Here is a 92,621-nt window from a genome sequence, read left to right on the forward strand (position 1 = left end):
GAGCCCGACCGCAGCATGGCGAGGCTCGCCACCAGCGCCGACCGTTACCCGCGTGTCGGCTGGGACCGGCCCAAGGCCTCCGACCACTGTCCGCTGACCGTCGACCTCGTGATCCCGGCAGGAGCCTCGCAATGAAGCGCCGTTTCGTCACGCTCGATGTCTTCACCACGCGGCCCAATGCCGGCAACCCGCTCGCGATCGTGCTCGATGCCGACGGACTCGCCACGGAGGGGATGCAGGCCATCGCGCGCGAGTTCAACCTGTCCGAAACGGTGTTCGTGCAGCCGCCTACGGATGCCGGGCACCGGGCGTCCCTGCGGATCTTCACGCCGGGCCAGGAACTGCCCTTCGCCGGACATCCCACCGTCGGGACGGCGGTGCTGCTTGCCCTGCGCGATGCAGCCGCCGGCAAAGGCAGCAACGTACTCGTGCTGCACGAAAAGGTCGGACCCGTGACCTGTGCGGTCTCGGTGCTGGGCGACGGGCGGGGCAGGGCCGTGTTCACGCTGCCGCGCTTGCCCCAGGAGATCGAGCAGCCCGCCGGGCTGGCGCTTCTTGCGGGTGCGCTCGGCCTCGAGCGGCGCGAGATCGGTTTCGACAGCCACGCGCCCAGCGTGTTCTCGGCGGGCCTCGGCTTCACTTTGGTGCCGGTATCGACGCGGGCGGCCGTCGCGCGGGTCCGGATCGACACAGGCCTCTGGACGCAGGCGATGAGACCGGCCAGCAACCCCGCAGTCTTCGCCTATTGTCGCGAGACCGTGGAAGCCGGTCACCATTTCCACGCGCGCATGTTCGCGCCTGCCATGGGTATCGGCGAGGATCCGGCGACGGGCTCTGCCGTGGCGGCGTTCGCCGGCGCGATCATGCGCTTTGACCGGCCCGGCGATGGCGAGCATCGCTTCGTCATCGAGCAGGGCTACGAGATGGCACGCCCCTCCCAGATCAGCCTGGAACTGACCGTTGCAAATGGCGCGCTGGTTTCGGCGCGCATCGGAGGCTCGGCCGTCATGGTCAGCGAGGGCGTGCTGCTGTGAGCGCGATGGGGCAGGGCGGCATCGTCAATGGTGCGATCATGCCGCTGGCGGGACTCGAGGCGCGCATAGAACCCTATGACTGGGTCTTCAAGCGCGAGAACGAGCGTGAAATCGCGGCTCATTGGGCCGAGATCAGCGGCGGCAAGCCCGCCATGTTCGACGGCAGGGTGATGCTGCAGCATCGCGCCACCATCGAGAACGGCGTTTTCCGCGCCGGCTATTTCGAGACAGATTACTCCGCATTCATGAGCTGGCGCGATTTCGGCCACCCCGGCCCGATCGTGCGAAACGGCTTCGCGATGGCGGCGCTGAGGGCCGCAGACGGTGCATTTCTCTGCGGCGTCATGGGCGCGCACACCGCCAATCCCGGAAAGGTCTATTTCGCAGCCGGCACGCCCGACCGCGAGGATGCGCGTGCCGACGGCACGCTCGACCTCGCTGGCAGCGTCACGCGCGAACTCGGTGAGGAGACCGGCCTGAGGCTCGACGAGATCGAGGTCGAGGACAGCTGGACCGCCGTGATCCTGCCCGGCCGCATCGCCTTCATGCGGCCCGTGCTCGTGCCCATGCCGGCCGAGGAGGCGCGGGCGCTGATGCTGGCGCGGATGTCGACGCAGGCCGAGCCCGAGCTTTCCGACATCGTGATCGTGCGCGGGCCCCCTGATGCCGACCGCTTCGACATGCCGCCCTTCATGCGGCCTTATCTCGACCATATCTGGAGGCAGGACCGACAGCCCGGTCCCGCCGCGACCTGAACCCGGACATTTGCAATGACGCTTGCTCCTGAAGCCCTGCCGCTGCCCAAAGACAATCCCTTCGCCGCAGCCTGGCAGACGCCGTTCGGCCTGCCGCCCTTCGGTGACATCAGGCCGGAGCATATCCAGCCGGCCTTCGAGGCGGCACTGGCCAAGCACAAGGACGAGATCGCGGCGATCATGGCCGACCCCGCAGCGCCCGACTTCACCAACACGATCGAGGCGCTGGAGCGGGCAGGGCGCGCGCTCAGCCGTGTCGGCGGCGTGTTCTACAACCTGACCGGCGCCGATACGAACGAGGCGCTGCAGGGCATCGAGCGCGAGATGTCGCCGATCACCTCGCGACACTGGTCTGCGATCATGATGGAGCCCGCCCTGTTTACCCGCGTCGACGCGGTGTTCGCCCAGCGCGAGGCGCTCGGGCTCGATTCCGAACAGTTGCGCCTGCTCGAGCGTACGCAGCGCGCCTTCATCCGCTCGGGCGCGCAGCTTTCCCCCGACGACAAGAGGCGTCTGGCTGAGATCAACGAGCGCCTTGCGGGGCTGGGCACGCAGTTCGGCCAGAACGTGCTCAAGGACGAATCCTCCTATGCGCTGGTGATTTCGGACGAGGCCGGCCTCGCGGGCCTGCCGGCCTTCCTGGTGGCTGCCATGGCGCGCGCCGCCACCGATCGCGGTCATGCCGGCAAGCATGCGGTCACCCTGTCGCGCTCGATCATCGAGCCGTTCCTGACCTTCTCGACCCGGCGCGATCTGCGCGAGGAAGCCTTCATCGCCTGGAGCAAGCGCGGCGAGAACGGCAATGAGAGCGACAACCGCGCCATCGTCGCCGAAATGGTGAAGCTGCGGGCGGAGAAGGCGAGGCTCCTGGGCTTTGCGACCTTCGCGCATTTCAAGCTCGACGACACCATGGCCAAGACGCCGGAGAATGTCCGCAACCTGCTGGAACTGGTCTGGAAGCCGGCCAAGGCGCGCGCGGCGCGCGAGGCCGCCGATCTCTCGGCGCTGGCTCAGTCCGAGGGTGAGAACGCCGCTATCCGGCCCTGGGACTGGCGCCACTATGCCGAGAAGGTGCGCCAGCAGACCTATGCGCTCGATGAGGCCGTGCTGAAGCCCTATCTCCAGCTCGACCGGATCATCGCAGCCGCCTTCGACGTCGCCGGAAAGCTATTCGGTCTGAGCTTCGAGGCCCGACCGGAATTGCAGGGCTATCATCCCGACGTCCGCATCTGGGAGGTCAAGGAAACGGCGACGGGCCGGCATATCGGCCTGTTCCTCGGCGATTATTTCGCTCGCGCGTCGAAGCGCTCGGGGGCCTGGATGAGCGCCTTCCGCGGCCAGCGCAAGCTCGGCGGCGAGGTCCGCCCGATCATCGTCAACGTCTGCAATTTCGCGAAGCCCGCCGAGGGCAAGCCCGCGCTGCTCTCGATCGACGATGCGCGCACGCTGTTCCACGAGTTCGGCCATGCGCTGCACGGTCTGCTCTCCGACGTGACCTATGGCTCGCTTGCCGGCACCTCGGTCTCGCGCGATTTCGTCGAACTGCCCTCGCAGCTCTACGAGCACTGGTTCCTGACCAAGGAGGTGATGCGGCAGTACTGCCTGCACTCCGAGACAGGCGAGCCGATCCCCGAGGCGCTGATCGAGAAGATCAAGACCGCGCAGACCTTCAACCAGGGATTCTCGACCGTGGAGTACACCTCCTCGGCGCTGGTCGACCTCGCCTTCCACTCGCTGGAGAACCCAGGCGAGATTGATCCACTCGCCTTCGAGGCGGCGGAACTGGCGCGGCTGGGCATGCCGGTCGAGATCACCATGCGCCACCGCACGCCGCACTTCACCCATGTCTTCTCGGGCGACGGCTATTCGGCTGGCTATTACAGCTATCTCTGGTCGGAGGTCATGGACGCCGACGCGTTCAACGCCTTCCTTGAAGCAGGCGACGTTTTTGCGCCCGAACTCGCGGCGAAGCTGAAGCGCTACATCTACTCGGCCGGCGATACGCGCGACGCCGCGGAAGCCTATGCGCTCTTCCGCGGGCGCCTGCCGACGCCCGATGCGCTGCTCGAAAAGCGCGGCCTGGCGGCCTGAGGACGAGAGGGCACCGGTGTCTGATTGGAACGTCGCGTCATCCTGGACAAGCCGCGCAGTGGCGCAGGTCCGGGATCCATCGGAAGGTGCGGAGCTCTACGATGGATCCCGGACGCCCTTTGGTCGCCCAGGATGACGGTGTGTGAGCAGGCTCCTGCCCGAGACTCTCATGATGTCGGTGGTGGTCATGGGTTCTGGGCTCCGGCTCTGGCCGGCCCCTGAATGACGCTCAGACCGGATAGCCGAACTTCGCCTTGGTGGCGCGGATCTGGCCCACGGCGCCGCTCTCATTGCCTGCCGCGCAGGTCGAGCGCGCCGTCGCGATCTCAGAGGAGACGCGGGTGTGGACACCCTTGGTGGTGTGGCCGGTAGCGAGGTCGTTATCCATCACGGCCTGGAAGCGCTCGACCTCTCCCGAACAGCCGGCGCCGCTCGGCATGCGGAAGGTGCTCGGCGTGACGCCCGGCGCTGCCTGCTCGGGCGGCGGAGCGGCCGGCGTCGAGGCGGTTGGGGTCTGGCAGGCTGCGAGTGCGCAACCCATTGCGAAAAGCGGTGTCAGCAGGGAAAGGCGCATCATATCGGTCCGTGCGGCGGGACAACGAGCATGGCAGATTCGCAAGCGTGCCGCCAACCCGCGCTCTGCACCCCAAGCCGCTCAACCCTCGCGCAACAGGAATGTCGCGGCCACGGTCAGCGCGAACGATACGGCGGCCGCCAGCCAGATCGCGTCGAGGCCGACCAACCGGTGAGCGGCTGCACCACAGACCGCGCCGGTCAGCAGCCCGAGCCAGAGCAGGAAATGCCGCAGGAAGGCCAAGGGCGGGCCGCCAAGCAGTGCCGCGGCGATGCGCTGGCCCATCTTCACCAGCGTGCCTGTCATGTAGGTCAGCCCGATCGTCACCTCGCCATCGCGCTGGAATACGGCGTTCTCGGACCCCATAGCGACGGCGAGCATGCAGACGGCCGCGATGGTGAAGCCGGAGCTGTCGAGCGCCGCCGAGATCAACAGGCAGACCGTCACCAGGGCGAGCACGGCAGGGGGGCGGCGCCCGCCCGCAAAATGCCCGATCAGGGAGCCGAGGACGACCCCGGCGACGAAGAGCGCGAGAATACCGCCCGCCAGCGCGATGCCGCCGCCATGGCCGCCGGCCAGCTCGATGCCCAGCCGCGTCGTGTTGCCCGTCATGAAGGAAACGAAGAAGCCGCCGAGCGTGATGAAGCCGAGCGCGTCGATATAGCCGGCGAGGCCCGAGAAGCAGGCGGCGAGGATGATCGCCCGGCGGTCATAGCGCATCATGGACGGCAGATCCGGCAGCGGCCGGAGGTCGGAGGGGCGTGCTCCCGGGCCTGAGTCGCGCCGCGAGGACGATATGGTCTTCAGCGTCGTTCTCATAATTCGGCAGGAAGCGCCGACATAAGCTTGCGCCGCGGGGCTCGTTTCGGTTACATCGTGGCGAGCCTAACGAGGAACGCCTGTGGCCACATTCGCCACCCATGCCCTGAACCAGAGCCGCGCGACCGCGCGGACTGACGGCATGCGCGCTCTTTCGGGTCTTGGTCTGCTTCTTCTCCTTATCTGCCCCTGAGGGCCGGCCGGGCATGCATGCCTGGGCGCTCAGGGGAGTGACGAGAACCGCCTTCCAGACCATATGCGCCTGAGCTCAAAACCATAGCGGCGCGACCTATCCGGGATCACGACCATGACCAGCACGACTTCCCCCAAAGAACGCGTCCTGATTTTCGACACCACCCTGCGTGATGGCGAGCAGAGCCCCGGCGCGACGATGACCTTCCAGGAGAAGCTCGAGGTTGCCGACATGCTGGACGCGATGGGCGTCGACATCATTGAGGCCGGCTTCCCGATCGCCTCCGAGGGCGACTTCGAGGCCGTCTCCGAGATCGCGCGCCGTATCAAGCGCGCCACCGTCGCCGGGCTCGCCCGCGCCATCAGCGCCGATATTGCGCGTGCCGGCGAGGCGGTCCGCCATGCGGTGAAGCCGCGCATCCATACCTTCGTCTCGACCTCGCCGATCCATCTGGAACACCAGATGCGTAAGACTGAGGACGAGGTTCTGGAGATCATCACCAGGACCGTCGCCCAGGCCCGCAACCTGGTCGAGGATGTCGAGTGGTCGGCGATGGACGCGACCCGCACCCCCATCGACTATCTCTGCCGCACCGTCGAGGCCGCGATCAGGGCCGGTGCTACGACCATCAACCTGCCCGATACCGTCGGCTACGCAACGCCGGAAGAGTATCGCGACATGTTCCGCCAGGTACGCGAGCGCGTGCCCAATGCCGACAAGGCGATCTTCTCGGTGCATTGCCACAACGATCTGGGCCTGGCCGTCGCCAATTCGCTGGCCGGCCTGGAGGGCGGTGCACGCCAGATCGAATGCACCATCAACGGCATCGGCGAGCGCGCCGGCAATGCCGCGCTGGAAGAGGTGGTGATGGCGCTGCGCGTGCGCGGCGACGTTTTCCCCTATGACAGCGGCATCGACTCCACCCTGCTGATGCGCGCCTCCAAGGCCGTTTCGACCGCCTGCTCCTTCCCGGTGCAGTACAACAAGGCGATCGTCGGCCGGAACGCCTTCGCGCATGAAAGCGGCATCCACCAGGACGGCATGCTGAAGAACCAGACCACCTACGAGATCATGACGCCGGCCTCGGTCGGCGTAACCAAGACCTCGCTGGTTATGGGCAAGCATTCCGGGCGCGCCGCCTTCCGCTCGAAGCTGAAGGAGATGGGCTACGATCTCGGCGACAACCAGCTGGAAGACGCTTTCACGCGCTTCAAGGCGCTCGCCGACCGCAAGAAGCACGTCTATGACGAGGATATCGAGGCGCTGGTCGACGACAATATCGCGACCGCCCATGACCGCGTTCGCCTTGTCTCGCTGACCGTGATCGCCGGCACGCGCGGCCCGCAGCGCGCCACCATGAAGCTCGATGTCGATGGCCGCTTCGTTACCGAGGAGGTCGAGGGCAACGGACCGATCGACGCAATCTTCAATGCGATCAAGACCATCGTGCCGCATGAGGCGACGCTGGAGCTCTATGACGTCCACGCCGTCACCGAAGGCACCGATGCGCAGGCCGAGGTTTCGGTCAGGCTCTCGCATGAGGGCTCGGCCGTGACAGGCCGCGGCGCCGACCCCGATACGCTGGTCTCCTCGGCCAAGGCCTATCTGGCTGCGCTGAACAAGCTCGTGGCCAAGGGCGTGCGCCTGCACGCGCAGGCTGCCGAGTAAGGGCCCAACTGCCTCGCATGATACCGAGATGCCCGCCCTCGTGGCGGGCATCTTCGTTTAAGGCGCGATTCCAGTGGATGACCGCTCCATGATCTGGCGCGAGCGAGAGAATTGTCATCAATCTGCCCAACGAACGGCTGCCGCCGTGGCGGCCACTTGGGGGCATCACGATGGCAGGCTATTTCCCGAATTGGACCTTGAAGACGTCCGGCGATGTGATGCCGGACGAGAGGCTGCCGACCGGCCAGACGATCATCGCGGGCCTCCAGCATGTCGTGGCGATGTTCGGCTCGACCGCGCTGGCGCCAATCATCATGGGGTTCGACCCCAACGTCGCAATCTTCTTCTCGGGGATCGCGACCCTGCTCTTCTTCGTGATCACGCGCGGTCAGTTGCCGAGCTATCTCGGCTCGTCCTTCGCCTTCATCGGCGTCGTAATGGCCGCAAGCGGCTATGGCGGCAGCGGGCCCAACGTCAATATCGGACTGGCGCTGGGCGGCATCATCGCCTGCGGCGCGGTTTATGCCGCAATCGGCCTGTTGGTGCAGGCGATCGGTACGGCCTGGATCGAGAAGCTGCTGCCGCCGGTGGTGACGGGCGCGGTCGTCGCTGCGATCGGGCTCAATCTTACCGCGGTCGCGATGAACATGATCTCGGCCAGCCCCTATACCAAGTGGATCGCGCTGTTCACGGTCGTGGCGGTGGCCTTGGTGGCCGTCTATGGCCGTGGCCTGGCCCAACGCCTGCCGGTGCTGATCGGCGGCCTCGCGACCTATCTGCTCTACGCGGTGACGGCCTCCAGCTTCGGCGCGCCGCCGGTTGATTTCACCAAGGTCGCGGCCGCGGCCTGGTTCGGCCTGCCGAACTTCGTCGCGCCAGTCTTCGAGTTCAAGGCGATGGCGCTGATCGCGCCCGTGGCAATCATCCTGGTCGCGGAGAACCTCGGGCACATCAAGGGCATCGCCGTGATGACCGGCCGCAACTACGATCACATGATCGGTCGAGGCTTCTTCGCCGACGGCGTCGCCACCATGATCGCGGGCTCCGGCGGCGGCACCGGCGTCACCACCTATGCCGAGAACATGGGTGTCATGGCCGTCACCCGCGTCTACTCCACACTGGTCTTCGTCGCGGCGGGTGTCATCGCGCTGCTGCTCGGGTTCTCGCCGAAGTTCGGCGCGGTCATCGGCACGATCCCGGTCGCGGTCCTGGGCGGCCTCGCCGTCGTCGTGTTCGGCCTGATCGCCGCGACCGCCGGCCGGATCTGGGTCGAGAACAAGGTCAACTTCTCCGAGCCCAAGAACCTGCTGACGGTGGCGACCGCACTGATCCTGGGCGCCGGCGACCTGAAGTTGCCGATCTTCGGCTTCGAGCTGGGCGGCATCGGCACCGCGACCTTCGCCGCGATTCTGCTCTACCACCTGCTGAACCGCCGCGCCGCCTGAAGACGCGCACAGGGGCGGCCCGCACAGGCCGCCCCATTCTCGAAAACAGCCATCCCGACGCATAATCGTGCATGACTTTGGTTCTTTGTGACGAAATCGACCAAGTGCACAAACCGCCTCATTATTTTGGCGGGGTGGGTGGACACAGCAGGGGGTGTTTGTTACATCCCCGTCACGCCAGACGCGGTTCGCGCCGCTGACCGGCGGCGCCGGTGGCGAATGGGTGATTAGCTCAGTTGGTAGAGCAGCTGACTCTTAATCAGCGGGTCGTAGGTTCGAGCCCTACATCACCCACCACGGCCAAATTCTTGAGATGATGTGATTTTCCCTCTTTGAGGGAGCGGAAGCCGGTGCTGAGAAGCGCCGGCGTTTTTGCTTGTGCTTAGTGGGCTGCGTTCAGCGTTGAGTTCGTAGACAGATCTGGCCGGCATCCTCGGTTCTTTCCCGGTGAAGCGCCTCATCCCGGGCGCCTGAAGGCGTCTCGGGATCTATCGCGGAGCGCTGGCGCACTTCGATGGGTCCTGGACCTGCGCCGCTTCGCGGCTGATCCAGGATGACGGCTAATCCGTTGCCTCAGGCCTGCACAGGCAGGCTCGACAGGAATGAGCGGTAGGCGGGATTGGCCGACTCGTCCCAGTAGGGATAGCCGAGCGCGTCGAGGTTGTGAGTCAGCTTGGCGCGCTCATGGGCCGGGATCTGGATGCCTGCCAGCACGCGGCCATAATCGGCGCCGTGGTTGCGATAGTGGAACAGCGAGATGTTCCAGCTTCCCGACAGGCTGTTCAGGAACTTGAGCAGGGCGCCCGGGCGCTCCGGGAACTGGAAGCGGAAGATCATCTCGTCGCCGAGCCCGTCTGCCTGTCCGCCGACCATGTAGCGCACATGCAGCTTGGCGAGTTCGTTGTCGCTCATGTCGAGCACGGCATAGCCCTGCTCGGCGAGCATGGCGATGATCTGGCGCTTTTCGGCTTCGCCCTCGCTGAGTTGCACGCCGACAAAAATGCGCGCCTCCTTGGGGTCGCTGTAGCGATAGTTGAATTCCGTGATCGCGCGCTTGCCCAGCAGCCGGATGAAGTTCCGGTAGCTGCCGGGCCGTTCGGGAATCGTGACTGCAAGCAGGGCCTCGCGCTGCTCGCCGATCTCGGCGCGCTCGGCGATGTGGCGCAAGCGGTCGAAGTTCATGTTCGCGCCGCTATTGATCGCGACCAGCGAGCGCCCGGCACCGCGTCCGCGCGCGGCGTAGGCCTTGAGCCCCGCAAGGCTGACCGCGCCCGAGGGTTCGGCGACGGCGCGGGTATCCTCGAAGATGTCCTTGATTGCGGCGCAGATCTCATCAGTCGAGACCGTGATGACCTCGTCCAGGAATTCGCGGCAGAGCCGGAATGCTTCCTCGCCGGCCTGCCGCACGGCGACGCCGTCGGCGAACAGCCCGACCTGATCGAGCACGATGCGCGACCCCGCGGCCAGCGCGCCGGCCATGGAGGCCGCTTCCTCCGGCTCGACACCGATCACCTTGATGTCCGGCCGCAGGAACTTTGCGTAGACCGCGATGCCGGCGGCCAGGCCTCCGCCGCCAATGGGGACGAAGATGGCCTCGATCGGATCGGGGTGCTGGCGCAGGATCTCCATGCCGACGGTGCCCTGACCGGCGATCACGTCGGGGTCGTCATAGGGGTGGACGAAGGTCTGGCCCTTCTCGGCCTCCAGATGCCGGGCATGGGCATAGGCGTCGTCGAAACTTTCGCCATGGAGGACGACATGCCCGCCGAGTGCCCGCACCGCCTGCACCTTGATGTCGGGCGTGGTGCGCGGCATCACGATGGTGGCCTTCAGGCCGAGCTTGCGGGCGGCCAGGGCCACGCCTTGTGCATGATTGCCGGCCGAGGCGCAGATGACGCCGCGCTCGCCCTGTTGGGCGGAGAGGCCTGCCATCTTGTTGTAGGCGCCGCGCAGCTTGAACGAGAAGACGGGCTGCAAGTCCTCGCGCTTCAGGCTGATGCGAGCGCCGAGCCGGGCCGAGAGCCTCGGCATGGCGTCGAGAGGGCTCTCGATCGCGACGTCATAGACGCGGGCGCCGAGGATTTTGCGGATGTAATCGTGCACCGGGCCAATTCCTTCAGGTTTGGGCCCGGCGATAGTCCCGATCGCAGCGAAGTCAATCGCCGGCGCGCCGAATACTGCCGGTGTCAGCGAGCCGCGATGATCGAGGCGATCATGCCACTGACGCTGTTGATCAGGATGTACTGCCTGTCGACCTTGACCCAACGCTGGCCGGGCCGCGGTGCACGCAGTCCATGATGGCGATAGTCGGTGACGACCTGGCGCCGATAGCTCGAGGGCAGGGCGCGTCCGGCGTGCCAGCGCTGATGCTTCACCATGGCGGGCTTGTGGGCCACATGGTTCTGGGCATGGGCGGGGCCGGCGCGGTGGGCGCCGTTGTGCGGGCCGCTGTGATGGGGCTGGGCGGAGGCGATGGCTGGGGCCAGCAGAATCGGGAGGGCGATGGCCGCGGCGACGAGTGAGAATTTCATGGGGCAGCTCCTTTCGTTCGATGGATGTACTGTCGACGATTGGAGTTAAATGAAATATGAACAGGCAGATTAATTTTATGTAATGATATCGTAACGTAAGGAGAATAGGTGAAACAGCTACAATATATATTGACCAAAAACGGGAGTTGAATGATTTTTCTCTGACGATTATCTGAAATGTTAGTTTAAGTTTCGATCTTTGTGCGCTTCTCTTCGGTCTTGTTCGGTTGTTTGCTCCGGTGTCAGGGCGCGGGGATGCTGCCGGCAAGCGCGTGAATGCCGTTGAGGCCCGATGCCGCCCTGCGGAAATGGCCGCTCCCGCTGTCGTGTTGGGAGGGCGTGTCCCGGAGAAATGCGGCGATAGATCCGTCAGCCCACCCGCGCGCGTTGGTTTGGCTGAGATGTCCGGCGCGAACCTTTGGCGCTGCCCATGCGTTGGCTCTTCAGTTCAGTCAGCATGGAGATCTGCTCAGATGGCAGCAATGACCGAGGTCAGTGGCGGGCCCGCCGGGACACCGATTATGCCCAATCCACCACCGGAGGCGCCGCCGTTGACGCCGACCGAGGTGCCGCCGGCACCGCCGATCGAGTCCCCGCCGGATTCCGAGCCGCAAGGCATTCCGACCGAGCCACCGCCAGAACTGCCGCCGAACGCGCCGCCGGAGGCCCCGCCGGCGACACCTGTCGACCTGCCGCCGGCGCGCGAGCCGCGCCAGCCGCAGGAATAGCTTTCAGAGCGGGGGCGCGTTGCCGCTGCCGATGTCCCAGTAGAGACCGGCCATCAATCCCAGGCCTTCACGGGCGATGGCGACTGGGAGGTGCTCATCAGGCGCATGCTGCGAGCATCCGGGATAGGAGTGCGGGACCCAGATCGTGCGCAGGTTCAGGATCTCCGCAAAGATGTCGTTGGGCAGCGAGCCTCCGAGATTGGGCAGCAGGGCCGGCTTCTTGCCGGTTGATTCGGCGATCGATGCGAGCGTGAAGCGAACCCAGGGATCCTCGGGGTCGAGGCGCGTGGCGCCGAACCGCTCGCTGCCATTGGTGGCAATCTCGACCATGCTGAAGCCGTGCCGGTCGAGATGACGGCGCAGGGCGGGGATCACCTCATTGGGGTCGATGCCGACGACGAAGCGCAGCTGGCAGCGCGCCCAGGCATTGGGCGGGACGGCGTTGACGGGCGTCTCAGGCACTCCCGATTTCATCGCCAGCACGTCGAAGGAGCACCAGCCGAAAACCTGCTCGGCGGGCGATAGACCAGCCTCGCCCCAGTTGGGGTCGATCTGGGGACCGTCGGGCCCGCCATCGATGATGCAGTCGGCCACCGCCTCGCGTACGGCGCGCGGCAGTTCCGTCGGCACCCACTCATGGATGCGGATCTGGCCGGTGGGCGAAGCGATCGAGGCGATCGCATGGGCGAGCTGGATCGCGGGATCGGAGAGGATGCCGCCCCAGTTGCCGGAGTGATGACCGCCCTCGCGGGCGACGATCGACAGGTCGAAGGTGATGACGCCGCGCGCGCCGAGGAAGACGGTCGGCCGCTCTGCGTTCAGGCGCGGGCCATCCGAGGCGACCAGGATGTCGGCCCGGAACAGCTCCTGCTGCTCCATGCAGAGCTCGCGCAGGCCCGGCGAGCCCGATTCCTCGCCCATCTCGATGAGGTATTTGACGTTGAAGCCGAGCTTGCCGCGCGATTCAAGAACGGCGCGCAAGGCATTGATATTGATGATGTGCTGGCCCTTGTTGTCGACAACACCGCGGCCATAGAAGCGGCCATCGCGCTCGGTCAGCGTCCAGGGCGAGAGGCCTTCGCTCCACTGCTTGTCGAGCCCGCGGATGACGTCGCCATGGCCATAGCCAAAGATCGTCGGCAGTGCGGGATCCTCGATGCGCTGCGCGAGCAGGAAGGGGCCCTTGGCCGTGGGGTGGTTGAGGATCGTGCAGGTGAAACCCAGCGACTCCAGCAGCGGGCGCATTTCGGTTGCGAGATAGGCGGAGAGCACGGGCGCGCGCTCGGGGTTCTGGCTTTCCGTCGGCATGGCAACGAGGCGGGCGAGGTCGCTCTTGAACATGCCGGAATCGAAGTAATCCTGGGCATGGGCGATTGCCTGGGCGCGGGTCATGATGGGTCTCTCCTGCGGTCTCGTTGCGTCCAGCCTTAGCATGTGATCGCTGCCGAGCAGGGGGTACTGCGATGCGCTTTTCGAAGGCCCCCCTTGCCGGGCGCGCAGGTTCGCGCTCATAGGGGCGGCATGAACGAGATCACGCCTGCACCGGCAGAAGCCGCGATCATGGTCCCCCATGCGCATCAGCTTGTCGCGCGGGATGCGATTCTCGCGGCGCGAGCCGCTGGCGCGCCGGGCTTCCTGCTCGGAGACCTGACCGGGCTCGGCAAGACGCTGTCCGCCTGGCTCGCGCTGGCGGCGATGCCGGAGAGCGAGATCCTGGTGATCTGCCCCAAGGGCGCGATCCCGCAATGGCGGCGGACCATGGCGCTCTCGGGTCTCAAGCCCAAGCGCGTCACGCTCATGAACTTCGAGAAGACGAAATCGCTGCTCGCGCCGCCTGCCGACAGCAAGAAGCGCTCGGTGCGGGGCAAGAACAACGAACTTGCCAAGCACGGCGCGCCCAAGCGCATCTGGCCGCTGGTCGTGATCGACGAGGCGCACCGCATCCGCAATCCGAATTCGCAGCAAGGGCTCGTCTGCCGTCAGATGGCGGCTGCCGCATCTTTCACGATCTATATGAGCGCCACAGCTGGCCAATCGCCCCATGAACTGTCCTATCTCGGGCCGTTGCTGGCGCGGGCGGCCGGCATGCCGAGCGAGGACCTCGACGGCTTTCGCGCGCTGATGAAGCGGCTGAAGATCGGCCGGGCCAAGGGGCGCTGGAAGAACTGGAGCTGGGAGCCCAATGAGAGCGACCGCAAGCTGATGGCGGACCTGCTCTATCGCGGCCAGGACGCGATCGGGCTGCGGCGGCGGCCCGAGGAGATCGCGGGATGGCCGGAAGTGCAGCGCGAACTTGCGCCGGTGGCGCTCGATGCCGGTGCGCGCAAGCTCTACGATGCGACCTGGCGCGAATTCCGGCGCGAGCTCGGCCTGGCCGGCGGCTCGACCCGCAAGCCGCAAGGCTGGGCCGCCGATCTGCGTTTCCGGCAGAAGGCGAGCCTGCTGCGTATCCCCGGGACGGTCGCGTTCTGCGACGACCTGCTGGGCAATGACGAGCAGGTCGCGGTCTCCGTCGCCTTCCTGGAAACCAGCGCCATGCTGGCGGACGCGCTACGTGGGCGCGGCTGGGCTGTGGGCGAGATCAATGGCGAGCATTCAGGCGCGGCCAATGAGGAAACGCGGCTGGCCTTCCAGACGGGCAGGCTAGATGCGGTGATCTTCACGGTGACGGAATCGATTTCGCTGCATCGTGGCGAGATGCCGGGCGGGGAGCGCGAGCGCTCTCTGGTCGTCCACGACATGCGTCATTCCGCGATCCAACTGCAGCAGATCGAAGGTCGCTGCCATCGCGACGGCCAGCACGCGACGATCTTCTATGCCTATGCTGAGGACACGGTTGAGGAGGCCGTCGCGGGCACGGTCATCACGCGCATGGCGGCGATGGACGGGCTCGCCGGCGACGACACCCGCATGCTGGAGGCGATCGCGGGGATTGTGGAGGCGCGCGCGGCCTGATCCGTCGATGCGGCGCTGGCTCCGGTCCCGAGGGCAGAGCGCCTGCGGAGAGGTTCCGGGATGGATCCCGGGTCACCCCCTGTTCGCCCGGGATGCCCCACATGTCGTTTGGCCTGTAAGGGCTACCTCGCCAGCGCGATGCGCGCTGCGGAACAAGCGCTGCTATCTTCGGTTCAGCTTGAGGCCCGATTTGCGGCCGATTGCCTGAAAGCTATCCATGCCCGACGCGCCTCCGCGCAACGTTCCCCTTGTGCGCTCGGCGCCACGCGCGACCTATCGCCTGCAGTTCCACAAGGGTTTTCCGTTTTCGGCCGGGCGCGATCTAGCCCCCTATCTCAGCGAACTCGGGGTCAGCCATGTCTATGCCTCGCCGATCCTGACGGCGCGGGCAGGGTCGATGCATGGCTATGATGTCGTCGACTACGACGCCATCAACCCGGAACTCGGCGGCGAGGCCGGTTTCGAGGAGATGGCGCAAACGCTGCGCAGCCACGGCATCGGCATCATCCTCGACATCGTGCCCAACCACATGGCCGTGGGCGGCGCAGACAACAAGCTCTGGCTCGATTTGCTGAAGCGCGGGCGCGGGAGCGAGTATGCCGAGTGGTTCGACGTCGATTTCGACGGTCCCGATCCGGAGCTGAAGGGTCGGGTTCACGCGCCTTTCCTCGGGACGCCCTATGGCGAGGCGCTTGCGGCGGGCGAACTGTCGCTGGTTGCGCATGGCGAGGGCTACGCGATCGCTTATGGCGAGCACCTGTTTCCGATCCGACCCGAAGACGAGGCCGCGATTGCGGCCAGCGGGATCGAGGCCTTCGCCGAGGCGGGCCGGCTCGGCAAGCTGATTTCCCGGCAGAATTTCCTGCTCGACTGGTGGCGCAATGCCGGCGACCGGATCAACTGGCGGCGCTTCTTCGACATCACGCAGCTCGCGGCAGTGCGAATGGACGTGCCGGCGGCGTTTGCGGCGAAGCACGCCGTGGCCTTGCGGCTCTATCGTGATGGGCTAATCGACGGCCTGCGCATCGACCATGTCGACGGGCTCAGCGACCCCGCCGGTTATTGCATCGAATTGCGTCGGCATCTCGATGCGCTGCAACCCGTCCGGCCTGAGGGGCTGCGAGAGCTGCGCGCCTGGCTGGTGGTGGAGAAGATCCTGGCTTCGGGCGAGCACATCCCGGCCGCGTGGGATGTCGACGGCTCGACCGGCTATGATTTCATGGATCAGGTTTCGGCCCTGCAGCATGACACCACGGCCGCGCCTGTGCTTGCGGCGCATTGGGCGGTGCTGAGTGGCCGCCCCCGCGATTTCCATGGCGAGGAGGTTATCGCGCGCCACCAGATCCTGTCCCATAGTTTTGACGGCCAGCGCGAGCGGCTGGTCGATGCCCTGGAGCAGGCCGGGGCCGAGCATCGCAATGGCGAAGGGATCACGCGCGCGGCGCTGAGGCGGGCCGTGACCGCGCTGATCGCGGAACTGCGGGCGTATCGCAGCTATGCGACGGGTCGCGACGATGGCGTCGGCGCCGGAGAGCGCGTCGAGGCCGCCTTGCGAGCGGCACTGGCCGCCCCGCTGAGCGACCCGCCGGCACTGCGCTTCGTCGCCTCGGTGATTGCGGGCGAGGGCGGCGAGGCGCTGCGGCCGGCGCGCATCACGGCCATCCGGCGCTTCAACCAATTGGCTGCTCCGCTCGCGGCCAAGGCGGTCGAGGACACGGCCTTCTATCGCTATGGGCGCCTGCTTTCGCGCAACGATGTCGGCTTCGATGCCGGCGTCATGGGGCTCGGGGTCGCGGCCTTCCACGCGCTGATGCGGGATCGCGCGAGCCTCGTTCCACGCGCCATGCTGGCGACCGCAACACATGACCACAAGCGTGGCGAGGATGTCCGGGCGCGGCTTGCCGTCATCAGCGAGTGGCCCGATGAGTGGATCGCGGCGACGCAAAGCTGGCGCGATCTCAATCGCACGCAGCGGCCCGACGGCCTCGATGCCGGCGACGAATACATGCTCTACCAGATGCTCGTCGGTGCTTGGCCGCTCGGTCTTTCTGCCGACGACAAGGCCGGCCTGGCCGATCTGGCCGAGCGGCTCGCGGCCTGGTGGCAGAAGGCGATGCGCGAGGCGAAGCTGCACACGGGGTGGGCCGCGCCGAACGAGGTCTACGAGCGCAAGGATGCTCAGTTCGTGGCGGCGTTGCTGACGCCGTCGCGCAGCGCCGCGTTCCTGGCGGAGGTCGCGCGGTTCGTCGAGCGGGTCGCGCGTCCAGGCGCGTCGAACGGCCTGGTCCAGCTGGCTCTGCGCCTGACGGCCCCTGGCGTGCCCGACACCTACCAGGGCACGGAGTTCTGGGATTTCAGCCTGGTCGATCCCGACAACCGCCGCCCGGTCGATTTCGTGGCGCGCCGGATTGCGTTGGCGCAGGACCTGCCGCTCGATCTGCTGGCCGAGCGCTGGCGCGACGGGCGCATCAAGCAGGCGCTGCTGCGCAAGCTGCTCGCCTTCCGGAACAGCCAGCCCCAACTCTTTGCCGAGGGCGCCTATGAGCCGGTGGCGGTGACGGGCGAGAGAAGCGCCCATGTGCTGGCCTTCCTGCGCCGTCATGGCGATGAGGCCGCGCTGGTCGTCGTCGCGCGCTGCTGCGCGCAGGGCCTACGATCTGGCGACGCGCTGGCCCCCAGCCGCGACTGGTGGGGCGATACGCGCATCGCGCTGCCGGCTTATGGCGAGGCACACGCGGTCATCGGGCCCGAGCTCGCGCCCAGTGGCGAACTCGCTGTCGGCGAGGCGCTGGCGGTGGCCCCGATTGGGGTGTGGGCGCTGGACCTGGGCTGAGGTCGACGGGACCAAACCCGTAATTCAGGGGCGAGCCTGGAAGCCATGACCACGAGGTCGACGCAGAAAACAGCGTCTGCATCCTTATCGCTCATCTTGGACAACGCCCCCTGTCCTCAGCTGCCGCCCTCCCGCGGCGGCCCCAAATGCGCGAGGCGCTGGCGGACGCTGGCGTCGTCGAGCAAGGTCTCGGCAGGGCCGTCCAGCCGATGGCGCCAGTTCGGTTTTTCGGTCGTGGTGCCGGGCACGTTCGGCTGGGTCTCGATGCCGAGTGCATCCTCGATCGGCAGCAGTTTCAGCGTGCAGGGCGTCTTAGCGATATAGCGGATTGCGGCGTCGACCACAGGCGCGGTGTCGTGCGGCGCCGGGCGCTCGCCCTCGACCAGTCCGTTGTTCTGGAAGGCGCCCCAGAGCATGCCGCGATCCCAGGCGCGGAGATCCTGCAGGGGGCCGTCCTCGGGCTCGAGGTCGGCTCCGGCCCACCAGCCGGCGGTGGCGATGAGATCATGCGTCGAGGTCAACGCGGCTGCCGCCGGCGCCCAGTGCTCGGGCGAGATGTAGCCCTCGTCGGATTTCTCGAAGCGCAGCACGCGCAGACCCGCGACGCCCTGCTCGCGCAGGTAATCGCGGAAACCGTCTGGCAGGGTGCCGAGGTCCTCGCCGATGACGATGGCCTTGTGCCGCCAGGACTCGAGCGCGATCAGGCGAAACAGCGTCTCCGAGGGGAAGGTGACATAGGCGCCGTCGAGCGCGCTCGCGCCTTCCGGAACCAGCCAGAGCCGGCTCATCCCCATGACGTGATCGATGCGAATGCCGCCGACATAGCGCAGGCTGGCGCGCAGCGTTTCGATGAAGGGCGCAAAGCCCGACGCGGCCAGCCCGCGAGGCGAGAAGGTGGTCAGGCCCCAGCTCTGGCCATCGGCGGAATAATAGTCGGGCGGAGCGCCGACGCTGAGCCCTCCCAGCACCTCGTGCTGGCGGCTCCAGGCATGGCTGCCCGAACCGTCCATGCCGATGGCGAGATCGGCGATCAGGCCGACCTTCATGCCACTCTCGCGGCAGACGCGCTGGGCTTCGCCATAGGAGCGCCCGGTCAGCCATTGCAGAAAGATCTGGTAGGCGATCTCGTCGCCATGTTCGGCGGCGAAGGCGGCGACCTCCGGGCTGTCCGGGTCGCGATAGGGCGCCTGCCAGTTCCGCCAGCTCCAGGCGCCGGGGTTCAGGCGCAGCTGGGCGGCGTGGAGCGCCTCGAAAGTGGCATGGGCTTTCAGCAGGGGGGAGGCATCGGCCAGCGCGCGCTCGAATTCGGTGCGCGCCGGATCGCTCGCATGATCGGGGCCGCGCAGCGCCTCGAACAGGCCACGCAGCAGGCTGTGCCGCACCGGGGTCGCCGACAGCCAGTCGATCTGGGCAAGGCCGGAGAGCTCTGCCATGCGCCCGCCAAGGCCTGCCTGCTCGATCACGCTTTGCAGCATCACCTCGGGTAGGACCGCGAGCGGGTCGGCGTGCAGCGGATTGTAGAACAGCCGGGTCGACGGTGAGTAGGGGCTGAAATGGGCGGGCTCCGCGCCATAGAGCGCATGCACCGGACTGATCGCGAGGGCGTCGGCGCCGCGTCGCGCCGCGCTGCGGGCGAGGTCGGCGACCCCCGCGAAATTGCCGACGCCGCCATCGTCGCGCGAGCGGAGGGAATAGATCTGGGCCGCGAGCCCCCAGCCGTTCGCACCGTCGTTGAGATCGCCGAATGTAATGCATCGCTCGGGGGCGGTGGCGACGGTGAAATCGCCTTCCGCCGTCCGGACCGTGTGATAGCCGGGTTCGTCGAAGGCCGGCAGGGTGAGGGCGCCGTCATAGCCCTCCTCCGATGTCACGACGCGATGCGCGCCGTTCTCCATGGCGACCTCGACGCTGGTGCCGCCGGGAGCATGCAGCGGCAGGCTGACCTTCTGGCCGATACGCGCCGTGGTGAAATGCGAGGTCGCCGCAGCATTGACGCCGCTTTCCAGCATCGAGAGCGAGTTGCGCAGGGCGGAGTCGCTGTCGGCGGGCAGCCCGAGCGCCGCGAGGATGGCACGCAGGCTGTCGGGAGCCACGGCGCGTTCGGTGCCGGCCTGATCGGTCCAATGCGGCGCGACGCCGGCCTTGGCCGCAAGCTGGCGCAGGGTTTCGTCGCTCATGGGAGGCTCCGCATATCAGTCTGAAAGAAGCGCGCACGAATCGCGCCGTGATCGATGGTTTCCGGCAGGCCGCCCGGAATAATTGTCTGGTGGGGCGGCATGCGCACGATCGATCAGCCCATTGCCGCGTCATGCTCGAGCACGATCAGTCCGAGCGGCGGCAGGGTCAGGGGAAGGCTCTGCGCCTGCCCATGGGCTGCGATCGCGTCGGTTCGGCGCTCGCCGCCATTGCCCAACCCCGCGCCACCGTATTCGCCCGCATCGCTGTTCAGGCGTTCGCGCCAGAGGCCGGGCCGCGAGACACCGATGCGGTAGTCGTGGCGCGGCACCGGCGTCATGTTGGCGACCACGAGCACGTCGCCCGTTCCCGGGCCGCCGAAGCGGCCGAAGGCGAAGACGGAGTTCGCGCTGTCATTGCCGACGATCCAGGCAAAGCCTTCCGGCGCATGATCGAGCCGGTGCAGCGCCGGCGTCCCGCGATAGATCGCGTTGAGATCGCGCACCAGTTTCGAGACGCCCTGCCGGCGCTCGTCGTCGGCATGAGGCCAGGGAAAGGGCGCATCGACCGACCATTCGGCTTCGGCGCCGAATTCGCAGCCCATGAACAGCAGCTTCTTGCCGGGATGTGTCCACATCAGCGCGAGGCACAGCCGCAGATTGGCGAAGCGCTGCCAGTCGTCCCCGGGCATGCGCGAGAGCAACGAGCCTTTGCCGTGCACGACCTCGTCATGGGAGATCGGCAGAACGAAATTCTCGGAGAAGGCGTAGATCAACCCGAAGGTGATGTCGTCGCCATGATGGCCGCGATAGAGCGGGTCGTGCGCGAAGAAGCGCAGCGTGTCGTGCATCCAGCCCATGTTCCATTTGAAGTGGAAGCCGAGCCCGCCATGATGCACCGGCGAGGTCACGCCGGGCCAGGCGGTCGATTCCTCCGCAATCGTGATCGCGCCACGGCCACGAGAGCCCACCAGGGTATTCAGCTCCTGGAAGAAGCTCACGGCCTCGAGATTCTCGCGCCCGCCGAGATGATTGGGGACCCATTCGCCAGGCTTGCGGCTGTAGTCGCGGTAGAGCATCGAGGCCACGGCATCGACGCGCAGGCCGTCGAGATGGAAGGTCTCGAGCCAGAACAGCGCCGACGCGATGAGGAAGCCGCGCACCTCGCGGCGGCCGACATTGTAGATCAGCGTGTTCCAGTCGATGTGAAAGCCCTGGCGCGGGTCCTCGTGCTCGTAGAGGGCGGTTCCGTCGAAGCGGGCAAGGCCATGCTCGTCGGACGGGAAGTGTGCCGGCACCCAGTCGAGGATCACGCCGATGCCCGCTGCATGGCAGCGGTCGACGAAGCGGGCAAAGGCCTCGGGCGGGCCGAGCCGGGCGGTTGGCGCGTACATGCCCAGCGGCTGGTAGCCCCAGGAGCCGCCAAAGGGGTGCTCGGTGATCGGCATCAACTCGATATGGCTGAAGCCCATGTGCTGGATGTAGGGGATCAGGCGGTCGACCGCCTCGTCCCATGAGCCCATCTGGCCCCATTCTGTGCGCAGCCAGGAGCCGACATGGACCTCGTAGGTCGAGATCGGCTCCGACATCGGATGGGCGCGGGCGCGCGCGGCGAGCCACTCGCCGTCGCTCCAGGAGAACTCGGCCGGCTGGGCCACCACGGAACCGGTGCGCGGCGGCAACTCAGTGCAGCGCGCCAGCGGATCGGCCTTCCAGGGCAGGCGCTCGCCCGAGGACGCCGTGATTGCGTATTTGTAGACAGCGCCGGCCTGAGCGCCGGGAATGAAGAGTTCCCAGACGCCTGGGCCGAGCCGGCGGCGCATGGGGTGGCGACGCAGATCCCAGCCGTTGAAGTCGCCGACAACAGCCACATGGGCGGCGTTTGGCGCCCAGACCGCGAAGACGACACCCTCGACACCGTCGATATTGCGCAGGTTGGCGCCCAGCCGGGTCGACAGGTCGAAATGACGTCCCTCGGCGAACAGATAGATGTCGTCCTCGGAGAGCAGCAAGCCGAAGCTGTAGGCATCGGCGGATTCGGTGATTCCGCCCGGCCAGGCGGCGCGCAAGCGGTAGGGTGCCTCGGGATCGATGGCGGCTTCAAACAGGCCGTTGCCCTGGTCGACCATGGCGGTAGCATGCCGCGTCTCGCCATCCCCGGTCACGATCTCGACGTAGTTCGCGCCGGGCAGGAAGGTGCGCACCATGCTGCCGCCATCGACCGCGTGCCGCCCGAGGATCGCGAACGGGTCGGGGTGGCGGCCCTCCTGCAGCAGCGCGATGTCGCGAGCCGGGAGGCTTGGCAGCCTGAGAGGAATCTGTCGCGTCATGGGCAGGTGTCTCGCAGTAAAAGCTCTTCCACGGCGAACGCGGAATCAGTCATGATGCAACGCAACAGTGGTAGCATCCGTTCCTGAGCGAAGAGCCGGAAAGCGCCTCGGACGACGACGGAACCAAAGCTTCCACGGCAGGGTTGTCTCACGCGCGACACCAGCGCGACAGGGAGCAGTTCGATGAGCCGCGAGCAGATCATCCGGGATACCGCCTATGCCATATGGGAAGCTGAGGGGAAGCCGGACGGTCGCGCATCGCAGCACTGGCGCCAGGCCGAGGAGCACGTCGCGGCCAGCCTGACCAGCTCGAAAGCACCTGCCAAGGGTACGGTCCCGGCTTCGGCCAAGACCGCCCAGGCAGAGGCCAAGCCGCCGGCCAAAGTCGCTGCGACCAAGCCCGCAGCAGCCAAGCCTCCTGCAGCAAAGGCCGTTCCCGGCAAGGCAGCAAAGCCGACACCCACCGACAGGACGCACTGAAGGGAGCCTTTTGGCTCCCGATGCATCGCCGCACGGCGCCCTGGCTGCCGTGAGCTGGTCAGGCTGCCAGCGCCTTGGCGTAGAGATCGGCATAGCGATGCGTCGGACGGCTCCAGTCGAAGCGCTTGGCCATGGCGTGCTCGCGCATCTGCTTGAAGGCGCGCTTGGTCTTGTAGGCCTGCAGCGCACGGGTCACGGCCGAAGTCAGGCCGGCGCCGGTGAGGGACGAGAACAGGAAGCCCGACAGTCCGTCCTCGATGGTGTCGACGAGGCCGCCGGTCCGATAGGCGATCGGCAGGGTGCCGCAGCGCTGGGCATACATCTGGCTCAGCCCGCAGGGCTCGAAGCGTGATGGCATCAGCAGGAAGTCGCTGGCTGCGAAGATCCGCCGCGCCTCGGCATCGTCGAACCCGATGCGGGCCGCTATCGCCTGCGGGTTCTGCTTGGCAAGCCGCTCGACCGCATCCTCCAGCCGCGGCTCGCCGCGCCCGGTGACGACGAGTTGGCCGCCATTGGCGACGATGGTCTCGGCCGCCTCTATCGAGAGATCGATGCCCTTCTGATGGACCAGCCGCGAGATGATCGAGAAGAGCGGTCCGTTCGACTGCGGCAATTCAAAGGTCTTGCGGATCGCCGAGGCGTTCTGGTTCTTCCATTGGCGGACCATCTGAGCATGGGTCTTGGTCGCGCCGATGGGCGAACTCCAGCTGTCGTCGATGCCGTTGACGATACCCGTCAGGCGCCCCTCGTCCATGCGGGTCTTGAGCAGCCCCTCGAGCCCGCAACCATGCTCTGCCGTGGTGATTTCGTGGGCATAGGTCTCGCTGACCGTGGTCACATGCGAGCCATAGAAGATACCGGCCTTCAGGAACGAGACCTTCCCATGGAATTCCGCACCGTTGACCGAGAATGCAAGGTCGGGAATCCCGAGCGCGCCCATGCGTGCAGGCTGGTACAGGCCCTGATAGGCGAGGTTGTGGATCGTCAGGATCGAGGGCGTGGTCAGCCCCTTCCAGCGCAGATAGCCCGTCGCGAGCGCCGACGGCCAGTCGTTGACGTGGAGGATATCGGGCTTCCAGTTGGGATCAGCCTCGCCGGCGGCCAGTTCGGCTGCGGCCAAGGAGAGCCGTGCGAAACGGATATCGTTGTCGCCGAAGTCGCCACCGGCATAGGGACCGTAGGGCGAGCCTTCACGGTCGTAGAGCTCGTCGCAGAGCACCGCATAGATGGTCAGCCCGTCCGCAGTGGTGAAGCGGCCGAGCGACCAGGGCGGCAGGCTCGCGGTGCGAGGCATCTGCGCGACGACATCCATATTCGGCCTGGCGGCACGGACCTGCCTGAAGCCCGGGATCAGGACGCGGACATCGCAGAAGGCGCGCAACTGGCGGGGAAGGGCAGACGAGACCTCGCCCAGGCCGCCGGCCTTGAGGAAGTCGCCCATCTCGGAGGTGACGAAGAGGAGCCGCGTCGCCGACGGCAGGACCGAGGCGAGTTCGGGGGGACCTTCCTTGACCGCGGGGGCATAATTCAAGGCGTGGCCAGAGGTCGCAGAGGTGGCATCCGGCGCGGGCGGGAGTGAATTTTCGGCCATCATCGACACCTTGGTAAGCTGCGGAATCGAGAACAAGACGGGCGCGCTAAAGTTCCATGTTGCGCTGCAAAACAATCATGCAAATTCGGGGCCGGTTCCGGAACTCTGGGACGCGGAAGCACGTTGCAGGGCAGTATCGAGCTTAACTCTCCGACATGACAAAGCAGTGGCGGTCAGCAGGTCCGCGACCTCTGTCGAGTCCGATCCGCGCAAGGGGCAGACATGGCTGACGACAAGGGTACGGGCTTTACGATCGAGGCGGGGCAGGGCACCGAACTGGGTGCGATCCACGACGGCGAAGGCACGAATTTCGCGCTGTTTTCGGCAGCGGCGGAGCGTGTCGAGCTCTGCCTGTTCGACGAAAGCGGCGACGCCGAGATCGCCCGCATCGCCCTGCCGGAATACACCAACGAAATCTGGCATGGATATGTGCCGGGCGTGAAGCCGGGGCAACGCTACGGATACCGTGTGCATGGCCGCTTTGCGCCGGAAGAGGGGCATCGCTTCAACCCCAACAAGCTGCTGCTGGACCCTTACGCCAAGGAGTATGCGGGCGAAGTCAGCTGGAACGACGCGCATTACGGCTATGACGTAGCGGCCGAGACCGACAAGGACCTGAGCTTCAGCGAGCTCGACAGTGCGCCGTTCACGCCCAAATGCGTGGTCTGCGATCTTGCGGCTGATCCGCAGGCGCCAGCGCGCCCGAACGTGCCGTGGGACCGGATGATCTTCTACGAGACGCATGTGCGCGGCTTCACCAAGCTGCATCCGGCGGTGCCCGAGGACCGGCGCGGCACTTTCGACGGGCTCGGAGAGCAGGCGATCGTCGACTACATCAGGAGCCTTGGCGTGACTTCGGTCGAGCTCCTGCCGGTGCACGCCTATCTCGACGACCATCACCTCGTGCCCAAGGGACTGCGCAACTACTGGGGCTACAACTCGATCGGCTTCTTCGCACCGCAGCCGCGCTATGAGGGGCGGGCGGGCCTCGCCTCCTTCCGCGACATGGTGCGGCGCTTCCACGATGCCGGGCTCGAGGTCATCCTGGACGTGGTCTACAACCACACCGCCGAGGGCAACGAGCTGGGGCCGACGCTCTCGTTCAAGGGCATCGACAACTTCTCCTATTACCGCACCATGCCCGACGAGGCCCGCTTCTATATCAACGACACCGGCACCGGGAACACGGTGAACACGAGCCATCCGCGCGTGCTCCAGATGGTCCTGGACTCGCTGCGCTACTGGGTCGAGGTGATGGAGGTCGACGGCTTCCGCTTCGACCTCGGCACCATCCTTGGGCGCGAGCCCCATGGCTTCGACCAGCGCGGCGGCTTCTTCGACGCGATGGGACAGGACCCCGTGCTGCGCAAGGTCAAGCTGATCGGCGAACCCTGGGACATCGGCCCCGGTGGCTATCAGGTCGGCGGCTTCCCGCCGGGCTGGGCCGAGTGGAATGACAAGTACCGCGACACCACCCGCGCCTATTGGAAGGGCGAGGAGGGGATCATCCGCGACCTCGCTGCACGCGTGACCGGCTCGGGCGACGTCTACGACCTGCGCGGCCGACGGCCGTGGTCGAGCGTCAACTTCATCACCGCCCATGACGGCTTCACGCTCAACGACGTCGTGTCCTACAACGACAAGCACAACGACGCGAACGGCGAGGACAACAAGGATGGCCACGGCCATAACCTGTCGTTCAACTTCGGCGTCGAGGGGCCCACAGACGACAAGGGCATCATCGCCGCCCGCGAGCGCCAGAAGCGCAACCTGCTGGCGACGCTGCTGCTGTCGCACGGCACGCCGATGATCCTCGCCGGCGACGAGGCCGGGCATTCCCAGAACGGCAACAACAATGTCTACGCCCAGGACAATGAACTGGCCTGGATCCGCTGGGAGGAGCACAGCGACCGCGACAAGGCGCTGACCGCGTTCGTGCGGCGGCTGACGCAGTTGCGAGCCGAGCACGCGATCTTCCGTCGTGCCAGCTTCCGCGACGGCTGCGTGCTGCGCTGGGTGAACCCCGCCGGCGGCGATCAACTCGAGGAGCACTGGGACGATGACGGCGTGCGCACCATCGGGCTCCTGATGCACACGCCCGAGGTCGAGCAGGGCGGCGACGAAGCCCTGATCCTGTTCAACGCCTTTGAAGGCGACGTCGTGTTCGAACTGCCGGCGCGGGTCAAGAAGGGCGCATGGTCCGTCGTGCTCGATACCGACACCGGGCCGGGTTCCGACGAGGGGCGAAAAGGCCTCAAGGCCGAGAGCGAACTGACCCTATCGCCGCGGTCGCTGATCGTCCTGATGTAGGGCACGCCCGGGCATTCCGGGCGGAGCAAGGCAGCTAGCTATCGCGCCGCCAGAGACAGACGGAGCGGGTGGGCAACTTGCCCTCCGGCCCGTCATCGGAGACGAACAGCCTCTCCCATTTGCCTGGGGGCAGCGTGAGAGCCACAGCGTGCCGGCCCCGGTTGATCGCGATCAGCAGGGTTTCGCTCTCCCCCGCAAGCACGAGGCAGAGTGCATCCAGGTGAGGCCACTCGTCGTCTGCGATCCCCGTTCCGTCCGCCTTGAGCCAGCGCGCATCTGGTGGCTCGCCCTTGCCCGTCAGGAAGCTGTTCGCCTGCAGCAGCGGGTGCTCGCGACGCAGCGCGGCAAGCCGGGCGATGAGCGCCACGAGCGTCCCGTCAGCATTCTCCCAGTCGAGCCAAAACCCTGCATTATCTTGGGCATAGGCGTTGTTGTTGCCAGATTGAGTCCGGCCGGTCTCGTCGCCGGACTGTAGCATCGGCACGCCGCGAGAGAGGAACAGGGTGGCCAGAAGCGCCCTGACGTCGCGAGCGCGCGCAGCCGTGGTGTGCGTGTCGTCGGTGCGTCCTTCGACGCCGTTGTTCCAACTGTGGCTGTCATTGTCGCCGTCGCGATWGTCCTCGCCGTTGGCCTCGTTGTGCTTGGCGGCGAAGCTGACGAGGTCGGCGAGCGTGAAGCCGTCATGGGCTGCGAGGAAGTTGACGCTGGCGGCGGGACCACGGTGCCGGGAGGCAAACAGGTCCGCGGAACCGGCGAGCCGTGTCGCCAGTGCGCCGGCAGCACCATTGTCGCCGCGCCAGAAGCGCCTGACATCGTCGCGATAGCGCCCGTTCCATTCCGCGAAGGGGGCCGGGAATTCGCCCAGCCGATAGCCGCCCGGGCCGATGTCCCAGGGCTCGGCGTTCAGTACCACGTCGGCGAGATCCGGATCCTGCAGCATCGCGGCAAACAGCGGGGCGTCCTGCGAAAAACCGGTGTCGGAGCGGCCCATTACGGTGCCGAGATCGAAGCGGAACCCCGCGACGCCAAGCCCACGCCAATGCCGCATTGCATCCATCGCCATGCGCATCACCGGGGCGCGGTCGAGCGCCAGCGTGTGGCCGCAACCAGTATCGTTGATCAGGCGCCCGGGATCGTCGGTGGCGTGGCGGTAGTAGACGGCGTTGTCCAGACCGCGCAGGCAGATCGTGGCGCCGAACTCGTCGCTTTCGGCCGTGTGGTTCAGGACGATGTCGAGGATCACGCCGATCCCCACCTCGGCATAGGTCTCGCAAAGCGCGCGCAGATCGGCCGCGCCCCCTGGGGCCAGGCGCGGATCGAGCGCGAAGAAGTTCACGGGATTGTAGCCCCAGGCGTTGCTCAGCCCGAGCGCCGGCAGATGGCGCTCGTCCATCCAGGCCGCGACCGGCATGAGCTCGACATGGCTGACACCGAGCCTGGCAAGGTGAGCGAGGATGGCTGGCTCGCGCAGGGCTGCCAGCGTGCCGCGAATGGGGCCAGGCACCTCGGGATGGCGCATCGAGAAGGATTTGACGCCGAGTTCATAGATGAAGCTCGGGGCTGTCCTCTCGACGGGGAGCGTCGCAAGCGTATCCGCGACGATGCAACGTGGAACCAGATGGGCGGTATCGACGCCATGCTGCGCCAGTCGCGGGTCCCAGCGAAAACCGCGGTCGATGGATGTCGCATAGGGGTCGACCAGCAGTTTCGCGGCATCGAAGCGGTGCCCAAGCTCGGGCTGGAACGGTCCAGCGACGCGCAGGCCGTAGCGCAGCCCCGGCGCTGCCCCGCGCAGGAAGCCGTGATGGATATCGCCGCTGCGGCAGGGAAGAGGCAGGCGCGCGACCTCGCGCTCGCCGGGCTCGTCGAACAGGCAGAGTTCAACCCTGTCGCCGTTACGCGAGAACACCGCGAAGGCAACGCCGTCGGCCGTCACCGTGGCGCCCATGCGGGCCGGCAGCGGGCAAGGTTCGAGCCGCGTGGCGCTCATCGAGATCGCTCCTTGTCGCCCTGCGCGGCGGTCTTCCCAAGAGTTTGCCGATCCGCGTCATCCCGGACGCAGCGCAGCGATATCCGGGATCCATTCCGGAGCGCTTACCAGTGTCGTTCAGGAATGGATCCCGGGTCTCCCTGCGGTCGTCCGGGATTACGGTTGGGCTTCGACGCGAAATTGCCAGCAGGCTGTGAACACGCCGGCAAAGCAGCCGTCCTAGCCCTTGGCGGCGAAACCGGCATCGACGTGCCATATCCGCTGCGCATATTCGCGGATCGAGCGATCGGCGCTGAACCAGCCGCAATGGGCTGTGTTGGCAATGGATTTGCGCCACCAGCCGGGCTGGTCGGCCCAGAACGTATCGATGTGGCGCTGCGCCTGGCGATAGCTCTCGAAATCGTTGAGCACCATGAACCAGTCGTTGGCCCGCAGCCCCTCGACCAGGCCGAGATAGCGGTCGCGTTCGCGCGGCGAGTAGGCGCCGCCGGCCACCGCATCGAGCGCGCCTTCGAGATGGGCGGCGTTGGCGATGACCTCGTTGGTCGGTCGGGGATTGCGCTTGGCCTCGTCGACCTCTGCGGCGCTCATGCCGAAGATCACGATGTTCTCCAGCCCCACGCGTTCGCTGATCTCGATATTGGCGCCGTCCATGGTGCCGATCGTGACCGCGCCGTTGAGCGCGAATTTCATGTTTCCGGTGCCCGAGGCCTCCATCCCGGCGGTCGAGATCTGCTCGGAGACGTCGGCAGCGGGGATGATGATCTCGGCGGCGCTGACATTGTAGTTTGGCAGGAACACCACCTTGAGGCGGTCGCGCGTGGTGATGTCGTTGTTCACGACATTGGCGACGTCATTGATCAGGTTGATGATCGCCTTGGCTGTCCCGTAGTTGGAGGCAGCCTTGCCCGCGAAGATTTTCACGCGCGGGGCCCAGTCGCGATAGGGCTCGGAGCGGATCGCGTCGTAAAGCGCGATCGTCTCAAGGATGTTGAGCAACTGGCGCTTGTACTCGTGGATGCGCTTGATCTGCACATCGAACAGCGCCGAGGGATCGACGATCACGCCGGTCTCGTGCTTGATCACTGCGGCGAGCTTCAGCTTGTTCTGCCGCCTTATCGCGATCAGTCGTTCATGCAGGCTGGCATCGCCAGCATGGGCGGCCAGGCGCTCGATCTGCTCGATATCGTCGGTGAGGCCATCGCCGCAGACCTCCTTCAGCAGGCTGGTCAGGCCGGGATTGGCGCCAAAAAGCCAGCGCCGCGGCGTGATGCCGTTGGTGACGTTGGTGATGCGGTTGGGAAAGATCGCGTGGAGCGGGGCGAAGACGGTCTCCTGCATCAGCTTCGAATGCAGTGCCGAGACACCATTGACCGTGTGCGAGCCGACGAAGGCGAGATGGGCCATGCGCACGCGCTTGCCGTGATATTCGTCGATCAGCGAGATCGTCGAGAGATCGACCTGGTCGCCGCCGGGCGCCCGGCGAACGCCGTCTAGGAAGCGGGCATTGATCGCGAAGATGATCTGCATGTGCCGAGGCAGCAGGCGCTCCATCAGCGCGACTGGCCAGGTTTCCAGGGCCTCGGGCAGAAGGGTGTGGTTCGTGTACGAGATTGTGCCGTTGGTGATCGCCCAGGCATCTTCCCAGGAGATCCCGCGCTCGTCGATCAGCAGCCGCATCATCTCGGCTACGGCCAGCGCCGGATGGGTGTCGTTGAGCTGGATCGCGACCTTGTCGGGCAGGTTGTCGAACTTGCCGAACTGCCGGAAATGCCGACCGACGAGATCCTGCAGCGAGGCCGAGGTGAAGAAGAACTCCTGCCTCAGGCGCAGTTCCTGGCCCGCCGGCGTGGAATCGTTGGGGTAGAGCACCTTCGAGATCGCCTCGGCGCGGTTGCGCTCGGCGACGGCGCCGGCAAGGTCGCCCTTGTTGAAGGCGTCTAGGGAGAGCGGGTGCATCGCGCGGGCGCGCCATAGCCGCAGCGTGGTGGCATCGCGGCCGCGCCAGCCGACGATCGGCGTGTCATAGGCAACGGCAAAGACGGTCTCCTCTGGCGTCCAGACGACCTCGCCGGGCTTGTCTGTCGCCGCCACGCCGCCGCCGAAACCGATTTGGTATGCGCTCTCGCGCCGATCGAACTCCCAGGGATTGCGGAAGGAGAGCCAGTCCTCGGGGACCTCGACCTGCTTGCCGCCATCGATGCGCTGCTTGAACAGGCCGTGGTCGTAGCGGATCCCATAGCCCAGCGCCGGAACACCGGTCGAGGCCATCGCCTCCATGTAGCAGGCGGCCAGGCGGCCGAGGCCGCCATTGCCGAGCGCCGCATCGGGCTCGATCGTCTCGATCGCGCTGAGATCGACACCGAGCTCGGACATTGCCTGAGCGACGACGCCGGTCAGACCGAGATTGCTCAGCGCGTCGGCGAGCGAGCGGCCGATCAGGAATTCCAGCGAGAGATAATAGACGCGCTTGCGGCCGGTCCTGTAGCTCTCGCGCGTCGAATGCTGCCAGACATTCACGATATGATCCCGCACGGCCAGGATCGCTGCAGTCAGCCAGTCATGCGGCTGGGCCACAGACGGGTTCTTGCCGAGTGAGTAGGTGAGCTTGCGGACGATTTCGGCCTTCAGCTTCTCTACCAATTCCGTCGAATTGGGCTCGGTGGCGGCCTTGGCCTGCGTGGCTGTGTCGTTCAAGCGTCGGCATCCTGGCTGTTGCGGCTGTGGCGAGTGTCGAACCAACGCCATGCCAAGTCCAGCCGAAACCGCACTGCAACATGGTTGTGCGTTTCGCTGTGCCTTGGCGCGAGCCTTGGCTGATCGCGGCCTCAGTTCGTCGGGCTGCGTGTTTCGTCCCGTGCGCGCTCGCCGATCTGCTTGGCGCCTGTGACAGCGGAGCCGGTGAAACCCACCAGGCTCGTCCATACGCTGCGCGTATAGGCGCCCTCATGGACCACGGCGTCGTAACCGATCGCCAAAACCAGAATAACCAAAAGAATTCGCATCGATCCCCCTCCTGTCGAACGCGGGAACAACGCTGCCGCGCTCGCCGGGGTTCCAGAAAGCTCGCAGGCGAACCAGCCGCGACGATTGGTCCCGATCCCTGGAACTCGCGCGCAGGGTCATTCGTTGCTAGGAACATACAGTGAACATGGAGATGGCGTCTTGGCTCAACTCACGGTGATGCAGAAGCTCGCGATCCTGAGCGATGCGGCGAAATATGATGCGTCCTGCGCATCCAGCGGCACGTCGAAGCGCAATTCGCTGGGCGGGCAGGGCATCGGCTCGACCACTGGCTCGGGCATCTGCCATTCCTATGCGCCCGACGGGCGCTGCATCTCCCTGCTGAAGATCCTGCTGACGAATTTCTGCAGCTATGACTGCGTCTTCTGCATCAATCGCTCGTCGAGCAATGTCGAGCGGGCGCGGTTCTCGGTCGAGGAGGTCGTGGATCTCACGCTGAACTTCTATCGGCGCAACTATATCGAGGGCCTGTTCCTGTCGTCGGGCATCATTCGGTCGCCTGACTACACGATGTCGGAGATGGTGCGCGTGGTCAAAACCCTGCGCGAGGTCCACCAGTTCCGCGGCTACATCCACCTCAAGCTCATCCCGAGCGCGAGCCCCGACCTCGTCACCGAGGCCGGACTCTATGCCGACCGCGTCTCGGTCAATGTCGAGCTGCCGAGCGAGATCTCGCTGAAGCGGTTCGCACCGGAAAAGAAGCCGCGCGAGATCGGCTCGGCGATGGGCGGGCTCAGGTTGAAGATCGAGGAGAGCAAGGCCGAGCGCGTGAAGAGCCGCAAGGCGCCGGTCTTCGCTCCCGCCGGCCAGAGCACGCAGATGATCGTCGGCGCGGATGGGTCAAGCGACGCCTCCATCCTGCAGCGCAGCGCCCAGCTCTATGGCTCGTTCGGTCTGCGCCGGGTGTACTACTCGGCCTTCAGCCCGATCCCGGATTCGTCGAGCCAATTGCCGCTGGTCGAGCCGCCCCTGATGCGGGAACACCGGCTCTATCAGGCCGACTGGCTGACCCGGTTCTACGGTTTCGAGGTCGGCGAGATCCTCGACACGCAATCGGGCGAGATGCTCGATCTCGCCATCGACCCGAAATTGGCCTGGGCCCTGCGCCATCGCGAGCGCTTTCCGGTGGACGTCAACAAGGCCGACCGCGAGCACTTGTTGCGGGTGCCGGGGCTGGGAACGCGCAGCGTCAAGCGGATCATCGAGATGCGACGCATCCGGCGGCTGACGCTCGACGATGTCGGCAAGCTCGCGCGCTCCGTGACTGTGCTGCGCAACTTCATCGTCACCGCCGACTGGCGGCCCGGTGCCGCGCTCGACAGCGACCGCCTTCGCCAACATCTAGCGCCGCGGCCGCAACAGCTGGCGCTGCTGTGATGGTTTCCGCCAGGCTCGCCCATCCCGCCGATTACGAGGGCTGGCGCAGGCAGGCGAGAGCGCTCGCGCAGCGCGGGATCGCCCCGTCGGAGGTCGCCTGGCTGGTCGGGCAGGAGGCTGGCGGCCTGTTCGGCGGCGCGGAGGTTGCCTGCGACGCTCCCTCGGACGGCGCACGACTGACGGTGCCGCGCGCTTTTCTCGAGCTTGCCGACCAGGTGATCTGCCACAGCGATCCCGAGCGCTTCGGCATGCTCTACCGCATGCTGGCGCGCCTCCAGCATGAGCCGCAATTGCTGAAGCTCACGACGGATGCGGATGTCCACCGCGCCGAGGCCATGGCGCGCAGCGTCCGGCGCGACGTCCACAAGATGACCGCCTTCGTGCGGTTTCGCGAAGTGGAGGATGACGATGGCGGGGTGGCCTATGTCGCCTGGTTCGAGCCAGAGCACTTCATTCTCGAACGCGCCTCGCGCTTCTTTGTCGAGCGCTTCGCGTCGATGCGCTGGTCGATCCTGACGCCGCAGGGATCGCTGCACTGGGATCTCGCGAAGCTGCATGTCGGCGCGCCTGCGTCGCGTTGCGATGCGCCCAACGACGATGCGATCGAGGATTACTGGCGGACCTATTACGCCAACATCTTCAATCCGGCGCGGCTCAAGATCAAAGCCATGAAGGCCGAGATGCCGCAAAAGTACTGGCGCAACCTGCCCGAGGCCGAACTGATCGCGCCCCTGATCGCGGGTGCTGCCCGGCGGGCCGCGGCGATGATCGAGACCATGCCGACGCTGCCCCCGGAGCGGCACCTGAGGCAGGCCGAGCGAAGCCGCGTGTTGGCTGTCTCGCCGGACGAGTCGTTCGCGAGCCTGGAGCAGGCGGCATTCGCCTCGCGCGACTGCCGGCGCTGTGGGCTATGCGAGCACGCGACGCAGACCGTCTTCGGCGCCGGGCCGATGGATGCGCGCGTGATGTTCGTCGGCGAGCAGCCCGGCGACCGCGAGGACCTGTCAGGCACGCCGTTCGTGGGTCCAGCCGGCGAACTCTTCAACCGGATCATGGGCGAGGCTGGCCTCGACCGGCGCAAGGCCTATGTCACCAATGCGGTGAAGCACTTCAAGTTCGAGGTGCGCGGCAAGCGCCGCATCCACCAGAGCCCCGGCGCCGGGGAGATCAAGGCCTGCCGCTTCTGGCTCGGACTCGAGCGCGATTTCGTCAAGCCGGAGCTGATCGTGGCGATGGGCGCGACTGCGCTGCGCTCGTTAACAGGGCATTCCGGCTCGCTGGGCTCGATGCGCGACAGGGACCTGACACTCGAGGACGGCACGCGATTGCTGGTGACCGTGCATCCGTCCTACCTGCTGCGCCTGCCCGACGAGGAGACGCGACGTCGCGAGACGGAGCGCTTCCTGGGCGATCTCAGGCGCGCAGGCGAACTTGTCCCGGACATGCAAGTGGGGAGGGCGGCCTGAAGGGTCGGGCGCGTTGCCCCGCACCCTTCGCGGGCATCCGGCCAACTGGTTTCAGTTCGCAAGGATGCCCACGGGTGAAGAATCAGACGGCCGGACGGGCCAGATGATTGTTCAGGTCGACGCCAATTTTGCCGGCGGCGAAGATGTTGAGCGCCTCGGTATCGGCAAAGCGGTAGCCGTTCTCGATCAGACGAGAAGTGAACTGCCTATTGTACAGAAACGAAACGATGAACTGCCACAGTCCGAACGTACACACTGTAAAGAGGAGATGAAGGGCAGCGACTCCAAGTTCGCCCCTGATCAACGGAACCCACCAGCCGAACAAAAGATACGTCCAGGAGTAACCGACAAAGCCCTTTTTTACCAACCCCGTGCTATTATTCTTCATCATTACGACTTGAGCCATATCTATCCCCCCGCGGACTGAGCGTCCGGGCCGCATGCCTAGTGTTGTCGCGGAGGGGGCACAAGGGCATCAGGGTGTCGCCATCAGGTCTTTCAACCGGAGCTTTGCGATCCTCTCGACCTGCGCCAGCGCCGTCTCGAATTCGGTCTCGGGCGTGCTCTTCAGCCGCGCCTCGAAATTGGCGACGATGTCGGCCTTGCTCAGGCCCCTGACGGCGATGATGAAGGGGATGCCGAAGCGGGCCTTGTAGCTCTCGTTGAGTGCGATGAAGCGGACACGCTCGTCGCTGGTCAGGCGGTCAAGACCGGCTGACGCCTGCTCCAGGCTTGATTCGGGCGTGAGTTCGCCCGCCGCGGCGAGCTTGCCGGCAAGGTCGGGGTGGGCAAGCAGCAGAGCGCGGCGCTGATCGGGTGAGCCTGCGTGCATCGCGCGGCTCATGGCGGCGTGCAGGCCCTCAACGGTATCCTCTGCCTCGCTCAGGCCGGCGTCATGCGCCGCCTCGGCGATCCAGGGGGAATGCTCCCATACGCGGCCATAAACTTCGACGAACAGCGCCTTCGGCAGTTTCGAGGGCCGATAGCCATCGGCCGGCGGGTGACGACGGACCCAGTGCCGCGCGATATCGAGCCGGGTCGCGACCCAGACCCGCTCATGCGACTGCACATAGTCGAGGAAGCGCGCCAGCGCGGCCGCGCGACCGGGGCGCCCGACCAGCCGGCAGTGCAGGCCGATCGACATCATTTTAGGCGCGGTCTCGCCCTCGGCGTACAGGATGTCGAAGCTGTCCTTGAGATAGGCGAAGAACTGGTCGCCGCTGTTGAAGCCCTGCGGGGTGGCAAAGCGCATGTCGTTGGCGTCGAGCGTGTAGGGCACCGCGAGTTGCGGGCCGTGCGGACCCGAGAGCCAATAGGGCAGTTCATCGGCATAGACATCTGCCGTGTAGAGAAAGCCGCCTTCCGCCATGGTCAGCGGGATCGTCCGCTCGGAACTCCTGCCCTGGTATATGCCGAGCGGGCGCGCGCCTGTCAGGTCCTGCTGGATCGCAATGGCCTCGAGGATGTCGGCGCGCTCGCGTTCGGCGGGGATGTCGCGATAGTCGATCCATTTCAGGCCGTGGGTGGCAATTTCCCACCCGGCCTCCTGCATGGAATCCACGATCTCGGGATAGCGCGCCAGCGCACTCGCGACGGCAAAGACGGTGACCGGCAGCTTGCGCTGCGTGAACATCCGCCAGAGCCGCCAGTAGCCCGCACGCGAGCCGTATTCGTAGATCGACTCCATGTTCATGTGGCGCTGGCCGGGCCAGGGCGCGGCGCCAACGATCTCGGAGAGGAAGGCCTCGGAGGCGGCGTCGCCATGCAGGATGTTGTTCTCGCCGCCCTCCTCGTAGTTAATCACGAACTGCACCGCGATGCGGGCGCCGCCGGGCCAGTGCGGATTGGGGGCATTGCGGCCGTAGCCGACCATGTCGCGGGGGTAGGGGGCGTCGGTCATTGGATACTCTACCTATCGATCATGCTTCGAAACATGCAGTCATTCCGGACGAGCGGCGAAGCGCCGATCCATCCCGGCGCCTTTCCTGCACATGTCCGGAAAGGTTCTGGGGTCTGTGCTGCGCAGCGCTCGCGATGACGGCGCATCCTTGGCGAACAACCAACCTAGCTGCCGCGATAGGTGGAATAGCTCCAGGGCGAGGCCAGGAGGGGGACGTGGTAATGCCCTTCTGGATCGGCGATGCCAAAGCGGATCGGCACGATGTCGAGGAAGGCAGGTTCCGGAAGGGCGCTCCCGAGACCCCGAAAATAGGCGCCGATCTCGAAGCGCAATTCGTAGACGCCGGTTTCCAGCGTGTCGCTCAGCAGCGGCTCGTCGGTGCGGCCATCGACATTGGTCAGCGCCTGCGTCATCCGATCGCGGCCACCTTCGGGCAGGATACGGTCGAGGGTGACCATCACACCGGCGGCCGGCCTGCCATTTACGGTGTCGAGCACATGCGTCGAGAGACGTCCCATGGGTCCAATGTCCTGTTGCTAGGATGAGGCGCGCGGAACGAAGCTTGCCTTCGCAAAAAGGCGAACCCTAGTCTGGACGCACTACGCAAGTTTCATCCCGGATTCGTCCCTGTCAATCGCGGCGGCACATCTGGCTGAGGGGAGGTCGCGGATGTTTGAGGCCTATCTCGTCGAGTGGGGCGGCATGCTGCTGCGCTGGCTGCATGTGATCACTGCGATCGCCTGGATCGGCTCGTCCTTCTTCTTCATCCATCTCGACGCGTCGCTGCGGCCGGCCGCCGACATCCCGCCGGGCGAAGGCGGGCGCGCCTGGCAGGTCCATGGCGGCGGCTTCTACGAGATGCGGAAATATCTGGTCGCGCCGGCGGTGATGCCCGCCGAGCTGACCTGGCACAAATGGCAGAGCTACTGGACCTGGATCTCCGGCTTCTTCCTGCTGGTCTGGGTCTATTATGCGCAGTCGGAACTCTATCTGATAGACCCGCACGTGATGGCGTTGTCGCCGCTGGCAGCCGGCGCCATCGGTATCGCGGCGCTGGTGCTGGGCTGGCTGTTCTATGACTGGCTTTGCCGCTCGCCGCTGGGCAAGAACGACGTCGTGCTGGGCGTGCTCGGCTTCGGCTATGTGGTCGCGGCGAGCTGGGCCTTTGCCAGTGTGTTCTCGGGGCGTGGCGCTCTTATCCATACCGGCGCGCTGATGGCGACGATCATGACCGCCAACGTCTTCTTCAACATCATGCCGGGCCAGCGGAAGGTGATCGCGGCGCTGACGGCTGGCGAGAAGCCCGATCCGAAATACGGCAAGGCGGCGAAGCAGCGCTCGACGCACAACAACTACATCACCCTGCCGGTGCTGTTCCTGATGCTGTCGAACCACTACCCGGTGACCTACGCGAATTCGGCGGTGATCCCGGCGCTGGTGGCGCTGATCATCGTGGCGGGCGCGCTGATCCGACACTTCTACAATGTTCGTCATGCCGACCACGCGAAGTCGCCCTGGTGGACCTGGGCCGTGGCGATCCTTGCGCTCTGGCTGGCGTTCTGGCTCGCGATGGCATCTTCACCCGGCGGGCGGGAGCAACTCGGCCTGCCGGCGCGTGAGCCTCCAAAGGCGACGCTGCTCGCGGGGATGAGCCTACCGCCGGCCGAGGTCGCCAACATCATCTCCGGCCGCTGCGCCATGTGCCACGCGCCCGAGCCGTCCTGGCCGGGGCTCCAGATCGCGCCCAAGGGAATCTGGTTGCATGAGCCCGAGCGTATCGCGATCCAGGCACGTGCCATCCGGACGCAGGCTGTGATGACGCATGCGATGCCGCCCAACAACCTGACCGGAATGACCCAGACGGAGCGCCATGTGCTCGCGGCCTGGCTTGCCGGAATGCGCTGAAAAACAAGCGGCTGTCTGCAATCGTTCAGCCTGTTCACAGGGTGCGCACGCAAACGTGAAGCCATTCAGTTTCGGTTCATATCGCCGCCAGCATTGTCCGGAGTGACTGACAGGCTGGAGGCAGGTGCCCAATACCGGGACCGTCCGTGCCGGGGACCCGGGGGTCCAGGTGAGACGTTTGGATGCGAAGGGCACCAGCTATCTGCTGGCGGCCGTAGGTTTTGTCTTTGCCTGGACGGTGCTCTGCTGGCCGTGGCTGTCGGGTTCCGTCACGATTCCCTTCGATGCGAAAGCCCATTTCCAGGCTCAGATCCAGTTCCTTGCCCAGGCGCTGCATTCCGGCCAGTCGCCGTTCTGGACTCATAACGTCTTCGGCGGCTCGCCCCAGATCGCCGATCCGCAATCCCTGATCTTCTCGCCGGCAATCCTGCTCGCGCTCCTTTCGCCATCGCCGAGCTTCCGCATGGTCGATGCCTATGTGCTCGCTCATCTCCTGGCCGGTGGCCTCGCCATCCTGATGTTCTTCCGCGATCGCGGCTGGCACCCCGCCGGCGGCGTGCTGGCGGCGCTGGTCTTCGCCTTTGGCTCCTCGGCGGCGTGGCGGGTCCAGCATGTCGGGCAGATCGCCAGCCTTGCCTTCTTCGCCATCGCGCTCTGGCTGACGGCGCGGATGCTGCAGCGCTCTTCGCTGGCGTCCGGCGCACTGGCCGGCCTCGCGGCCGGTATGATGGTGCTCGAGCCCGACCAGGTCGCGCTCCTGGGCGCCTATGTGCTGATCGGCATGGTCGCGGCGCATTGGCTTGCCGGTGGCTGGAGCGCGTTGCGGGCAAGTCTTGCCCCGATCGCGGTCGCGAGCCTCGCGGGCGTGGTCACCATCGCGCTGCCGCTGCTCTGGACCTGGCTGTTCGCGGAGGCAAGCACGCGCCCCGAGATCGACTTCGTCGAGGCGGCGCGCGGTTCCCTGCATCCCGCTTCGCTGCTGACCGCCTTCGTCGCAGACCTCTTCGGCGCGAGCGACCCGGGTGTGGAGTATTGGGGACCCTACAGCTCAGGCTGGCAGTCGCATGAGGGCTTCCTCTCGCAGAACATGGCGCAGGTCTATATGGGCGCGCTGCCGCTGCTGCTGCTGATCGCGCCGGGCCTGACGCGCGGCTGGCTTTTCAACAAGGCGATCCTGCCCTTCACGCTGCTTTTCGTGTTCATGGTGCTGTTCGCGCTGGGCCGTTTCACTCCGGCCTTCGAGCTGTTCTACGACTACCTTCCGGGCGTGAAAGCTTTTCGCCGGCCCGCGGACTCGACCTTCCTGATCGGCGCGCTCGGTGCCGTGCTGGCGGGCTACGTGCTGCATCGGCTGCTCAGCGAGGACAATCTCGGCTCGCTGCGGCGCGACGCCCTGATCGGAGGCGGGCTCGTGGTGGCGACGATCGTAGTCGCGCTCGTTGTCTCGTCCGATGAGCGGCATCTGCGCGACGCCTGGTGGCCTGTGGCCTCCGCGGCGCTGTGGTTTGCCGCGGCGCTTGCAGTCCTGTTCGCCGCGCTGCGCTGGCGCGCGGGCCTTGGCCCGGTCGTCGCCATCCTGCTGGTGACCGGCATGGTCGGCGCGGATCTCAGGGCCAATAACGGACCCAATGAATCAACTGCCCTGGCGCCTGAAATCTACGACGTGCTGCGTCCGGAGACCCATAACGAGACTGTGGCCGTGCTGAAGCGCCTGGTTGCCCAGCCGACGGGCTCGCCGCGGCGGGACCGGATCGAGCTGCTGGGCATGGGCTTCGAGTGGCCCAATGCCGGCATGGTTCATGGCTTCGACCATACGCTTGGCTACAACCCGCTGCGGCTCGCTGAGTTCTCGGACGCCGTCGGCACGCGCGACTCGATCGCGGCTCCCAAGGACCGCAAGTTCACCTCGCTGTTCCCGTCCTACCGCTGCCGCCTCGCCGACATGCTCGGCCTCCGCTACATCGCGACGCCGGTTCCGATCGAGCAGGTCGACCGCAAGCTGCATTCGGGTGACCTCAAACTCGTCGCCCGCACGGCCAAGAGCTACATCTACGAGAACGAGCGCGCTTTGCCGCGCGTGCAGTTCGTCGGAGGCTGGCAGTTGGCCGATTTCGACGGCATGAAGAGCAGCGGAACCTGGCCGGATGCCGATCCGCAGCAGGTCGTGTTGCTCGACGTCGAGCCTGCGGACGCGCGCGCGGAGGGGCCGGTGACCGCCCAGGGTGCGGTCAAGCTGCTGCGCTACGAGAATACGGAGATCGAGATCGAGGTGACGGCGACCGAGGCGGGCTTCGTCGTGCTCAACGACATCTGGCACCCGTGGTGGCAGGCGCGCGTCGACGGGGCAGAGACCGAGATCCTGAAGGCGAACCTGTTGTTCCGCGCCGTGCAGGTGCCGGCTGGCACGCACAAGGTGACGTTCAGCTTCCATCCGTTCGAGGGCGCGCTGGCCGAGTTCCGCGAGCGTGTTGCGCCGCAGGAGCCCGATGGCGACCAGCCGCTGCCGGTGCGGCCTGACGAGCCTCAGGTTGCGCAGGGCACGACGCGCGCTCCGACGCTGTCGGGACCGTCACCTGCCATTCGCGAGACCCTTGGACTCGGCTCGATCCCGGTCGCAAGCGAGCCGCGCCCGCAGATCTCATCGTCGCGGGCGTACTGAGTTCGCCCCGGCACGAAGGCCTGCGGCTCGCTCGACATGACTGCGAAGCGCCGCGGTTCTCCTGGTGCTAGCCCGGGAAACAGCGGCGCTTCGTGATGCGATTGCGCTCAGGCGACGCCGAGCTTCTTCTGCAGCGATGTTGAAGAGGTCGTGTACTGGAAGGTCAGGCGCTTCTCCGGATAGACGTAGCGATGCACCTTCTGGGCGGCCAACGCCGCCTCGTGGAAGCCTGACAGGATCAGCTTGAGCTTGCCCGGATAGGTATTGATGTCGCCGATGGCGAAGATGCCCGGTGTCGAGGTCTCGAACTTCTCGGTATCCGCTGGGATCAGGTTTTCGTTGAGGTTGAGGCCCCAATCGGCGATCGGCCCCAGCTTCATGGTCAGCCCGAAGAAGGGCAGCAGCGTATCGCAGGCGATCTCGAAGGGCTCGTTGTCGGTGCCGCGGCAGACCACGGCCTGGAGTTTGTTGCCCTCGCCCTTGAGTCCGGTGACCTGCCCAAGCTTCATGTCCATCGCGCCAGAAGCGACGAGCGACCGCATCTGCTCGACGGAGTGTGGTGCGGCGCGGAAGTCGTCGCGGCGATGCATCAGCGTGACGCGCTTGGCGATGGGCTGCAGGTTCAAGGTCCAGTCGAGCGCGGAATCGCCGCCGCCGACGATGAGGATCTCGCGGCCACGGAACGCTTCCATCTTGCGCACGGCATAGAAGACCGAGCTGTTCTCATAGCCGTCGATGCCGGGAATCGGCGGCTTCTTGGGCTGGAACGAGCCACCGCCGGCGGCGATCAGGACGCATTTGGTCTCGAATACGGTGCCGGCGTCGGTCGTGACGCGGAACCGCGGCGCCTCGGCCGTGCCGATAGGCTCGAGGGCCTCGATCATCTGGTTGAGGTGGAAGGTCGGGCCGAACGGCTTGATCTGCTCGATCAGGTTGTCGACCAGGCCCTGTCCCGTGATCGTCGGGAAGCCGGGGATGTCGTAAATCGGCTTCTCCGGATAGAGCTCCGCGCACTGGCCGCCGACCTTCGGGAGGATGTCGACCAGATGCGCGCGGATGTCGAGCAACCCAAGCTCGAACACTGCAAACAGACCGCAGGGGCCGGCGCCGACAATGACGACGTCGGTGGTGATGACTTCGCTCGCGGCGGTCTCGACGCTCATGGCTCTTCCTTGGATTCAGTCTAAGTTATAGCAATACTTGAGGGATTTCTCCCGGCCCCGACATGATGCCTCAGGCGGCATCTGGCAAGTGCCGGGCCATGCGTCAGGCGCCGGTATCGGCGAAAAGACCAGCCGCGGAGATGCCGGCTACCGCCGCCGCCTCGTCGTTCTCGGAGGTGTCGCCCGAGATCCCGACCGCGCCGAGCAGGCCGCCCGCTGCGTCGCGGATGAGGACGCCGCCGGGTACCGGCACAAGCGAGCCGCCCACGGCATGGGTCGCCGCCGCGACGAAATAGGGGCGGTCCAGCGCCATCTTGTGCAACGCGCGCGAGCCTAGCCCCATCGCGACAGCGCCGTGGGCCTTGCCGATCGCGATCTCCGCGCGCTTCAGGCTGGTGCCGTCCTGCGCGGAGAACACCTTCTGTGCGCCGCGTGCGTCGAGCACCGCGATGGCCAGTGGCTTGAACCCGCCGAGTTCGGCATGGGACAGGGCTGCGGCAAGGATCGTCTGGGCCTGCGAGAGGGTCAGCATCGGGAAGCCTCCGTTTGTGATCGAAGGCTTGTGCCAGTGCGGCGGCGCCGGGGGAAGGGGCGCTGCGGGCACAGCGGCTTTTCGAAAATGCAGCGGATCATGGGGTGCGCGGGCTATATCGAATGGCCGGCGGGTGGAATCCGGCTTGAACTTGGCGCCCCGGGGGGGCTTGATAGGGGTCCACTGACTGGAGGAAGCCCTATGGGTCTGTTTAGTTTCATCAAAGAAGCCGGCGCCAAGATCTTCGGATCGAGCGAGGCCAAGGCCGCAACCCCGGATGCCCTGCAGAAGGAGCTGGCGGGTCATGGCCTGCCGTCCGACATCGCAATCCAGATCGATGGCGACAAGGTGAAGGTCTCTGGCAAGGCGGTCTCGACCGAGGAAGCCGAGAAGATCATTCTCGCGCTGGGCAACACCGCCGGCGTGGCCTCGGTCGAATCCGACCTCGTCGTCAACAAGGAAGCGGCGGCCGCCGTGTTCTACACGGTCAAGAAGGGCGACACGCTCTGGAAGATCGCCGAAGAGCATTACGGCAAGGGCCAGGGCGCCAAGTACACCGAGATCGTCAAGGCCAACACACCTCCGGTCAAGAACCCCGACCTGATCATGCCGGGCTGGGTCCTGCGCATTCCGCCGAAGGCGTGATCACCTAGGCGATAGCAAACGACAGGGGGTTGCGACCGATCTGGACGCAACCCCAGCGCCGCCCTTCAACGAACACGGGCGCGGAGGCGTCGCTGACGACGCCGAGGGGCTCGCGGCCCGGCAGCCGACAATAGGTCTGGACGATCGGACCCGCGGAATAGCGCGCGGCCCGCAGCGTCACGGTGTCCCTGACATGCTGCCCGCGACGGGCCAGGGGCTCGCCGGGGCGGGTGAATTCCGCCGCGACATGGCCGTTCCTGTCTACCGCAGCGACATAGACGAGATCGTCATCCACGGGCACGGCCCGGCCAAAAAGAGCGCCAAGTGCCTCATCGAGCCGCCCAAGTCTGGCGGGGTGGTCGCCGGCTACGCCAAACAGCTCTACCGATGAGACGATCTGATCACGGAGCGCTGCCTCGAACAGTGCCGCAACCTCGGCTGCGAGAGCTGCCGCCTGCCACAGTGCCTTGCCATAGGCATCCGCGCAGGCGCGCAGCACCCCCCAGAGGTCGACCGGGCCGCTTTCGTCGATGCGCTCGAAGGCGAGATGGCCGAGACTGTCGCGGTCGATCGTCGCGGTGGCGGAAATGCGCCTTCCGGGCGACAACTCCAGCGTGATCGTGGCGACGTCGCCGGGACCTAGCACCGGGACCGGCGCAATCATCAGACCGCCGGCCCCGATGTCGAGTGTCGAGGCGGGGATCCGCATGCCGCGCAGTGTCAGCAGGCAAGGCCCCACCAATGGCCAGCGAGTGAAGCGGCGGCGCTCGCCCCAGGGCTGGGCAGACATTGCGACGCCGAGGCGGCCGCCGGCCTCCTTGATGCGGCCCCAGGATGAGGGCGCGGTGGGTGGCAGGCGGTCAAGACTTGCGCGGATCACCCGCATGCGATGTGGCAGGGACGCCGGTACGGGCACGGTGCCGTCGCGACGCGTGTGTGTACCAGTGGCCGCTTCGAGAGCCTGCCGGGAGATGTCCCGGCTCTCGCCGATCGGGTCATCGGGAGGCTCGGGTTCGCGGTCGGATGATTCGATCATGCAGGTAGTAATGATTGTAAAATACTACCTATACGTGAATCGCGCTTATGGATAAAGCGCTCCCGACGCCGCCTTTGCAGGCGTCGAACACGGCTTCCTGTTACGATACCCGCGCGTTGCGTCCCGGTCGGTGAGGGACACCCTTGCATCCGGCGCTTTTTGCCCGTCATGCTGCCCGGCGCCAAACTACGCAGGCGCGCCTGCCGCCCGATCCGCGTAAAACGTCAATCTCTGGGGAGGGGCGCATGCCGCTCGATCGTCGTCATTTCCTGGCGCTCGCTGGCGGGGCAGTTTCTGCACCTGCGGTATTGCGTGCCACCCGCGCCAACGCGCAGGAGGTGACGCTGAAGATGCATCACTTCCTGCCGCCCGTGACAGCCGGACAGGTGCACTTCCTGAAGCCCTGGGCCGACAAAGTCGCGGCGGAGTCCAACGGCCGCATCAAGATCGACATCTACCCGTCGATGCAGCTAGGCGGCACGCCGCCCCAATTGTACGATCAGGCGCGTGACGGCGTCGTCGACCTCGTCTGGACGCTGCCGGGCTATACGCCGGGCCGCTTCACCGGCACCGAGGCGTTCGAGCTGCCCTTCACCGCCAACAAGCGCGCACTCGCCAACTCGCTGGCGCTGGCGGAATATGCCGAGCAGAACCTGCAGGATGAATACAAGGATGTCCGTCCGATCTGCCTCTGGGCGCATGACCATGGCCTGATCCATGCCAACAGGCAGGTGAAGACGATGGAGGACATGAAGGGGCTGAAGCTGCGCTTCCCGACCCGGCTTGCCGGCGAGGCGCTGCGGGCGCTGGGCGCCAATGCCATCGGCATGCCGGTGCCGCAGGTGCCGGAATCGCTGGCCCAGCGGGTGATCGACGGCTGCGTCATCCCCTGGGAGGTGGTGCCGTCGATCAAGGTGCAGGAACTGGTGAAGTACCACACCGAGATCCCGGGCTCGCCGACCTTCTACAGCGCGACCTTCCTCCTCGCGATGAACCGGGCGAAATACGATGCGCTCGCGCCCGATCTGAAGGCCGTGATCGACAGGAATTCAGGCGCGGCCGCCGCTGCCATGGCGGGGAGGGCTTGGGACCAGCAGGCCATCGTGGTCTCCGAAATGGTTCGCAAACGCGGCAACACGATCACCGTTCTGGACGAGGCCGAGGCTGCGCGCTGGCGCAAGACCACGGAGCCGGTGATCGAAGGCTGGCTCAAGACCGCCAAGGGCAAGGGGCTCGATGGCGAGAAGCTGCTGGCAAGCGCGAGGGCCGCTCTCGCCAAGCACGAAAAGGCAGCCTGACGGCAATCATGGTCGATGCGGGGAAGGATGTGGCGCCATCGGGTTTCGACCGGGTGGTGCGGGCTGTCGCGTTGCTCGGCGGCGTGCTGCTGCTCGCCCTCTCGACGATGGTCGTGGTCAGCGTCACCCTGCGCAGCGATCTCGTCGGTGCAGCCGGCGTGCCCGGCGATTTCGAGCTGGTGCAGATGGCGACAGCGGTCGCGGCGTTCTGCTTCCTTCCCTATTGCCAGCTCAGGCGGGGCAACATCTTCGTCGACACCTTTACCTCGAAGCTGCCGAGGCGCTGGCAGAGGCGCATCGATGCCTGCTGGGACATCCTCTACGGGCTCGTGATGGCGCTGATCTCCTGGCGGCTGGCTGTGGGAGCCAGGGCCGCCTTCGCCAGCGGCGAGAACACGATGGTGCTGCAGCTGCCGAGCTATGTACCGATCGCGCTCTGCTCCGTGCTGGCCGCCCTGGTCTGTGCCACGGCCTTCGTCAGCGCGACCCGCCTGCTGCGGGGCCGGCGGTGAGCGGCGCCATGCTCGCGGTCACAGGGTTTGCGGTGCTGTTGGCGCTGATGGCGCTGCGGCTGCCGATCGGGCTCGCGATGATGCTGGTCGGCAGCGTCGGCTATATCCAGCTCAATGGGCTCGACCCGTTCCTCAACTACATCCGCACGACGCCTTACCAGATCTTCGCCAACTACACCCTGTCGGTGATCCCGCTCTTCGTTCTGATGGGGGCATTTGCCGAGCGCTCGGGGCTGGCGGGCGATCTGTTCAAGGCGTCGTCTGCAGTCGTTGGCCATCGGCGCGGGGGGCTCGGCATGGCCCTGATCGGCGCCTGCACCGGATTTGGAGCAATCTGCGGCTCGTCGGTGGCGACCACCGCGACCTTCGCGCGGGCCGCGCTGCCGCAATTGCGCGGCTATCGTTACGACCCCGGCTTCTCATGCGGGCTGGTCGCGGTCGGCGGGACGCTCGGTATCCTGATCCCGCCCTCGGTGATCCTCGTCGTCTATGCGATCTCGACCGAGCAGAATATCGCGAAGCTGTTCATGGCGGCGCTGATCCCGGGCCTGATGGCCGCCGTGATGTACTGCATCACCATCGCGGTCGTGACGCGGCTGAACCCGACGCTTGCGCCCGCGCAGCCGCGCATCGTCTGGCGCGACCGGGTCGGGCCGCTGCTTGGCATCGTGCCGGCGCTGGCTGTCGCGCTCGTCGTGGTCGGCGGCATCTATGGCGGCGTCCTCACGCCGACGGAGGCCGCGTCGGTCGGCGCCTTCATCATGCTGCTGATCGGGCTCGGGCGACGCACATTGAGCCTGAAGGGCGTCGGCGAGGCGATCCTGCAAACCGCCGAAACCTCCGCGATGATCTTCGCCATCCTGCTCGGCGCCGAGGTGTTCAACGCCTTTCTTGCTCTGACACAGGTGCCGACTGCGGCGGCCGAGATGATCGCGGCCTCGGGCTGGGCGCCCCATACGGTGTTGGTCGGGCTGCTGCTGTTCTACATCGTGCTCGGCGGCGTGATGGACGAGCTCGCCATGATCCTGCTGACGCTGCCGGTGTTCTTCCCGATCGTGGTCGGGCTCGATTTCGGGATGCCGGCCGACGACATCGCGATCTGGTTCGGCATCCTCGTCCTGATCGTGGTCGGCATCGGCATGACCTGCCCACCGATCGGGCTGAACGTCTTCGTCGTCGCCTCGACGGCCCGCGACGTGCCTGTGACCCGCATCTACAAGGGCGTGCTGCCCTTCGTGCTGTCGGACATCATCCGGCTCGCCGTCGTGGTGGCATTTCCGGCGCTCAGCCTCTATCTGGTCAGGCTCCTGGGATAACCGACGGATACCGCACGTGATCGTCAACGACCTCGACATCGACGCCATCAAGGCAGGGCTGGCCGATGGCTCCATCCTCGTCGTCGACGTGCGCGAGCCGCATGAATTCGCTGCCGGTCACATTCCCGGTGCGGTCTCGCTGCCGCTCTCGCGCTTCGATCCCGCCGATATTCCGGACGCGCCGGGCAAGCGCATCGTGCTCTCCTGCGCGGCCGGCGTGCGCTCCCTGCGGGCGCTCGAATTCGCGCAATCGGCAGGGCTCGACATCGACAGCCACTATGTCGGCGGCTTCAAGGACTGGGTCATGCAGGGTGGCGAGATCGCGCGCTAAGCGTTTGACAGAGCCGCCTTTCATGCGGACTTAGGAATCGCCGGGGGGCTAACGAGGATTCCATGATGTCGATCTCCGCTCTCCTCCGCATGTCAGCCATCGCACTCGTGCTTCCGGCGCTCGCTCCCGCCGTGGCACGGGCGCAGGCACCGGCGCCGGGCACCGCCGCGGGCACTGCAGAGGACGCCTCGCTTCAGGCCGCGATCGTCAAGTCGAACGCCTACACGGCGCTGATGAACCGGACGCTGCGCGCGATCCAGTCCTGGGAGCGCTATGCCAGTTGGGTCGACATGAAGAAGGGCCCGACCGGCAAGGAGCGCTACATCACCTATGGTCTCTACAGCCTCTATGACGTCAACGGCGAGATCAAAAAGGCCGATGACGTCCGCACCAAGGAACCGCTGCTGCCAGAAATCGACCAGACGATCGGCCGGTACATCAAGGCCTATCAGGATCTCGCGCCGCTGATTACAAGTGCCGAGCGCTATTACGAGCGCAAGGACTATCGCGACGACGGTGCCGCAGAGGGCAGGCGCCTGCATGTCGGGCTCGTGCCGGCCGCGACGGTGTTCCTCGAGGAGCGCGCCAAGCTCGACGCCCAGATGCGGGTCTACAAAAAGGGGCTCGACGGGCGCGAACTGGCAGCGATCGAACAGAAGGAAGGTCGCTCGGTACGCTGGCAGGTGCGCAACCTCATGATGAACGCACGCGCCGTGATGGATCTGATGCCCAGCAACGAGAAGCCGGTCGTCGACCTCAAGGCCTTCGATGCGGCGACGCTCGACTATGCCGCCGCGGTGCGCGAGATGGACCGCTTCAAGGAGAGCAATCCAGCCGGCATCCCCTTCATCGAAAGCCAGGCGAGTTCCTGGCTCGGCAAACTGCGCGATTTCCGCGACAAGCTCGCCAAGAGCAAGGGCGACGTCCGTCGCGGGGCGGGCAATGATGCGAACTGGCTCGTTAGCTCCTACAATACGATGGTCACGCTTTCCGAGACCGCAATCCGGACGGCGCGCTGACGTTCCGCGAATGCGCTGACTGCAACCCGGTTCGTCACGCTTCGGGGTGACGAACTCAGGTTTTTAGGCCAGTCTTTCATTCTACTGATGCAAGGATAGAGACCTGATGCGCCCGATGAAATTCGGATTTGGCCAGCCGGTGCGGCGGGTCGAGGATCAACGCCTGACGACGGGTACCGGTCGCTATACCGACGACACCGCCGTCGAGGGCGCGCTGCACGCCTTCGTGCTGCGCTCGCAGTATGCGCATGCCACTTTCAAGATCCGCGACAAGGATGCCGCCCGCAACATGAAGGGCGTGAAGCTGATCCTGACCGGCGAGGACGTCGCCCATCTCGGCGATCTCCCGTGCAAGGGCCTGATCAAGACGGTTTCGGGCGATGATGTGAAGGCGATGCCGGTGCCGGTGCTGCCGACCGGCATCGTGCGCCATGTCGGCGAGGCCGTGGCCTTCATCGTCGCCGAGACGCTGGCACAGGCGCGCGACGCCGCCGAAGCGATCGACATCGAATGGACCACGCTGCCCTCGATCACGGGCATCGCCGAGGCGCTGGCGCCCGGCGCGCCGCAGGTCTGGCCGGACCGGCCGGGCAACGTCGCCTTCGAGGCCGAGCAGGGCGACAAGGCCAGGACCGAGGCAGCTTTCGCCAAGGCCGCCCGCACGGTCTCGGTGACGATCGTCAACAACCGCCTCGCGTCCAACTACATGGAGACGCGCGCCTGCATCGCCGAGTACGACAAGCCCAGCAAGCGTTGGACGCTGACACTGGGCAGCCAGGGCAGCCATGGCACGCGCGACATCCTCGCCGGCTATATCCTCAAGGTCGATCCCTCGCGGATCCGCGTCGTGACCCCCGACGTCGGCGGCGGTTTCGGCACAAAAATCTTCATGTACCGCGAATATCCGCTGACCATGGTCGCGGCCGAGAAGCTCGGGCGCCCGGTGCGCTGGGTTGCCGATCGAACGGAGCATTTCCTGGCCGACACCCATGGCCGCGCCAATCTCTCGACCGCGACCATGGCTCTCGACGCCAAGGGCAAGTTCATCGGCATGAAGGTCGACCTGGCGGCCGAGATGGGCGCCTACCTCTCGCAGTATGGACCTTTCATCCCGTGGGTCGGGACCACGATGACCCCAGGCTGCTACAATATCCCGGCCGTGCATGTCCGCTTCCGTGGCGTGCTGACCAACACCATGGCGGTCGATGCCTATCGCGGCGCCGGGCGGCCCGAGGCTGCCTATCTGATCGAGCGGCTCGTCGATGCGGTGGCACGCGAGACCGGCAAGACGGTCGATGCCGTGCGGGCGCTCAACTTCGTCAAGCCGAGCGAGATGCCTCACTCGACCCAGACCGGGCCGGTCTACGATTCCGGCGAGTTCGAGGGGCATATGCGCCGCGCCATGGAGGTCGGCGACTGGAAGGGCTTCAAGAACCGTCTCAAGGCGGCAAACAAGGCCGGAAAGATCCGCGGCATCGGTCTCGCCTGCTATATCGAGGCATGCGGCGGCGGCGGTCCGGAAAGCTCGACCGTGATCCTCGAGAAGGACGGCATGGTGACCGTGCTGATCGGTACCCAGTCGAACGGGCAGGGCCACGAGACCGCCTATTCGCAGCTGGTGTCGCAGCATCTCGACATCCCGATGGATCGCATCCGCGTGGTCCAGGGCGATACCGACAAGGTCGAGACCGGCTCCGGCACCGGTGGCTCGCGCTCGATCCCCGTGGGTGGCGCCGCGCTGAACAAGGCCACCGAGATCCTGAGCGACAACCTCAAGCAGCTTGCCTCGGAGAAGCTCGAGGCCGCGCTTGGCGACCTCGAGATCATCAATGGCGCGGTGCGTGTCGTCGGCACCGACAAGGCGCTCGACCTCGCCGAGATCGCCGCCCTGCCGGGCGCGACCACGGAGATGCTGCGCGTGCATCAGAGCTGGACCCCGCCGGCTGCGACCTTCCCGAACGGGACCCATGTCGTCGAGATCGAGGTGGACCCGCAGACCGGGCACACCGACATCGTGAACTATGTCGTGGTCGATGATTTCGGTGTGACGCTGAACCCGCTGATGCTTCAGGGTCAGGTGCATGGCGGAGCGGCACAGGGTATCGGCCAGGCGCTGATGGAGGAGATCCGCTTCGATGCGGAAGGCCAGATGCTGACCGCGACCTTCATGGACTATGCGTTGCCGCGCGCGATCGACATCCCCAACTTCCACTTCGAGACCCGCAACGTCCGCTGCGTGACCAACGCCATCGGCGTGAAGGGGGCCGGCGAGGCTGGTGCGATCGGTGCCTGCCCGGCGGTGATGAACGCGATGGTGGATGCGCTCGACCGGGCTGCCGGCATCAAGGCGATCGACATGCCGGCGACACCTATCAAGGTCTTCAACGCCTTGAAGGAGGCTGGTTATCCACTGTAGCGCAAGATTCAATTTGCGCGATTGCAAATGCCAATCGCGTGATGGCGACTTGGCTGGCGTGACCAGTTGAGGTCATCTGGAATGGTTCTAACCGGCGCGTTCTGTGCCGGTTTTTCCAGCCCCCGGAGATGACCAAGCATGATCCGCTTTGCTTACGCCGCCACAGCTCTGGCGCTCGCCCTGTCCTCGGTGGTCGCGCAGGCCGATCCGATCGTCGAGCGCAAGGCGACCATGAAGGCCGTCGGCGCCGCCACAGGGCAGGGAGCGGCCATTGCCAAGGGTGAGGCCCCGTTCGATGCCGCCAAGGTGCAGGGGATCTTCACGGCGTATGTCGAAGCCTCCAAGAAGATGCCGGGGCTGTATCCCGACAGCGCCAAGACCGGTGGCGAAACGACCGCTTCGCCGAAAGTCTGGGAAGATCAGGCAGGCTTCAAGGCCGCCTTCGTGAAGTTCGAGGCGGACGCAGCGGCAGCGGGCAGCTCGGCGACGGACCTCGCCACTTTTCGCACCGCCTTCGGCACCGTGACGAAGAATTGCGGCGGTTGCCACGAGACCTATCGCATCAAGCGCTGAAACCGGGCAGGATCGCCGAGCCGGGTGACAGGCCGGGCACGCGGGCCGCTCGCAAAGAGTGACGGCACCGCGGGCTTCGGCTGGCGTTTCGGGGACCTTTCACCCGCAACGCGCGATCGTCCCAGGCTGCAACGGGAGCCATGATGCGTCGCCTTCTGATCACGCTCGTGATTTTCGCCCTGGTTGGCTTTGCCGGCTTCGCTGTGCTGACGGATCCGCGCGTCGTCTCGCCGGCGCCGGAGATAGGCACGCTGCCGGCGCCCGATCTCCAGAACGGAAAGCTGCTCTTCGCTGCTGGGGGCTGCTCGTCGTGCCACGCGACGCCCGCGCAGGACGACAAGCTGAAGCTCGGCGGCGGGCTAGCTCTGGGCTCGCCCTTCGGGACCTTCCATGTGCCCAACATCTCGCCGCATACGCGCGACGGCATCGGCAACTGGGGCGTGCAGGACTTCGTGGACGCGATGGCCACGGGCGTGTCGCCGAACGGCCAGCATTATTACCCGGCCTTTCCCTACACCTCCTACAGGCTGATGCCGCCCAAGGCGCTGGCGGATCTTTTTGCCTATATCCGCACGTTGGTGCCAGTGGAGGGCCGGGCGGCCGACCATGACCTGCGCTTCCCCTTCAACATTCGCCGCGTCGTCGGCGGCTGGAAGCTGCTGTTCTTCGATGGCGCGTCATTCAGGCCCGATCCCTCGAAGAGCGAGGAGTGGAACCGAGGGGCCTATCTGGTGAACGGTCCCGGCCATTGCGCCGAGTGCCACAGCAATCGCAATGCGCTGGGCGCCATCGTGCAGGCGACGCGGTTTGCAGGCGGGCCCGATCCCGAGGGCAAGGGCTGGGTGCCCAACATCACGCAGCATGCGGACGGGCTGGCCTCCTGGTCGAAGGCCGAGATCGCCGAACTCCTCAAGACCGGGTTTACCCCGAGCTTCGACAGCGTCGGTGGCTCGATGGCGGCCGTGGTGCGCAACATCGCGCAACTGTCGGAGGCCGACAGGTTGGCGATGGCGGAATATCTGAAGTCGCTGCCGGCGGTGCAGGGACCGGCGCGACCCAATCGCGCCGGCGGCTGACCCGCGTCGCATCGAGCCGCCCCCGAGGGGACGGCCGCGACACGACATCTCAGGACGCGCGCCGCGCCGTGATCCGGCCGGCAACAGCGAAGGCGATCCGGCTGACGAACAGCGTCAGCACGAAGGCGATGGGCCAGGCGATGATGAACTGCTTCGGCCATTCGCGAAGCCAGAATTCGGTCGGCCCAAGCGCGATCATCGACATGATCCCCGACATGGACAGCGCCATCATGAAGGTTATCAGGATCTGGGCGATGAGGATGGTCTTGCGGTCTTGCATGTCGGTCTCTCATTGAGAGCATGGAGCACGACCGAGCCCCGGGCCCGCCACTGCACCATACCCGTGAAGGTTGATGCCGTGGGTCCGCCTGGGGCGACTTTTCCCGCTTGCGCGAGGGCCGGACTAACCGAACCGGCCTGAATCTTTTCGACGAGGTCTCGTAGGCTGCATAGCGCCGGCCGTCAAATCAAACGGCCAGCGGAAGACGGCAGAGCCGGGGAGGCCCGGGCCTACTCCATCACCGCGGCTTTGAGGATGCAGACCATCAAGGCGGTGCCGGGCTGGTCGCCGACGCAGCGCACGATGTGGCGGCGATCGCAGCGGTAGCGCAGCGTGTCGCCGGCCTTGGCGCGCTGGATGATGTCGCCGACTTCGACCTCGAACTCGCCCGATGTCACCGACAGCGATTCGATCGAGCCGCGCTGGTGGCCTTCCGAGTCGAGTTCGCCGCCCGGCTCGGCCTGGACCTCGTACCATTGCAGCCACTCGACGGTCTTGATCCAGCCGGTGATGGCGAGCCGGAGCTTGCCGTCCTCGGAGACCAGGATCGGAGTGTCGCTGCGACTGGTCTTCTCGATGAAGGGCTCTTCCTCGCCGCTGGAGAGGACGCGCTCGATCGAGATGTCGAGCGCCTGCGACAGGCGCCAGATCGTCGCCAGGGTCGGGTTGGTCTCGTTGCGCTCGATCTGGCTGATGATCGACTTCGCGACGCCCGATTGTTCGGCGAGCTCGGACAGCGAGAGGTTGTAGGCCTTGCGCAGGCGCTGGATCGTCTTGCCGAGCTGGCCGGAGATGATCTGGGCCCCCGAAGCAAGTTCGCGGCCGCCCCTCTCCTTGGTCTCGATACCCATGCGCTAAGCCCGTCTTGGAATAAGAGGTGTTTGTGAAAGCGAACAAACGTTTGTCCGAGCGGACAATGCCTCGGCGCGCCCGTCGCGGCAAGCCGTAGATCGACCGTAGATCGAACTCAGCGCGGCGTTACGGCTTCGCGTGTCTCGCGCTTGAGCAGGCCGAGCTGCCGTTCGCGCATGATCACGTAAATGCCCGAGGCAATCACGATGACGGCGCCCACGAGCACGGTCGTGGCCGGCCAGTCGTTGAAGAAGAACCAACCGATCGCCATCGCCCAGAGCATGCTGGTGTAATCGAAGGGCGCGATGAGCGAGGCATCGCCGTAGCGATATGCCTGCACGATGAATATCTGGCCGAGACCGCCGAGAATACCGGCCCCGACAAGCAGCATCGCATCCCAGGCATCGGGCATGACCCAGCCGAACGCGATCGTGGCGAGGCCGAGCAGCGATGTCAGCACCATGAAGTAGAAGACGATCGCACCGGTCCGCTCCGTCGCCGTCAGCTGGCGGATCTCGATGGCGGAGAAGGCCGAGCACGCCGCGCTACCCAGCGCGAGCATGGCGCCGATCGCAGGGCCGCCGCTGAGGCCGCCCACCAGAGCGGAGCCGCCCAGATAGGGGGACAGCATGAGAAGGACGCCGCAGAAGCCGACTGCGACGGCCGTCCAGCGATAGATGCGAACCCGTTCCTTCAGGACGACGGCGGCCAGCACGACCAGCAGAAGCGGCGCGGCATAGCCGAGCGCGACTGCGTCCGGCAACGGGATGAAGGCCAATGCCGAAAAGCCCATCGACATGCTCAGCGCGCCGAAGCAACTGCGCTTCAAATGGCCGCGCAGATTGCTCGTGCGCAAGGCGCTGGGAAATTCCGAACGCCAGGCCAGCCAGATGACCAGCGGGATCAAGGCGAAAAATGACCGAAAGCAGACGATCTGGCCGATCGGGTATTTTGCGGAGAGCGATTTGACCAGCGCCGACATCACCGTGAACGTCAGGGTCGAGACGAGTTTTAGGCTGATGCCGACGATAGGGGACAAGGTGCAACGCAGTGGCTTGAGCTGAGGTCTTTCAGAAGACCTCAGCGCTTAGACCACGCGAGTCCCACGTTTTAAAGCGTGAAACCTGCAACCCTGATAAGCGGCCGGCGGGTTGCGACGCGAGGGCCGCAACCCGTGCAACGCTCAGAACGTGCCGCGGAAGGCGCCGCCGTCGATCAGCAGGTTCTGGCCGGTAATGTAGCCGGCATGGGCGCTGGCCAGGAAGGCGCAGGCATTGCCGAACTCCTCGGGCGTGCCGAAGCGGCGGGCGGGAATGGTCGCGGTGCGCTGCTGCGCGATCTCGTCGGCGGAAACGCCCTTCTCGGCCGCCATCTTCGCGATCGGGCCGCGGATCCGGTCGGTGTCGAAGCTACCGGGCAGCACGTTGTTGATGGTGACGTTGGCATGCGCAACCTCGCGCGCCACGCCCGACAGGAAGGCCGTCAGTCCGGCGCGGGCGGCCGAGGAGACGTCGAGCCCGCTCAGCGGGGTCAGCACGCTGGCCGAAGTGATGTTGACGATGCGGCCGAAACGCCGCGCGATCATGCCGTCGATGACGCGCTGAACGAGTTCCAGCGGGGTCACCAGATTCTGAGCCACGCCCTCGAGCAGGCCTTCGCGCGTGACATCGCGGAACGGCTTGAAGGGCGGTCCGCCATTGTTGTTGACCAGGATGTCCGGATCGGGCGCCGCCGCCAGCAGCGCGTCCTGGCCGGCCGCGGTCGAGACGTCGGCGACGACCGCGATGACCTTTGCTCCGGTGCTGGCGCGAATCTGGCTCGCGGTCTCCTCGAGCGTTGCCGCATTGCGCCCGTTGATCACGACGGTGCAGCCCGCCTGCGCCAGCGCCAAAGCGGTGCCGCGGCCGAGCCCCTTGCTGGACGCGCAAATGATGGCCGTACGGCCTGCAATTCCAAGATCCATAATCATTCTCCGACGTCGCGTTGCCTCAGGCTCCAGCCAGAGCACGGATTCGTGGCTCCGTCATCAAAGCGCAATGCAAATCAGACACACGCCGGGGGCATCGCAACAGCAGAGGCAGCCGGGCATGAGCGACGAGGACGAGGCCAGGCAGGTTCGCAGCATCTTCATCTCGGACCTGCATCTGGGCACCCGCGGCGCGCAGGCGGAACTCGTGCTCGAGTTCCTGCGCGCCTATGATGCTCCGCAGATCTATCTTGTCGGCGACATCATCGATGGCTGGCGGCTGAAGAACGGCTGGTATTTCCCGCAGACCCATAACGACGTGATCCAGAAGCTGCTGCGCAAGGTGCGCAAGGGCTCGAAGCTGATCTACGTCACCGGCAACCACGACGACTTCCTGCGCGATTTCACGGGTCTCCAGTTCGGCGGCATCACGCTGGTCGACGACATCATCCACGAGACCGCCGACGGCAAGCGCATGCTCGTCATTCATGGCGATCTGTTCGACCTCGTCGTGCGCAACGCGAAATGGCTCGCCTTGCTGGGCGACTGGGCCTACACGGCCGCGCTCGCCTCCAATGCCGTAATCAACAAGGTGCGCCGGCTGATGCAGCTGCCGCACTGGTCGCTCTCGGCCTGGGCCAAGCTCAAGGTCAAGAATGCAGTCAACTATATCGGGGAGTTCGAGACCTGCCTCGCGGCCGAAGCGCGCCGTCACAGTGCCGATGGTGTCATCTGCGGCCATATCCACCATGCCGCCCATCGCGACATCGACGGGCTGACCTACATCAACAGTGGCGACTGGGTGGAAAGCTGCACGGCCTTCGTCGAGCATTTCGATGGCCGGTTCGAGCTGATCCGCTGGCCGCAGGACAGGCTCGAGGGTGTGGCGCCGGTCTCGACGGTGACCAAGGCGCGGCCTGCGCCGGCACTGGCCGAGGCGGCCTGATGCGCCTGCTCATCGCGACGGATGCCTGGCGACCGCAGATCAACGGGGTCGTCCGGTCGCTGGAGCGCATGGTCGAGGCGGGGCCTGCCTTTGGGGTGACCCCGCATATGTTGACGCCGGACGGGTTCCGGCAGGTCGGCCTTCCAAGCTATCCCGACATCCGGATTGCGCTCGCGACGCGACGGATGGTGGCCGAACGCATCGCCGAATTCCGGCCTGACCATATCCACATCGCGACCGAGGGGCCGATCGGCTGGCTGACGCGCGCGGTCTGCCTGGCGCAGAAGCGGGCTTTCACGACGAGCTACCACACGCGTTTTCCGCAATATGTCGCGGCGCGCTGGCCGATCCCGGAGAGCTGGAGCTATCGCTTCCTGCGCCGCTTCCATGGAGCTGCCGAGGCGATCATGGTCTCGACCGGCTCGGTCGAAGCCGAACTGCGCAGCCATGGCTTCGAAAAGATCGTGCGCTGGGGCCGTGGCGTCGACCTCGCCCAGTTCCACCCCCGACCCGACAGCGTGCTGGACCTGCCGCGCCCGATCTTCCTCAGCGTCGGCCGGGTCGCGGTGGAGAAGAACCTCGACGCGTTCCTGTCGCTGCGCCTGCCGGGCAGCAAGGTCATCGTCGGCGACGGGCCGGCGCGGGCCGACCTGCAGCGCGCCTATCCCGACGCGGTGTTCCTGGGCACCCGCGAGGGTGAGGAACTGGCGTCGATCTACGCCTCTTCGGATGTCTTCGTGTTCCCGAGCCTCACCGACACCTTCGGCATCGTACTGCTCGAGGCGGCGGCCAGCGGCCTTCCGGTGGCGGCGTTTCCTGTCCAGGGGCCCAGCGACGTCTTCGCCGGCAGCCAGGCGGCGGTGCTGAAGGAGGATCTACGGGCGGCAGCGATGGCCGCTCTTCGGATCCCGCGCGACATCTGTCTAGAGCTTGCTGCGGGCTATAGCTGGCAGCGCAGCGCGGCGCAGTTCTACGGCCATATCCGCGAGGTCGCGCAGAAAGCGGGGCCCGCGCCGCGACAGGCGCCCGTCGGTTCGCCCGATCCCGGCGTCACAGCCTTCGCGAGCGCGCGTGGCGCGGAAGGGCTCGCGTCGGGGCGCCTGCGGGCTTGAGCTCGGCGCGGAACCCGTCGCGGCGCTCGTGCACCGAGGCGATGACCAGGCCCATCGGAACACCCAACCCGACAAGCGCGGCCTCGGAGAGCTGAAGGCTCGCCTCTATGGTTTCCGGCACGGCATCGTTGACGCCGAGTTCGTAGAGGTGGCGCGCCTGGGCCGCGTCGCGGGCACGTGCGACGATGACGAGGTTTGGCTTCAGCTCGCGCGCGGCGCGCACGATCTGCTCGACCGCCTTGGCGTTGTCGATCGTGACGATCAGCGCCGTGGCCTCGTCGAGCCCGCAAAGGTTGAGGAATGCCGGCTGGGTTGCGTCGCCATAGAAGGCCGGTCGTCCGGCGCGGCGCTGCGCCGAGATCAGGGACGGGTCTGAATCAACCACGATATGCGGCTTGTTGTGTTCGTCGAGCATCGAGCCGACCAGCCGGCCGACCCTCCCGCCGCCGACCACGATGGCGCGGGCGGCATGATCGTCGGGCGGCAGGACCTTGGCCTCGTCCGGGAGATTGATCGGGGTGGCCAGCCGCATCGACCAGTTGCGGGCCATGCGTGCCAGTAGTGGCAGCGCGATCATGGTCAGCGACACGCCGGCCAGCACGAGGCTGCCGGCCTCCGGATCCAGGAGCTTTGCGGCGATGCCGCCGTTCAGCAGGACGAAGGCGAACTCGCCGCCGGGGCCCACCATGATCGCGGTTTCTAGCGCGGTCGCGCTGCTCAGCTTGAACCGGCGGGCGAGCACGAAGACGATCAGCGATTTGGCGCCGAGAAGTCCGATGGCGATGCCGAGGATGGCAAAGGGATGGGCAGCGAGTTGCGCCGGGTTCACGCTCATGCCGACGGTCAGGAAGAACACGCCGATCAGGAGCGACTTGAAGGGCTCGATCGTGACCTCGATGGCGCGGCGATATTCGGTCTCCGCGAGCAGAAGCCCGGCGATGAACGCACCCAGTCCCATGGAGAGACCGGCCGCCGCAGCGATCATGCCCGTGCCGAGCGCGGTCAGGAGCGTCGCCGCCATGAAGCTTTCGGAGGAATCGGTCGAGGCGACGAGGCGAAACAGCGGCCGCAGTGCCAACCGGCCGATCGCCACGATCGCGCCGATGGCCGCCGCCGCCTGGACCATGGCCTGCGCGAGGCCGGTCAGGAGCGAGCCGCCGCCATTCTGTGCGCCCAGGACGCTGACGAGGAAGAGCAGGGGGACGACCGCAATGTCCTGGCACAGCAGGATCGCGAAGCTGGAGCGGCCCGCAGAGGACATCATCCGCTTGCGGGCCGAGAGGAGCTCGACGACCATCGCGGTCGAGGAGAGTGCGAGGCCGAAGCCGATTATCAGGGCCGCGGCTGCCGGCTGGCCGACCAGGTACGCGACCGCGCCGATGGCGGCGGCCGAGAGCACGACCTGGCCGAGCCCGAGGCCGAAGACGAGGCGCCTCATCGTCATCAGTCGCTCGAAGGACAGCTCGAGCCCGATCACGAACAGCAGGAAGGCGACGCCGAGCTCGGCGGGCCCCGCCAGCGCCTCGGGACTGGAGACGGTTATGGCGTCCAGAAAGGGCACCGTGGCGGAGAAGCCGCCAAGGCCGAAGGGCCCGAGCAGGGCGCCGCAGGCCATGAAGGCCACGATCGAATTGACCTTGAGGCTCTTGGCGAAGGGCACAATGACGCCCGCTGTCGCGAGCACGACAACGGCGTCCTTGTAAACGGAAGGATCAACGGTTCCGGCCAAGACGAATCCAAACGAGTCGGGGATGAGAGAGCCCGCGAACTTTGCGGTTTGCGCAGGCTCAATACAACCGCCCATTGCATCGGCCCGCGACAAATCTGCCTTTGCGCATGTGCGTTTAGCGCGGACGCTTCGTGCCGGGCCCTGCAGGATTTTCGCTTCCCGCGTCGGCGCCCGATGGGCTAGCGTCGCCGCTGTCGATCAGAGGACTTTTCATGCGATTTGCCGGAACCGAGAATTACGTCGCGACCGAAGACCTGACGGTAGCCGTCAATGCCGCGATACGTCTGGAGCGGCCGCTGCTGGTCAAAGGCGAGCCCGGAACCGGCAAGACGGTGCTGGCCGAGGAGATTGCGGCTGCGCTCGGCGCCCCGCTGATCACCTGGCACATCAAGTCGACGACCAAGGCCCAGCAGGGGCTCTACGAATACGATGCGGTCAGCCGCCTGCGCGACAGCCAACTCGGCGACGCGAGGGTCTCCGACATCGCCAACTACATCAAGCGCGGCAAGTTGTGGGAGGCCTTCGTCTCAACCAAGCGGCCGGTGTTGCTGATCGACGAGATCGACAAGGCGGATATCGAGTTTCCCAACGACCTCCTGCTCGAGCTCGACCGCATGGAGTTCCACGTCTACGAGACAGGCGAAACCATTCGGGCAGCGCAGCGGCCGGTGATCATCATCACCTCCAACAATGAGAAGGAGCTGCCCGACGCCTTCCTGCGCCGCTGCTTCTTCCACTACATCCGCTTCCCTGACGCGGAGACGATGGCGGCGATCGTCGAGGTGCATTTCCCCGGCATCAAGAAGCGGATGATGGAGGAGGCGCTGAAGCTGTTCTTCGAGGTACGCGACGTTCCAGGCATCAAGAAGAAGCCGTCGACTTCCGAGCTGCTGGACTGGCTGAAGCTGCTGCTGGCCGACGAGATGACGCCCGAGATGCTGCGCGAGCGCGACCCGCGCAAGCTGATCCCGCCGCTGCACGGTGCGCTGCTGAAGAACGAGCAGGATGTTTCTCTGTTCGAGAAGCTCGCCTTCATGACGCGCCGGGAGAACCGTTGAGTTTCCGTCATTGCGAGCGAAGCGAAGCAATCTAGCGAGCTGCAGAGCTCTACGACGCCTGGATTGTTTCGCTTCGCTCGCAATGACGTTGATATCTGGTGGCCGATCTCGTCAAAGCGGCTTGCGATGATTAGGTTGGCGTGATGCGACGCCTCATGCTGCTCCGTCACGCGAAATCGAACTGGCCCGCGGGTGTCGCGGACCGCGACCGGCCTCTCGCGGCGCGTGGCCGCGAAGCAGCGCCGGTCATCGGGCGTTACCTCGCCGACGAACTCCTGTTGCCCGACCTCGTGCTGATCTCGCCCGCGCTGCGTACGGCCGAAACCTGGCAACTGGTGGCGCCGATGCTGCCCGAGAAGCCGGGCACGCATGTCGAGCCGCGAATCTACGAGGCCAAGACTGAAAGGCTTCTGCGCGTCGTTCAGGAGACCGAGCCCGGGGTCCGGACGCTGCTGATGATCGGGCATAATCCGGGCTTCGAGGAACTGGCGGCGCAGTTGACCGGCCATGGCGACCGCTACGCCTCCGCGCGTATGGCGCAGAAATATCCGACCTGCGGGCTCGCCGTGCTCGATTTCGCCGTCGAGGACTGGCGCGATGTCGAGCCGCGGGGCGGCAGGCTCGACCGCTTCGTAACGCCGGCTTCGCTCGGCGAAGGCCCCGACGAGTGAGCTGCGCAAACTCTTGAGCCAATCCTCCTATCTCGACGACGCCCGCAACGCGGCGCTGGCCTTTGGCGACAGCCTGCTCGGCCTGGCGCGCCCACGCCTGCGGATCGGCGTCACCGGCCTGTCCCGCTCGGGCAAGACGGTGTTCACCACCGCCCTGATCCAGAACCTGATTGAGAGCGCAAAGCTGCCGGTGCTGAAGGCCGCCACGGAAGGGCGCATCGCGCGCGTCCGGCTGGTGCCGCAGCCCGATCCGCAGATTCCGCGCTTTCCCTACGAGGCGCATCGCGCGGCGCTGAACGGGCTGGAACGTCGCTGGCCTGAGTCGACGCGGCGGATCTCGGAGCTGCGCATCGAGATCGACTACGAGCGCGCCAGCGGCTGGTTCAAGGGACCCGCCACCTTGACGCTCGACATCGTCGACTATCCCGGCGAGTGGCTGCTCGATCTCGCCTTGATCGGCCAGGACTACAAGGCCTGGTCGGCGCAGGCCGTGTCTGACGCGCGCAAACCCCATCGGCGCGCGGTCGCGTCGGCATGGCTGGCCGATCTGCCGGGACGCGATCCGTCCGGGCCGGCCGACGAGCTCTCGGCCGAGGCCGCCAGCACCGTGTTCAAGGACTATCTCGCTCGGCTGCGGGCCGATCCGGAAGCGGTGGCGGTGACGCCGCCGGGACGCTTCCTGATGCCCGGCGATCTCGAGGGCTCGCCGGCGCTGACCTTCGCGCCGCTCGATCTCGCGCCCGACACCGAACCTCAGCCAGGCACATTGGCCGGGCTGATGGCGGACCGTTTCGAGGCCTATAAGCGCGTCGTGGTGACGCCATTCTTCCGCGATCACTTCGCCAGGCTCGACCGCCAGATCGTGCTGGTCGATGCGCTGGCGGCGCTCGACGCGGGGGCTCCGGCGCTGGCCGATCTCGAAACCGCGCTCGGCCAGGCGCTTGCGGCTTTCCAGGTCGGGCGCAATTCGTGGCTGACGAGCCTGTTCTCGCCGCGGATCGAGCGCGTGCTGTTTGCCGCGACCAAGGCCGACCATGTCCACCATACCAGCCATGACCGGCTCGCGGCGGTGATGGCCCATCTCGTGGGGCGCGCCGCCGGGCGTGCGCAGGGGGCGGGTGCACGCGTCGAAACGATGGCGCTGGCCGCCGTGCGCGCGACCCGCGAGGTGCGGATCAAGTCCGGGCGCGAGGAACTGCCGGCGATCGCGGGCGTGCCCGAGGCCGGCGAGGTCGTCGACGGCGAGGTCTTCGACGGTCTCAGCGAGGCCGCGATTTTTCCCGGCGAGTTGCCGGAGCGTCCCGAGGCGATCTTCGACCCCGCCGCGCGCTGGCAGATCCGCGCGCCGCGCTTTCGGCCGCCGCTCGTCGTGCCCGATGCAGGGGGACGGACCCAGCCGCCGCCGCAAATCCGCCTCGACCGGGCGCTCGAATTCCTTATCGGAGACCGGCTGGCATGAGGGAGGCGCGCGCATCATGAGCAAGGCACCCCGCGCCGTTCGTCTCGACGCGCCCGTCTCGGATTCCGCCGAGGCCTGGCAGCCTCGCGCGAGCGGGGTCGCGATCCTGCCCGAGAGCGAGCCGATCGACGCGATCGAGCCCGCTGCTGTCCCGGTTGCCCGGCGCCGCTTTTTATGGGGCACGCTGTTCGTGGCCGGGCTCTCCGGTTTCCTGACGCTGTTGATCGGCGTTTGGGCCGAACGCACCATCGTCTCGCTGATGAACCAGAACCCGGTGCTGGGTTATGCCGCGCTGGTCTGCGCCGGGATCGCGCTGCTGGCGCTGCTGGTGATGCTGGCGCGCGTGCTGCGCGACATCCTGCGCGAGCGCAAGGTCGAGGCGCTGAGGGCCCGTGCCGTCGCTGCACTTGCGGGGGGGACGCTGGATGAGGGCAAGGCCATCGCTGGCGAGTTGATCGGGCTCTATGCCTCGCGCGCCCAGACCGCCAATGGCCGCGCCGCACTGAGCGAAACCATGCCGCAGCTGTTTGCGGCGCGCGATGTGCTCACGGTGGCCGAGCGCAGCCTGATGCTGCCGCTCGACACGGCCGCGCAGGCGCAGATCGCGCAGGCAGCGCGACGCGTCTCGCTGGTGACGGCGGTGAGCCCGCGGGCACTCGTCGATGTTCTGTTCGTGCTGATCGCCTGCGCGCGCCTGCTGCGGGCTATCGCCGGGATCTATGCAGGGCGGCCGGGCACGCTGGGCCTGCTGCGGCTGGCGCGCCAGGTGCTCGGCCATCTCGTCGTGACAGGCGGTATTGCGGCTGGCGATGCGGTGATCCAGCAGGTCGTTGGGCAGGGGCTCGCGGCCCGGCTTTCGGCCAAGCTCGGGGAGGGCGTTCTGAACGGCCTGCTCACGGCCCGTATCGGTCTGGCGGCGATGGCGGTGTGCCGTCCGCTGCCCTTCGTCGAGGCGCAGCCGCCGTCCCTCGCCGATGTCGCGGGCGACCTGAGCGGCTGGCGCGGGTCCACCCCCGAGACCTGATCGCCTCGGCAGATTTTGCCGGTGGCGGGGATTTCTGCCCGGTCGAAACCGCCGCGAAGCGCTTCGGAAACCATGCAACCCACTGATAAATAATGACGCACTGCATGGCATGAGCCGTGCAGTGTTTGCCTCGAAGTTGAGGGCTGCCCAATCAGGGCGCCGGTCGAGGTGAGGGTCTAATGGGTGTCTTCAGTGCGTTGACGACGGCGGTTTCCGGGATGCAGGCGCAGTCCTATGCGCTCGAGAACATCTCCGGAAACATCGCCAATTCCAGGACGGCCGGATTCAAGCGCGTCGACACGACCTTCGCCGACCTGGTGCCGGATTCGGCACTGAACCGCCAGGTGTCGGGCTCGGTCGCCGCCTACAGCCAGGCGACCAACACCATCCAGGGGGACCTGACGGCGACCCGCATCGACACCAATGTCGCGATCAATGGCGACGGCTTCTTCGTGGTCGACCAGCGTTCGAGCGGTGTCGGCGGAAGCACGCAGTTTGCCAACAGCAACCTCTACACCCGGCGCGGCGACTTCGACTTCGACGCCAATGGCTACCTCGTAAACGGCTCGGGCTACTACCTGAAAGGCCTGAAGATCGACCAGGTGACGGGCCAGCTCATCGGCACGCAGCCGGATGTGCTGCGGATCACCAAGGAGCAGTTTCCGGCAAAGGCGACGGCCTCGATCGAGTACCGCGCCAATATTCCGGCGACGCCAGCGACCGCCAACAAGGCAGCCGGCGGCTCGGAGCTTTTGAACCCCGCCACCAGCCTCGCCGGCGGCAACGTCACCGGCAACACTCTGTCGAGCTTCCTGCGGGACTCGATCCCGGGCGGGCAGGTGACGGTCTATGATGCGCTGGGCCAGGCATCGAGCGTCGAGCTGCGCTGGGCCAAGATCGACAATGGCGATGCCGCGGCGGTTCCGCCGACGACCGGCACCTGGAACCTCTTCGTCGGCATCGATACCGGCGCTACAGGAGCGGCTGTCGCCTACCAGAATGTCGGCACGGACGTCGTCTTCGGCCAGACCGGGCAACTCGTCACTCCCACCAACGGCAACATCACGCTGCCCGCCGGCCTGGTGATCGCCGGACATACGCTGCCCCCGATCACGATCGAGACCGGCGGCAACGGCCTGACCCAGAACGGCGATGTGGGCGGCCAGATCGATGCCCGCAGCATCCGCCAGGATGGCTACACCGCCGGCACGCTCGACCGCGTCTCGGTCTCGAATGAAGGCCAGGTCATCGGTACCTTCAGCAACGGCCAGGTCGTTGCCTTGGCGCAGATCGCCGTCGCGCGCTTCAACGCGAGCAATTCGCTGAAGCGCCTGGATGGCGGCGCCTTCGAGGAGACCATCGAATCCGGCGCCCCGATCGTCGGCCTCGGCACCTCCCAGCTCATCGGCGGCAATGTCGAGCAGTCCAACACCGATATCGCCGACGAGTTCTCGAAGATGATCATCACCCAGCAGGCCTATTCGGCCAACACCAAGGTGATCAGCACCGCCCAGGAAATGCTCCGCGACGTCTTCAGCATCATCCGCTGACGCAGTCGCGACGATCCCGGCACAGCCCAGGACGGGCGTGACTAAGAGCAGGAGTCGACCATGGGTCTGAGTACCTCACTGAGCACTGCTGTCGCGGGGCTCAACGCGACGCAGATCGGCATCGGCGTCGTTTCCCAGAACGTCGCCAATGCCGACAAGGCCGGTTACATCCGGCGCCAGGTTGCGACGGTCGATACGCTGGCCGGCAATCAGGTCGGGACGGCGACGACGGCCGTCCAGCGGTTGCTCGACGTGATCGTGCAACGCCAGCTTTGGCAGGAAACCTCGGGCGCGGCCTATACCGCGACCCGCGCCGAGGCGCTGTCGAGCCTCGACAAGCTCTATGGCTCCCCGGGCAGCACGACGGCGCTGGATTCGGTCTACAACCGCTTTACCAGCTCGCTGCAAGCCCTGCAGAACGATCCCTCGTCCTACAGCCTGCGCACCGGCGTGATCGATGCCGCCCAGGAACTCGCCGGCCGGCTGAACACCCTCTCCGACGGTGTCCAGGCCTTGCGCGCGCAGGCCGAGGTCGGGATCGGCGATGCGGTCACGCAGGTCAACTCGCTGCTGAATTCGCTGACGTCGGTCAATGCGAAGATCGTGGGCGCTCCCGCGCAGAACTCCACCGCAGAGCTGAAGGACCAGCGCGACCGGATCGTTGCCGAGCTCTCGCAGTATATCGACATCAAGACGAGCGAGGATGCCCGCGGTTCGCTCAGCATCGTCACGACCTCGGGGACGCAGATCTTCGACGGGCGGCCAGCGATCACGCTCGCCTTCGACGAACACACCAATATCGACGCGACCTCCCAATGGAGCCTCGATGCGTCGCAGCGCGGCGTCGGCACGATCAAACTGACGAATTCCAGCGGCAACAGCATCGATGCGATCGGGAACAGCATCTTCCGCTCCGGGTCGATCGCAGCCCTCGTCGAACTGCGCGACACGACACTGGTCCAGGCGCAGGCCCAGCTCGACGAGATCGCCTCGCAGATGGCGACCGCGCTGTCCGATCGGCAAATTTCGGGCACAGTCACAGGCGCCGCCCCGGCCAGCCAGGTCGCGCTCGGCTTCGACCTGAGCACGCTCCAGCGCGGCAACAGCATCAGCTTCGACTACAAGGCGACGCCGTCGGGCGGAAACCAGCGCGTCACCTTCGTCAATGTCGCCGCTGGGACGAGCTTGCCCGTCTCGGCGCAGGGCGATACCAGCAACCGCGTCGTCGGCGTCGATTTCTCGGCCGCGCCGGCTGCTGTGCAGGCCCAGATGCAGGCCGCGCTGGGGACGAGCTTCACCGTCTCCTACGATGGCACGAGCCTCGCGGTCGCCGATGACGGCGCGGCCGGCACGCGCGACGTGCTGGGGCTCACGGCACGTCCCACCAGCGGCACGCTCGATGCGTCGGGCTCGGCCGAATTGCCGTTCTTCGTGGACGGGAATGGCAATGCCCTGTTCACGGGAAGTTATGAGGGCGGCTCGCAGACGACCGGATTTGCCGGTCGCATCGTGGTCAACCCCGGGCTGATATCCGACCGCTCGAAGCTTGCGGCGTTCTCCGCGACCACCCCGCAGGGCGACACGACGCGCCCGGCGCTGATGCTGGAGCGGCTCACCCAGAGCCAGCGTGCGATCAGCAACGCCGTCGGCATCAGCGGCTCCAACGCGACCAGCACCGCGACCGTCTCGGGCCTGGTGCAGCGCGTCGTCTCCTCGCAGGGACAGGCCGTCGAGCAGGCAAAGCGCCTGAACGAGGGCCAGCAGGTGGCGCTGGCGGCCGTGCAGAGCCGCTTCCAGGAGACATCCCAGGTCAACGTCGACCAGGAGATGGCGACACTGATCGAACTTCAGGCGGCCTACGCCGCCAATGCGCGCATCATCTCGACCGTCAAGGAGATGATGGACGTCCTGATGAGAGTCTGAGGAAGCGTGCCATGACCATCACCTCCTACGGCAGCGGCGCCTATCGCTCGGCCAGGACCGACACCTATGTCTCGTCCCGGACGCAGCTCGACGGCCTGCAGCGCCAGCTGACGACGCAGAAGCGCAGCGAGACGTTCTCGGGGCTCGGTATCGACCGGCGCATCAGCCTGGATCTCAACGCCAAGATCTCTTCGATCGATTCCTGGCTGTCGGGAATCCAGCTGGCCAACGTCAACCTGAAGCTGATGTCGGGAGCTGTCGAGATTTTCGCCAAGCTCACCAGCGAAACCGTGACGGACACGCGCTCCAACAGCTATGTGCCGAGCTCGACAGGACTCTCGGCCCCGCAGATCATGGCCGAGGAGAAGTTCAAGCAGACGCTCGATCTCCTGAACACCAACGTGAACGGCCGCTACCTCTTCTCCGGACGGACATCCGACGTCGAGCCGGTGGCGGGCTTCCAGGACATCTTCTATGGCGATGGCGCCGGCCGAGACGGGCTCGAGACGCTGATCAAGGAGCGCCAGCTCGCCGATGGGGCGGACGGGCAGGGCCGGCTCACCACCGCGGTGGCCGGCACGACCGCGACCGTGACGCGCGAAGCGGTCAACGCCGCCTATGGCTTCCAACTCGCGACGCCGCCTGCGACGACGAACTCGGCGGCGCTCGTGATCAATCCGGTGGTGGGGCCGCCCGCAGGCTTCTCGGTCAATGTGGTCGGGCCTCCTCTGGCTGGCGAGACGCTGCGGTTCAAGCTCGGCCTTCCCGACGGCACCACACAGGACGTCACCTTGACTGCGCGCGCGACAGGCATGACGGGCGACGACGCCACCAGCTTCGAGATCGGCGCCGATCCAGCCGCAACCGCTGCGGCCATCGGCACGTCCATCGCCGCGGCGTTGTCCAAGGGCGCACAGACCGAATTGCGGGCGGCCTCCGCTGTCTACACCGCCAACGACTTCTTCTCCCGCACGCCACCCGAGCGCGTCGACACGGCGGACTATACCGCCGCGCCTGCCGCCGACGCCAACCGCACCGTGAGCTGGTACAAGGGCGAGGACGGAGCCGGCTCGGCGCGACAGACCTCGACGGTGCAGGTCGACCAGACACAGATCGTCGGAACCGGTGCGCGTGCCAATGAGGAGGCCTTCCAGGTCGGGCTCGCTGCCTTCGCCGTGCTTGCGCTTGAGAAGTTCAAGACCACCGATGCGCACCCGCAGGCCGGCTACGAGTCGCTGATCTCGCGCGTCAGCCAGCAACTGGGCTTTGGCGAGGGTGTCCAGAAGCCCGCCGAGATCATCACCGAGCTGGGCTCGGCGCAGACCTCGCTGGCGCGGGCCAAGGAGCGCAACGAGAGCACGAAGAACTATCTGACCTCGACCGTCGAAGGCGTCGAGAACATCTCGACCGAGGAGGTCGCGATGCAGCTCCTGGCCCTGCAGAACCGCCTGCAGGCGAGCTACCAGACGACTTCGATCCTGTCGAAGCTCACGCTGACGAACTATCTCTGAGGCGTTTTCGACACCGGCCGATAGAAAAAGGGCGCCACCTTGCGGGGCGCCCTTTTTCGTGGACTGGTTGGATCGTGCGGGCGTGCGCCGGTGCCGATGGCGGCTTAGCGTCCGCGGAGGCCGATGGCGAGGTCGCGATTGATCGAGATCAGGCTGTCGAGCGACGCCGGGTTCGGGGCCGCAGCGATCCGGAAGGTGTGGTTGAAGACGAAATTGGCGAGGCTGAGGACGTTGCGCTTGATCTCGACGGGCAGCGGATTGTCTTCGGCGATGATCGCGGAAACGAGCAGCGTCCAGAGCTTGCGGTTATAGCTCAGCGCCTCGTCGAGTTCCCGGTTGAGATCTGGGCGCGACCAGTCGTCGACAAGTGCCTGAAGGCGGGTCGCCGCTTTGATCAGCAACGAGGCTTCGAGTTCGCGAGGAGAGACTGTCGACTGGGCCGTCTTGGCGGCGGAGGCGTACGCATTAAACCCGTGTTGCATTCTCGATGAGTTCCGCTTCGTACGCGATCAGCTGTTTGGCTGCCTTGAGAGCTTTGTAGAGATCGCTGCTTAAGATGCGGTTATTGATCTCATGGATATGCGGCAGGGCGCTGGGAGCGGCCTGGACGAAGTCCCGCACGAGCTGGAAATAGACGTCGTGCTGGTGCGTCGGATCCTGCGCCAGATACATCAGCTGGATCGCCAGATAGATCTTCTTGGCCGGCGTGCCGGCGGTATCGGCGGTAAGGATGTCCTTTTCCCTGAGGATCGGCGCCTCGCCTTCGATGAAGAAGCGCGTCCGCTGGGCGTCGTTGCGGATCACCACCTGTCCGATGATGATCCGCTCGTTGGGCTTCAGTTCGACTTTGAGAGCCATGTCCGGTCCTGCCTTCTGGCGGGTGAGAGAGGCGAGGCCGCGCGCCCCGCCGTCTTGGTCAGCCGAAGAGCTTGAGCACGCCCTGGTCGGCCTGGGAGGCGAGCGAAAGTGCGGTCTGCGAGAGCTGCTGGCGGGTGTTGAGGGCCAGGAGCTTGGCACCTTCCTCGTTGGGATCGGCGAGCACGAGGTTGTCGGCGCCGACGGTCAGCGTGTTGATCAGGTTGTTGGTGAAGTCCTGGCGGGTCTGGACGACCGAGAGGTTGGAGCCCAGCGTGGAGGCGATCGAGCGCAGCGAGGTGAGGGCGCCGGTCAGCGTATCGGCCATGTTGTTCAGGGCGGTGTCGTCCTGCATGTTGAACTGCGTGTTCGGCGAGCCAGGGGTGCCGCTGACAGCCGTCAGGATACCGAGATTGGAGGCGGTCAGCGTCTCGCCCTGCACCTCGAGCTTGGACTGGTTGCTGCCGGTCTTCTCGTTGAAGATGATCGAGAGCTTGTCGCCGTCGAGCAGGTTCTTGCCGTTGTAGCCTGCGTCCTTGGCGAGCTTGTTGATCTGGTCGGCCAGATCGTTGAACTGCTTGACGAGGTTCGTGCGAACGGTCGAGTTGCCGCTGGCGGAGATGCCGGTCGAATAGTCGGTGGCTGCGAGACCGATGAGGGTGTTGCCTGTCGGTGCGGTCGACTGGGCGTTGGTGACGGCCGCTGCCGGGTTAGCGCCGGTGCCGAGACCGATCTTGAGGGTATCGGAGCCGGTCCCCGTGACGTTCAGCCTGCCGGAATCATCGACCGTGGCGGTGGCGACACCGGACTTGTTGATCTCGTTGACGAGGTCGCGGACCGTGAACCCGGGCGTCATGGCCGCAGTGTAGGTGGTGTTGCCGGCCGTGATCGAGAGCGCGACACTGGCGCCCGCCACGCCCAGCGAGCCCGCGACGCCAGGCGATGCCGCCAGAGCCGCTGCGCCGGTGACGACCTTGTCGAGCGCGACGTCCTTGAGGCTTTTCGATGTCGCGGCAGCTTCACCGGTCGTCGCGAGGGCCGTGCCGGCCTTGGTGGGACGGTTGGCGGCATTGTCGGCCTGCGCCTGCTTGACCGTCGACTGCAGCGAACTCACCAGCTTGGTGATGGCGTCGATGCCCTGCGAGGCGCCCTGAATTGTCTGGATACCGTTGGAAATTCCGTCCAGGAGCCCCTTCAGCTGACCGGCCCTGTCGTTGAGCCCGACGGAGGTGAAGTAGTTGACGGGGTTGTCGATGGCGGAATTGACGCGCTTGCCGGTCGCCAGCCTGTTCTGGATGGCGCCCTGTTCGGCCGTCGTCTGCGTCAAGGTGAGCAGGTTGTTCCGGACGCCGCTGCTGAGGATCGTGTTGGCCATCGCTGTGTTTCCCTAATGGCGCATTCAGCGCCGGCCAGTCTGTTCTCGGGGAAACATGCTTTGTTAAGGCTAATATTGGGTTAACGACAACATGCGCTCGACAAGCAGAAACGGCGGGGCTTGCGCCCCGCCGTTTGACTTGTCTTTCCCACGTTCTGTGGGTGAACCCGCTTCTGCGGGGTAAGGATCAGAACAGGCGCAGGACGGCCTGGTCGGCCTGGCTCGACAGGCTGAGGGCGGTCTGCGAGAGCTGCTGGCGGGTCTGGAGAGCCAGGAGCTTGGCGCCTTCCTCGTTGGTGTCGGCCAGAACCAGGTTGTCAGCGCCCTGGGTCAGGGTGTTGACGAGGTTCTTCGTGAAGTCCTGGCGAGCCTGGACGACCGAAAGGCTGGAGCCGAGCGACGAAGCGGTCGAACGGATCGACGTCAGCACGTTGGTGAGCGTGTCGGCGACCTTTTCGAGCGACGCGTCGTCCTGGATGTTGAACTGCGCGCCGGTCGCGGTGCCGCTGACCGCCGTATCAATGCCGAAGTTCGCCGAGGTGACCGTCTGGCCCTGGACGTCGAGCTTCGACTGGTTGGAGCCGGTCTTCTCGTTGAACACGATGGACAGCTTGTCGCCGGTCAGCAGGTTCTTGCCGTTGAAGCCCGCGTCCTTGGCCAGTTGGTCGATCTGCGTGCGCAGGTCGTTGAACTGGGAGGTCAGGTTCGTACGGACGGTCGAGTTGCCGCTCGCCGAGATGCCGGTCGAGTAGTCGGTGGCTCCGAGGCCGATCAGCGTGTTGCCGTTCGGCGCGGTCGACTGAGCATTGGTGAGTGCGGTGGCTGCGTCCGTTCCGGAGCCCAGGCCGATCTTCAGGGTATCGGAGCCCGTGCCGGTGACGTTCAACTTGCCGGCATCGTCGACCGAAGCAGTGGCCACGCCGGACTTGTTGATTTCATTCACGAGGTCGCGGACCGTGAAGCCGGCGGTCATGGCGGCGGTATAGGTGGTCTTGCCAGCGGTGATCGACAGCGCAACGCTGGCGCCCGTCAAGCCCAGCGAGCCAGCGACGCCAGAAGAGGCCGCGACGGCGGCGGTGCCGGTGACGACCTTGTCGAGCGCGATGTCCTTCAGGCTCTTTGAGGTCGCGGTGGCTTCTGAAGCGATTGCCAGCGCGGTACCGGCCTTGGTGGGACGGTTGGCGGCGTTGTCAGCCTGAGCCTGCTTCACGGTCGACTGGAGCGAGTTGACCAGCTTGGTGATCGAGTCGAGGCCCTGCGAGGCAGCCTGGATAGTCTGGATGCCGTTCGAGATGCCGTCGAGCAGGTTGGTCAACTGGCCAGCGCGGTCGTTGAGGCCCGCGGAGGTGAAGTAGTTGACGGGATTGTCGACGGCCGAGTTGACCTTCTTGCCGGTGGCGAGACGGTACTGGGCCTGAGCCGAGGAGGCGGCGGTCGAGGAGAGCGAGGTCAGGGCGCTGCGAACGCCCGACGAGAGAGAAATGGTGGCCATGTGATTGATACCTTCTGGTATGATGCCGTTCTGGCGTCGGGCCATTCTGGCTGCGACCCGAGGACACTCGTCCGCCAGACCGTAACAAGCCGTAAATTTCGACCGGCGAATTGCGCCGAACCGGGGCTGAGCGGCGATGTGGTTAAGCGCCGTTTAACGAGCCCGGGTCTGGCGATCCCGCTTGTCCGAGGCGGCAACGCAGAACGCCCGCGCGAGGCGGGCGTCCGCATGGGATGCCGGATGCGAGTTCAGGCTGTCCGTTCGACCGAGGGGCTAGGCTCGCTGTTCTGGCGAGCTCGGTCGGTCAATTCGCGCGAATAGATCCGCAGCTTCAACAGAGCTTCGTCCGGCAGCTGCGAGATTGTCTCGCCGGTATCGGGGTCCTTCTCCTGCAGCACGATGGAACGGCTGCGCGTATCGATGACCAGGCGCCGCTCGACGGTTCCCTCGCGCAGCTGATCGGCTCGCAATTGCTCCTGCTGCCGGTCTGCGCCGGTGCGCCGCTGGGCGGCTGACTCGCCGCTTTCCTCGCGTGTCCGGGTGCGGATCTCGAACAGCACGGCGTCGCCGGCCTGCGCCGATTGCACGGTCTTTTCGGGAGGAAGGTCGACAGGCACGCTATTTCGCGCCGCGACGATATCCGCGCGGGGAGTGGCGTTCGTCGCGCTGATCGGCGCGGGTCTGGTCGCGCTTGAGAAGTCCATGGTCCACTCCTTCTGGAGCGTGCAACGGCGAATTCGCGCCGCGTGTCACCTAAGGGTCAGGAGGCCAGGCAGCGTTTGCCCAACCGACCACGGAACAATTGCAGAAGACTTTGAATATGACGTTAGGAAATTAGGTAAATGTTGGCGGATCTCTGTGCAGTCGCGATCTATCCCGATCGGGCTAGGCCGTGCCGAGGTTGACGCCTGGCGGCACGATCTTCTTTACCATGAGGGCGCCTGGCGCCGCCCATTCGACCAAGGCAGGCGACCCGTGCTGCAGGGGGCCGCTCAGAGGCTGCGGGAAATCACCAAAGGCCCGGAGTTCGGCCGTGAGAACGCGCCGGCTCCGACCGTCGCGGCGGGGCCGTAGCCGGCAGCGCGGGTGGGCTTGTTGGCATCCGCCGCCAGATCACGCACGATCGATTCAGAGACCGCACGCGCGGTCGCCAGGACGAGCTGGTTGATGTCTATCAGCGACTGGAAGCCAATATGGGCCGATTTCAGGCGCTTGACCTGGTCGGGGGCAAAACGGGCCAGCGCGACCGCGTTGAGCTTCACCTGCTCGACGCCGCGCATATAGACACCGGCGAGCTCGGCCTTGCGGGGTTCGCGCGCCATCGCCTCGGGCAGGCGCCCGGCCCGTAGGAGTTCGGTCTCCTCGCCGACGAGGTGGGACAGGGCGGCAAGCGTCTCGAGGACGGCCTCGATCAGGGCCCTCGCGTCGAGCGCGCTGGCGATGCGTGGGCGCTCGTCGAGAACGCGTCTAGCGACCGACATTCGAGACCCCGCTGGCCTGGGCGGCGCCTGTCGACTGTTCCTGCACGCGCAGGAGATCGCGCATGATCTGGTCGGAGAGGCCGAGGCCTCCGGCCTTCTGGATCTGCTTGGCGTATTGCTGGGTCAGCTGCGACTTGGCGATGCCGCCGCCGGTGCCGTTCTCGCCGAGCGGGCCTTCGGTGCCCTCCGGCGTCGCAAAAAGCTGTTGGGTGACCTGCTCGAGGAACACGGTCTCGAAGTCGTCGGCCTGCTTCTTGGCCTTGGCCTTGACCGGGTCGAGCGCGTTCTTGATGCCCTCCAGGACGTTGCCGGCAACGTTCAGTGCGAGCTTGGCGGCGGGTAGGGCGAGCGTAGCACTCATCACATCACCTCGATTTCGGCCTGCAGGGCGCCTGCTGCCTTGATGGCCTGGAGAATGGAGATCAGGTCGCGCGGGCCGATGCCGAGCGCGTTCAGTCCGTCGACGAGTTCGGCGAGGGTGACGCTGTCGCGCACGATGCCGAGCTTGTTCCCGCCTTGCGTATCAACCTTCACGTTGGTGCGCGGCGTCACGACCGTCTCGCCATTGGAGAAGGGGTTTGGCTGGCTGACCTGCGGTTGCTCGCTGATCGTGACGGTCAGGTTGCCCTGGGCCACCGCGACGGTGGAGACGCGGACATCCTTGCCCATCACGATGATGCCCGAGCGCTCGTCGATGACGATGCGGGCAAGCTGGTCAGGCTCGATCTTGAGCTGCTCGATGTCGGTGAGCATACGGATCATGTTGCCCTGGAAGCGGGGCGGGATCTGCAGCACGACGGTCGAGGGGTCGGTCGGCTCCGCGGCGTCGCCGCCGAGGAAATCGTTGATCGCGGCGGCCATGCGGCGCGCGGTGGTGAAATCGGGGTTGCGCAACGACAGGCGCAGCGTCTTGAGCTTGTTGAGGGCGAAGTCGATCTCGCGTTCGACGACGCCGCCATTGGCGATGCGGCCGACCGTCGGGACGCCGCGCGTGATCTTGGCGGCGTCACCCTCGGCCTGGAAGCCGGAGATCGCGACCGGCCCCTGCGAGACCGCATAGACCTCGCCGTCGGCGCCGAGCAGCGGCGTGACCAAGAGCGTGCCGCCCTGCAGCGACTTGGCATCGCCGAGCGCGGAGACCGTGACGTCGAGCCGGGTGCCCTGCGTGGCGAAGGGAGGCAGGTTCGCGGTCACCATCACGGCGGCGACGTTGGCGGTGCGCATATTGGCGCCGCGGGTGTTGACGCCCAGCCGCTCCAGCATCGCCGTGAGCGACTGCTTGGTGAAGGGCGCGTTGTTGAGGGTGTCGCCGGTGCCGTTGAGGCCGACGACGATGCCGTAGCCGAGGATCTGGTTGCTGCGGACGCCTTCGACGGAGGCGAGGTCCTTGATCCGTGACAATGCCTGGGCCGGGCTCGCAGCCATGGCCATGCCAAGCGCCAGCAAGGCAGCGAGCGGCGTCACCAGGGATCTGAGGGCGGCGGAGCGGAACATGAATTCACCGGTTGGAGACATCGAACGACGCTTCCGCCTTGCGATCCGCGTGCCAAACCGGGAAAAGTTGAAAAGTGTTATTTGTCAGTTGTTTGGGCTTTCGGCGCAGGGTGCGGAGCGCCAGTTCGGGCGTGTCGATCCTGCCGGGCCGGCAGTTTCTGCCGGGTGATTTACCGATTGTTAACCACGCCGCGCCCCTAGTCGGCCGACATTCTTTCACGAGGCCGCCATGATCAGGATCGACCAGCGCGCGCCCGTCTCCAACGCCGGCCCTGCGGGAGCCGCGCGGCGCTCCGGAGGCGCGGCGTTCACGCTCCCCACCAAGGAGTCAACCAGCGGTGCGCGCTCGGCCGGCGTCAGTGCCGCCGGGCCGCTCGATACGCTGCTGGCCGTGCAGGCCTATGAGGACTCCGGCGAACGCAAGCGGCGCCAGGCCAAGCGTGGCCATGACCTGCTCGACGGTCTCGACACGCTGAAGGCCGCCCTGCTGACGGGGCGCGTGTCGTTGGTTCAGCTCGAACGCCTGAAGGCAATGCTGTCTTCGCGCCGCGAGACGACCGACGATCCCCGTCTCGACGAGGTGCTGGCGCATATCGAACTGCGCGCGGCCGTCGAGCTCGCCAAGCTCGGACGCTAGCGTTCCAGGCCGCCTAGCGGCCTGACGGTCCTCCATCCCCGTCTGCATCCTCCCTGTGCGAGCCATCATGCAATCGCATGCTGACCTGGCTCTCGCTGGAGACGATGATGGCGCATTCGCGGCCTCAGGCAGCGGGTCGGCTGCTTTGCAGGGAGGGATGACGATGGGCATTTCCCAGAAAGCCAAGGATGCCTACGCGAAATACAAGAAGTTCAAGAAGGCGAAGAGCTATTACGAGGCGGTGACGAAGCTCATCGACGAGGACACGCGCGCCGAGGGCATTTTCAAGCTGGGCCTCAAGGGGCTCACCAAGCTCGGCGAGAAGATCGTGGGAAAGGGCTTTTCCAGCCATCCCTATTTTGCGATCCACAAGGCTCATCTCGAAGCGTTGGGCAGCGCTCTGACGGCTTCGGACACGCATAACAACGCGATGAAAGCGCTCAGCCGGGCGATCGAGAGTGCCGATTCCGCTGCGGCGCTGACGACCCAGATCAATCAGCTCAACGAGCGCAAGCACACCCTCAAAATGGAGTATCTTCTCACCATATCGGGCTCGCAGAACTTTCTGAGAGCGGCGCGCATCGACGCTGCGCAGGCCGAGGACGAGCTTCAAGGTTCGGGCCAGACGCTCGAGACGTACAAAGCAAATAGCGAGCTGGCGCTCAATGACTGGCGCGCCAAGGTCTGCCTGCTGTTTTCGGATTCGGTCGATTTGCTGGCCATGGTGGACATTGAGTACCGGGCGGCCAGCGCGGCTTATGCCCGCTTTACCGCCAAAACCAAGAAGCTTCAGCAGAGTACCAAGCAGATGGATCAGGTTGCCGGCCTCGCAGCCGAGAAAAAGCGCCAGGAAGAGGCCGTGATGCGCCGATACGACAAACCCCAGGATGCCACCGCGATCGAAACCGTGATGGACCCGTCGCTCCAGGCGAAGCGGCAACGCGACAAGGTCGAGGCCGTGGTCGATGTCCTCGGCAAAATCTGCGACGCCGCTATGAGCAGCGACCCGCGAGATCCCAACAAGATCGCGGTCTCGATGGGCGGGCTTTAGTAGCGGGGCCTGTGGTCTGCGAGAACCTTCGTTACAGCTCCATGTAGCCCCGCGCCCTAGCGCGAAATCCGGATCTCGGGGCGCCGCAGCCGCGCGAAGGCCTCGATGGTCGCCATGCGCGATTGCTTCAGTCCGCCCAGGAACGTCTTTGCGTCGGCATCGCCATAGGCGCGCCGGCTGATCGCGAACAGCAGCACGCCGTCCTGGCCCTTGGGCCCGCGATAGGGCGCATAGCGGTACGCGTTCCATTCGACGGTGCGTGTGGGGCTACCGCTACCCATAACGAAGTCGAGCAGGACCTCGCCGGTCTTCTGGTTCTGCAGCAGGGCGAAATTGACCAGCGGATCGGTCGCCTTGCGCGCATTCAGCATGCGCGTCTGCGCTGCAACCGCGTTCGCCACCCCGGAGCCGCTGTCGACGAGCTCGACGATCAGCATGCTGGTGTAGCTCGCTGTGCTCTCTCCGGCGGGCAGATACTCCTGCTTGTAGTAGGCGGGCGAGGGGTGGGAACTCCAGGCCAGCGCCTAGCTCGTTCCGGCGAACTCGATCGGGCCGGGGACGCCGAGCCGGTCGACGGCGTCGGAGGCCAGCGCCGCCGGCGCGAGGCCGGAGACTGCAAGCGCCGCGAGTGCGCTTCGCCGTGTAGGACAGCGGATGAAGCGGGAGCCCTCGGTCGATGACATCGCGTGCTCCCGGTTCACGTCAGCGAACGAACTGATCGGCGTAGTCTGCGCCGAGCCCGTTGCTGGCGTAATGCGCGCGGCACTTGTCGAGCCGCGTGAAGACGTCGTCATAGCCCAGGCATTTGCCATCGGGGTCGACATAGATCATCGCGCCATTGACCTGAAACATCGTGATCATCTCCTCGGTGTCGGGGTCGACAACGAGGGTGTGGGTTTCGCCCGGCGCCTCGTAGACATAGGCGCCCTCGGTCGCGACCCAGTCATGCTCAAGGTAGCGCCACTTGCCCTTCAGCACATAGCCATGGACAGGCTGCGGGTGGCGGTGGCGCGAGAGCACGCCGGCGCGACGCACCTTCAGCAGGTTCATCCAGTAGCCACGCGTGACACACAGCAGCAGCGGGCGGAACCAGACATTGTCGTCGACCGGGACCCAGACGCGGTCGTCCTCCGGGATGACATTGGGGACGATCAGCTCCGGCGGCGATTCCTTCGGCTGCGCGTGGCGGTAGGGAGTCCAGCGCTCTTCGGTGGAGGCCTGGATCGGGATGGGGCTGACCTTGTCCATGATGTCGTTTCCTGATTTCGGTTTCTTGTGTCGCGAGCCTATCCGCCATTGCGAGCGCAGCGAAGCAATCCAGACGTCATGGAGCGCGGCAGTTCCTGGATTGCTTCGCTACGCTAGCAATGACGGCGGACGTTCGTCTTGGCAGATTGATTCAACAGCTTGTCGATCTGATTCTGAAGATCGCTCCAGGCTTTTGAAATGGTTGGCGTTTCAAACCGCGAGGTAGCCGCCGTCGACCGGCAGGATCGAGCCCGTGACGAAGGCCGCGGCATCCGAGAGCAGGAAGGCGATGGCGCCGCCGACATCGGCCGGTTCGCCCCAGCGGCCCATCGGGGTGCGGGCAAGGATGGGAGCGGAGCGCACCGCGTCCTCGACCAGCGGGCGTGTCAGCTCTGTGGCGATCCAGCCCGGCGCGACGGCGTTGACCCGGATGCCCTCGGGCGCCCAGGCAGCGGCAAGAGATTTGGTGAGCTGGCCGATCGCGCCCTTGGACGCGGCGTAGCCCGGCGCGAAGGCCGAGCCGTGGAAGGTCAGCATCGAGGCTATGTTGACGATGGCGCCGCCGGTCTTGCCTTCGGCCTTGGCCGCGAGCTTGTCCTTGGCTGCGAGGCACATCCGCATCGTGCCGTTGAGATTGACCTCGATGGTGAGGCGGAAGGCGTCGATCTCGAATTCCTTGCCGTTGCGCTGGATCATGCCGGCGCAGTTGACCAGAGCGTCGATGCGCGGGCAGGCGGCAACGATCGCGGCAACCTGCGCGTCGCTGGTGACGTCGAGCTGCGCGTGGCGGATGGCGGGATGGGGCGGCGGGGCCGAAACCTCTTCCGCCGTCAGGCCGGTGGCGAGGACCTCGTAGCCGGCCTGGGCGAGGGCGAGAGCGGCGCCGCCGCCGATGCCGCGGGCACCACCTGTCACGAGTGCGAATCTGGGAGCGGGAGCGTCTGTCATGCTCCGAGGCTAGCGCTCATGCGGCGTGCTTGGAAGCGGCCTCTCCGCAAGGCCGGTCCCTCATTGCAGGCTGTACTTCAGGCGCAGCATCGCCGTTCCGCGCGTCTCGAAGTCGCTCGCGACCAGCGGCACCTTGCGCGCCAGCGCGACATCGAGCGCAGTCTCCCACGGCAGGTCCGCCAGCGGCGTGAGGTTCGCGGTCAGTTTCACCTCGGGCGCGAAGCTAGAATTGGGGCCGCCGCCCGGGGCGAAGACATAGTTGCCCGCCATCGTCACCTGCGAGGTCATCGTCAGGTGCTCGAAGAATTTATGGCGGTAGCCGACGAGCAGGTTCGCTCCCTGCTCGGTATTCGCTGCGAAGCCGGCACCGCCCTGGGCCGCGATGGTCCAGATCCAGCCGGTGCCGACCGAGTCGAGGGGGCGGGCGAGGCGCCAGTCGATGCGCGCGTCGCGGCCGGTTTCCTGGCCCGATGGTGCGACAACGCGCGTGGTGACCGAGAAGATGTCGGCGCCGAGCTTGAAGCCTACCGCGCGCTCCGGCAGCGAGCCCGTGGTGCTTGAACGCGAGGACAGTCCGCTGCGGATGATGTCGACGGGTATCGGCCGGCGCGCCCGGAGCCGCGTATGCGACGCCGCCGCCCGAATGGCGGCCTTTGTGAGGTCGGGCTCGAAGGTCACCGCGGCGCTGGCCTCGGGCGTAGCGGAGGGGCCGGGTTGAGCCGCTTCGTCGAGCTCGAAATCGCTCAGGATCGCCGGCGGAATCGGCAGAGCGCGCGCATAGTCGGGGTCGGTATCGGCGCGGACGGAGATAGGAGCAGCCAGCAGCGTGGCCAGAATGCCGGCGTGGATCGGGGCCGAATGGGTCCGGTGAAGGTCTCGTAGGCAGGTCAGCAAGGCGGTCGTCCCTCGTGGATTGACGATCGAATTGCGCGCTTAGGACAGAATGATGCGGATTTTGCGGCAGTGCAGCATACTGCTGGCGGAAACTTGTCCAAACGCAGTGCTTCCCCCTGGGCTCCGAACCCGCTAGGAAGCCCGCAACCGCCTGCGGCGAGCGTGCCGCAGGCCGGAACCGTTCCAGTCTGGCCAGAAGCAGGGGTCGTTTCATATGAGCAAGATCAAGGTCGCCAATCCGGTCGTCGATATGGACGGCGATGAGATGACCCGCATCATCTGGCAGAAGATCAAGGACACCCTGATCTTCCCCTATCTCGACCTCGAACTCGACTATTACGACCTTTCGGTCGAAAACCGCGACGCGACCGACGACCAGGTCACGATCGATGCCGCCAACGCCACCAAGAAGCATGGCGTCGCCGTCAAGTGCGCCACCATCACCCCCGATGAAGGGCGCGTGAAGGAATTCAACCTGAAGTCGATGTGGAAGTCGCCCAACGGCACGATCCGCAACATCCTCGGCGGCGTGATCTTCCGCGAGCCGATCATCTGCAAGAACGTGCCGCGCCTCGTGCCGGGCTGGACGCAGCCGATCGTGATCGGCCGCCACGCCTATGGCGACCAGTACCGCGCCACCGACTTCAAGTTCCCGGGCAAGGGCACGCTGTCGATCAAGTTCGTCGGCGAGGACGGCCAGGTGATCGAGAAGGAGGTCTTCAAGGCCCCCGACGCCGGTGTCGCCATGGCGATGTACAACCTCGACGAGTCCATCAAGGACTTTGCCCGCGCCTCGCTGAACTACGGCCTGATCCGCAAGTACCCGGTCTATCTCTCGACCAAGAACACCATCCTCAAGACCTATGACGGGCGCTTCAAGGACATCTTCGAGGAGATCTACCAGGCCGAGTTCAAGGCGAAGTTCGACGAGGTCGGCATCACCTACGAGCATCGCCTGATCGACGACATGGTCGCCTCGGCGATGAAGTGGTCGGGCGGCTATGTCTGGGCCTGCAAGAACTACGATGGCGACGTGCAGTCCGACACCGTGGCGCAGGGCTTCGGCTCGCTCGGCCTGATGACCTCGGTGCTGATGACGCCAGATGGCAAGACCGTCGAGGCCGAGGCGGCGCACGGCACGGTGACCCGCCATTATCGCGAGCACCAGAAGGGCAAGGAGACCTCGACGAACTCGATCGCGTCGATCTTTGCCTGGACCCGTGGCCTGGCCCATCGCGCCAAGCTCGACAACAATGCAGGGCTCGCCAAGTTCGCGACGCTGCTCGAGAAGGTCACTGTCGACACGGTCGAAGCCGGCGACATGACCAAGGATCTCGCGCTTCTGGTTGGTCCCGAGCAGAAGTTCCTCTCGACGACCGGCTTCCTCGAGAAGGTCAGCGACAACATGCGCAAGGCGATGGCGGCGTAAGTTTTCGCAGCTCAAACGCTTCAACGGGCCCGGTCAGCAATGGCCGGGCTTTTCCATTTGGGATCCATCCGGCGCCGCGCTGGATCGTACCCCGCGCGCGACCTCAAGCGTCATTGCGAGCGCCAGCGAAGCAATCCAGCCTCGTAGAGCCCTACGCCCCCTGGATTGCTTCGTCGCTTCGCTTCTCGCAATGACGTCCCGGACCGGAAGAACCATGCTCTAAACCGGGCCTTAAGCCCCCGGCTGATACGCCCCGCCCGCCAGGCGGGGGACAGTGGGATGAACCAGCAGCAGATTTGGGACGCGGTGCGGTCGCAGGCGGTGACCAGCCCGGCGATCTTCGGTCAGGTCGATTTCGACACCATCCCGGAGCGCTTCGTCGGGGAGCCAGGGCAGCCGAACGAACTGCAGGGTTCCGGCGAGGCGATCCGCAACCAGATCCTGGCCGACCCCGTGCTGATGTCGCGCATCCGCGCCTACACCTTCATGGGTGACCATGTGGGCGACCCCTATGCCGCGCTGATGCCGGAATACGGCTTCCGGCGGCTGGTCGAGATGGTCGACGAGGCCTGCCGACACGGCGTCGATGCCGTCGCCGATGCGCCCGCCGAATTGCGGGACTTCATCGACGCCATGGAAACGATGCCGGATTGGCTCGACATGGCGATGGTCGAAGAGGGAGCACGGCTCGAGCGCGCCGCGATGGCGATCATGAGCCCGGTGTCGATCCGCGCCGCCTTCATCGCGACCTTCATGAACCGCTATGCAGCGCTGCCCATGGCGCTGACGGGTGCTCTCTCCAAGGAGAGCGCGGCAAAACGCGTCAAGGAGACCGCGACCTTCTTCGCCACCTCGGTGCTGCCCGGCGCGCTGGCCCGCAGCGGGGACGGTTTCCGGGCCGCGGCGATGGTGCGGCTGATGCACTCGATGGTCCGCTTCAACGCCATGCGAAAGGGGCGCTGGGACGTATCGGTCTACGGGATACCGATCCCGCAGGTCGACCAGATGCCAGCCGGCCTGATCTCCGTGACCATGATGGCGAGCGCGGTCCTGGCGCAGGGCCGCAACGCATTCACGGCGCAGGAGCGCGCGCGGGTCGAACTCAGCCGGTATCGCTGCTACCTGCTCGGCCTTCCCGAGACGCTGCTGGCGACGACGCCTCAGGAGATCGTGACGCTGATGGCGGCGCGGCAGGCGACCTTGCGCTCCGGCTTCGACGACGAGACCTGCGGGTCGCTGCTGCGCGCGACGCTGGGCGCCTACCTGGCGTCCGACGAGACAGTCACGTCGCGCCTTTTCGATCGCATCGAGAAGGGGTTCTCGAAGGTCTTCTTCGTAACCTACTTCGCCGGTGGCGACGCTGCAAAGGCCGCCGCCATGGGCGTTGTCCCCGGTATGCTCGACAAGGTCTGCTATGGCGTTGCGGCCGCGTCGACCGGGGCCCGGCTCGGAGCCTACAATCTTGCAGCGCGGCTGCCGGCGCTCGCCGGCGCTGCGGATCGACGGCTCGTGGCGCTCATCAAGAAGCAGCTTGCCGCCTGGGGGCACGCCCGCTTCACGACAGATGCATCGGCCTATCGCCACTAGCCGAGCTCTGCGGACTAAGCGTTGCGGGGCCGCCCTGCTATCATGTGCATCCGTCAGCCGTGAGTGGCCGACTGAGACAGGGAGTGCGGTCGATGGCCGAGGGTGCTCATTGGGCTGATCTGGACGAACAGATCGCCATCGTCAGGGGCAATATCGCCGATCTCATGGAGCAGGCCACGAGCGCGTCCGGCGCGGCGGCCGAGGAGCGGCTGGCTACGAGGTTGAACGAGCAGCAGGACCTGCTCGCGGAGCTGCTCAAGAAGCGCGAAGCCATGGGGTAGGGCGGGCCGCAGCCCTCACTCGACGGTGACGGGGCGTCGCGCCAGCACGGCACGCCCGCTGACCGGCGCGTTCATGACATAACGCAACTCGTAGCGGCCGGGCTGTTCCGGGGCTTCCAGCGTCGTCTCGACATTCTCCGCCGGCAAGAAATGCAGCCCCTCGGCATCGAGCGGGGCATCGGGCAGAACGAGCATGACCCGATCCTGCTCGCCATTGGGACCGATGCCGCGTATCGGCAGGTCCTGGCCCCGGCCGACGCGGTCCGGCGCGGCAAGCGTCGCCGTAGGCGGCGTCGTGACGAGGGGTTGGCGGAGCAGGATGACGGGCGCGCCGTCGCGGTCCGCCGTCATGCGCAACTCATAGGTCCCGGCGAGACCGGGCGTCGGCAGCACCGCAACGGCGGTCGTTGGCTCGGCAACAGCGATGGCCGCGTGCACGGGATCGCCGGGCCGCGCGATCGCGAGCCGCGAGCCCGGCGGTGCGTTGCTGAGAAAAACGCTGAGGGGTGCGCCCGCCATGACGCTCTGCGAGGCGGAAATGGCCGGGCCCGTGGGCTTGCGCACCTCTCGCTTCGCCTGCGCGGAGGCTGCACCCGGACAGAGGCACATGCCCACGAGCAAGACGCGGCGGGAAACGCCCGAGGGCCGGTTCCCGCCGGCGGTCATCAGCCCATCGCGGCGGCGACGGCGTCGAGCGCAGCCTGCGCCTTGTCGCCATCGGGGCCGCCGGCCTGCGCCATGTCGCGCCGTCCGCCGCCGCCCTTGCCGCCGAGCTGTTCCGAGGCCACGCGCACCAACGCGACGGCATCGAAGCGCGCGGTCATGTCCTCCGTGACGCCGACCACGACGCCGGCCTTGCCATCCTCGGCCACGCCGATGATGGCAACCACGCCTGAGCCGATGCGGGTCTTGGCCTCGTCGGCCAGGCTCTTGAGGTCCTTCATCTCGACGCCGGTGACGGCGCGCGCCAGCAGCTTCGTGCCGGCGATCTCCTGAACGGGATCCTCAGCGGCGCCGCCGCCGCCCATGGCGAGCTTCTTGCGGGCGTCGGTCAGGTCGCGATCGAGCTTGCGGCGCTCCTCGATCAGGGCTGCCAGGCGGCTGCCGGCATCCTGGACGGGGACCTTGAGCAATGTCGCCAGTTCCTGAAGGCGGCGGGAATCGAGGTTGAGCTGCCGGCGCGCCTGGGCGCCGGTCATCGCCTCGAGACGACGCACGCCGGCGGCGACGGCGCTTTCGCCGACGACGCTGACAACGCTGATGTCGCCGGTGCGCGCGGCGTGGGTGCCGCCGCAAAGCTCGATCGAGAAGGGCTTGCCTTCATCCGTTGTGCCCATCGAGACGACACGGACCTCATCGCCGTATTTTTCGCCAAACAGCGCGCGCGCCCCCGAGGCGATGGCCTCGTCGACGCTCATCAGCCGGGTCGTGACAGGCTCATTGCGCAGCACGATGGCGTTGGCGATGTCCTCGACCTGCGCGAGCTCCGCATCGGAAATCGGCTTGGGGTGCGAGAAGTCGAAGCGCAGGCGATCAGGCGAGACCAGCGAGCCCTTCTGCGCGACGTGGTCGCCAAGAACAAGACGCAGCGCCTCGTGAAGCAGATGGGTCGCGGAGTGGTTGGCGCGAATTGCGCCGCGGCGTCCACGATCGACCACGAGTTCGACGGCCGCGCCGCGCTTCAGTTCGCCCTGCTTGACCGTGACGGCATGGGCGAAGATGTCGCCGAGCTTCTTCTGGACGTCGCTCACCTCGGCGAGCGCGCCTGCTGCCCGGATCGTGCCGGCATCGCCCAACTGGCCGCCGGACTCGCCGTAGAACGGTGTCTGATTGACGATGACGAAACCGCTCTCGCCCTCCTTCAGGCTCTCGACTTCGGCATTGTCGCGGATAAGGGCGGTGACAACTCCCTCGGCCGTCTCGGTGTCGTAGCCGAGGAATTCGGTCGCGCCGACGCGGTCGCGCAGCGGGAACCAGAGCTTTTCGGTGGCGGCCTCGCCGGTGCCCGACCAGGCGGCGCGGGCCTTGGCCTTCTGCTGCTGCATCGCGGCGTCGAAGCCTTCGATGTCGACCGACACACCCCGGGCGCGCAAGGCATCCTGCGTCAGGTCGAGCGGGAAGCCGTAGGTGTCATAGAGCGTGAAGGCGACGTCGCCCTTCAGGCTCTGCCCGGAAACCAGGCCCCTGGAGGCGTCGTCGAGCAGGTTCAGTCCGCGCGCCAGCGTCGTGCGGAAGCGCGTCTCCTCGAGCTTGAGCGTCTCGGAAATGAGCGCCTCGGCGCGCAGCAACTCGGGATAGGCCTGGCCCATCTCGCGGGTCAGGACAGGCACGAGCCTGTGCAGCAGCGGATCCTTTGCTCCGAGCAGCTGGGCGTGGCGCATGCCACGGCGCATGATCCGCCGCAGCACATAGCCGCGGCCTTCATTCGAGGGCAGCACGCCGTCGGCGATGAGGAAGGCCGAGCAGCGCAGATGGTCGGCGATGACGCGATGGCTCGCCTTCATCGGTCCGTCGGAAGCGACCGAGGTCATGTCCGCGATGGCGCGGATCAGCGCGGCGAACAGGTCGATCGCGTAATTGTCATGCGTGCCCTGGAGCACGGCGGCGACGCGCTCGAGGCCCATGCCGGTATCGATCGACGGGCGGGGCAGGTCGGTCCTGATGCCGCCGGCCGCCTCTTCATACTGCATGAAGACGAGGTTCCAGATCTCGATAAAGCGATCGCCATCCTCGTCGGGGGAGCCAGGAGGTCCGCCCGGGATATGGTCGCCGTGGTCGTAGAAGATCTCGGAGCAGGGTCCGCATGGGCCAGTGTCGCCCATGCGCCAGAAATTGTCCGAGGTCGGGATTCGGATGATCTTGGAATCCGACAGCCCCGCGATCTTCTTCCAGAGCGTGTGCGCCTCGTCGTCCTCGGAATAGACTGTGACGGTGAGCTTGTCCTTGGGCAGGCCGAACTCGCGCGTGACCAGGGTCCAGGCATGGGTGATCGCCTGTTCCTTGAAGTAGTCGCCGAAGGAGAAATTCCCGAGCATCTCGAAGAAGGTATGGTGCCGGGCGGTGTAGCCGACATTGTCGAGGTCGTTGTGCTTGCCGCCGGCCCGGACGCATTTCTGCGCAGTGGTCGCGCGCGAATAGGGCCGCTTTTCCTGCCCGGTGAAGACGTTCTTGAACTGGACCATGCCCGAATTGGCGAACATCAGCGTCGGGTCATTGCGCGGCACGAGCGGGCTCGATGGCACGACCTCGTGGCCGTTGGACTTGAAGTAGTCGAGGAAGGTCGACCGGATCTCGTTGACGCCGCTCATCGCAATGAAAACTCTGGTTCAGGACGGGCCGGGTTCATCCGGCGATATCAGGGTTTCTAGTCAGGCGGCTTGATCCTGTCGAGAGAGGCTGTTGCGGAAGCTCTCCGGCCAAAGCCTTGCCACCGAACGAAAACGGGCGGCCCCGAGGAGCCGCCCGCCTGTCTTGGAGATCGCGACCTGATGCTCAGGCCTGGCCCTCGTCGAGATCGTCATCGGTCGGCGTGGCCTCGTCGAGGATACGCTCGGCGACGAGGCCCGAATTCTGGCGGATGGTCGCCTCGATGCGTGCGGCCATCTCAGGGTTGGCCTTGAGGAAGGCCTTGGCATTCTCGCGACCCTGGCCCAGTCGCTGGCTGTCGAAGGAGAACCAGGCACCCGACTTCTCGACCATGCCGGCCTTCACACCGAGGTCGACGAGCTCGCCGACCTTGGAAATGCCCTCGCCGAACATGATGTCGAATTCGACCTGCTTGAAGGGCGGCGCCACCTTGTTCTTGACGACCTTGACGCGGACCTGGTTGCCGGTGGCCTCGTCGCGATCCTTCAGCGTCGCAATCCGGCGGATGTCGAGACGCACGGAGGCATAGAACTTCAGTGCGTTGCCGCCCGTGGTCGTCTCCGGGGAGCCATACATCACGCCGATCTTCATGCGGATCTGGTTGATGAAGATGACCATGCAGTTGGAGCGCGAGATCGATGCGGTAAGCTTGCGTAGCGCCTGGCTCATCAGGCGGGCCTGGAGGCCCGGCTGCACGTCGCCCATCTCGCCCTCGATCTCGGCGCGCGGCGTCAGGGCCGCCACGGAATCGACCACCAGCACGTCGATCGCGCCGGAGCGCACCAGCGTGTCCGTGATTTCCAGCGCCTGCTCGCCGGTGTCAGGCTGCGAGATCAGCAGGTCGTCGAGATTGACACCGAGCTTGCGGGCATAGACGGGGTCGAGCGCGTGTTCGGCGTCGACGAAGGCGCAGATGCCACCCTTCTTCTGCGCCTCGGCGATGGTGTGCAGGGCGAGCGTCGTCTTGCCCGACGATTCCGGCCCGTAGATTTCAATGACGCGGCCTTTGGGCAGGCCGCCGACGCCAAGCGCAATATCGAGCCCGAGCGAACCCGTCGACACCGTCTCGATCTCGATCGCTTGCTGGTTCTTGCCCAGCCGCATGATCGAACCCTTGCCGAAAGCACGTTCGATCTGCGAGAGCGCTGCGTCCAGCGCCTTGGCCTTGTCCATCGAGGAGCCTTCCACGAGCTTGAGATTTGCCTGATTCACGGTGCGGCTCCTTATGGCAGGGGCGCTGCGACTTCTCAATGCGCGCCATGAGAAGAAGTGATCATGATTTGTTCTCATGCGCAAGTTCTTTTTTTGTTCTCATAGGGGGTATAGCGATAGCCATGGGCTTGGACCGCTTCTGACCAGAACAGACGGGGGACATCATCCCGCGGGGGGGGGGGGGCGGTACCAATATTTCGGTTTTGGCGGCGGCTCGCCGAGTGGCGCCTTACAACTCGTCTGCCCCGCTGGCCGGAAAGAGTTTTTGCTCGACCAGTTGGCTCTCAATGCCATCTGCGCTGACGCTTGCTTGCAAAAGCATCGAGCCTGGTGCAAACCCATTCAACCATTCTCGAATAAGAACTGCCGGGTATGCTGGCAGATGATGGGCCTGCCTCAGCCATCCACGCGAGCAGGCGACAAATTTCCGCATGCCGATCTATCAATTCGTTCGTGAAGCTGCCCCTCTCCTCCTCACGCTTAAGTCTAGCATCTGCCAGAGCCCAACGGCGCTGCTTCTCCGCACGAATGCGGCCCTCTTCCTCCCGCTTCTCGCGGCCGACTTTGCGGCTGGCGAGGATCCGCTCCCCCCATCGACGATCAACGGAATAACGCCCTCAAGCCTCTGCTTTTTGCTGTCCGCCCATTGGCGCCGCAGACCTCTATCCAACCGGATATCTCGATAAACAGTTGGCCGGTCCGCTTGTGAAAAGTCTCCGGATAGCTGCGTCCGTATCGGTGGGATGGCCTCGGATTGCCTACACGGTTGTAGCGTTGAATTTCCCCATCGCGGCGTGCTGCCTGGGCAAGGTCATGCGTGGTGGGCTCATACGACATGCAACGCGTGACTTCGCTCAGAGAAAATTCGACATCATCGTTCGCGATGGCGACACGCATTCGCTGGCCTGTCGGGTCCAATGCCAGACCTCGCTGCTCAAGCGCCCTGGCCAGCAAGTCCAAAATCGTGATCGTCGGTTCAACGGATGCGATGGCGACGGCAATCCCGCATTCTCCCTCTCCTACCGCCTTTGCAACATCGTCGGTTTGGGAGCTTTTCTTTCTTAGCGTCTGAGCGGTCCGCCTCACGGTGGAGCGGAGTTCAGTAAACTCCTTGGGGGCTTCCTCGGGCCCTGGGTTGTGGATTTCCGGCGTTTTCTCCTGCCGTTCGATCCGCTCGGCTCTTCGGCGAATGATCACGGCGCGGATCGGCTCCGGCGTCGCATCAATGCCAATTGGAATTTCGATGGCATTCAATTTCGGATCGGCAGCCTCGGCGAAATAGGTTTTCTTGACGCTCTGCCCGGCTGCGATCCTTGCCCAATAGCCGCGTTGTGGGGTTGGAACGCGATGCCGATTACAGATCTTCGCAAGACCAACGTCGGATATGCCGAACTCCTCGGCGAGGGTCGTCAACGGCTTAGACCAAACCAAGTCGTACAAGGCTCGTCGGGTCAGCTTCATTAAACGGAATCGCGATTTGGGACCAGCGCCACCGGCCTAACCGCCAGAGGCGCACGCGCCGGTGAACGAGCCGACGTCGATGCTATTGGTTCAGGAGCCTGCACCCCGGCAAAACGCGAGTACACAATCCGAAATCACAGGACGTTGCCTTTATTTTGCATTCGAAACCACGACCACGTGTGATTTTCCCCCAATACAATCGCCATCACGTAAAATCGAACCTATTCGTAGACGAAACGCCAGGGTCTTCCAGGCCGATCAGCGCGACGAACCCGATCATCTGCCCCAAGGCGACCCCTTTTGCGAATTGCTCGGATAGATGGTCTGAAATGCCCACCCCCTCGTAGAGAGCCTCGAAATAGTCAATCTGTGACTGGAAATGCGCCTGCTGAGCCAGCGTAGGGGCGCGGCCAAAGACGGACTGGTAGGCTTCCCCGATGAAGACAGCCTCGGATTGTTCTCCATATTTTGCGCTGAACTCCGGCGTTTCGGCAAAGGCCCGCCCGAAAGCCTCATAGGGGCCGAGCGCCGGGTTCGCGACACCAAGTCCCTTGTAATATTCGTACTGCGAATTCGCGAATTCGTTCAGGGACTGCAGCTTGCTTTCACTCGGCACAGAGCCGGTGAAAAACGCAAAGACAGAAGCGGATGCCCTGGATTCATTGAAACCATCATCCGGCGTCGGATCGGCTATCACAACGGGAACGAAAGCCGCGCTCTCCGGCGGCGGATTTTCGGGAGGCGAGCCATTGCCGCCGTCTATTCGAGCGAAATAGATCTCAACGCCGCCATCCTTGCCAGGCCGCTGTTTCGCTTCTCCAGCAGTTCCAGCCCCCCTGGCGATCAAGGCGATGTCTGCATCACCGATCTTGAAAGCGAGAGTCTGCCCAGAATAGGTCAATTCACTGAGCGACCCAATCGCATCCTCGACATGGATATATTCACCGAACTCCAAATCGGTGACAGTATCACCGTCAAGCTCGGCAGCAGTACCGCTGAAAACGTCAACACCACCCCCGCCTGTGAGAACATCCTGACCGCCCCTCCCGGTGAGAATGTTGCTGATGTCATTCCCGACTATCTCATCATTGCCGCCGCCTCCTGTCGCATTCTCAATCAGGACGCCCTTGGCAATGGTGTACCCACCATAGACATGCGCGGCATGACTGAAGAGCCCGCCGCCCGTCGGCGTATTATCACCAGTCGCTGGGCGGAGATCGATGAAGGCGTTCCGCTGGCCGCTGTAACGTATCTCGTCCACCCCTCCGGTGTCGTAGATCGTGACCCAGGAGAGCCCGTCGTCTGGAACACGGTCGGAATCGACGATATCGTAGCGATCGTGACCAGACTTGTATGTCGTATTGTATCCGTAAAACTCTCCGAGAGCGATAATATCAAATACGCCTAGCGTACTCGTGTATCCGTAAAGGTTTTGCGAATTCAAATAGGCATTCTCATTGCTTAGTTTTATCCTGCCATCATCCTCAAAGACATAAACTGAGCGATATGCCATCGCCGAGTACATTGTATGTATGAAATCGTGATCACCGAGATTCGATGCCCCCCCCCGGCTCGCCGCCCGGAAATGGTTTCTCATCAAACGGATGGTTCAATCCGAGCGCATGGCCTATCTCATGGAAAAAAGTGTTATAATCATAGCTTCCTATGTAAATATCTTCATCCTCGGCCGAGGAAACAAGATCATATCCACCAAGTAATCTATCTGAATGGACAGACGATAAAATTTCATGATACGCAACAGCGCGCGAAGTATCAATAATTTCAATTAAATTGGGATTATCTTCTTCTAAATAAACTTCGACAAAATTTAAATCTATTACGTTCGATATTTCCAACAATACAGACCTGAATGCATTTTTTTTGCTGCTCAGTCCACGCCTTATCCCCTGAATCACTAAGTAAATACGTCAATACACGCTTTTCATCCGCGAACCTCCATATATATGAAGGTGAAAATTGCAACGCGCCTACATAGGGATCATCGCTAATATCTATTTGCTCGGCACCGGCTGCACGGGCCGGGCTCTCCGCCATTGCAACTTTTTGCACTGCCAAAGTTGTACCGGGACTGTCGGAACCGAGGCGCCCGCCCGAAGTCGCTGCAACTTGCCCCTGCGGCACTATCGCATCCCGATAGTCCAATACAAACATAGAGATCTCCAATGCAACATGCGCACATGGAACGTCATCCGTCCTGTATATCAGCGGATCGAAGTTTCTTCCCCCCCGACCATCGACGTAGTTGGTTCCGATGCTGCTGGGCTCGTTCTCATGCAGAAGACTTTGCTGCGGGGCAGCCTCACCGCGCGTTGGACCCGGGCCGGCGTGTCGCAGTCTCTCTGCCGGCTCCCCCTTTTGCGGGATCGGGACGCGATGCCGGTCACAGATTTGTGCAAGACCAACGTCGGATATCCCAAATTTCTCGGCGAGGGTCATCATCGCCTTCGACCAAACCAAGTCTTACAGGGTCTTTCGAGTGAGCTTAATCAAGTGCAATCGCAATTTCGAACTGACGCATCAGATCGTCGCGATGCGGCGATGACCGAATGGGGGAACGGCCCCCCATGGTGCCGGCCGCATGCCATTCGACCGCTAGGCCGTAAATCCATAAGCGCGTCCGGCCGATTCCAGCGGCGGCGATTTCGTGTTTCAAGCTCTGAAAGGGGAGCTTGGCGATGGGACGCTACGAACTCAGTGATTTCGAATGGACTGCGATCGAGCCGCATCTTCCCAACAAGCCGCGCGGCGTGCCCCGTGTCGATGACCGCCGGGTTCTGAACGGCATCTTCTGGGTGCTGCGGTCGGGTGCGCCCTGGGCGGATGTGCCGGCTCGCTACGGCCCCCCGACGACGATCTACAATCGCTTCAACCGTTTGGGATAAGCTGGCGTTTGGGATCGGCTGATGGACGCGGTCACAAAGGCTTACGACGGCGACCTCCAAATGATCGACACCTCGGT

General features: G+C 65.6%; 80 protein-coding genes, 1 tRNA gene and 1 pseudogene (1 of these 82 cut by a window edge). 41 read left to right on the forward strand and 41 right to left on the reverse strand.

Annotation, left to right across the window (positions count from 1 at the left end):
- The 4 genes in view from AC1D2L_RS07135 to AC1D2L_RS07150 are tightly spaced (at most 15 nt apart) and all read left to right on the forward strand, a layout consistent with a single transcriptional unit that may run on beyond the window.
- On the forward strand, positions 1–135 hold the 3' portion of the coding sequence (locus AC1D2L_RS07135; RefSeq protein WP_476845134.1) for an endonuclease/exonuclease/phosphatase family protein. 990 nt of this gene lie to the left of the window's left edge; only the last 135 of its 1,125 coding nucleotides appear in the window; its start codon lies off the left edge, out of view; it ends in the stop codon at positions 133–135.
- A complete protein-coding gene (locus tag AC1D2L_RS07140; protein WP_476845135.1) occupies positions 132–1,034 on the forward strand; it encodes a PhzF family phenazine biosynthesis protein in 903 nt (300 codons plus the stop codon). Before AC1D2L_RS07135 ends, AC1D2L_RS07140 begins: the two co-directional genes overlap by 4 nt.
- A complete protein-coding gene (locus AC1D2L_RS07145) occupies positions 1,031–1,789 on the forward strand; it encodes an NUDIX hydrolase (protein WP_476845136.1) in 759 nt (252 codons plus the stop codon). Before AC1D2L_RS07140 ends, AC1D2L_RS07145 begins: the two co-directional genes overlap by 4 nt.
- A gap of 15 nt (positions 1,790–1,804) precedes the next feature.
- Positions 1,805–3,880 (forward strand): M3 family metallopeptidase, encoded by a 2,076-nt coding sequence (locus AC1D2L_RS07150; protein ID WP_476845137.1) that lies wholly within the window; start codon positions 1,805–1,807, stop codon positions 3,878–3,880.
- A 229-nt stretch (positions 3,881–4,109) separates the two neighbouring features.
- Here AC1D2L_RS07150 and AC1D2L_RS07155 read toward each other — a convergent pair whose 3' ends face one another.
- Positions 4,110–4,454 (reverse strand): hypothetical protein, encoded by a 345-nt coding sequence (locus AC1D2L_RS07155; protein WP_476845138.1) that lies wholly within the window; start codon positions 4,452–4,454, stop codon positions 4,110–4,112.
- 81 nt (positions 4,455–4,535) lie between these two features.
- Positions 4,536–5,177 (reverse strand): YoaK family protein, encoded by a 642-nt coding sequence (locus tag AC1D2L_RS07160; protein WP_476845139.1) that lies wholly within the window; start codon positions 5,175–5,177, stop codon positions 4,536–4,538.
- Between the two features lie 403 nt (positions 5,178–5,580).
- Between AC1D2L_RS07160 and AC1D2L_RS07165 the strand changes: the two genes are divergently transcribed.
- From AC1D2L_RS07165 to AC1D2L_RS07175, 3 genes are all read left to right on the forward strand, one after another.
- Complete coding sequence (locus AC1D2L_RS07165) at positions 5,581–7,134, forward strand: 2-isopropylmalate synthase (RefSeq protein WP_476845140.1); 1,554 nt, start codon at positions 5,581–5,583, stop codon at positions 7,132–7,134.
- A 170-nt stretch (positions 7,135–7,304) separates the two neighbouring features.
- Positions 7,305–8,579, forward strand: coding sequence for a solute carrier family 23 protein (locus AC1D2L_RS07170; protein ID WP_476845141.1), 1,275 nt, complete (start codon positions 7,305–7,307; stop codon positions 8,577–8,579).
- A 221-nt stretch (positions 8,580–8,800) separates the two neighbouring features.
- Positions 8,801–8,876, forward strand: a tRNA-Lys gene (locus AC1D2L_RS07175).
- Positions 8,877–9,152: 276 nt separating this feature from the next.
- Here the strand turns inward: AC1D2L_RS07175 and ilvA are convergent.
- Positions 9,153–10,682 (reverse strand): threonine ammonia-lyase, biosynthetic, encoded by a 1,530-nt coding sequence (ilvA, locus tag AC1D2L_RS07180; RefSeq protein WP_476845142.1) that lies wholly within the window; start codon positions 10,680–10,682, stop codon positions 9,153–9,155.
- 83 nt (positions 10,683–10,765) lie between these two features.
- The gene (locus tag AC1D2L_RS07185) at positions 10,766–11,110 is read right to left on the reverse strand and encodes an RcnB family protein (protein ID WP_476845143.1); all 345 of its coding nucleotides are present in this window, start codon (positions 11,108–11,110) and stop codon (positions 10,766–10,768) included.
- Positions 11,111–11,583: 473 nt separating this feature from the next.
- Here AC1D2L_RS07185 and AC1D2L_RS07190 point away from each other — a divergent pair, with 473 nt between their 5' ends.
- Positions 11,584–11,838, forward strand: coding sequence for a hypothetical protein (locus AC1D2L_RS07190; RefSeq protein ID WP_476845144.1), 255 nt, complete (start codon positions 11,584–11,586; stop codon positions 11,836–11,838).
- Between the two features lie 3 nt (positions 11,839–11,841).
- Here AC1D2L_RS07190 and AC1D2L_RS07195 read toward each other — a convergent pair whose 3' ends face one another.
- On the reverse strand, positions 11,842–13,230 hold the full coding sequence (locus AC1D2L_RS07195) for a M20 family metallopeptidase (RefSeq protein WP_476845145.1): 1,389 nt from the start codon (positions 13,228–13,230) through the stop codon (positions 11,842–11,844).
- 129 nt (positions 13,231–13,359) lie between these two features.
- Between AC1D2L_RS07195 and AC1D2L_RS07200 the strand changes: the two genes are divergently transcribed.
- Positions 13,360–14,793: an SNF2-related protein gene (locus tag AC1D2L_RS07200; protein ID WP_476845146.1), complete on the forward strand. Its 1,434-nt coding sequence runs from the start codon at positions 13,360–13,362 to the stop codon at positions 14,791–14,793.
- A 217-nt stretch (positions 14,794–15,010) separates the two neighbouring features.
- Positions 15,011–17,626, forward strand: coding sequence for a malto-oligosyltrehalose synthase (gene treY, locus AC1D2L_RS07205; protein ID WP_476845147.1), 2,616 nt, complete (start codon positions 15,011–15,013; stop codon positions 17,624–17,626).
- Positions 17,627–17,742: 116 nt separating this feature from the next.
- Here treY and malQ read toward each other — a convergent pair whose 3' ends face one another.
- Positions 17,743–19,803, reverse strand: coding sequence for a 4-alpha-glucanotransferase (gene malQ / locus AC1D2L_RS07210; protein ID WP_476845148.1), 2,061 nt, complete (start codon positions 19,801–19,803; stop codon positions 17,743–17,745).
- A 113-nt stretch (positions 19,804–19,916) separates the two neighbouring features.
- Positions 19,917–22,130 carry a 1,4-alpha-glucan branching protein GlgB gene (glgB, locus tag AC1D2L_RS07215; RefSeq protein WP_476845149.1) on the reverse strand — a complete coding sequence of 738 codons (2,214 nt, stop codon included), beginning with the start codon at positions 22,128–22,130 and terminating at the stop codon, positions 19,917–19,919.
- A gap of 183 nt (positions 22,131–22,313) precedes the next feature.
- Here glgB and AC1D2L_RS07220 point away from each other — a divergent pair, with 183 nt between their 5' ends.
- Entirely contained in the window at positions 22,314–22,610 is a 297-nt protein-coding gene (locus AC1D2L_RS07220; protein ID WP_476845150.1) for a DUF2934 domain-containing protein, read from the forward strand.
- Positions 22,611–22,668: 58 nt separating this feature from the next.
- Here the strand turns inward: AC1D2L_RS07220 and glgA are convergent, their stop codons facing one another.
- On the reverse strand, positions 22,669–24,141 hold the full coding sequence (glgA, locus tag AC1D2L_RS07225; RefSeq protein ID WP_476845151.1) for a glycogen synthase GlgA: 1,473 nt from the start codon (positions 24,139–24,141) through the stop codon (positions 22,669–22,671).
- A 282-nt stretch (positions 24,142–24,423) separates the two neighbouring features.
- Here glgA and glgX (AC1D2L_RS07230) point away from each other — a divergent pair, with 282 nt between their 5' ends.
- Entirely contained in the window at positions 24,424–26,511 is a 2,088-nt protein-coding gene (gene glgX / locus AC1D2L_RS07230) for a glycogen debranching protein GlgX (RefSeq protein WP_476845152.1), read from the forward strand.
- A gap of 34 nt (positions 26,512–26,545) precedes the next feature.
- On the opposite strand, the gene glgX (AC1D2L_RS07235) is transcribed toward glgX (AC1D2L_RS07230), so the two are convergent.
- From glgX (AC1D2L_RS07235) to AC1D2L_RS07245, 3 genes are all read right to left on the reverse strand, one after another.
- Positions 26,546–28,501 carry a glycogen debranching protein GlgX gene (gene glgX / locus AC1D2L_RS07235; protein ID WP_476845153.1) on the reverse strand — a complete coding sequence of 652 codons (1,956 nt, stop codon included), beginning with the start codon at positions 28,499–28,501 and terminating at the stop codon, positions 26,546–26,548.
- A gap of 219 nt (positions 28,502–28,720) precedes the next feature.
- Positions 28,721–31,249, reverse strand: a complete 2,529-nt coding sequence (locus tag AC1D2L_RS07240; protein WP_476845154.1) for a glycogen/starch/alpha-glucan phosphorylase — start codon at positions 31,247–31,249, stop codon at positions 28,721–28,723.
- Between the two features lie 80 nt (positions 31,250–31,329).
- Positions 31,330–31,506, reverse strand: a complete 177-nt coding sequence (locus AC1D2L_RS07245) for a hypothetical protein (protein ID WP_476845155.1) — start codon at positions 31,504–31,506, stop codon at positions 31,330–31,332.
- A 178-nt stretch (positions 31,507–31,684) separates the two neighbouring features.
- Between AC1D2L_RS07245 and AC1D2L_RS07250 the strand changes: the two genes are divergently transcribed.
- Complete coding sequence (locus AC1D2L_RS07250; protein WP_476845230.1) at positions 31,685–32,902, forward strand: putative DNA modification/repair radical SAM protein; 1,218 nt, start codon at positions 31,685–31,687, stop codon at positions 32,900–32,902.
- Positions 32,902–34,368 carry a UdgX family uracil-DNA binding protein gene (locus AC1D2L_RS07255; RefSeq protein WP_476845156.1) on the forward strand — a complete coding sequence of 489 codons (1,467 nt, stop codon included), beginning with the start codon at positions 32,902–32,904 and terminating at the stop codon, positions 34,366–34,368. Before AC1D2L_RS07250 ends, AC1D2L_RS07255 begins: the two co-directional genes overlap by 1 nt.
- An 82-nt stretch (positions 34,369–34,450) precedes the next feature.
- On the opposite strand, the gene AC1D2L_RS07260 is transcribed toward AC1D2L_RS07255, so the two are convergent.
- The 3 genes from AC1D2L_RS07260 to uraH all read right to left on the reverse strand — a co-directional run bounded on the left by AC1D2L_RS07260 (position 34,451) and on the right by uraH (position 36,786).
- Positions 34,451–34,774, reverse strand: a complete 324-nt coding sequence (locus AC1D2L_RS07260; protein WP_476845157.1) for a hypothetical protein — start codon at positions 34,772–34,774, stop codon at positions 34,451–34,453.
- A 69-nt stretch (positions 34,775–34,843) separates the two neighbouring features.
- The gene (gene puuE, locus AC1D2L_RS07265) at positions 34,844–36,268 is read right to left on the reverse strand and encodes an allantoinase PuuE (RefSeq protein ID WP_476845158.1); all 1,425 of its coding nucleotides are present in this window, start codon (positions 36,266–36,268) and stop codon (positions 34,844–34,846) included.
- A gap of 164 nt (positions 36,269–36,432) precedes the next feature.
- Positions 36,433–36,786 carry a hydroxyisourate hydrolase gene (gene uraH / locus AC1D2L_RS07270; RefSeq protein ID WP_476845159.1) on the reverse strand — a complete coding sequence of 118 codons (354 nt, stop codon included), beginning with the start codon at positions 36,784–36,786 and terminating at the stop codon, positions 36,433–36,435.
- 151 nt (positions 36,787–36,937) lie between these two features.
- Between uraH and AC1D2L_RS07275 the strand changes: the two genes are divergently transcribed.
- The gene (locus tag AC1D2L_RS07275) at positions 36,938–38,173 is read left to right on the forward strand and encodes a urate hydroxylase PuuD (RefSeq protein ID WP_476845160.1); all 1,236 of its coding nucleotides are present in this window, start codon (positions 36,938–36,940) and stop codon (positions 38,171–38,173) included.
- A 169-nt stretch (positions 38,174–38,342) separates the two neighbouring features.
- On the forward strand, positions 38,343–40,832 hold the full coding sequence (locus AC1D2L_RS07280; RefSeq protein WP_476845161.1) for a hypothetical protein: 2,490 nt from the start codon (positions 38,343–38,345) through the stop codon (positions 40,830–40,832).
- 107 nt (positions 40,833–40,939) lie between these two features.
- On the opposite strand, the gene AC1D2L_RS07285 is transcribed toward AC1D2L_RS07280, so the two are convergent.
- Positions 40,940–41,995 (reverse strand): NAD(P)/FAD-dependent oxidoreductase, encoded by a 1,056-nt coding sequence (locus AC1D2L_RS07285; RefSeq protein ID WP_476845162.1) that lies wholly within the window; start codon positions 41,993–41,995, stop codon positions 40,940–40,942.
- Positions 41,996–42,098: 103 nt separating this feature from the next.
- On the reverse strand, positions 42,099–42,527 hold the full coding sequence (locus tag AC1D2L_RS07290) for a GlcG/HbpS family heme-binding protein (protein WP_476845163.1): 429 nt from the start codon (positions 42,525–42,527) through the stop codon (positions 42,099–42,101).
- Between the two features lie 201 nt (positions 42,528–42,728).
- Here AC1D2L_RS07290 and lysM point away from each other — a divergent pair, with 201 nt between their 5' ends.
- Positions 42,729–43,172, forward strand: coding sequence for a peptidoglycan-binding protein LysM (gene lysM / locus AC1D2L_RS07295; RefSeq protein WP_476845164.1), 444 nt, complete (start codon positions 42,729–42,731; stop codon positions 43,170–43,172).
- A gap of 4 nt (positions 43,173–43,176) precedes the next feature.
- Here the strand turns inward: lysM and AC1D2L_RS07300 are convergent, their stop codons facing one another.
- Positions 43,177–44,208 (reverse strand): PilZ domain-containing protein, encoded by a 1,032-nt coding sequence (locus tag AC1D2L_RS07300; protein WP_476845165.1) that lies wholly within the window; start codon positions 44,206–44,208, stop codon positions 43,177–43,179.
- A gap of 245 nt (positions 44,209–44,453) precedes the next feature.
- On the opposite strand from AC1D2L_RS07300, the gene AC1D2L_RS07305 reads away from it, so the two are divergent.
- From AC1D2L_RS07305 to AC1D2L_RS07340, 8 genes are all read left to right on the forward strand, one after another.
- Positions 44,454–45,506: a TRAP transporter substrate-binding protein gene (locus tag AC1D2L_RS07305; protein WP_476845166.1), complete on the forward strand. Its 1,053-nt coding sequence runs from the start codon at positions 44,454–44,456 to the stop codon at positions 45,504–45,506.
- A gap of 8 nt (positions 45,507–45,514) precedes the next feature.
- Positions 45,515–46,018, forward strand: a complete 504-nt coding sequence (locus tag AC1D2L_RS07310; RefSeq protein WP_476845167.1) for a TRAP transporter small permease — start codon at positions 45,515–45,517, stop codon at positions 46,016–46,018.
- 8 nt (positions 46,019–46,026) lie between these two features.
- A complete protein-coding gene (locus AC1D2L_RS07315) occupies positions 46,027–47,334 on the forward strand; it encodes a TRAP transporter large permease (RefSeq protein ID WP_476845168.1) in 1,308 nt (435 codons plus the stop codon).
- Positions 47,335–47,350: 16 nt separating this feature from the next.
- A complete protein-coding gene (locus AC1D2L_RS07320) occupies positions 47,351–47,665 on the forward strand; it encodes a rhodanese-like domain-containing protein (protein WP_476845169.1) in 315 nt (104 codons plus the stop codon).
- A 65-nt stretch (positions 47,666–47,730) separates the two neighbouring features.
- Complete coding sequence (locus AC1D2L_RS07325) at positions 47,731–48,684, forward strand: YiiG family protein (RefSeq protein WP_476845170.1); 954 nt, start codon at positions 47,731–47,733, stop codon at positions 48,682–48,684.
- 106 nt (positions 48,685–48,790) lie between these two features.
- Positions 48,791–51,100, forward strand: coding sequence for a xanthine dehydrogenase family protein molybdopterin-binding subunit (locus AC1D2L_RS07330; RefSeq protein ID WP_476845171.1), 2,310 nt, complete (start codon positions 48,791–48,793; stop codon positions 51,098–51,100).
- Positions 51,101–51,238: 138 nt separating this feature from the next.
- Entirely contained in the window at positions 51,239–51,673 is a 435-nt protein-coding gene (locus AC1D2L_RS07335) for a c-type cytochrome (protein WP_476845172.1), read from the forward strand.
- A 140-nt stretch (positions 51,674–51,813) separates the two neighbouring features.
- Complete coding sequence (locus AC1D2L_RS07340; RefSeq protein ID WP_476845173.1) at positions 51,814–52,749, forward strand: c-type cytochrome; 936 nt, start codon at positions 51,814–51,816, stop codon at positions 52,747–52,749.
- A gap of 49 nt (positions 52,750–52,798) precedes the next feature.
- Here the strand turns inward: AC1D2L_RS07340 and AC1D2L_RS07345 are convergent, their stop codons facing one another.
- From AC1D2L_RS07345 to AC1D2L_RS07360, 4 genes are all read right to left on the reverse strand, one after another.
- A complete protein-coding gene (locus AC1D2L_RS07345) occupies positions 52,799–53,029 on the reverse strand; it encodes a DUF2798 domain-containing protein (protein ID WP_476845174.1) in 231 nt (76 codons plus the stop codon).
- Positions 53,030–53,259: 230 nt separating this feature from the next.
- Positions 53,260–53,880 carry a helix-turn-helix domain-containing protein gene (locus AC1D2L_RS07350; protein WP_476845175.1) on the reverse strand — a complete coding sequence of 207 codons (621 nt, stop codon included), beginning with the start codon at positions 53,878–53,880 and terminating at the stop codon, positions 53,260–53,262.
- A 116-nt stretch (positions 53,881–53,996) separates the two neighbouring features.
- Positions 53,997–54,920 (reverse strand): DMT family transporter, encoded by a 924-nt coding sequence (locus AC1D2L_RS07355; protein WP_476845176.1) that lies wholly within the window; start codon positions 54,918–54,920, stop codon positions 53,997–53,999.
- A gap of 144 nt (positions 54,921–55,064) precedes the next feature.
- A complete protein-coding gene (locus tag AC1D2L_RS07360) occupies positions 55,065–55,844 on the reverse strand; it encodes an SDR family oxidoreductase (RefSeq protein ID WP_476845177.1) in 780 nt (259 codons plus the stop codon).
- A 124-nt stretch (positions 55,845–55,968) separates the two neighbouring features.
- Here AC1D2L_RS07360 and AC1D2L_RS07365 point away from each other — a divergent pair, with 124 nt between their 5' ends.
- Together AC1D2L_RS07365 and AC1D2L_RS07370 are read left to right on the forward strand one after the other, a co-directional pair.
- Positions 55,969–56,793 carry a UDP-2,3-diacylglucosamine diphosphatase gene (locus AC1D2L_RS07365; protein WP_476845178.1) on the forward strand — a complete coding sequence of 275 codons (825 nt, stop codon included), beginning with the start codon at positions 55,969–55,971 and terminating at the stop codon, positions 56,791–56,793.
- A complete protein-coding gene (locus AC1D2L_RS07370; protein ID WP_476845179.1) occupies positions 56,793–57,905 on the forward strand; it encodes a glycosyltransferase family 4 protein in 1,113 nt (370 codons plus the stop codon). Before AC1D2L_RS07365 ends, AC1D2L_RS07370 begins: the two co-directional genes overlap by 1 nt.
- On the opposite strand, the gene AC1D2L_RS07375 is transcribed toward AC1D2L_RS07370, so the two are convergent.
- Positions 57,844–59,589: a cation:proton antiporter domain-containing protein gene (locus AC1D2L_RS07375; protein ID WP_476845180.1), complete on the reverse strand. Its 1,746-nt coding sequence runs from the start codon at positions 59,587–59,589 to the stop codon at positions 57,844–57,846. The genes AC1D2L_RS07370 and AC1D2L_RS07375 overlap by 62 nt on opposite strands.
- Before the next feature lie 257 nt (positions 59,590–59,846).
- Here AC1D2L_RS07375 and AC1D2L_RS07380 point away from each other — a divergent pair, with 257 nt between their 5' ends.
- The 7 genes from AC1D2L_RS07380 to AC1D2L_RS07410 all read left to right on the forward strand — a co-directional run bounded on the left by AC1D2L_RS07380 (position 59,847) and on the right by AC1D2L_RS07410 (position 68,830).
- A complete protein-coding gene (locus AC1D2L_RS07380; protein WP_476845181.1) occupies positions 59,847–60,692 on the forward strand; it encodes an AAA family ATPase in 846 nt (281 codons plus the stop codon).
- Positions 60,693–60,847: 155 nt separating this feature from the next.
- Positions 60,848–61,363, forward strand: coding sequence for a SixA phosphatase family protein (locus tag AC1D2L_RS07385; protein ID WP_476845182.1), 516 nt, complete (start codon positions 60,848–60,850; stop codon positions 61,361–61,363).
- A gap of 13 nt (positions 61,364–61,376) precedes the next feature.
- Positions 61,377–62,822: a YcjX family GTP-binding protein gene (locus tag AC1D2L_RS07390; RefSeq protein ID WP_476845183.1), complete on the forward strand. Its 1,446-nt coding sequence runs from the start codon at positions 61,377–61,379 to the stop codon at positions 62,820–62,822.
- A 16-nt stretch (positions 62,823–62,838) separates the two neighbouring features.
- Positions 62,839–63,846: a YcjF family protein gene (locus AC1D2L_RS07395; protein WP_476845184.1), complete on the forward strand. Its 1,008-nt coding sequence runs from the start codon at positions 62,839–62,841 to the stop codon at positions 63,844–63,846.
- Between the two features lie 179 nt (positions 63,847–64,025).
- A complete protein-coding gene (locus AC1D2L_RS07400; RefSeq protein ID WP_476845185.1) occupies positions 64,026–65,396 on the forward strand; it encodes a flagellar hook protein FlgE in 1,371 nt (456 codons plus the stop codon).
- Between the two features lie 60 nt (positions 65,397–65,456).
- Positions 65,457–67,319 (forward strand): flagellar hook-associated protein FlgK, encoded by a 1,863-nt coding sequence (gene flgK, locus AC1D2L_RS07405; protein WP_476845186.1) that lies wholly within the window; start codon positions 65,457–65,459, stop codon positions 67,317–67,319.
- Positions 67,320–67,330: 11 nt separating this feature from the next.
- The gene (locus tag AC1D2L_RS07410; RefSeq protein WP_476845187.1) at positions 67,331–68,830 is read left to right on the forward strand and encodes a hypothetical protein; all 1,500 of its coding nucleotides are present in this window, start codon (positions 67,331–67,333) and stop codon (positions 68,828–68,830) included.
- Between the two features lie 104 nt (positions 68,831–68,934).
- Here AC1D2L_RS07410 and flaF read toward each other — a convergent pair whose 3' ends face one another.
- From flaF to AC1D2L_RS07450, 8 genes are all read right to left on the reverse strand, one after another.
- On the reverse strand, positions 68,935–69,312 hold the full coding sequence (flaF, locus tag AC1D2L_RS07415) for a flagellar biosynthesis regulator FlaF (RefSeq protein WP_476845188.1): 378 nt from the start codon (positions 69,310–69,312) through the stop codon (positions 68,935–68,937).
- Entirely contained in the window at positions 69,296–69,688 is a 393-nt protein-coding gene (gene flbT / locus AC1D2L_RS07420; protein WP_476845189.1) for a flagellar biosynthesis repressor FlbT, read from the reverse strand. Before flbT ends, flaF begins: the two co-directional genes overlap by 17 nt.
- 58 nt (positions 69,689–69,746) lie before the next feature.
- Positions 69,747–71,060, reverse strand: coding sequence for a flagellin N-terminal helical domain-containing protein (locus tag AC1D2L_RS07425; protein ID WP_476845190.1), 1,314 nt, complete (start codon positions 71,058–71,060; stop codon positions 69,747–69,749).
- Positions 71,061–71,247: 187 nt separating this feature from the next.
- Complete coding sequence (locus tag AC1D2L_RS07430; protein ID WP_476845191.1) at positions 71,248–72,552, reverse strand: flagellin N-terminal helical domain-containing protein; 1,305 nt, start codon at positions 72,550–72,552, stop codon at positions 71,248–71,250.
- Between the two features lie 248 nt (positions 72,553–72,800).
- Positions 72,801–73,256, reverse strand: coding sequence for a hypothetical protein (locus tag AC1D2L_RS07435; RefSeq protein ID WP_476845192.1), 456 nt, complete (start codon positions 73,254–73,256; stop codon positions 72,801–72,803).
- A gap of 288 nt (positions 73,257–73,544) precedes the next feature.
- Positions 73,545–74,033: a hypothetical protein gene (locus AC1D2L_RS07440; protein WP_476845193.1), complete on the reverse strand. Its 489-nt coding sequence runs from the start codon at positions 74,031–74,033 to the stop codon at positions 73,545–73,547.
- Positions 74,020–74,394: a rod-binding protein gene (locus AC1D2L_RS07445; RefSeq protein ID WP_476845194.1), complete on the reverse strand. Its 375-nt coding sequence runs from the start codon at positions 74,392–74,394 to the stop codon at positions 74,020–74,022. The genes AC1D2L_RS07440 and AC1D2L_RS07445 overlap by 14 nt, the downstream gene beginning before the upstream one ends.
- Positions 74,394–75,464 carry a flagellar basal body P-ring protein FlgI gene (locus AC1D2L_RS07450; protein ID WP_476845231.1) on the reverse strand — a complete coding sequence of 357 codons (1,071 nt, stop codon included), beginning with the start codon at positions 75,462–75,464 and terminating at the stop codon, positions 74,394–74,396. The genes AC1D2L_RS07445 and AC1D2L_RS07450 overlap by 1 nt, the downstream gene beginning before the upstream one ends.
- Positions 75,465–75,525: 61 nt before the next feature.
- Here AC1D2L_RS07450 and AC1D2L_RS07455 point away from each other — a divergent pair, with 61 nt between their 5' ends.
- From AC1D2L_RS07455 to AC1D2L_RS07465, 3 genes are all read left to right on the forward strand, one after another.
- The gene (locus AC1D2L_RS07455; protein WP_476845195.1) at positions 75,526–75,696 is read left to right on the forward strand and encodes a hypothetical protein; all 171 of its coding nucleotides are present in this window, start codon (positions 75,526–75,528) and stop codon (positions 75,694–75,696) included.
- A gap of 60 nt (positions 75,697–75,756) precedes the next feature.
- Positions 75,757–76,164: a flagellar assembly protein FliX gene (locus tag AC1D2L_RS07460; RefSeq protein ID WP_476845196.1), complete on the forward strand. Its 408-nt coding sequence runs from the start codon at positions 75,757–75,759 to the stop codon at positions 76,162–76,164.
- A gap of 163 nt (positions 76,165–76,327) precedes the next feature.
- Entirely contained in the window at positions 76,328–77,215 is an 888-nt protein-coding gene (locus AC1D2L_RS07465; protein WP_476845197.1) for a hypothetical protein, read from the forward strand.
- A 56-nt stretch (positions 77,216–77,271) separates the two neighbouring features.
- Here AC1D2L_RS07465 and AC1D2L_RS07470 read toward each other — a convergent pair whose 3' ends face one another.
- From AC1D2L_RS07470 to AC1D2L_RS07490, 5 genes are all read right to left on the reverse strand, one after another.
- Positions 77,272–77,652 carry a hypothetical protein gene (locus AC1D2L_RS07470; RefSeq protein WP_476845198.1) on the reverse strand — a complete coding sequence of 127 codons (381 nt, stop codon included), beginning with the start codon at positions 77,650–77,652 and terminating at the stop codon, positions 77,272–77,274.
- Positions 77,653–77,739: 87 nt separating this feature from the next.
- Positions 77,740–77,898 (reverse strand): hypothetical protein, encoded by a 159-nt coding sequence (locus AC1D2L_RS07475; RefSeq protein WP_476845199.1) that lies wholly within the window; start codon positions 77,896–77,898, stop codon positions 77,740–77,742.
- Between the two features lie 19 nt (positions 77,899–77,917).
- The gene (locus AC1D2L_RS07480; RefSeq protein ID WP_476845200.1) at positions 77,918–78,463 is read right to left on the reverse strand and encodes a 2,4'-dihydroxyacetophenone dioxygenase family protein; all 546 of its coding nucleotides are present in this window, start codon (positions 78,461–78,463) and stop codon (positions 77,918–77,920) included.
- Between the two features lie 210 nt (positions 78,464–78,673).
- Positions 78,674–79,378: an SDR family NAD(P)-dependent oxidoreductase gene (locus AC1D2L_RS07485; RefSeq protein WP_476845201.1), complete on the reverse strand. Its 705-nt coding sequence runs from the start codon at positions 79,376–79,378 to the stop codon at positions 78,674–78,676.
- A gap of 93 nt (positions 79,379–79,471) precedes the next feature.
- On the reverse strand, positions 79,472–80,305 hold the full coding sequence (locus AC1D2L_RS07490) for a hypothetical protein (RefSeq protein WP_476845202.1): 834 nt from the start codon (positions 80,303–80,305) through the stop codon (positions 79,472–79,474).
- A gap of 214 nt (positions 80,306–80,519) precedes the next feature.
- On the opposite strand from AC1D2L_RS07490, the gene AC1D2L_RS07495 reads away from it, so the two are divergent.
- From AC1D2L_RS07495 to AC1D2L_RS07505, 3 genes are all read left to right on the forward strand, one after another.
- A complete protein-coding gene (locus AC1D2L_RS07495; protein ID WP_476845203.1) occupies positions 80,520–81,734 on the forward strand; it encodes an NADP-dependent isocitrate dehydrogenase in 1,215 nt (404 codons plus the stop codon).
- A gap of 279 nt (positions 81,735–82,013) precedes the next feature.
- Complete coding sequence (locus AC1D2L_RS07500; protein ID WP_476845204.1) at positions 82,014–83,321, forward strand: oxygenase MpaB family protein; 1,308 nt, start codon at positions 82,014–82,016, stop codon at positions 83,319–83,321.
- Positions 83,322–83,413: 92 nt separating this feature from the next.
- A complete protein-coding gene (locus AC1D2L_RS07505) occupies positions 83,414–83,602 on the forward strand; it encodes a hypothetical protein (protein ID WP_476845205.1) in 189 nt (62 codons plus the stop codon).
- A 15-nt stretch (positions 83,603–83,617) separates the two neighbouring features.
- Here AC1D2L_RS07505 and AC1D2L_RS07510 read toward each other — a convergent pair whose 3' ends face one another.
- The 6 genes from AC1D2L_RS07510 to AC1D2L_RS07535 all read right to left on the reverse strand — a co-directional run bounded on the left by AC1D2L_RS07510 (position 83,618) and on the right by AC1D2L_RS07535 (position 91,813).
- On the reverse strand, positions 83,618–84,166 hold the full coding sequence (locus AC1D2L_RS07510) for a hypothetical protein (protein ID WP_476845206.1): 549 nt from the start codon (positions 84,164–84,166) through the stop codon (positions 83,618–83,620).
- Between the two features lie 101 nt (positions 84,167–84,267).
- Complete coding sequence (alaS, locus tag AC1D2L_RS07515) at positions 84,268–86,910, reverse strand: alanine--tRNA ligase (protein ID WP_476845207.1); 2,643 nt, start codon at positions 86,908–86,910, stop codon at positions 84,268–84,270.
- Between the two features lie 184 nt (positions 86,911–87,094).
- On the reverse strand, positions 87,095–88,141 hold the full coding sequence (gene recA / locus AC1D2L_RS07520) for a recombinase RecA (RefSeq protein WP_476845232.1): 1,047 nt from the start codon (positions 88,139–88,141) through the stop codon (positions 87,095–87,097).
- A 639-nt stretch (positions 88,142–88,780) separates the two neighbouring features.
- The gene (locus AC1D2L_RS07525) at positions 88,781–89,641 is read right to left on the reverse strand and encodes a hypothetical protein (protein WP_476845208.1); all 861 of its coding nucleotides are present in this window, start codon (positions 89,639–89,641) and stop codon (positions 88,781–88,783) included.
- Positions 89,642–89,846: 205 nt separating this feature from the next.
- Positions 89,847–91,154, reverse strand: a complete 1,308-nt coding sequence (locus tag AC1D2L_RS07530; protein WP_476845209.1) for a M10 family metallopeptidase C-terminal domain-containing protein — start codon at positions 91,152–91,154, stop codon at positions 89,847–89,849.
- 284 nt (positions 91,155–91,438) lie between these two features.
- Entirely contained in the window at positions 91,439–91,813 is a 375-nt protein-coding gene (locus tag AC1D2L_RS07535) for a hypothetical protein (protein WP_476845210.1), read from the reverse strand.
- A gap of 524 nt (positions 91,814–92,337) precedes the next feature.
- Between AC1D2L_RS07535 and AC1D2L_RS07540 the strand changes: the two are divergent.
- Positions 92,338–92,621, forward strand: a pseudogene (locus AC1D2L_RS07540) (transposase); the annotation flags it as partial.

This window comes from Allobosea sp. P1_B10, assembly GCF_056406735.1.

Excerpts from the sequence above, each read along its gene's own strand:
- AC1D2L_RS07185 (WP_476845143.1), bottom strand. The coding sequence starts at position 11,110 with ATGAAATTCTCACTCGTCGCCGCGGCCATCGCCCTCCCGATTCTGCTG.
- AC1D2L_RS07305 (WP_476845166.1), top strand. The coding sequence starts at position 44,454 with ATGCCGCTCGATCGTCGTCATTTCCTGGCGCTCGCTGGCGGGGCAGTT.
- AC1D2L_RS07525 (WP_476845208.1), bottom strand. The coding sequence starts at position 89,641 with ATGAAGCTGACCCGACGAGCCTTGTACGACTTGGTTTGGTCTAAGCCG.
- AC1D2L_RS07260 (WP_476845157.1), bottom strand. The coding sequence starts at position 34,774 with ATGGCTCAAGTCGTAATGATGAAGAATAATAGCACGGGGTTGGTAAAA.
- AC1D2L_RS07385 (WP_476845182.1), top strand. The coding sequence starts at position 60,848 with ATGCTGCTCCGTCACGCGAAATCGAACTGGCCCGCGGGTGTCGCGGAC.
- AC1D2L_RS07505 (WP_476845205.1), top strand. The coding sequence starts at position 83,414 with ATGGCCGAGGGTGCTCATTGGGCTGATCTGGACGAACAGATCGCCATC.
- AC1D2L_RS07480 (WP_476845200.1), bottom strand. The coding sequence starts at position 78,463 with ATGGACAAGGTCAGCCCCATCCCGATCCAGGCCTCCACCGAAGAGCGC.
- AC1D2L_RS07285 (WP_476845162.1), bottom strand. The coding sequence starts at position 41,995 with ATGAGCGTCGAGACCGCCGCGAGCGAAGTCATCACCACCGACGTCGTC.
- AC1D2L_RS07530 (WP_476845209.1), bottom strand. The coding sequence starts at position 91,154 with ATGGCATATCGCTCAGTTTATGTCTTTGAGGATGATGGCAGGATAAAA.
- AC1D2L_RS07195 (WP_476845145.1), bottom strand. The coding sequence starts at position 13,230 with ATGACCCGCGCCCAGGCAATCGCCCATGCCCAGGATTACTTCGATTCC.
- AC1D2L_RS07500 (WP_476845204.1), top strand. The coding sequence starts at position 82,014 with ATGAACCAGCAGCAGATTTGGGACGCGGTGCGGTCGCAGGCGGTGACC.
- AC1D2L_RS07150 (WP_476845137.1), top strand. The coding sequence starts at position 1,805 with ATGACGCTTGCTCCTGAAGCCCTGCCGCTGCCCAAAGACAATCCCTTC.
- treY (WP_476845147.1), top strand. The coding sequence starts at position 15,011 with ATGCCCGACGCGCCTCCGCGCAACGTTCCCCTTGTGCGCTCGGCGCCA.
- AC1D2L_RS07465 (WP_476845197.1), top strand. The coding sequence starts at position 76,328 with ATGGGCATTTCCCAGAAAGCCAAGGATGCCTACGCGAAATACAAGAAG.
- AC1D2L_RS07165 (WP_476845140.1), top strand. The coding sequence starts at position 5,581 with ATGACCAGCACGACTTCCCCCAAAGAACGCGTCCTGATTTTCGACACC.
- flaF (WP_476845188.1), bottom strand. The coding sequence starts at position 69,312 with ATGCAACACGGGTTTAATGCGTACGCCTCCGCCGCCAAGACGGCCCAG.
- AC1D2L_RS07200 (WP_476845146.1), top strand. The coding sequence starts at position 13,360 with ATGAACGAGATCACGCCTGCACCGGCAGAAGCCGCGATCATGGTCCCC.
- AC1D2L_RS07170 (WP_476845141.1), top strand. The coding sequence starts at position 7,305 with ATGGCAGGCTATTTCCCGAATTGGACCTTGAAGACGTCCGGCGATGTG.
- AC1D2L_RS07245 (WP_476845155.1), bottom strand. The coding sequence starts at position 31,506 with ATGCGAATTCTTTTGGTTATTCTGGTTTTGGCGATCGGTTACGACGCC.
- AC1D2L_RS07340 (WP_476845173.1), top strand. The coding sequence starts at position 51,814 with ATGATGCGTCGCCTTCTGATCACGCTCGTGATTTTCGCCCTGGTTGGC.
- AC1D2L_RS07240 (WP_476845154.1), bottom strand. The coding sequence starts at position 31,249 with ATGGCGTTGGTTCGACACTCGCCACAGCCGCAACAGCCAGGATGCCGA.
- AC1D2L_RS07450 (WP_476845231.1), bottom strand. The coding sequence starts at position 75,464 with ATGGCCATGGCTGCGAGCCCGGCCCAGGCATTGTCACGGATCAAGGAC.
- AC1D2L_RS07140 (WP_476845135.1), top strand. The coding sequence starts at position 132 with ATGAAGCGCCGTTTCGTCACGCTCGATGTCTTCACCACGCGGCCCAAT.
- AC1D2L_RS07330 (WP_476845171.1), top strand. The coding sequence starts at position 48,791 with ATGCGCCCGATGAAATTCGGATTTGGCCAGCCGGTGCGGCGGGTCGAG.
- AC1D2L_RS07380 (WP_476845181.1), top strand. The coding sequence starts at position 59,847 with ATGCGATTTGCCGGAACCGAGAATTACGTCGCGACCGAAGACCTGACG.
- AC1D2L_RS07395 (WP_476845184.1), top strand. The coding sequence starts at position 62,839 with ATGAGCAAGGCACCCCGCGCCGTTCGTCTCGACGCGCCCGTCTCGGAT.
- glgB (WP_476845149.1), bottom strand. The coding sequence starts at position 22,130 with ATGACGCGACAGATTCCTCTCAGGCTGCCAAGCCTCCCGGCTCGCGAC.
- AC1D2L_RS07160 (WP_476845139.1), bottom strand. The coding sequence starts at position 5,177 with ATGATGCGCTATGACCGCCGGGCGATCATCCTCGCCGCCTGCTTCTCG.
- AC1D2L_RS07220 (WP_476845150.1), top strand. The coding sequence starts at position 22,314 with ATGAGCCGCGAGCAGATCATCCGGGATACCGCCTATGCCATATGGGAA.
- AC1D2L_RS07365 (WP_476845178.1), top strand. The coding sequence starts at position 55,969 with ATGAGCGACGAGGACGAGGCCAGGCAGGTTCGCAGCATCTTCATCTCG.
- glgX (WP_476845152.1), top strand. The coding sequence starts at position 24,424 with ATGGCTGACGACAAGGGTACGGGCTTTACGATCGAGGCGGGGCAGGGC.
- uraH (WP_476845159.1), bottom strand. The coding sequence starts at position 36,786 with ATGGGACGTCTCTCGACGCATGTGCTCGACACCGTAAATGGCAGGCCG.
- AC1D2L_RS07155 (WP_476845138.1), bottom strand. The coding sequence starts at position 4,454 with ATGCGCCTTTCCCTGCTGACACCGCTTTTCGCAATGGGTTGCGCACTC.
- AC1D2L_RS07190 (WP_476845144.1), top strand. The coding sequence starts at position 11,584 with ATGGCAGCAATGACCGAGGTCAGTGGCGGGCCCGCCGGGACACCGATT.
- AC1D2L_RS07425 (WP_476845190.1), bottom strand. The coding sequence starts at position 71,060 with ATGGCCAACACGATCCTCAGCAGCGGCGTCCGGAACAACCTGCTCACC.
- AC1D2L_RS07310 (WP_476845167.1), top strand. The coding sequence starts at position 45,515 with ATGGTCGATGCGGGGAAGGATGTGGCGCCATCGGGTTTCGACCGGGTG.
- AC1D2L_RS07440 (WP_476845193.1), bottom strand. The coding sequence starts at position 74,033 with ATGTCGGTCGCTAGACGCGTTCTCGACGAGCGCCCACGCATCGCCAGC.
- AC1D2L_RS07535 (WP_476845210.1), bottom strand. The coding sequence starts at position 91,813 with ATGTTTGTATTGGACTATCGGGATGCGATAGTGCCGCAGGGGCAAGTT.
- AC1D2L_RS07345 (WP_476845174.1), bottom strand. The coding sequence starts at position 53,029 with ATGCAAGACCGCAAGACCATCCTCATCGCCCAGATCCTGATAACCTTC.
- flgK (WP_476845186.1), top strand. The coding sequence starts at position 65,457 with ATGGGTCTGAGTACCTCACTGAGCACTGCTGTCGCGGGGCTCAACGCG.
- AC1D2L_RS07470 (WP_476845198.1), bottom strand. The coding sequence starts at position 77,652 with ATGCTGATCGTCGAGCTCGTCGACAGCGGCTCCGGGGTGGCGAACGCG.
- recA (WP_476845232.1), bottom strand. The coding sequence starts at position 88,141 with ATGGACAAGGCCAAGGCGCTGGACGCAGCGCTCTCGCAGATCGAACGT.
- AC1D2L_RS07275 (WP_476845160.1), top strand. The coding sequence starts at position 36,938 with ATGTTTGAGGCCTATCTCGTCGAGTGGGGCGGCATGCTGCTGCGCTGG.
- AC1D2L_RS07430 (WP_476845191.1), bottom strand. The coding sequence starts at position 72,552 with ATGGCCACCATTTCTCTCTCGTCGGGCGTTCGCAGCGCCCTGACCTCG.
- AC1D2L_RS07445 (WP_476845194.1), bottom strand. The coding sequence starts at position 74,394 with ATGAGTGCTACGCTCGCCCTACCCGCCGCCAAGCTCGCACTGAACGTT.
- lysM (WP_476845164.1), top strand. The coding sequence starts at position 42,729 with ATGGGTCTGTTTAGTTTCATCAAAGAAGCCGGCGCCAAGATCTTCGGA.
- AC1D2L_RS07370 (WP_476845179.1), top strand. The coding sequence starts at position 56,793 with ATGCGCCTGCTCATCGCGACGGATGCCTGGCGACCGCAGATCAACGGG.
- AC1D2L_RS07460 (WP_476845196.1), top strand. The coding sequence starts at position 75,757 with ATGATCAGGATCGACCAGCGCGCGCCCGTCTCCAACGCCGGCCCTGCG.
- AC1D2L_RS07335 (WP_476845172.1), top strand. The coding sequence starts at position 51,239 with ATGATCCGCTTTGCTTACGCCGCCACAGCTCTGGCGCTCGCCCTGTCC.
- alaS (WP_476845207.1), bottom strand. The coding sequence starts at position 86,910 with ATGAGCGGCGTCAACGAGATCCGGTCGACCTTCCTCGACTACTTCAAG.
- AC1D2L_RS07315 (WP_476845168.1), top strand. The coding sequence starts at position 46,027 with ATGCTCGCGGTCACAGGGTTTGCGGTGCTGTTGGCGCTGATGGCGCTG.
- AC1D2L_RS07410 (WP_476845187.1), top strand. The coding sequence starts at position 67,331 with ATGACCATCACCTCCTACGGCAGCGGCGCCTATCGCTCGGCCAGGACC.
- AC1D2L_RS07360 (WP_476845177.1), bottom strand. The coding sequence starts at position 55,844 with ATGGATCTTGGAATTGCAGGCCGTACGGCCATCATTTGCGCGTCCAGC.
- AC1D2L_RS07350 (WP_476845175.1), bottom strand. The coding sequence starts at position 53,880 with ATGGGTATCGAGACCAAGGAGAGGGGCGGCCGCGAACTTGCTTCGGGG.
- puuE (WP_476845158.1), bottom strand. The coding sequence starts at position 36,268 with ATGACCGACGCCCCCTACCCCCGCGACATGGTCGGCTACGGCCGCAAT.
- flbT (WP_476845189.1), bottom strand. The coding sequence starts at position 69,688 with ATGGCTCTCAAAGTCGAACTGAAGCCCAACGAGCGGATCATCATCGGA.
- AC1D2L_RS07325 (WP_476845170.1), top strand. The coding sequence starts at position 47,731 with ATGTCGATCTCCGCTCTCCTCCGCATGTCAGCCATCGCACTCGTGCTT.
- AC1D2L_RS07290 (WP_476845163.1), bottom strand. The coding sequence starts at position 42,527 with ATGCTGACCCTCTCGCAGGCCCAGACGATCCTTGCCGCAGCCCTGTCC.
- AC1D2L_RS07475 (WP_476845199.1), bottom strand. The coding sequence starts at position 77,898 with ATGTCATCGACCGAGGGCTCCCGCTTCATCCGCTGTCCTACACGGCGA.
- AC1D2L_RS07300 (WP_476845165.1), bottom strand. The coding sequence starts at position 44,208 with ATGATCGAATCATCCGACCGCGAACCCGAGCCTCCCGATGACCCGATC.
- AC1D2L_RS07435 (WP_476845192.1), bottom strand. The coding sequence starts at position 73,256 with ATGGACTTCTCAAGCGCGACCAGACCCGCGCCGATCAGCGCGACGAAC.
- malQ (WP_476845148.1), bottom strand. The coding sequence starts at position 19,803 with ATGAGCGACGAAACCCTGCGCCAGCTTGCGGCCAAGGCCGGCGTCGCG.
- AC1D2L_RS07495 (WP_476845203.1), top strand. The coding sequence starts at position 80,520 with ATGAGCAAGATCAAGGTCGCCAATCCGGTCGTCGATATGGACGGCGAT.
- AC1D2L_RS07400 (WP_476845185.1), top strand. The coding sequence starts at position 64,026 with ATGGGTGTCTTCAGTGCGTTGACGACGGCGGTTTCCGGGATGCAGGCG.
- AC1D2L_RS07250 (WP_476845230.1), top strand. The coding sequence starts at position 31,685 with ATGCAGAAGCTCGCGATCCTGAGCGATGCGGCGAAATATGATGCGTCC.
- AC1D2L_RS07255 (WP_476845156.1), top strand. The coding sequence starts at position 32,902 with ATGGTTTCCGCCAGGCTCGCCCATCCCGCCGATTACGAGGGCTGGCGC.
- AC1D2L_RS07455 (WP_476845195.1), top strand. The coding sequence starts at position 75,526 with ATGAATTCACCGGTTGGAGACATCGAACGACGCTTCCGCCTTGCGATC.